69 protein-coding genes (1 of these 69 running past the window's edge) are annotated in these 86,164 nt (G+C 55.8%); 36 read left to right on the plus strand and 33 right to left on the minus strand.

Annotated features, from left to right (window positions below):
* Together hypB and hypA are read right to left on the minus strand one after the other, a co-directional pair.
* Positions 1–211, minus strand: partial view of a hydrogenase nickel incorporation protein HypB gene (hypB, locus tag FEF65_RS04600; RefSeq protein WP_138238613.1) — the beginning only. Its footprint begins 707 nt before the window's first position; only the first 211 of its 918 coding nucleotides appear in the window; the start codon lies at positions 209–211; the stop codon falls past the left edge of the window.
* Positions 212–553, minus strand: a complete 342-nt coding sequence (gene hypA / locus FEF65_RS04605) for a hydrogenase maturation nickel metallochaperone HypA (protein WP_138238614.1) — start codon at positions 551–553, stop codon at positions 212–214.
* A 281-nt stretch (positions 554–834) separates the two neighbouring features.
* Here hypA and FEF65_RS04610 point away from each other — a divergent pair, with 281 nt between their 5' ends.
* Both FEF65_RS04610 and FEF65_RS04615 read left to right on the plus strand, forming a co-directional pair.
* Positions 835–1,722, plus strand: coding sequence for an SDR family oxidoreductase (locus FEF65_RS04610; RefSeq protein ID WP_170304418.1), 888 nt, complete (start codon positions 835–837; stop codon positions 1,720–1,722).
* A gap of 5 nt (positions 1,723–1,727) precedes the next feature.
* On the plus strand, positions 1,728–2,144 hold the full coding sequence (locus FEF65_RS04615) for a metallopeptidase family protein (RefSeq protein WP_238701181.1): 417 nt from the start codon (positions 1,728–1,730) through the stop codon (positions 2,142–2,144).
* Between the two features lie 116 nt (positions 2,145–2,260).
* Here the strand turns inward: FEF65_RS04615 and FEF65_RS04620 are convergent, their stop codons facing one another.
* The gene (locus FEF65_RS04620; RefSeq protein WP_138238615.1) at positions 2,261–9,544 is read right to left on the minus strand and encodes a PAS domain S-box protein; all 7,284 of its coding nucleotides are present in this window, start codon (positions 9,542–9,544) and stop codon (positions 2,261–2,263) included.
* Between the two features lie 417 nt (positions 9,545–9,961).
* On the opposite strand from FEF65_RS04620, the gene FEF65_RS04625 reads away from it, so the two are divergent.
* Both FEF65_RS04625 and aroC read left to right on the plus strand, forming a co-directional pair.
* A complete protein-coding gene (locus FEF65_RS04625) occupies positions 9,962–10,747 on the plus strand; it encodes an enoyl-ACP reductase FabI (protein ID WP_138238616.1) in 786 nt (261 codons plus the stop codon).
* A 3-nt stretch (positions 10,748–10,750) separates the two neighbouring features.
* Positions 10,751–11,812 (plus strand): chorismate synthase, encoded by a 1,062-nt coding sequence (aroC, locus tag FEF65_RS04630; RefSeq protein WP_138238617.1) that lies wholly within the window; start codon positions 10,751–10,753, stop codon positions 11,810–11,812.
* 39 nt (positions 11,813–11,851) lie between these two features.
* On the opposite strand, the gene FEF65_RS04635 is transcribed toward aroC, so the two are convergent.
* Genes FEF65_RS04635 through FEF65_RS04655 form a run of 5 tightly spaced genes read right to left on the minus strand, consistent with a single transcriptional unit; the run spans position 11,852 to position 15,353 of the window.
* On the minus strand, positions 11,852–13,000 hold the full coding sequence (locus FEF65_RS04635; protein ID WP_138238618.1) for an MlaA family lipoprotein: 1,149 nt from the start codon (positions 12,998–13,000) through the stop codon (positions 11,852–11,854).
* A gap of 59 nt (positions 13,001–13,059) precedes the next feature.
* Positions 13,060–14,100 (minus strand): NADP(H)-dependent aldo-keto reductase, encoded by a 1,041-nt coding sequence (locus FEF65_RS04640; protein WP_138238619.1) that lies wholly within the window; start codon positions 14,098–14,100, stop codon positions 13,060–13,062.
* Positions 14,097–14,687, minus strand: a complete 591-nt coding sequence (locus tag FEF65_RS04645; RefSeq protein ID WP_138238620.1) for a nucleoside deaminase — start codon at positions 14,685–14,687, stop codon at positions 14,097–14,099. Before FEF65_RS04645 ends, FEF65_RS04640 begins: the two co-directional genes overlap by 4 nt.
* A gap of 2 nt (positions 14,688–14,689) precedes the next feature.
* On the minus strand, positions 14,690–15,124 hold the full coding sequence (locus FEF65_RS04650; RefSeq protein ID WP_138238621.1) for a group I truncated hemoglobin: 435 nt from the start codon (positions 15,122–15,124) through the stop codon (positions 14,690–14,692).
* Between the two features lie 4 nt (positions 15,125–15,128).
* Entirely contained in the window at positions 15,129–15,353 is a 225-nt protein-coding gene (locus FEF65_RS04655) for an FmdB family zinc ribbon protein (protein WP_138238622.1), read from the minus strand.
* Positions 15,354–15,722: 369 nt separating this feature from the next.
* On the opposite strand from FEF65_RS04655, the gene FEF65_RS04660 reads away from it, so the two are divergent.
* Positions 15,723–17,828 (plus strand): hybrid sensor histidine kinase/response regulator, encoded by a 2,106-nt coding sequence (locus tag FEF65_RS04660; RefSeq protein ID WP_138238623.1) that lies wholly within the window; start codon positions 15,723–15,725, stop codon positions 17,826–17,828.
* A 94-nt stretch (positions 17,829–17,922) separates the two neighbouring features.
* On the opposite strand, the gene FEF65_RS04665 is transcribed toward FEF65_RS04660, so the two are convergent.
* On the minus strand, positions 17,923–18,561 hold the full coding sequence (locus tag FEF65_RS04665; RefSeq protein WP_138238624.1) for a CDGSH iron-sulfur domain-containing protein: 639 nt from the start codon (positions 18,559–18,561) through the stop codon (positions 17,923–17,925).
* A 196-nt stretch (positions 18,562–18,757) separates the two neighbouring features.
* Between FEF65_RS04665 and FEF65_RS04670 the strand changes: the two genes are divergently transcribed.
* Positions 18,758–18,955 carry a hypothetical protein gene (locus FEF65_RS04670; RefSeq protein WP_138238690.1) on the plus strand — a complete coding sequence of 66 codons (198 nt, stop codon included), beginning with the start codon at positions 18,758–18,760 and terminating at the stop codon, positions 18,953–18,955.
* Positions 18,956–19,007: 52 nt separating this feature from the next.
* Here FEF65_RS04670 and FEF65_RS04675 read toward each other — a convergent pair whose 3' ends face one another.
* Positions 19,008–25,007, minus strand: coding sequence for a POTRA domain-containing protein (locus FEF65_RS04675; protein ID WP_138238625.1), 6,000 nt, complete (start codon positions 25,005–25,007; stop codon positions 19,008–19,010).
* Between the two features lie 406 nt (positions 25,008–25,413).
* Between FEF65_RS04675 and FEF65_RS04680 the strand changes: the two genes are divergently transcribed.
* Complete coding sequence (locus FEF65_RS04680; RefSeq protein ID WP_138238626.1) at positions 25,414–25,611, plus strand: hypothetical protein; 198 nt, start codon at positions 25,414–25,416, stop codon at positions 25,609–25,611.
* Between the two features lie 54 nt (positions 25,612–25,665).
* On the opposite strand, the gene FEF65_RS04685 is transcribed toward FEF65_RS04680, so the two are convergent.
* The 12 genes from FEF65_RS04685 to FEF65_RS04740 form a co-directional block, all read right to left on the minus strand.
* The gene (locus FEF65_RS04685; RefSeq protein ID WP_138238627.1) at positions 25,666–26,340 is read right to left on the minus strand and encodes a CDGSH iron-sulfur domain-containing protein; all 675 of its coding nucleotides are present in this window, start codon (positions 26,338–26,340) and stop codon (positions 25,666–25,668) included.
* 5 nt (positions 26,341–26,345) lie between these two features.
* Entirely contained in the window at positions 26,346–27,065 is a 720-nt protein-coding gene (locus tag FEF65_RS04690; protein WP_138238628.1) for a pirin family protein, read from the minus strand.
* 45 nt (positions 27,066–27,110) lie between these two features.
* Positions 27,111–27,434, minus strand: a complete 324-nt coding sequence (locus tag FEF65_RS04695) for a hypothetical protein (protein WP_161595177.1) — start codon at positions 27,432–27,434, stop codon at positions 27,111–27,113.
* A 170-nt stretch (positions 27,435–27,604) separates the two neighbouring features.
* On the minus strand, positions 27,605–28,465 hold the full coding sequence (locus FEF65_RS04700) for a hypothetical protein (RefSeq protein WP_138238630.1): 861 nt from the start codon (positions 28,463–28,465) through the stop codon (positions 27,605–27,607).
* Positions 28,466–28,631: 166 nt separating this feature from the next.
* Positions 28,632–31,718, minus strand: coding sequence for an efflux RND transporter permease subunit (locus FEF65_RS04705; RefSeq protein ID WP_138238631.1), 3,087 nt, complete (start codon positions 31,716–31,718; stop codon positions 28,632–28,634).
* Between the two features lie 2 nt (positions 31,719–31,720).
* Positions 31,721–32,851, minus strand: coding sequence for an efflux RND transporter periplasmic adaptor subunit (locus FEF65_RS04710; RefSeq protein ID WP_138238632.1), 1,131 nt, complete (start codon positions 32,849–32,851; stop codon positions 31,721–31,723).
* A 66-nt stretch (positions 32,852–32,917) separates the two neighbouring features.
* Positions 32,918–34,450, minus strand: coding sequence for an efflux transporter outer membrane subunit (locus tag FEF65_RS04715; protein ID WP_138238691.1), 1,533 nt, complete (start codon positions 34,448–34,450; stop codon positions 32,918–32,920).
* On the minus strand, positions 34,450–35,223 hold the full coding sequence (locus FEF65_RS04720) for a DODA-type extradiol aromatic ring-opening family dioxygenase (RefSeq protein ID WP_138238633.1): 774 nt from the start codon (positions 35,221–35,223) through the stop codon (positions 34,450–34,452). Before FEF65_RS04720 ends, FEF65_RS04715 begins: the two co-directional genes overlap by 1 nt.
* On the minus strand, positions 35,220–36,296 hold the full coding sequence (locus FEF65_RS04725; RefSeq protein ID WP_138238634.1) for an alkene reductase: 1,077 nt from the start codon (positions 36,294–36,296) through the stop codon (positions 35,220–35,222). The genes FEF65_RS04720 and FEF65_RS04725 overlap by 4 nt, the downstream gene beginning before the upstream one ends.
* Before the next feature lie 39 nt (positions 36,297–36,335).
* Positions 36,336–37,544 carry a nitroreductase family protein gene (locus FEF65_RS04730; RefSeq protein ID WP_138238635.1) on the minus strand — a complete coding sequence of 403 codons (1,209 nt, stop codon included), beginning with the start codon at positions 37,542–37,544 and terminating at the stop codon, positions 36,336–36,338.
* 164 nt (positions 37,545–37,708) lie between these two features.
* Positions 37,709–38,293: a YceI family protein gene (locus tag FEF65_RS04735; RefSeq protein ID WP_138238636.1), complete on the minus strand. Its 585-nt coding sequence runs from the start codon at positions 38,291–38,293 to the stop codon at positions 37,709–37,711.
* A gap of 124 nt (positions 38,294–38,417) precedes the next feature.
* Positions 38,418–38,954, minus strand: coding sequence for a cytochrome b (locus FEF65_RS04740; RefSeq protein ID WP_138238637.1), 537 nt, complete (start codon positions 38,952–38,954; stop codon positions 38,418–38,420).
* A 224-nt stretch (positions 38,955–39,178) separates the two neighbouring features.
* Here FEF65_RS04740 and FEF65_RS04745 point away from each other — a divergent pair, with 224 nt between their 5' ends.
* A complete protein-coding gene (locus FEF65_RS04745) occupies positions 39,179–40,057 on the plus strand; it encodes a LysR family transcriptional regulator (RefSeq protein WP_138238638.1) in 879 nt (292 codons plus the stop codon).
* 358 nt (positions 40,058–40,415) lie between these two features.
* Entirely contained in the window at positions 40,416–41,786 is a 1,371-nt protein-coding gene (gene ffh / locus FEF65_RS04750) for a signal recognition particle protein (RefSeq protein WP_138238639.1), read from the plus strand.
* A gap of 12 nt (positions 41,787–41,798) precedes the next feature.
* Here the strand turns inward: ffh and FEF65_RS04755 are convergent, their stop codons facing one another.
* On the minus strand, positions 41,799–42,233 hold the full coding sequence (locus tag FEF65_RS04755) for an EamA family transporter (protein ID WP_138238640.1): 435 nt from the start codon (positions 42,231–42,233) through the stop codon (positions 41,799–41,801).
* Positions 42,234–42,327: 94 nt separating this feature from the next.
* Positions 42,328–43,347: a zinc-binding dehydrogenase gene (locus tag FEF65_RS04760; protein WP_138238641.1), complete on the minus strand. Its 1,020-nt coding sequence runs from the start codon at positions 43,345–43,347 to the stop codon at positions 42,328–42,330.
* A gap of 136 nt (positions 43,348–43,483) precedes the next feature.
* On the opposite strand from FEF65_RS04760, the gene cimA reads away from it, so the two are divergent.
* Positions 43,484–45,121: a citramalate synthase gene (gene cimA, locus FEF65_RS04765; RefSeq protein ID WP_138238642.1), complete on the plus strand. Its 1,638-nt coding sequence runs from the start codon at positions 43,484–43,486 to the stop codon at positions 45,119–45,121.
* A gap of 183 nt (positions 45,122–45,304) precedes the next feature.
* Entirely contained in the window at positions 45,305–45,679 is a 375-nt protein-coding gene (locus FEF65_RS04770; protein WP_238701182.1) for a 4a-hydroxytetrahydrobiopterin dehydratase, read from the plus strand.
* 90 nt (positions 45,680–45,769) lie between these two features.
* Here FEF65_RS04770 and FEF65_RS04775 read toward each other — a convergent pair whose 3' ends face one another.
* A complete protein-coding gene (locus FEF65_RS04775) occupies positions 45,770–48,109 on the minus strand; it encodes a penicillin-binding protein 1A (protein WP_238701183.1) in 2,340 nt (779 codons plus the stop codon).
* Here FEF65_RS04775 and FEF65_RS04780 point away from each other — a divergent pair.
* The 7 genes from FEF65_RS04780 (at position 48,108) to FEF65_RS04810 (ending at position 55,141) form a co-directional block, all read left to right on the plus strand.
* Positions 48,108–48,656, plus strand: a complete 549-nt coding sequence (locus FEF65_RS04780) for a GspH/FimT family pseudopilin (RefSeq protein ID WP_138238644.1) — start codon at positions 48,108–48,110, stop codon at positions 48,654–48,656. The genes FEF65_RS04775 and FEF65_RS04780 overlap by 2 nt on opposite strands.
* A gap of 1 nt (position 48,657) precedes the next feature.
* A complete protein-coding gene (locus tag FEF65_RS04785) occupies positions 48,658–49,137 on the plus strand; it encodes a type IV pilus modification PilV family protein (protein ID WP_238701184.1) in 480 nt (159 codons plus the stop codon).
* A complete protein-coding gene (locus FEF65_RS04790; RefSeq protein WP_238701185.1) occupies positions 49,137–49,781 on the plus strand; it encodes a PilW family protein in 645 nt (214 codons plus the stop codon). Before FEF65_RS04785 ends, FEF65_RS04790 begins: the two co-directional genes overlap by 1 nt.
* Positions 49,766–50,704, plus strand: coding sequence for a hypothetical protein (locus tag FEF65_RS04795; RefSeq protein WP_138238646.1), 939 nt, complete (start codon positions 49,766–49,768; stop codon positions 50,702–50,704). Before FEF65_RS04790 ends, FEF65_RS04795 begins: the two co-directional genes overlap by 16 nt.
* A 249-nt stretch (positions 50,705–50,953) precedes the next feature.
* Positions 50,954–51,658 (plus strand): hypothetical protein, encoded by a 705-nt coding sequence (locus tag FEF65_RS04800; RefSeq protein ID WP_138238647.1) that lies wholly within the window; start codon positions 50,954–50,956, stop codon positions 51,656–51,658.
* A gap of 152 nt (positions 51,659–51,810) precedes the next feature.
* Positions 51,811–54,660 (plus strand): spermine/spermidine synthase domain-containing protein, encoded by a 2,850-nt coding sequence (locus FEF65_RS04805; protein ID WP_161595178.1) that lies wholly within the window; start codon positions 51,811–51,813, stop codon positions 54,658–54,660.
* Between the two features lie 109 nt (positions 54,661–54,769).
* Complete coding sequence (locus FEF65_RS04810) at positions 54,770–55,141, plus strand: hypothetical protein (protein WP_138238649.1); 372 nt, start codon at positions 54,770–54,772, stop codon at positions 55,139–55,141.
* A gap of 226 nt (positions 55,142–55,367) precedes the next feature.
* Here the strand turns inward: FEF65_RS04810 and FEF65_RS04815 are convergent, their stop codons facing one another.
* Positions 55,368–56,120: a competence/damage-inducible protein A gene (locus FEF65_RS04815; RefSeq protein WP_138238650.1), complete on the minus strand. Its 753-nt coding sequence runs from the start codon at positions 56,118–56,120 to the stop codon at positions 55,368–55,370.
* Between the two features lie 67 nt (positions 56,121–56,187).
* Positions 56,188–57,114, minus strand: a complete 927-nt coding sequence (htpX, locus tag FEF65_RS04820; RefSeq protein WP_138238651.1) for a protease HtpX — start codon at positions 57,112–57,114, stop codon at positions 56,188–56,190.
* 95 nt (positions 57,115–57,209) lie between these two features.
* On the opposite strand from htpX, the gene lon reads away from it, so the two are divergent.
* A complete protein-coding gene (gene lon / locus FEF65_RS04825; RefSeq protein ID WP_138238652.1) occupies positions 57,210–59,660 on the plus strand; it encodes an endopeptidase La in 2,451 nt (816 codons plus the stop codon).
* Positions 59,661–59,768: 108 nt separating this feature from the next.
* On the plus strand, positions 59,769–60,167 hold the full coding sequence (locus FEF65_RS04830; RefSeq protein ID WP_138238653.1) for a hypothetical protein: 399 nt from the start codon (positions 59,769–59,771) through the stop codon (positions 60,165–60,167).
* Here FEF65_RS04830 and lspA read toward each other — a convergent pair.
* Positions 60,151–60,630, minus strand: coding sequence for a signal peptidase II (gene lspA, locus FEF65_RS04835; RefSeq protein ID WP_138238654.1), 480 nt, complete (start codon positions 60,628–60,630; stop codon positions 60,151–60,153). The two genes, FEF65_RS04830 and lspA, sit on opposite strands and share 17 nt — an antisense overlap.
* A gap of 524 nt (positions 60,631–61,154) precedes the next feature.
* Here lspA and FEF65_RS04840 point away from each other — a divergent pair.
* The 4 genes from FEF65_RS04840 to glnD all read left to right on the plus strand — a co-directional run bounded on the left by FEF65_RS04840 (position 61,155) and on the right by glnD (position 68,347).
* Positions 61,155–62,621, plus strand: coding sequence for a TrkH family potassium uptake protein (locus FEF65_RS04840; protein WP_138238655.1), 1,467 nt, complete (start codon positions 61,155–61,157; stop codon positions 62,619–62,621).
* Positions 62,622–62,863: 242 nt separating this feature from the next.
* On the plus strand, positions 62,864–65,455 hold the full coding sequence (gene mutS / locus FEF65_RS04845) for a DNA mismatch repair protein MutS (protein WP_238701186.1): 2,592 nt from the start codon (positions 62,864–62,866) through the stop codon (positions 65,453–65,455).
* Positions 65,452–65,769 (plus strand): DUF4156 domain-containing protein, encoded by a 318-nt coding sequence (locus FEF65_RS04850; RefSeq protein ID WP_238701187.1) that lies wholly within the window; start codon positions 65,452–65,454, stop codon positions 65,767–65,769. Before mutS ends, FEF65_RS04850 begins: the two co-directional genes overlap by 4 nt.
* Entirely contained in the window at positions 65,747–68,347 is a 2,601-nt protein-coding gene (gene glnD, locus FEF65_RS04855) for a [protein-PII] uridylyltransferase (RefSeq protein WP_138238656.1), read from the plus strand. The genes FEF65_RS04850 and glnD overlap by 23 nt, the downstream gene beginning before the upstream one ends.
* A gap of 205 nt (positions 68,348–68,552) precedes the next feature.
* Here the strand turns inward: glnD and FEF65_RS04860 are convergent, their stop codons facing one another.
* Complete coding sequence (locus tag FEF65_RS04860) at positions 68,553–68,918, minus strand: hypothetical protein (RefSeq protein ID WP_138238657.1); 366 nt, start codon at positions 68,916–68,918, stop codon at positions 68,553–68,555.
* 1,368 nt (positions 68,919–70,286) lie between these two features.
* On the opposite strand from FEF65_RS04860, the gene FEF65_RS04865 reads away from it, so the two are divergent.
* The 7 genes from FEF65_RS04865 (at position 70,287) to FEF65_RS04895 (ending at position 79,727) form a co-directional block, all read left to right on the plus strand.
* Entirely contained in the window at positions 70,287–70,901 is a 615-nt protein-coding gene (locus tag FEF65_RS04865; protein ID WP_138238658.1) for a nuclease-related domain-containing protein, read from the plus strand.
* Positions 70,902–71,116: 215 nt separating this feature from the next.
* Positions 71,117–71,968, plus strand: coding sequence for a nuclease-related domain-containing protein (locus FEF65_RS04870; protein WP_420813953.1), 852 nt, complete (start codon positions 71,117–71,119; stop codon positions 71,966–71,968).
* Positions 71,969–72,118: 150 nt separating this feature from the next.
* Complete coding sequence (locus FEF65_RS04875; RefSeq protein WP_138238659.1) at positions 72,119–72,325, plus strand: Abi family protein; 207 nt, start codon at positions 72,119–72,121, stop codon at positions 72,323–72,325.
* 166 nt (positions 72,326–72,491) lie between these two features.
* Positions 72,492–73,940 (plus strand): ATP-binding protein, encoded by a 1,449-nt coding sequence (locus FEF65_RS04880; protein WP_138238660.1) that lies wholly within the window; start codon positions 72,492–72,494, stop codon positions 73,938–73,940.
* On the plus strand, positions 73,937–76,675 hold the full coding sequence (locus tag FEF65_RS04885) for a Z1 domain-containing protein (protein WP_138238661.1): 2,739 nt from the start codon (positions 73,937–73,939) through the stop codon (positions 76,673–76,675). Before FEF65_RS04880 ends, FEF65_RS04885 begins: the two co-directional genes overlap by 4 nt.
* Complete coding sequence (locus FEF65_RS04890; protein ID WP_138238662.1) at positions 76,656–77,627, plus strand: PD-(D/E)XK motif protein; 972 nt, start codon at positions 76,656–76,658, stop codon at positions 77,625–77,627. The genes FEF65_RS04885 and FEF65_RS04890 overlap by 20 nt, the downstream gene beginning before the upstream one ends.
* A gap of 3 nt (positions 77,628–77,630) precedes the next feature.
* Positions 77,631–79,727 (plus strand): AIPR family protein, encoded by a 2,097-nt coding sequence (locus FEF65_RS04895; protein ID WP_138238663.1) that lies wholly within the window; start codon positions 77,631–77,633, stop codon positions 79,725–79,727.
* Here FEF65_RS04895 and FEF65_RS04900 read toward each other — a convergent pair.
* From FEF65_RS04900 to FEF65_RS04910, 3 genes are read right to left on the minus strand one after another with little or no spacing between them, the layout of a single operon-like run.
* The gene (locus FEF65_RS04900) at positions 79,724–81,295 is read right to left on the minus strand and encodes a DNA cytosine methyltransferase (protein WP_138238664.1); all 1,572 of its coding nucleotides are present in this window, start codon (positions 81,293–81,295) and stop codon (positions 79,724–79,726) included. The two genes, FEF65_RS04895 and FEF65_RS04900, sit on opposite strands and share 4 nt — an antisense overlap.
* A 49-nt stretch (positions 81,296–81,344) precedes the next feature.
* Positions 81,345–81,809: a very short patch repair endonuclease gene (locus FEF65_RS04905; RefSeq protein WP_138238665.1), complete on the minus strand. Its 465-nt coding sequence runs from the start codon at positions 81,807–81,809 to the stop codon at positions 81,345–81,347.
* Positions 81,809–82,084 (minus strand): hypothetical protein, encoded by a 276-nt coding sequence (locus FEF65_RS04910; RefSeq protein ID WP_138238666.1) that lies wholly within the window; start codon positions 82,082–82,084, stop codon positions 81,809–81,811. The genes FEF65_RS04905 and FEF65_RS04910 overlap by 1 nt, the downstream gene beginning before the upstream one ends.
* Before the next feature lie 497 nt (positions 82,085–82,581).
* Between FEF65_RS04910 and FEF65_RS13720 the strand changes: the two genes are divergently transcribed.
* From FEF65_RS13720 to FEF65_RS04925, 4 genes are all read left to right on the plus strand, one after another.
* The gene (locus tag FEF65_RS13720; protein WP_274595448.1) at positions 82,582–82,707 is read left to right on the plus strand and encodes a hypothetical protein; all 126 of its coding nucleotides are present in this window, start codon (positions 82,582–82,584) and stop codon (positions 82,705–82,707) included.
* 354 nt (positions 82,708–83,061) lie between these two features.
* Positions 83,062–83,583 carry a LexA family transcriptional regulator gene (locus FEF65_RS04915; RefSeq protein ID WP_138238667.1) on the plus strand — a complete coding sequence of 174 codons (522 nt, stop codon included), beginning with the start codon at positions 83,062–83,064 and terminating at the stop codon, positions 83,581–83,583.
* Between the two features lie 460 nt (positions 83,584–84,043).
* A complete protein-coding gene (locus tag FEF65_RS04920) occupies positions 84,044–84,334 on the plus strand; it encodes a nucleotidyltransferase family protein (protein WP_138238668.1) in 291 nt (96 codons plus the stop codon).
* The gene (locus tag FEF65_RS04925) at positions 84,327–84,686 is read left to right on the plus strand and encodes a HepT-like ribonuclease domain-containing protein (RefSeq protein WP_138238669.1); all 360 of its coding nucleotides are present in this window, start codon (positions 84,327–84,329) and stop codon (positions 84,684–84,686) included. The genes FEF65_RS04920 and FEF65_RS04925 overlap by 8 nt, the downstream gene beginning before the upstream one ends.
* A 225-nt stretch (positions 84,687–84,911) precedes the next feature.
* Here FEF65_RS04925 and FEF65_RS04930 read toward each other — a convergent pair whose 3' ends face one another.
* Positions 84,912–85,589 carry an SGNH/GDSL hydrolase family protein gene (locus FEF65_RS04930; RefSeq protein WP_138238670.1) on the minus strand — a complete coding sequence of 226 codons (678 nt, stop codon included), beginning with the start codon at positions 85,587–85,589 and terminating at the stop codon, positions 84,912–84,914.
* A 108-nt stretch (positions 85,590–85,697) separates the two neighbouring features.
* On the opposite strand from FEF65_RS04930, the gene FEF65_RS04935 reads away from it, so the two are divergent.
* A complete protein-coding gene (locus FEF65_RS04935) occupies positions 85,698–86,009 on the plus strand; it encodes a flagellar basal body rod protein (protein ID WP_138238671.1) in 312 nt (103 codons plus the stop codon).
* The last annotated feature ends 155 nt before the right edge of the window (positions 86,010–86,164 follow it).

The following is an 86,164-nucleotide window of genomic DNA, read 5'->3' on the forward strand; positions in this document are numbered from 1 at the left end:
GCGATTGTGAGAAGCCGGCGACATGAACGCCGGCTGCGCCCTGGCTGTAGTCATGGCGGTGGTCGCTGGCATGCTCCTCGTGTGTGTGTGCATGCTCGTGGCTGTGAGCGCCATGATGGTGGCTGTGAGCGCCATGATGGTGGCTGTGCCCCTGATGGTCATGATCGTGGTGATGACTGGCATCTTCACCACATCCGCATACTGTACACATTTATACCACCTCCACATGTTTGATTCGCATTTCATCCCCTTGCCGTATCTCAATCGGGGCCGTGCCGCACAAGGGGCAGGGGTCGTAGCGCTGGCCGATAGCGACCTCAGCGGCGCACCGGTGGCACCAGCCGATGCCCGGGAGCGGCTCAATATTCAGGGTGGCACCGGCGGCAACGCTGTTTTTCGATACCGCCCCGAAGGCAAATCGCATGGCTTCCGGCTCCACACATGAGAGTTGGCCAATTTGCAGCTGTACGGTTTTTACCTGGCTGAAATGATCGATTGCCGCCCGTTCCTGCAGCAGCTCGACGATACCTTCGCACAGCGACAGCTCATGCATTCAGCTCGTCCTTTGTCGGGATACACATTTCGCCATGCTAGGAGCCTGTCGGACTTAACTCAACTCTACTGCGCGGCAGGGATTGCGGCCCAAAATGCCCCGGTCTTTCGTCACATAGTTACCACTATGCTCCTCAATCCCGGAACATTTTTGACTCGCCCTCCCACCTGCTCGCTACGAATCGCTTAAGTCAGACAGGCTCCTAGTTGAAGCGGAATAGTCTGCAATGGGGGCACGGCCTGGCAGATTGCTGTTTATGGACTGCCGGCTAGTCTGGCCGGATGCAAAATGACAGACAGAGTATGCTGATCCTCGGGTGCGGATATGTTGGTGAACGGGTGGCTGTGGCCTGCCTGCAGCAGGGGATGCGGGTGGTTGCGACCACGCGCAGTGCAGAGCGGGTTGCGGCACTTGAGCCGCTGGGTATTGAGGCTGTGGTGGTCGAATCGCCCCTGCAGTTGCCGCGATCGCTGCTGGCGATGGTGGACTGTCTGCTCGATTCGATTCCGCTTGTGCGTGATGGCTCGGAGATGTATGCCCCGCAGACGCAGTGGCTGCCGCAGATTGCCTCGCATCTGACCTCTGTTCGCTGGGCCGGCTATCTGTCGACCACAGGTGTTTATGGTGACGCTTGCGGTGGCTGGGTGGATGAGTCAACGGTTTGCCGGCCGGCCAGTGCGCGTGGTCGCGAGCGCTTAACGGCCGAAAAGGCGTGGTTTGATTCAGGCTTGCCGGCTGAAGTATTCAGAATTGCCGGGATCTACGGGCCGGGGCGCAACCTGCTGGGTCGATTGCGGGCGGGGGGATACAAGGCGGTGCAGTGGCAGCCACCGCATTTCTCAAGTCGCATTCATGTGGATGACATCGTGGCCGCATTGCTGGCGGCTATGCACAGCCCGCGCAGCGGGCGCATCGTCAACCTGGCCGACGATATGCCGCTGCCACACGCCGACTACGTGTGTGAGCTGGCGGCCATGGTCGGAGCTCCGGCGCCGGAGATATTAACCGCAGCCGAGGGAGAGGCGCAGCTTTCTCCCGCTCTGCTTGATTTTTTTCGCGATAATAAACGGGTATCGAACAGGCTGTTGCACCGGGAGCTGCTGGCCACCCTGAATTATCCCGACTTTCGTGCCGCAGTGCCCGCATTGCTGGCAGGGGAGAGGAGTTAAACGAAATGGCATCGGCCGAAACGCCCCTGCACTATATGATGGATACAGAAACCTTCCGCATGCTGGCCGAGCAGGCATTTAATGAGCTGCCGGAGCCATTCAGGCTGGTGATGGAGAATGTCGTGATTGTCGTCGATGATTATGCCGATGCAGAGGTGCTGGCATCGATGGGGCTGACATCACCGCTCGATCTGCTCGGTCTTTATGAGGGGCATCCGCTGGAGGAGCGTACAGACGGCGGTGCAGGCATGTTACCTGATATGATTCACCTTTATCGGGTACCGATTCTTGCATCGTGCCATGAAACAGGGGAGGAGCCGGCTGATTGTATTGCCGCTGTTGTCATGCATGAGGTGGGCCATTATTTCGGCTTCTCGGACGAGGAGATGGAAGAGATTGATATAGCCGGAGAGGACGATTAGCCCAGCGATCGTGTCGTCCGGTTTCCTGGGCAGTCACGCCATCCCTTGCCTGCGCTCATGGCCGGCAAGGGATGACGCTGAATGGAGACTCGCCCCTTTCTTTGACCCCTCCTGATTCAGCTGTGTTCATCAATCAGTTCACGAATGATCAGGGCCAGATGATCAAAGTTGAACGGTTTGGTGATCTGCTGGCAGTGCTGCAGGTCGACATGTGTCTCCAGTACATGGGTTTTGTCGTAGCCCGTTGAAAGCAGTACTGGCAGCAGTGCATCCTGCTGGCGAATGGCCTGCAGCAGTGCGATGCCCCCCATGCGTGGCATGACGATATCCGTGATCACCAGCCGGATAAGGTTGCGATTGGCCTGCAGGTAATCCATGGCGTACTCACCATCGACAGCCTGAATCACCTGATAGCCCATGCTTTCAAGCACTTCGGCCGTGGTTTTGCGCACGCTTTCATCGTCGTCGACAAGCAGAATGCACTCGCCTCTGCCACCGGATATCATCTCCGGAGGTGCATCCGGTTCCTCTTCGCTGGTGGTGACCAGTGGCAGGTAGATATCAAAGCGGGTGCCCAGGCCGGGCTGACTGTCCACTGTGATGGCGCCACCATGGGTTCTTATGGCACCGTAGACCATGGCCAGACCAAGGCCGGTGCCTTTGCCTATCTCTTTGGTGCTGAAGAATGGCTCGAAGATATTGCTGAGCAGGTGCTCGGGAATACCGGAACCGTTATCCCGTACCGTGATACGGGCAAACTGTTGCTGCTGCAGTTCCGGATGCATGTTTCTGAATGATTCATCGGCTTCAAACGGGGCCAGTACACACTCGATGCAGGGCAGCTGAGCCTTTGCGACAGCATCGACGGCGTTATTGAGCAGGTTCATGATCACCTGCTGCAACTGGGTCGGATCACCGTGGATGTACAGCTGTTCGCTGCAGATCTCTGTCTCCTGTGAGATATTCTCGGGAATGGCTGTGCGGGCCAGCTTGAATGCCTCTCTGAAAAACGGGTTCAGCTGCAGTGTTCGCATCTGTACGCTGTCCTTGCGTGCGAAGGTCAGCAGCTGCTGAACCATGTCAGCGGCCCTGTTACCCAGCTGCTCAATGTTGGCAAGCTTGTCATCGGCAACCGGGTGACTGCGCATCTGGTTGCGGGCCAGATAGAGGTTACCCTGAATGGCAGCCAGCATATTGTTGAAGTCGTGGGCAATGCCTCCGACCAGCGTGCCGATGGCTTCCATTTTTTGTGACTGCCGTAGTTGTTCCTCCAGCTGTTTTTGCACCGAGACATCACGATCAAAGGCCGCATTGAAGGCCTCGTCGCCGAACTGCATATAGTTGGCAATGATTTCAACCGGGAACGTTTCTCCGTTTTTGCGCTGATGCTCGCGCTCGAGAAAGATTCTCTTTTTCTGCGTCAGCTCCTGCCAGTGCGCGCGCCAGATCTCATCGGTTGCACCCGGATCGATATCGGAGAGTTTGAGTCCGCCCCGGACCTGCTCTTCCGTGAGTCCGAATGTTTCACGGGCGGTTTTGTTCAGGTAATGGATGTTTGCCTGCTCATCGAGGAAGGTGATGTTGAACGGTGCATTCTCCATGACAAATTTGGCCTGGCGCAGCTCCTTTTCTGCCCGTTTGCTTTCGGTGATATCCTGAATCACGGCCAGCACCAGAGGGGCATCATCGCTTGTTTGTACCCGTGATGATGAGATATGAATGGTGCGTGCTTCGCCGGCCCGGGTAGTAATTTCGAAGTCGGTGCCGCGATTGATATTACCTGCCAGCACATTCGACATGGTGCCCCGGGCTTTCTCGCGCTCGCGATCATCGCGATAGATGGTGTTCAGCCAGCCCGCTTGATTGATCTCCTCAATCGTATAGCCGGTGATCTCCTGCATGCGCCTGTTCCAGGCTATAAATTCGGCAAATTTGCCATTGTGCTCCGGTTGCCAGAGGACAATGCCTTCGGAAGCATGCTCAAACAGATGACTGCGGAAATCGAGCTCCTGACGCAGCGCCAGTTCCGCTTTTTTACGCAGGGTGATGTCCTGGAAGGTACCGATCATGCGAACGGGGGTGCCATCGTCGCTGAATATGACCTGCCCCTGGGCGTTGGCATAGCCGCGTGTTTCATCCTTGCGCACGAATGTACAATCGATATCGTATTTGGTGCCGGCCTGAAGAGCCGATGCGACGGCTTCACTCAGCCGGTTGCGGTCTTCGCTGATGATATGTTCGAGGAACAGCTCGTAGCTCGGCACGACCTCATCCATGGCATAGCCGAATATATTGAATGTTTCTTCGGTCCAGATCAGGGCGCCGGTCTGCGGAGCCCAGTCCCAGATGCCAACGAGGCCGATGGTCTGGGCCATTTTCAGTCGCTCCTCGCTTTGCATCAGTATGGTTTCGGCCTGTTTGCGCTTTGAAATATCGGTCTGTACGCCGATCAGGCGGATGGCGTTGCCCCGTTCATCCCGCTCGATGACGCGGATGACAGTGTTGACCCATTTCCACTCACCTGATTTTGTTTTGCGGCGGTACTCGTGCTGTTCGTGTCCGGTTGAACGAATGCACCGGTCGAGAATGGCCAGTGTTTCCAGTTTGTCATCCGGATGCAGGGAGGTGGCCAGGACTTCCAGACCCGCTACGTATTCCGCAGGGTCATAGCCGAGCATCTTCGGGATTTCCGGGCTGACCGTGGTTTTGCCCGTCGGGATATGCAGGTCAATCCAGCCCTGCTCGGCGGTTTCCATGGCGATACGCAGGCGGGCCTCACTGGCGCGTAACCGCTCTTCGGCCTGGTGGCGGTCACTGACATCGCGGAAGCTCCAGACGCGTCCGACGATCTCTCCCTCCAGTCGCTGCTCCATCGAATAGCGTTCAAAGACACGACCATCTTTAAATTCAAGCATATCAAAGCTGATCGCTTCAGGGTGGGCGTAAAGCTGCATGACCTTGTCGATAAAGGCTTGCGGATGGGCCAGCTGATTGAGCACGTAGTTGAGTGCCTGTTGATCATCTCCCGATGCAATCATTGCTTCGGGGATATGCCACATGTGTACAAATTTCTGATTGAATGCGCTCCACTTGCCGTCGCGATCCACCACCAGAATGCCATCCGCAGTGGCCTCAAGCGTGGCCTCATGCAGCGACAGCATTTGATGCAGTTGCAACTCATTTTGTTTGCGTTCGGTGATATCGACTGCTGTTCCCTGCAGCTTCAGTGGATGGCCATGCTCATCCTGCACCAGCTCACCACGGGCTTGCATCCACCGGGTGCCGCCTGCTTTCGGGGTCATCTCCAGTTCAAGGGTATAGTTCCCCCCCTGCTCGATGGTTCGGGCAATGGTTGCGCTCAATAGCTCCCGGCTTTCGGGGGTAAACAGAGCCATGGACTCGTCAAGGTGCGGTGGTGGTTGTGATGCATCAAAGCCGTACATCCGATAGAGCTCTTCCGACCAGTAAACTTCATGACTTGTCAGGTCGATATGCCAGCTGCCCAGGTGGCTGATGCGCTGGGCTTCTTTGAGGGCTGCCTCGCTTTCTGCCAGAGTCGCTTCGGTCCGCTTGTGATCGCTGATGTCGACATGCGTACCGACCAGGCGCACGGGCTTGCCGTCTGCGTTACATACCTTTCTGGCTCGGGCAAGGATGTAAACGATATGACCATCTCGGTGGTGCATGCGTACTTCGACTTCGAAACTGTCGGCTCTGCCCTCCAGGTAGTCTGCCGCACAGGTGAGCACGCGCTCCCTGTCTTCATCATGGACGAGCTGTGCCCAGGTGTCGAGTCGCGGCGGGAACACATCGGGGGCATAGCCGAGCATCGAGAACCAGCGCGGTGAGTAGTAAACCTCATCGGTTTCCAGATTCCAGTCCCACAGACCGTCATTGGCACCCTCCATGGCGAGCTGAAAACGCTCCTCGCTGAGACGCAGCTTCTCCTCCGCCTCATGGCGCAAGCGTTCAAGGTCAATGCGGTTTAATGTGCTGCCAAGCTGGTTGGCGACTGAGCTCAGGTATTTGAGTTGTGGCGGGGATGGGTGAAGTTCACCTTCGTCGCCAAACGTTGCCACGCCCAGAAGGGCTTTGCAGCGCTCCGCCTGGCGAATCGGCACGTGCACAATGGAGCGTGCATTCATTTTTGCGACCAGTTCCTTGTCGGTTCTGGGGTCGGTTTGGCAGTTGCTGACGATGACCGGTCCATCCGCAGCGATGGACTCGGCAAAAAGCCGGTTGTCGCCAATGCGAATCTGCCGGATTGGCTCCATGCTTTTGACGGCTTTGGATGGGTGGGCCGACAGCATGGTGGCATTTTTTCCATCGTCATCAATGATGAACAGGGTTGTCGTTTTATAGCCGATGATGGCTTCGACCTCAGTGGCGACTGCATCGATGGCCTGCTGATCATCGCGGGCAAACTCCAGCGATCTGGATAACCTGAGTAACGATTCGGTATGGCTGTTGGATTCGAGCAGAGCCATTTCCGTTTGTTTGCGTTCGCTGATATCGCGCCAGATGCAGTAGAGCTGCTGTTTGCCGTCGATCTCGATACGGGCCAGCGTCACTTCAACCGGAAAGAGCTCGCCATGCTTGCGCTTGTGTATCCATTCGAACCGGTGTACGCCGGTGGTGTGGGCGGCAGCCATCATGGCATTGGCTTTTTCGAACGATTCGCGTCCGTCAGGTTGCATGCGGGGCGACAACCTGGACGGATGGGTCGAGGTCAGCTCCTCAATGGAGTCATAGCCAAGAATATCGGCAGCCGCCTGATTACAGATGATGAAGAGGTTGTCTTCATTGATGATCCAGCACGGGTCCGGTGATTTTTCGAACAGATCCCTGAATCGCTGCTCGCTCTCCTGCAGGGCCGTCTCGCTCTTTATGCGCTCCGAGATGTCGGTCGATATACCGCACAGGGCCGAGATGGTGCCATCGTCGCGGTAGAGCGGCAGTTTGGTGGACAGATAGGTTTTGGTCTCTCCCGTCGAAGGCACCGTGTTGGCCTCCTCCGAGCGCACCGTTTCACCATTGATGAGTACCCTGCGGTCGTTGCGGCGAATATTCTCCGTCGTTTTTTCATCGAAAAACTTCTCATCGCCGAAGCCGACAATATCCGTGATGTCGGCGCCCCACAGCTCACGCACAAGGCGGTTGGCAAACAGGTAGCGCCCCTCTGTATCCTTGAGGTAAATATAGGCATCGACGTTGTCGAGGATGGCATTGAGCTTCTGTTCGCTATTGCGCAAGGCCTCTTCGTCGCGCTTGCGCTCGGTAATGTCCCGCTTGATGCCGACATAGCACTCGACATCTCCCTTGCTGTTGCGGATCGGGAAGGCGGACAGATCGATGATGCGCCGGGTGCCATCACAGGCCCTGGAGGCGACCTCTCCATTATATCGTCCCGTTGCAAGCAGTATGTTGGCGACTGTTTCGAATACCTCCTCGCCGAGATGAATCGCGGGGGTCTTCCCCTCCAGCTCATCATCGCTGAAGCCGAGCATTTCGCGGTGGGCATGATTCTGTTCGAGATAGGTGCCATCCGGTCGGATAATGGCGATGGCATCGTTGGAGAGTGCAAATATCTCCTGATAGAGGCGGATGCGCTCCTCATCCTGTTTGCGTTTGGAGGTATCCTCCTGCACCAGTATCAGCTCATGTACCTTGCCCTGATCATCCCGGAGCGGATAGATGAAGGTGCGTACCCACAGTTTGCCTGATGCCCCGCTCACTTCCGGCGTCGCACTGCGGTCGTACTCCATTTCCGGTACAGAGATGGCGTGTCCTGCCAGTGCTGATTCGAGCAACGGCATGAGACCGCTGGCAGACAGCTGTTGATCCTTGAGCAGATTGTACCCGGCAAGGGCGGCGAAGGGGACGCCCCATAAGTTCTCCCAGGCTTTATTGACCATGGTGATGCTGCCATCGAGTGCAACCATCTGTGTGGCCAGCGGGGACTGCTCGATCATGCTTCTGAAGCGGTTTTCGGAGTCACTGAGCTGATGCTCAAACTGTTTTCTGGCGCTGATATCGCGGCAGAAGGCGAAGAAGGTGCCGCCCATGATGGGGGAGTAGTTGACGTTGATCTCGACATCGAACGCGCTGCCATCCTTATGGCGATGGCGGGTTTCGAAGATGGCGCTGCCACGTGCGATGACATCAGCGATTTTCTCGAACGCTGTCGCCTCATCCATCATCGCCTCGATATCCGGAATGCGCATCGTGAGCAGCTCTTCGCGGCTGTATCCGCTCATCTGGCAGTAGATGTCGTTGACCTCCATCAGGCGCGCATCGGTGGTGCTTACGCGCCAGAAACCGTCGGTCGTCGTTTCGACAATCGTTCGGTATTGCGTCTCCCTGTTTTTGTGCTCGGTGATGTCCTCGTAGATGCCGAGTATGCCGATGACGTGGTTCTCCCCATCGCGTAGCGGCACCTTGGAGGTGCGCAGCCAGATGGTTTGCCCATCCGGTGTGGTTTGCGGCTCCTCATAAGCCAGCTTGGCTGCACCGGTCTCCATCACCAGACGGTCATCGGCCCGATAGAGTTCGGCCTGATCCTTCCAGCCCATGTCAAAATCGGTCTTGCCGATCAGCTCATCAGGCGAGGAGAGGCCGGCATCCCGGGCAAACAGGTGATTGCAGCCGAGGTAGCGCAGCTCATAGTCTTTCCAGAAGACGCGAACAGGTGCGCTTTCAATGATGTTGGTCAGCAGTTCATGATGCTGTAGCAGCGCCTGTTCGGATTTGCGGCGCTGAGCGATTTCATTTTGCAGCGTTTGCAGGGCTACAGACATGTCGGCACGGGTTGCCACGTCGGAGGCCAGCAACAGATCAAGCTCCTGCTCGAGTGAGCGGGTGGAAGGGGCAACGGTGAACTCATCGTATGCGTCGCCACGGGCGATGAAGCTGGTTTGCTCGGCCCAGCAGTTTTCGCCATACAACTTCGAACAGTAACCTGCCATCTTGCCGGCCAGCATGGCGCTGCCCCAGCAGACCCCGAGCGCTTTCTGGGAGAGCCCTTCCCAGCTGTTGCGCACGCGAATGCAGCACTGCTTTGCCGTGGCATCGCGCTTGATGATCGACCACTCGCCCCAGCCAGCCACGGCTGCGACTACGGCAACGGCCTGAAACCCCTCCTCAAATGTCGGGAACCGGGCAATCACCTGCCAGTCGTCTTCAATGCTCTTGCGCCCTTCGCTTTGCAGGGCCAGTGCAAAGCGTTCTGTGCCGACCATGGTCTGTACACCGGACATCAGGCCGGCGAGCGTGGAGTCAATCCACATCATGGCAACCGGCAGTTTGGCAAAGGTGCAGATGCCGTGAGTCATGTCCCATTCGATGTCGATGTCTGCAACCCTGATGCCATAATATGATGTGCCGGAGTCGTGTGAGTTCATCTCAGTGGTCTCTCTTTTTGCTGGTTGGCTGCCTGATGCATGTTGCTGTCTGTGCAGTAGCGGGGAGTGGTAGCACCATTGTACGCTGCTGCCATTTTTCCGACCAGCCCTCTTCCCCGGCGTGTTGTTGTGAAACGGATGTCACCATGGCGAACATGAACCAAGTTTTATGCCAAAACCGTGGTGTGCCGGGCGGCGGCGGAAGTTCCTGCGGGTATCAGTCGTGCCTGATGTCGCAGCTTTGCCGGTCCGGATGATCGTTGTCGCTACCGCTGGCTGCTGTACCGGTTCAGATCATGTGTTATTGTCGGGACCTCAATCATCCGCTCATGAGGCGGGAATGATACCTCTACAGGTGCGCTATTTTGGTGTCGCTGGTAATATTTGCGGCCAGTCACACAACACAGGGAGTACGCGGTGGGAATGCTTGAAGGGAAAAAAGGCCTGATTCTTGGCGTGGCCAATAACAAATCGATTGCCTGGGGGGTCGCGCAGGCCGCCCGTCGCGAAGGTGCCCGGCTGGCGTTTAATTACCTTGGTGAACAGATGGAAAAGCGCGTTCGTCCTCTGGCCGAGAGTCTTGATGCGGAAATCATTGCGCCGATGAATGTGTCGGATGAGGCGAGTATTGATGCTTTTTTTGAACAGGTGAAAGAGCAGTGGGGCGAGTTTGACTTTCTGGTCCACTCGATTGCCTATGCCAACAAGGATGCATTGCAGAATCGTTTCTCAACGACGACGCGTGAGGATTTTCACCTGGCCCTCGATGTTTCAGCCTACTCCTTTATTGCCTGTGCCCGGCGTGCGGCGCCGCTGATGAAAGCGGGCGGCAGTATGGTGACGATGAGCTACCTCGGGGCGGAGCGTGCTGTGCCCGGCTACAATGTGATGGGGGTTGCCAAGGCTGCCCTTGAGGCTTCCACCCGTTATCTGGCCCAGGATCTCGGCCCGGATGGTATTCGTGTGAACTCCCTCTCTGCAGGCCCGATTCGGACACTGGCAGCTTCGGCGGTTGGCGATTTCCGCAAGCTGATGGAAAAGAGTGCCCGTGGCGCCATGCTCAAGCGCAATGTGACGCAGGATGAAGTGGGCAATACCTGTGTTTATCTGCTTTCCGATCTCTCATCCGGTGTAACCGGTGAGTTGCATTATGTGGATGCGGGCTTTCATATCGGTGCCGGCGACACCGGTTTGCCGGAGTAAGCGATGGCAGGCTCTTCAAGCGGACAGATATTTCGTGTTACAACAGCCGGTGAGTCGCACGGTGCGGCACTGGTTGCGATTGTGGATGGTTGCCCGGCCGGGCTGAAGCTGAGCGAGGCGGATATTCAGCCTGATCTGGATCGTCGTAAACCCGGCCAGTCGAAATATACGACGCAGCGGCGCGAAGACGATCAGGTGGAGATTCTCTCCGGTGTCTTCGAAGGGGTAACGACAGGTTGCCCGATTGGTCTGCTCATTCGTAATACCGATCAGCGCAGCAAGGACTACTCCGATATCAAGGACAAGTTCCGTCCCGGTCATGCCGATTTTACCTATTTCGAAAAATATGGGTTGCGCGATTACCGTGGTGGCGGCCGTGCCTCCGCACGTGAAACCGCCATGCGTGTGGCCGCTGGCGCCATCGCACGCAAGCTGCTGGCTGAATCCGGTATATCCATCCTTGGCTGGGTGGATCAGATCGGGCCTGTGAAGGCTGATCCGGCCTGCTTTTCTGCGGCTGAAATCACTAATAACCCGTTCTTTTGCCCGGATGCGGATGCCGCTGCGCGGATGGCCCTGTTTATGGATGCCCTGCGTAAGGATGGTGACTCCATTGGCGCTGCCGTGACGGTGGAAGCCCATGGCATGATTCCGGGGCTGGGTGAGCCAGTATTCGATCGTCTGGATGCGGATATTGCCAAGGCGCTGATGAATATCCCGGCGGTCAAGGCTGTTGAAATTGGAGATGGTTTTGCCTGTGTGGAGGCGCGTGGTTCACAGTTCGGTGATGCGATGCGCAGCAGCGGTTTTACCAGCAATCATGCCGGCGGCATCCTCGGCGGTATCTCCAACGGTGATACCGTGCGGGCGCGCATGGCGCTTAAACCCACCTCATCGATTCTGACGTCACGTCCGACCGTCGATATCCATGGCAATGAAACGGAGATCATCACCAAGGGACGTCACGATCCTTGCGTGGGTATTCGTGCGGTGCCGATTGCAGAGGCCCAGCTGGCGCTGGTGCTGGCCGATCATCTGTTGCGGCATCGGGCAAGCCGTCTCTGATACATCCGTGTGAGGCCTCTGGGCAAAGAGGCCTCATCGTTATTTGCGCTTGTCGTCGAGCTCCAGCCAGGCATCCTGAATGCCGGATAACTCTTTCAGCCGCTGCAGTTCCTGCGCCGCTTCGCCGGCACTAACCCTGTTTTTGTTGCGCAACCGGTACCATGTGATATCCCCGATTTTGACCGTGAATATCTCACTCTCTATGCCCAGTCGGGCGAGTTGCCCCTGTCTGGCTGCGGCCTCCGCCTCGTTTTGATAGGAGGAGAGATTGATGATGTAGCTGTGGCCATTTTCGGGGTTTGCCGCGCCATCCGCGTTGGTCAGTGAGGCGACGGGGACTTCTGCTACATGTGGTTCTGCGGCCGGTGTCGTTGCAGTGCTCGCCTCGGCTGTTTTTGCCATGCTGATTCTGGTTTTCGGCTGACTCGTTTCGGGCGCGGGTGAATCCTCGCTGTCGAAGTCGACCTCACTCCAGCCGTCATCGCTCTTGCTTGCCGGGGGGACGGGCGGGTGGCCGTCATAAATCAGGTATTCACGGTGCTGGCGCCATGCTTCACGGGTAAAGACATAGGGGTCGAGTGCCAGCTCATCGCGCATGTTCGACGCCTCCAGCAGGCGGGAACGTTTATCGATATATTTTGCCACGGTCACCGGAATGGTGACGTACGGTGCCAGGAAAAAACCGGCCCAGAACAGCGGGTCAGTGGCGGTCTCGGTAATCATGTCAGGCGTGTCGCGCAGGGAGTTGGGGCCGAGCAGCGGATAAACGATATAGGCGCCCTGACCAACGCCCCATGTTGCCAGTGTTTGGCCGAAATCCTCTTCATGGCGTTCAAAGCCCATCGGCGTGGCAACATCGACAAAGCCGGCAACGCCCAGGGTTGAGTTAATGAGCAGGCGGAAGAGATCGGAAAAACCCTGGCCACCTTTCCCCTGCAGGAAATCATTCAGGACGGTGTTGGGGTAGGTCGTATTATCAAAAAAGTTGGAGACCGCCGTACGCATCGGTTTGGGGACAATGGCATTATAGCCCCGGGCTGCCGGCTTCAGCGATATGCGGTCGATACCATCGTTGATTTTGTCGGTGACGCGATTGGTGGATTCAATCGGGTCATAGTGATTCTGCGGAGTTGCACAGCCTGCCGTGAGCAGGGCTAACAGGATAACAAAAGGCAGGGAACGCTTCATGGCGGCGAATTATGCCCTTCGCATGATGAATTGCACGAGCAGAAAAACAGGGGGTATTTTCATGGGGCGGGGTTCGGGTAGCGTTTCTGGACCAGCTCAATGTCGGCGATACAGGCATCGCTGAGCCGGACATCGTGACTGGAGATATTCTCTTTTAGCTGTGCCATGGTGGTGGCGCCGATGATGACGCTGCTGACAAACGGTTGCCGGAGTATAAATGCCAGCGCCATGACGCTCGGGCTGAGTCCATGTTTTGCAGCAATATCGACATAACAGGCGGTGGCCAGCTCAGCCTCATGGCCTGAATAGCGTCCATAACGTTCAAACAGAGTCAGTCGGGCTCCTTCCGGTCGTTGTCCATGCAGATATTTGCCTGAGAGCACGCCGAATGCGAGCGGTGAATAGGCCAGTAATCCTGTCTGCTCCCGGCATGCAATTTCTGCCAGACCAATCTCAAATGAGCGGTTGAGCAGGCTGTAGGGATTCTGGATGGAGGTGATGCGAGGCAGCTTGCGCGTTTCGGCCAGATGCAGGTGTTGCATCACTCCCCATGGCGTTTCATTGGAGATGCCGATATGGCGTACCTTGCCCTGTTCAACCAGCCGTTGCATGGCCTCCAGCGTTTCCTCGATCGGGGTGAATGATTCATTCCCCATATGGGTGTAGCCAGGCTTGCCGAAGAAATTGGTGTTACGGTCCGGCCAGTGGGTTTGGTAGAGATCGATATGGTCGCTATTCAGCCGCTTCAGGGAGGCTTCACATGCCGTGATGATATGCTCTTTGTTCAGGCGGGCCTTGCCATCACGGATGTGCGGACACCAGCCGGTCGGCCCGCATACCTTCGAGGCCAGGATCACATCATTGCGGCGACCTGTTTTTTTAAACCAGGCACCGATGATCTCCTCGGTGTGACCATAGGTTTCAGCTCTGGGCGGGATGGCATAAAGCTCGGCGGTATCAAAGAAGTTGATGCCTTGATCCAGGGCATAATCCATCTGGGCAAAGGCCTCTTGCTGGCTGTTCTGCTCGCCCCAGGTCATGGTGCCAAGGGCGATTGCCGGCACATCAAGATCGCTGCTGCCAAGTTTGCGGTAAATCATGTGCCGCTTTCTCCTGCATTGTAGATGGGGCCATGGCTGTTTGCATATTGTTGCAGGACGGCCGCCGCCTGTGGCCGGCAGATATCCGTTTCAACGCTGATGCCCCGTTTCTCCAGCTCCGTGATCCACTGCGGATGACGGGGCCCCTCATCAAAGCCGATGGCCAGCGCATCGGTATCACGGGCGCCACAAGCCAGGTGGCGGATACCCGACCAGGGAATGGCACCGAAGCACATGGCACATGGCTGACAACTGGTGACCAGTTCACAGCGGGGCACACCGGGAGCCGCAAGTGAGAAGCTGCCGAGTTGTTGCTGGGCAGCCGTGATGGCCATAATTTCAGCATGGGCGATCGATGCCTGGCAGGGAACGACGCGATTGATGCCGGCAGCAATGATGGTGTGGCGGTCGATATCGAAAATCAGGGCGCCGAACGGACCACCGGTGGACGATTCAATGTTCAGCCGGGCAAGCTCGATGGCCAGTTGCATGCGCTGGTCACGATCGGCGTAGCAGCCGTTATGTGCGGAGAGCCAGCCGGGCAGCCATTCGGGCCAGTAGAGGCGGATGTCGGTGCTGGTGCTCATGGTCATGCTGCCGGGTCGGGAATCACGAGCGGCTGCTCATATTTCAGGTCGATGGCCCGGAATGAGGCCAGTGAATCATTTTGTATCTGACGCCAGAAGGCGGCATCAATCTTGAGCCAGCGATCGATCAGGGCTGGCTCGATCTCTTCCTCTGCCAGTGCGCTGCGCAGCAGCTCCTGTCGCAGCTTCAGTAGTTCAGGGGTGATGTACATGCGCCGGTGAGCCAGTTCGAGCTCCATACCGGGGTAGATGATGTCACCGCCCATTTTCCAGCCCATGAACTGCGTCTGACGCAGCTCAATGGCCTGCTGGCTATGGCCCTGAAAGAACTGGCCGAGCCATGGATGGGCATACACCTTATCATAGAAACGGGTGTGAACCCGCTCCAGTGTCGGGCGTCCTCCGACCAGCTCAAACAGCGACTGCTTGCTGCTCATCAGCCTAGAAGCAGGCCGGGCAGGCGCCGCCTCCGCAGGTAGGTGCCGGCGAACAGGGGGCAGAACCACAGGCTGTATCCGGAGCGCCGGTACCGATGGCATGGGCCGAAATCAGTTTTTGCAGGTCTTCACTGCCACAGTCGCGGCAGGTGACAGGCTGGCTGCTGTTCCTGACCAGCTTTTCAAATACAACCTCGCAGCTGCGGCAGCGGAATTCATAAATGGGCATGAGATCTCCTCCAAGGGTGTATTGCATGACTTTATAGGGGGCGATATGAGAAAGCAAACGCTCACGCTATGTGTCATGAGGGAATCGCTGGATTAATCAGCGATATCCCGGGTAGGGGAAATATTTTGCAAGTCATCCAAATGGATGACATAAGTGGTTATTTATGTGATTGGATATCACTCTTTGTCACGCATGCGGATGCAAAAGTCTGCCCAACGTACGGTGGCGAGCACTATGGGGCAATCCACATGGTACAATCGGTCATTCACCGTGCCATGATGCCAGACAGGCATCGCGAGCAGCGATCTCCGGTAGCCGTCAATGCGGGTTTAGGTTGCCTGTACGTCAGTTACTCTCTATACCTTCTGCATGCCTCATTCTGCTGAATCGTTCGACTCTGTTTTTGGTGACCGGCGCCGGTTAATGGCGCTGGTCCACCTGGCCAGTGCCGCTGCCCTGATATTATTTGTATTTGTACACCTGATGCGCGGGTGTTGTATGGCTTTAACGGTTGTGGAGGCCTCTCTTGCACTGCTGACGCTGGTGACATGGCGTTACATCCGTGCCGATGGCTCGCTGGTCCGGGTAGAGCAAGTGCTGATGGTGGCTGCCTTTGTGCTGTTTTCCTCACTGGTATTGTTGAAAAGTATTGATGATACCGGCATTTACTGGGTCGGTGGATATCCGTTTGTCGCCTACTTTGTGCAACCCGCCCGGACGGCCCGATACTGGGTGTTGATGCTGGTCGTCGAGCTGCTGGTGGTGGTAGGCATTGAGGGGTCGGGGTGGCAACTGACAGCCTACTCCGAGTCGCAACTCTTGTGCCTGGTCGCGCTGGTTGGCTTTTACTGGATGCTTGCTCATATCTATAAATCACAGCTGGAGCTGCATCAGCGCCAGCTGGGTGATTCATATCAGGCGTTGTCGAACGAGCAGGAGCGTTTGAAGATTATTCTGGATCATTCGCCCATTGGCATATGGATGGTGGATGGTGATCGCCATATCCGGATTCTCAACCAGACGTGGGTGAAGTGGTGCGGTCTGAGCGAGTCAGAGGTGTGTCAGGCTGCCGATTATACCGATCTGTTGCCGGAGTCTGTGGCGGTCAGGGCACGTGAGCTCGATGATGCCTGCCTGGCTCAGCATGCGGTGCATTATTCACGTGAGCCGTTTCGCTGTGCCGACGGTGTGATGCGGACGCTCGATATGATTCGCGTCGGGCTGCACGATGGTGCAGGCCGTGTGGTTGGTTTGATCGGCTTTGCTATCGATATCACCGATCAGTTGCATGCGCAGGAGGAGCAACAGCTGCTTGAACGCCAGCTCCAGCATGCACAGCGGCTTGAAGCGCTCGGTGTGATGGCCGGAGGCATCGCCCATGATTTCAACAATCTTTTAACGGCGATTCAGGGCGGGATTGAGCTTGCCCGGCTCGAGCAGGGGATCCCCCCGGCACTGCTGGAGTCGATTGAAACGATGGATACAGCAGCGCAGGCGGCGGCCGGTCTTTGTCGGCAGATGCTGACCTATTCCGGCAAAGGGCATATCGCGCCGGAGTGTCTGTATCTGCGCCAGGTGATCGAGGAGCTGCGTACGCTTTTTGAGGTCTCTGTTGGCAAGGATGTCAGACTGAGCTTCTACTTTGAGCCGGAAACAAGCCCTGTGTATGTGGATAAAAGTCAAATCAGTCAGATGCTGCTGAATTTGCTGATTAATGCCTCGGAATCGATGCCGGAAGGGAGGGGCGGCGAGGTGACCATATCGGTTGTACACCGGCAGCTGCTTGAGCCTCTCTCCTGCCATTTTACCGGAGCGATACCGCAACCGGGCCTCTATACCTGCCTGAGTGTTGAGGATAATGGCATCGGCATGGATGAGGAGACGATTCAGCGCATGTTCGATCCATTTTTCTCTACCAAGTTCACCGGCCGGGGGCTGGGGCTAAGTGCGATTGCAGGAATCCTGAAATCGCATGGGGCGGCACTTCAAGTGGAGAGTAAGCCCGGCAAAGGGACTCGCATGCAGGTCTGGCTTCCATCGTGTGAAGGGGTGACGGTCACCGCAAAGCGGCCGGAGGTTGAGGTGTCGCGGCAGTATAGTGGCAGGGTGCTGCTGGTGGATGATGATCCCGGCGTGATCCATGTTGCCGGACGTATGCTCGGAAAGCTCGGCCTGCAATGTGTGAGCGCCGGCAATGGGCGTGACGCGGTGGAAATATTCGAGCGAGACCCGTCGTTTGACTGGGTGTTACTCGATGTCACCATGCCTGAGATGGACGGGGCTGCCTGCCTGCAGGCGTTGCGCCATATTCGTCCGGATGTATATGTGGCCATGTCGTCCGGTTACGATGCCGATAGCGTGCTGTATGACAGCAGCGTGCAACCGGATGATTTTCTGACCAAGCCCTATACGATGCAGCGATTGCGCGAAGTGGTGAAACAGGCTGCGGATGCAGCACGCCCGGACGGAGCCTGATCACTGCAGGCAAAGGCGTAAAATCGCCCTTGTTGCCTGTTTGAATGAAGGCGCCTGCATGGTGCAGCTCAGCACTGCACCTGTGATCGTGAAGTTATTCCGACTTGAAGCCGATCGCCGCATGTGAGGCATCGCAAAAGGGTTTGTTTTTTGATGCGCCGCACCGGCAGAGTACGGTACGCTCTGTGCAGATCACGGCTTCTCCTGCGGCATTGCGTATTTCGCATGGCCCTTCGATCAAAAGAGGGCCGTTGCCAAATGGTTGTATGTTAAGCGGCAGACCTGTTGGCAATGTCGATGCAGCGAGGGCCGGGCGCTCACAGCAATGCCGGAAGCCTGCCTCTTCATGGGCACCATCGCACCATGGCTTGTTTTTGGATGCACCACATCGGCACAGGGTAGCACGATAGCCACCGGTTGATTCCCAGTTCACGGTAAAATCACCGTGGACAGTCAGTGGGCCATTATCTTCCAGAGTAATGGTGTTTATGGATGGTTTTGCCTCTTCTGGCCCGCCATCCTTGCGCTGGTAGGTCAGCGCGCCGGACGGACAGGATTCACAGGTGGCCGCAAGTTGATCTGCTGTGGCATTGGCCGGGAGAATCCATGGCTCGCTGCCGTCATCGCGAAAGACCTCCGGCAGTCCTTTGATGCAGTTGCCGGCATGAATACAGCGCTTTGTATCGAATAAGATGGTGATATCCGGACCTTCATAACGCTGCAACTCTGACATGAAACTCTCCTTTGATGGTGCAGGCGCCAGCTTAGCATAGATATAACAGCAACGGAAATTTTGTGATCCACATCACTTAATTGGCCAATATTAAAGGATTTTATGTGTTATATTAGGAAAATCTAACATAACGCTAATCACGCTCTAATGGCACCTGTGCAGATTGCCGCCATTCAGTTGAAACAAGGAGGCCATGATGGCAATCAAAGCATTGATCAATAAATACCTTGAAGCTACAGAGGCAAAGTTCGGCGCAGAAGCGCGTAGCAAGACTGTTGTGAAATATCGTGGTGGCATGAACTTTTTCATCAAGCGTCACATCGACAAGCATGCTCATGTTGTGGATATGGGTAACCTGCAGCTGATGACCAGGCATCTTCAGGCCAGCATCTGATTCATTGATGGCATACGGAGGCTGTGTTGCAACGGCCTCCGCAAAGCCGCAATCAGTGGATGAGGAGCGCTTCGTCGATGCGAATGGCCACGGTTGAATCGCTGACCTGTTGCGGCAGATCGACTCTTACCCTTGAGTAGCCTGACATCTGGTAGAGACTGATGATGTCATTTCTTATTTTCTCCATATCCGCACGGGTTCGTTCGCCGTCGTAATACTCCCTTAAGCCAATCAGGATGAAGTCGGTGGGCAGAAGTTTGTTGCCGCTGACCTCAATGCGGTTGATGGTAAACGGCTCGCTGGCCGCATCGGCCTGAGTTGCGACTGCGCTGCTGATTTTCTTTGGCAACGCTGCGAGCAGATGGCTCGGTGCGGGTCTTGATTTGAACTTTTTGCTTTCACAGGCCAGCAGGCGTCCTGAAATTCCGGCCGCTTTTTTCAGGTCGGCCAGTTTCTTCTGTCGTTCATTATTATCGCCGGGGATCTGGCGTGCAGACAGAACATAATAGATATTCCGGCCGTTCATATTCGATAGCACAATGAATGCCTTCTGATCACGGCCAATATGGTTCAGCTGTTCAATCGCATTTTCAAACAACGAGAAGGCGCCAAGCGTGGCGAGCAGTCGCTCATTCGGCATGTTGTTGAGCCCCTGTTGCCATGCGAGCAGTGCGCCTTCGTAATCCTGCTGCTCACTGAACTGCCAGCCATCACTGATCCAGTCAGCGACAGAGCGGGGAGGGATTTCAGCTTTTATGACGGGATCAGGCGCCTGTTGCCTTGTGCTGGCCAGGGTAGCGGGGCGCTGTTGCATATTCGCAGCTTCCGCTTTTGCGCGCTCAATAATGGTTGCAGCGGCAGCCTCGGCATTTTTTCTGCTGCTTTCAGCAAGCTGCTCTGCCTTTTGTGTGGCAGTTAATTTGATCGCGTTCGCCTCTTTTTCAGCCTGTGCTTTTAGTGTGGCTGTTGAAGACTTTGCTTCATCCTGCATTTTCAGTTCAATGGACAATGCGTTTTCTGCAGCAATGATCTTTTCCCGTATGGTTGCCGCCTCCTCTTTTGCCCTTGCCAGCATCACCGAGGCATCGGCCGTTGCCTGTTGCCTGATGTGATCGGCTTCGCTCTGTGCCTGTGCTCTGAGTGCAGTGGCCGCTATTTGAGCCTCATCACTGGCCTTCTTGCTGGTTGCCAGTTGTAGTGCAGCCTCAGCTTCGGCCTTTTGTCTGATCGCATCCGCTTCCTGCTGCGCTTGCGCCTTCAGGACCGTTGCTTCGGACTTCGCCTGTGCAGAGGCTTTTGCTGTGGCATCATTGGCTTTGTTGAGCTCCGACAGTTTGAGTGCGGCATCCGCTTCGGCCTTTTGCCTGATCGCATCGGCCTGATTTTGAGCCAGCGCTTTGACGGCTGCTACTTCTGCGGTTGCCTTGTTTTTCAGCGCAGCTGTTTCCAAGGCCAACTGCTTTTCGGTTTTGGCGCGCAGTGCATCAGCAAATGTCTGCGCCGCCTGTTTGATCGCCTCGGCCTCTTTCTGCGCCTGCGCCTTAAGTGCGGCAGCCTCGGCCTTTGCCTGATCGGCTGTTTTTATGGCGGCATCATTGGCTTTGCTGATTCCGGCCAGCTTTAGTGTGGCTTCAGCTTCGGCCTTTTGCGTGATGGCATCGGCCTCTTTTTGCGCCTGCGCTTTAAGAGCATCTGCTTCGGCCTTTGCCTGCTCGATACCCCTGGTCGCTGTATCATTGGCTTTGTTGATCCCGGCCAGTTTTAGTGCCGCTTCAGTTTCAGCTTTTTGCCGGATGGCATCGGCCTCTTTCTGCGCCTGCACCTTAAGGGCAGCGGCTGCCTGTCGGGCCTCATCATTGGCGTTTTTGCTGGCCGCCAGTGTCATGGCTGCATCCGTCGCGGCCTTTTGTGTGATGGCCTCGGCCTCTTTCTGCGCCTGCGCTTTAAGAGCATCTGCTTCGGCCTTTGCCTGCTCGATACCCCTGGCCGCTGTATCATTGGCTTTGTTGATTCCGGCCAGTTTTAGTGCCGCTTCAGTTTCAGCTTTTTGCCGGATGGCATCGGCCTCTTTCTGCGCCTGTGCCTTAATCGTGGCGGCGTCCCTCTGAGCTTCATCACTGGCCTTTTTGCTGGCCGCCAGTGTCATGGCTGCATCCGTCGCGGCCTTTTGTGTGATGGCCTCGGCCTCTTTCTGTGCCTGCGCTTTAAGTGCATCGGCTGCCTGTCGGGCCTCATCACTGGCTTTCCTGCTTGCCGCCAGTGTCAGGGCGGCATCCGTCTCGGCTTTTTGCTTGATCGCATCGGCCTCTTTTTGGGCTGTGGCTTTGATGCTTTCTGCTTCTGAAATAGCCTTGTTCTTCAGCTCAGTTGCTGTGGCGGCACGCTGCTGTTCTGATGCGTGACGCAGTGTATCCGCCTCGGCCCGGGCCGATTGTTTGATGGCCTCGGCTTCTTTCTGTGCCTGAGCCTTGAGTGTGGTGGCTGCCAGTTGGGCCTCATCGTTCGCTTTCCTGCTTGCGGCCAGTGTCAGGGCGGCATCCGTCGCGGCTTTTTGTGTGATGGCCTCGGCCTCTTTCTGCGCCTGCGCCTTAAGAGCATCGGCTGTCTGTCGGGCCTCATCACTGGCTTTTTTGCTGGCCGCCAGTGTTATGGCTGCATCCGCCGCGGCCTTCTGTGTGATGGCATCGGCCTCTTGTTGCGCCTGCGCTTTAAGAGCATCTGCTTCGGCCTTTGCCTGCTCGATACCCCTGGCCGCTGTATCATTGGCTTTGTTGATTCCGGCCAGTTTTAGTGCCGCTTCAGTTTCAGCTTTTTGCCGTATGGCATCGGCCTCTTTCTGTGCCTGTGCCTTAAGCGTGGCGGCGTCCCTCTGAGCTTCATCACTGGCCTTTTTGCTGGCTGCCAGTGCGAGGGCTGCGGCCGCCTCAGCCTTTCGTGTGATGGTATCGGCCTCTTTCCTCGCCTGAATCTTCAGGGTTTCTATTTCGGCTGTGACCTTATGTTTCAGGGCGACGGCTTCGGAGGTAAACTGTTGCTCTGTTTTGTTACGCAGTGCATCTGCTTCTGCCTGTGCAGCCTGTTTGATGGTATCCGCCTCTTTCACGGCCTGTGCTTTAAGTTCAGCCGCGTTGTTTTGTGCCATGGTGTTGATGGCTGCGGCTTCATTTCTGGCTGCATCGGTGATGTGACTGCTCTCTGTCCGTTTCATGGACGCCTCAGCATCGGCCTTTTGAATGATTGCATCGGCCTTTTTTTGCGCCTGATCCTTGAGGCTGGCTGCGGCCTGTTGAGCCTCATCGCTGGCTTTTTGGCTGGCTGCCAGTGTCAGGGCGGCATCCGTCTCGGCTTTTTGCCTGATTGCGTCAGCCTCTTTCAGCGCCTGCGCCTTAAGTGCATCCGTTTCGGCCTTCGCCTGCTCGATACTCTTTGCCGCTGTATCACGGGCCTTGTTGATTTCGGCCAGTTTTAATGTCGCCTCGGCTTCAGTCTTTTGCCGGATGACTTCGGCTTCCCTTTGTGCCTGAGCCCTGAGAGCAGCTGCTTCCTTCTCAGCCTCATCGCCGGCCTGTTTGCTGGCCGCCAGTGTGAGTGCGGCATCCGCTGCAGCCTTTTGTCTGATTGCGTCAGCCTCTGCTTTTGCCTGCTCAGCTGATTTTATAGCGGCATCATTGCTTTTGTTTATCCCTGCCAGTTTGAGTGTTGCCTCAGCTTCAGCCTTTTGCCGGATGACTTCGGCTTCCCTTTGTGCCTGAGCCCTGAGAGCAGCTGTCGTCTTCTCAGCCTCATCGCCGGCCTGTTTGCTGGCCGCCAGTGTCAGTGCGGCGTCAGCTGCAGCTTTTTGTCTGATGGCATCAGCCTCTTTTTGGGCTGTGGCTTTGATCATTGCGGCTTCTGAAACGGCTTTGTTTTTCAGGGCAACGGTATCGGCATTCAACTGCTTTCCGGTTGTGTTGCGCAACGTATCCGCCTCTGCCCGGGCCGATTGTATGATGGCATCGGCTTCTTTCTGCGCCTGTGCCTTGAGTGTGGCTGCTGCCTGTTGGTCTTCATTGTTGGCTTTTTGGCTTGCTGCCAGCGTCCGGGCGGCATCCGCCGCAGCCTTTTGTGTGATGGCATCAGCCTCTTTTTGGGCTGTGGCTTTGATCATTGCGGCTTCTGAAACGGCTTTGTTTTTCAGGGCAACGGTATCGGCATTCAACTGCTTTCCGGTTGTGTTGCGCAACGCATCCGCCTCTGCCCGGGCCGATTGTATGATGGCATCGGCTTCTTTCTGCGCCTGTGCCTTGAGTGTGGCTGCTGCCTGTTGGCCCTCATTGTTGGCTTTTTTGCTTGCCGCCAGCGTCAGGGCGGCATCGGCTGCGGCCTTTTGTCGGATGGCGTCTGCCTCTTTCTGCGCCTGCGCCTTAAGTGTGGCCGCCTCGGCATTTGCCTGCTCGATACGCTTCTCTGCTGCGATATCACTGGCCTTGTTGAGTTCAGCGCGTTTGAGTGCGGCCTCCGCTTCAGCCTTTTGCCGGATGGCATCGGCCTCTTTTTGGGCTGTGGCTTTGATCATTGCGGCTTCTGAAACGGCTTTGTTTTTCAGGGCAACGGTATCGGCACTCAACTGCTTTCCGGTTGTGTTGCGCAACGCATCTGCCTCTGCCCTGGCCGATTGTTTGATGGTATCGGCTTCTTTCTGAGCTTGCGCCTTGAGCGTGGCTGCGGCCTGTATGGCCTCATCGCTGACCTTTTTACTGGCAGCGAGACTGAGGGCCGCCTCCGCTTCGGCCTTTTTTCTGATGGCATCAGCCTCTTTCCGGGCCTGCGCTTTAAGCGCCGCGATCTCACCGGTTGCCAGAGTGGCTGCTTTTGCGGCGGACTCATTGGCCTTGTTAACCTCGGTCAGTTTTAGTGCCGCCTCAGCTTCAGCCTTTTGTTTGATTGCATCAGCTTCTTGCTGCGCCCGGGCCTTTATCGCTGCGGCTTCGGCCTTTGTCTGCCCGGCACTTTTTGTGGCCGCCTCACTGCTCTTGTTGGCGTCATTCCGTTTTTGAAGGGCTTCTGCTTCAGCTTTTTGTTTGATCGCATCGGCCTCTTTCTGTGCCTGAGCGGTGATGGCCTCTGCTTCTGAAATGGCCTTGTTCTTCATGGCCATGGCTTCAGCATTTAATTGTTGTCCGGTTTTACTGCGCAGCGCATCAGCCTCTACCCTGGCGGATTGTTTGATCGCCTCGGCCTCTTTCTGTGCCTGAGCCTTGAGTGTTGTGGCTTCATGGCTGGCTCTGCGGCTTTCCTCAAGCCTGAGAGCGGCCTCAGCCTCGGCCTTCTTTCGGATTAACTCCGCCTCTTTTTGAGCCACGGCCTTCAGGGCGGCTGCTTCTGCGTCAGCCTTTTTTCTCAGGCTGTCCACTTCGGTATTAAATTGTTGCTCCGATTGTTTTCGCAGGGTCTGAGCCTCTGCCAGAGCGGAGCGTTTCATGGCCTCTGCCTCTTTCTGAGCTGCTGCCCTGATGGCTGCGGCTTCCGAGGTGGCCTGCATGTTTAGTGTGGAGAAATCGTCGGGCTGGGGTTGAATGGCTGGTTGTTTTACGGAGGTGGAATCAGCTTCTGTTTCGATCGGGATATGCCGGTGCCCGATGGGTGTTTTAAATTTACTGGCACTATTTGCCAGCAATCTGCCGCGTATGGCTGTCTTTTGTTTCAGCGCTGCCATCTGGGTTTGGCGGAGGTCGATATCTTCATTGACATACTGAGCGGTCAACACGACAAAGGCGTGATCATTCTGTGGATCATGCAGGATAAACAGTTGCTCTTCCTTGCCACCGAGCTGCAACATTTCAAGTGCATTGGAAAACTCGGAGAATAGTCCGAGTGAGCCGAGCAGGCGGTGATCGGGCAGTTTATTGACGCCACGTTGCCATGCCTGGATCGCTTCTTCATAGCGGTGCTGCTCTATCAGCGCCCAGCCGTTATTCAGCCAGGCGGGGGAGTCGGCATCGCCTGCCCTGGAAGATACCGGTAGCAGTAACATCATGCCGATCAGGGTGAATGAAAGTCTGTTTAGTCGCATGTCTCTGTCATGTCGGTAACGTCCGGGAAATAATTTGCTGATTATTATCGCATAAAGAGTGCCAAGGCAATGAAGCGGCCATGCGTCGCCAGGGCAAGCGAATGAAAAGAGTCCGTGATTTAATCGTTTTGACCGCAAAGCACAGAGTTCCGCAGTGTAAAAGCCATGTCTGCAGCATGGCGTGATTGCCTTCGCCCGGCGTCTGGCCTCTGTGCCAACGGATGCTTTTTCACCATGCAGATCGCAGGCTGATGTTTTGATTGCATCGGATGTGACGATGGTCACTTCGGCCCTGTGACGGTGGCGCCATTATTCGCGCATCAGGGCAGGGCAACCCTTGTCATGCTGCTGTCACGCTGCTTTTGCAGCCTGCGCGGCAAAATTCAGGCTACATGGAGACCTATATATGGCGATTCATCAGACAATCAGTAACTATCTGGATGCAGTTGAAAAGAGCGCCGGCATTGAAGCCCGCAGCGCAACCGAGCTTGAGTATCGTGGCGGCAGAAGCTTTTTTCTCAAGCGTTCGGATGATCGTCACGGCCAGATTGTGGATATGGGCAATCTGACTCTGATGACCCGGCAGCTGCAGGCTGCGGCCTGACCGGTCGTAGCTGACTTACTGGCATCCTGCCAGTGAGTCAGTGCTTCCAAAGCGTCAGTCGTCCTTCGTTCCGGTTGCCGGCGAGGATGGCTCGAACTCAGTGCTCAGGTGCGAGCCATCGCAATAAGGCTTGGCCCCTGATGCACCGCAGCGGCAAAAGGCCGCGTTGTTTAATTTGCAGCCGCTGCTCTGATCTGCACCGATCAGGGTGAATGGCCCGTCGATCAGCAGAGGTCCGTTGGGGATACTGTGAATTTGCAGCGGCCCGCGCGCTTCAGCCTGAGTCGTCTCAGTGGAGGGCTGGCTGACAACGCCGGCATCGGTAAAGTGACTCTGACGGTGGCTGTTGTCGCACCATGGCATCAGGCGGGATTGGCCACAGCGGCAGAAGGCCGCCCGCCGCGCCTGCTCATGCTGGCCATTCACCACCATGTCGGCATGAACATAGAGCGGGCCATTGGCAATCACCTGAACCGTATGGCCCGTTTGCTCCGGTTGCATGATTTCACCCGTCTGTTTGTGGATACAGCGCAGGGCTCCGGTAGGGCAGGCGGCACAGGTAAGTGCAACCATGCTCGCTGCTGCGCCGTCCGGGTGAACCCAGCGTCCGCTACGGCGGGTATCGAATACCTCCGGCAGCCCATGCGTACAGTCACCGGTATGGATACAGCGGCCGGGTTCAAATTCGACAATAACCTCGTTTCCTTCGTAACGGTGAATGCGTCCCATGATGGTCAGTCCACAAACGGGCCATGTTGCATAATCGGTTGATGGTGCGGGCTGCCGAAACACCACATCAGGCGGCAGTCCGTTGTGGCAGCCATGGTTGCAAGCCGCATATCCTCGATGAATGCGGCATCACCACTATGCAGGGCAACGTCATCGTTGAGCAAAGCCTCGCCCTCAACCATATAGATAAAACCACGGAAGGATTCCGCAATCGTACGCTCAAACCGCTGCCCTGCACCGATGCGAATTTCAAGGTAGTCGACGCCGGTATGCAGGGAGATCGCTCCTCCTTCACCTGCAATGGTGCGAATGGTGACGCCTGCATCATGCGTTTCGGGAATCTCCTCCGCTTCAACCTGCTGATAGGCTGGCGGAATCCCTTTTAACTGGCGGGGGAGGTTGATCCAGAGCTGAATACCGTGCGCCCGCCCTTCAGGGAATTCGGAGTGCACAATGCCGGAGCCTGCCGTGAAGCACTGGGCTCCGCCGGCATGGATGGTGCCGCTGTTGCCCAGATTGTCGGCATGGCGCATGCCGCCCGCAAACAGGTAGGTGATCGCTTCAAAACCGCGATGCGGGTGGGCGGGAAAGCCACCGCCGGTAATATCAAAATCATCCCACAGGACGAACGGATCAAAGTTTCTCATCCCGGCCAGTGGCATCACTCTTTTCACGGTGACGCCATCACCTTCGGGAACACGTACTGCCTGTTTTACAGTGATCATATCAGCTCCTCAGGTTAACTCTTGCTCTCATGGATCGGCATGTGGCTACATAATCATGTGGGTAATGACCCAGGCGATTGCACCGAAGACCAGTGATGCGGCGGTTAGCCAGGCAAACCACTCCACGCCCCAGGCGAAAATGGCCCAGGCTGTCAGCATACTGAGAACGAATACCGTTTTATTGATCATGGAACCACTGTACCAGCGGATGTCGAGAACCATGGAGAAGTATTGCGGTGCCATGGCGCCGGCAACGGTGACGAAAACAATCACCGAGAAGATGAATGCCTCCATGCGCTCCATCCAGTTTTTATTGTTTTTGCGATCGGCATAGCGATTGACCACGATGGCAAAGATGACAAATAACACCAGCCATATGATTGAAACCAACTCTGAACCTTTCAAATCATTCCCCCTCAACCATGGATTCTCATCCGCCTGACAGCAGCATACTCTGCAAACAGGCCAGAGCACACAAATACTGCCGCCCTGCATCGGCGGATGCCAACCTCGAAAGCGAAAACAGGCGTATGTGTCCCTTATTTGATCGCTGCAATCAGCTTCTCATCGCCCAGTATGCCTAAACCGATGCCCAGCGCGACAGCCTGATGCCAGCTGGCAACCGGAAGGCTCTCCTGGGCCATCGATATCAGAACTGCAAAACCGATCACCAGCAGCGTTAACAGCATCGGTAGTCGCTCAATCAGTAACAGGCCGGCAAAGCGGCGGAGTCGGGGGAAGAACCCGCGAACCTCTGTCATGGCAGCGCCAATCTCCTGCCTGTCACGGGTCGTCACTTTGACGGTATAGCCGAGAAAAACACCGAACAGGCCGGCGAGAAGGTAATAGCCGATGGTGGTGGTATAGCGCAGCCGGATCTCCTGACTGGCGTGTCCGTCTGTGCTGCTGCCATCGTCATGTTCGATGCGATAGGCATAGTTGAAGGCAAATGTTTTCTTATCCCGTGTTGAATAATATGAACGTTTATCACCGGTTTCCGGCATGCCGTTGCTGTCGGGCGGATAGACGGTAAACGGGATGATCATGCTGTTTTTATCCAGTACGGCAACATGTGCGATATCCCGGATGCCGGTGCACTCTGCGACCGGATGTGTTGCCGTTGTATCGGCGCTCAGGCGCTCCGGTTTTGCATGTTCGGTTGCGGTGACTCCGGGAATAAGTACGACCTCCATGCAAAATCCTTGCGGATAGATCGGGGCAATGCTCATTGCACTCAGCTTTGCATCGGTGGTTACTTTGACAAGCAGTTGAAAGGTGTGCGATTTCTCAATCTCTTTATCCGGCGCGATAATTTCGAACGAGGGGGCGGCAATCACCGAAGCCGTAGCGGAGAGCAGCATCAGGGCCAGTATGATCACTGTACGTAACGGGGTCGACATGGGGCCTCCCTGAAAGGCGGCTCAGGCCTTTTGGCCTGCGGTTATTTGCCGCAAGCGGGCAGAAACAACAGCGGGCGAGCGTTCTGATTATAGGCGCGATGACACCTCAAATCAAAAACGCCCGCCCACGGTTGTCAGCAAGGGGCTGAACAGGCGATTTCCCTGCTTATGAGACCACTGTTTCAGGCAAATCCTCGTCCGGATTTTTCTTGCGATCCTCGGCATGGTCAGCCGCAATCAGCATATAGACGGCCGGTACGACAAACAGGGTGAAGAGGGTGCCGATGGCAATACCGCTTGAGATGACCAGACCGAGATTGAAGCGTGCCGCAGCGCCGGCACCGGAGGCGATGAGCAGAGGCAGCACACCGAGCACCATGGCTGCTGTGGTCATCAGGATCGGGCGCAGTCGGATACCGGCCGCAATCTCAATGGCTTCCCGCTTGGATTTACCCATGCGCTGCTGATTGTTGGCAAACTCGACGATAAGAATGCCGTGTTTACTGATCAGTCCCATCAGCGTCACCAGTCCCACCTGGGTGTAGATATTCATGGTTGCGCCACCGATCCCGAGGCTGATGAAAATCAGGGCGCCGGCAATCGACATCGGTACCGATACCAGAATGATCAGCGGGTCACGGAAGCTTTCAAACTGGGCCGCAAGAGCGAGGAAGATGATAACCAGCGCAAAGGCGAAGGTGAGCATGAAGCCGTTGGACTCCTTCATGAACTGACGAGACTGGCCGGCATAATCGATCGAGTAGCCCTGGGGCAGGGTGCTGTCCGCCAGCCCTTTAAGAAAGGCAAGGGCGTCGCCCATGGTGACGCCGGGCAGCATGACCCCCTGCACCGTGGTGGCGTTCAGCTGTTGAAAATGGTTCAGCGTTTCCGGCACGGTCGCCGTCGATATGTGGGCGATGGTGGATAGCGGTACTGCGGTGCCATTGGCTGTACGCAGATAATAGTTAAGCAGCTGATCGGTATTCAGTCGCTCGCCCTGTTCAACCTGCGGAATGACCTTGTAGGAGCGGCCGGCAAGGCTGAAATAGTTCACGTAGCCACCGCCGAGCATGGAGGAGAGAGCATCACCGACATCCTTCATCGAGATGCCCAGCTGGGCGGCCTTGTCACGGTCGATTTCAACGGTGGCCTGGGTCTGGTCGATTTTCAGGTTGTCATCCAGAAATGCGAACATGCCACTCTTGAGGGCATCCTGCATGAATCCTTGCGATACCTCATGCAGGCGATCGAAAGAGTCGGTGGTGCCGATGACAAACTGGATGGGCAGTCCGAAGCTGCCGGGCAGCGATGGGCGCTGGAAGGCGACCGTACGCAGGCCTGCAATCTGGCCAAGCTCCTGTTGTACCACCGGCTGCAGGTCGGAAGGCGTTTTTTCACGCTCATCCCATGGCTTGAATACCATGCCCGAGATAATGCGGCCGGGCATATCAAGCTGAAAGACATGATCTGTTTCCGGATGGGCGGCGAAAATCTTGTAAATCTCGTTTGAATAGAGATTGCGCTGCTGGAGGGTGGAGTTGGGAGCCGCGTTGGAGGAGGAGATGATGACGCCCTGATCCTCTTGCGGAGCGAGCTCCTGCTTGGATGTGTTGTAAAGAAAATAGATGCTGATCAGCACCAGCGCCGCGAACACGGTGGTCACCGGCAGGTAGCTCAGGGTGCCGTGCAGCAGGCGGGTATAGATCCGGCGCAGAATCTCCAGGCGGTTGTCGATATTGTCGACAAGGCGTGCCTCAAGACCACTGCGGTCGCCTGTATGTGCCTTGAACAGCTTGGCGCACATGACCGGGGAGAGGGTCAGGGCGATAATGGCCGACATGGTGACGGCACCGACCAGAGTGAAGGCAAATTCGGCAAACAGCGCACCGGTCAGGCCCCCCTGGAAGCCGATGGGTACATAGACCGAAATCAGAACGATGGTCATGGCGATAATCGGCCCGGCCAGCTCGCGGGCGGCAAGAATGGCTGCGGCTGTCGGTTTCAGTCCCTCTTCAAGATGGCGGTTCACATTTTCCACGACGATGATGGCGTCATCGACTACCAGTCCAATGGCCAGAACCAGCGCCAGCAATGTCAGCAGGTTGACCGAAAATCCGAACATCAGCATCATCAGAAAAGTGCCGATCAGCGACAGCGGAATGGCGATCACCGGTATCAGCACCGAGCGGGGAGAGCCGAGGAAGATGAAAACCACGAACGTAATGACCAGCAGTGCTTCAAAGAGTGTATGTGTCACTTCGCTGATAGCACTGTTGACGAACTTGGTGGAGTCGTAAACGATTTTACCCTGAATCCCGTCAGGCAGCTGGGCCTGAATGCCGGGGAATACATCGCGCACACCCTGAATGACGTTGAGCAGGTTGGCCGTAGGTGCCACCTGAATGCCGATATAAACCGCCTTGTTGCCATCAAAGGCAACCTGCGAATCGTAGTTTTCCGAGCCCAGGGTGACATTGGCGACATCTTCAAGGCGGACAATGGCACCGTTGCTCTGTTTGACGATCAGTTTGCGGAACTCTTCGACCGAGTGCAGGCTGGTTGAAGCGGTCAGGTTGATCTGAACCATCTGGCCTTTGGTGTTACCAAGGCCGGAGAGATAATCATTATTGCTCAGGGCTGTGCGGATATCAGCGGCGGTCAGGCCGTAGGAGGCCAGTTTTTCCGGGTCCAGCCAGGCGCGCAGGGCGAACTGCTTGGCCCCCAGCAATTCGGCAGTCTGTACACCGTCGACCGATTGCAAGCGTGGCTGAACGACGCGAACCAGATAGTCGGTAATGCTGTTCGGGGAGACGACAGAGCTGGAAAAGCCGATATACATCGCATCAATGGTCTGGCCGATTTTCACCGTGATGACCGGGCGTTGCGACTCCGGTGGCAGCTGATTCAGCACAGAACTGATCTTGGCGCTGATTTCTGTCATGGCCTTGTTGGAGTCGTAGTTCAGCTTCAGGTTGGCATCAATGGAGCTGTTGCTGGTCGTGCTCGTCGATGTCATATAATCAATGCCGGTTGCCTGGGCGATGGCATTTTCAAGCGGTGTGGTAATAAAGCCTGCGACCAGGGCCGGATCGGCACCGTAATAGGTGGTGCTGACGGTGATCGTGGCATTTTCAGTGCGTGGAAACTCCAGTACAGGCAATGTGGTCAGTGAACGCAGGCCCAGCAGCAACAGCATCATGCTGATGACGGTGGCCATCACCGGCCGGCGTATGAAAAAATCGGTAAATTTCATGGCTATTTTTCACTGACCTTCGGATCCGGTGAGTTGGCCGGTTGAATGCTGTTGTTGATGGCAACAGGCGAACCGTTGCGCAGCTTGATCTGTCCGGCGGTGACCACCTGATCACCCTCTTTCACCCCGTTGAGGATGGCGACCTGATCGCCGCGCGTATTGCCGGTGGTGACGAATATCTGCTTGGCAATCAGCATCGGTTTACCCTGTTTGTCGCTGGCCCCCTGCTCGACCACAAAGACAAGATTGCCATACGGGTTATAGGCGATACTGCTTTGCGGCAGGGTGATCAGCTGCTGAGGTGCTGCTGTATTGATATTCACACTGGCGTACATACCGGGCAGCAGTCGTTTTTCCCGGTTATCAAGGCGGGCGCGGACGGTGACGTTACGGGTAAGAGGGTCGATCTGGGGCTCAATGACCTCGATCGTGCCGGGAAAGGTCTGTTCCGGCCATGCATCGGTGGTCGCCAGTACCTTCTGGCCCACCTCAATGGAGGCGAGCGCCTGCTGTGGCAGGCGGAAATCGAGATAGATCGGGTCCAGAGACTGCAGGGTGACGATGACGGTACCTGCGCTCAGATATTGGCCGAGATCAACCTTGCGGATACCAAGCTTGCCGTCAAAGGGGGCCCGGATCATTTTACGGTCGACCTGAGCCTGCTGTTCGGCCACATTGGCAAGTGCCTGTTTCAGGTTTGCCTCATCCGTATCCAGCTGCTGCTGGCTGATGGCGTGGACCTTCAGCTGTGCCTGATCGCGCTGGAAGGTGGTTTTGGCCAGTGCCGCTGCCGCCGCCAGTGAGTGCAGGCGGGCAAGATCACTGCCGGCATCGAGTTCAAGCAACAGATCGCCGGCTTTCACCTCTTCGCCCTGATTGAAATGGATGGCCGAGACGATACCGGCAATCTCCGGGCTGAGGTCGGCGCCGCGCATGGCGGTGACAGTCCCAACAGCCTTGAGCGATGGTTGCCATGGCTGATAGCCGGCGGTGATGGTCGATACCGTCTGCAGCGGGATGCCGCGAGATGCCATCATCTTGCCCATCATCATGCCGCTGTAAGCCTTGTATCCGAATATGCCACCGAAAATAATGCCTGTCGCAACAAGCATAATGATCATTCGTTTTATCATTGCGTATATCTCCGTTTACCTTTGCGGACTGATTGTTGCCGGAATGGCAAACCATCAGCATCTGCCTTATGAGCCGCTCTGCTCCGTACTGACCGTTTCATCCGGACGATTCCACCAGCCGCCGCCAAGTGCCTGAAACAGTGCCGCAGTGTCGGCGTAGCGGCTTGCACTGGCCTGAACGAGTGCAATGCGTGCCTGTTCATAGGCCCGCTGCGCATCCAGTAGTACCAGATTGTCGATAGCGCCGGCATTGAGCTGTTCCCGGGCGAGACTCAGCTGGCGGGCGGCGGCCTCTGCAGCATTGTTCTGGGCCTGCAGTGCATCGGCATCGGCCTGCAGTGAGCGCAGTACATCGGCCACATTGCGAAAGGCGGTTAATACCGTGCTTTGATACTGGGCGGTGGCCTTTTGATAGCCGGCGACGGCAGCCCGGCGGTTATGAATGGCACTGCCGCCATGAATAACCGGCTGCAACAGATTACCACCCAGACTCCACACGCCCGAGGCCGGGGTGAACAGGCTGCCGGCAGTGGTGGCGACGGTACCATAACTGCTGCTGATGCTCAGTTTGGGAAAGAAATTGGCGGTGGCAACGCCGACTGCGGCACTCGCCTTGTGCAGCTGGGCCTCGGCAGCACGGATGTCGGGCCTTTGTCTGACCAGCGTGGATGGGAGGCTGACCGGCAGCTGTTCAGGTAATTTCAGCTCTGCAAGATCGAATGTTTCGCCGCTGTCCTGATCAGGGAAGCGACCGGCCAGGGCCGAGAGCTGATTGCGTATCAGGGCCAGCTGTTTGTTCAGTGGCGGCAGAGTGGCACGTGTCTGGGCCAGGTGCGTTTTATGGGCGAGCAGATCGGTCATCGATGAGGCGCCGAGATCAAAGCGGTGCTGCAGCAGCGCCAGCTGTTGTTCCTCTGCCTCGATGATCTCCTGCGTGGCGGCAATGCGACCGCGCAGTGATGCCTCTTCAATGGCGGCAGTCACCACATTGGCAGCGACCGTCAAACGGGCTGCTTCCAGCTGGAAACGGGCTGTTTCCGCCTCGGCATCCATGGCCTCGACGCTTCTGCGATCGCCACCGAACAGATCGAATACATAGGCAACGTCGACTGAAGCGTTAAACAGACTGAAGCTGCTTGAGCCTGCGGCCGGATTGCCGAACTGGGCACCGTTGATCTTTTTGCGGCTGATTGCGCCATTGGTATCGACAGACGGGAAATAGACACCCTGTGCTGTCAGGCTGTTTTCGCGGGCCTGCAGCAATGCTGCCCGGGCCGCTTCAAGGTCCGGGTTTTTTTTCAGCGCTTCATCGACCAGCTGATCGAGAGCGGGTGCGTGAAACAGCGTCCACCACATGGCCGGAGTATCAGAGCCTGTTTCAAACGATTGCGCAGCCCCTGCGGCCATGGCGGTTGATGCCGTTTGTTTGGCAAGCGGCTCGGCTGTATAGCCTGATACGGCCGGTGGTTCGGGGCGCTGGAAATCGGGTCCGACGCTGCAGCCGGCAAGCATCAGCCCGAGCAGCAGCGTCAGTCTGTTACCATATTTGTTATCATATTTTCCGGATGTCAGACGGTGGTGTGGAGCGGGTTGGATCATCATGAGGTGTAACTGTGCATGCAAAGGGTTCCCAATGTCCACTCTCGCAGCATTGCCACAACAGGATCAGGGTTACTGGCGATGACCGGCAGCAGTGGCCAGTAGTGCTCAAGCGTCGGGTGGGCATGCCTTCCACCGGGCAGTAGCCAGGGATTGGCCAGCGTTTCCGGATCGCGTGTGGCGATGGCTTTATCCAGTGCCTGCATAAAGGTGGCGGCCCATTCTGCTGCATCACCCTGAGCAGCATGAAAATCAATGTCGTGCAAATTATGGGTCAGGTTTCCCGAGCCGATGATCAGCACCCCGTCATCCCGCAATTGCGATAATGACGCACCCAGCCGGAGGTAGTCCTCTCCCTGCCAGCCCCGGACAAGCGAGAGCTGAAACAGCGGAATGGTCATCTCCGGCCAGATACGACGCAAGGGGGCCCAGACACCGTGATCAAACGGATGCTCGTTCTTTTCGGTCACCGTGATCCCTGCCTTTGCCAGCCGGTCGCGAAGCCAGGGCGCCTGCTGCGTGCCTCCGGCAACGGACCAGCGAATGGCATAAAGCACATCGGGGAATCCGTAAAAGTCGTGCTCGATCATCGGTGTTTCCGTATCGCCAGCCAGTGTCAGTTGTGACTCTGTCCAGTGCGCCGAGATGCACAGGATGGCTTTGGGCGGGGAATGCAGCCGTTCCGGCAGAGCTTGCCAGAAACGGCTGAAGGTGTTGTCACCCAGCGTGTGAAACGGAGCTCCGTGGGCGAGAAACCATGCCGGCTGCCTCATGCCGGCTGGCTTTCCAGGGCCGGATAATCGGTGTAACCATGCGCATCACCGCCGTAGAGTGTGGTTTGGTCGACGGGGTTGAGCGGCGCATCCTGACGGAATCGTTCAGGCAGATCCGGGTTGGCCAGAAACGGGATGCCATAGGCGATCAGGTCGGCCTGGCCTGTGGCAATGGCATGGTCACCACGTTGTTTGTCGTAACCGCCGTTGGCGATATAGCAGCCGGCAAAGTGACGGCGGATCTCCTGCATATCGACACGCTGATCACTGTCGCCGGTCATGGTGACTTCGACCATGTGCAGATAGGCTGGTTGCAGGGCCGAGAGGGCGCTGGCGACATGATTGAACAGGGCTTGCGGATCGGAGTCCTGCATATCATTGAAGCCATTGACCGGCGAGATGCGAATGCCGACCTTGCCGGCACCGATTTCATCGCATACCGCTTTTGTCACCTCCAGCAGCAGACGGGCCCGGTTTTCGATAGAGCCGCCGTAGATATCCTGCCGTTTGTTGCTGCCATCGCGCAGAAACTGATCGAGCAGATAGCCATTGGCGGCATGGATCTCCACGCCATCAAAGCCGGCATCCACAGCCATGGCTGCAGCATGACGGTACTGCTCGATAATGCCGGGAATCTCCTGTTCTGTGAGTGCCCGTGGTGTGACAAAGTCTTTCAGCCCCTCTGCAGTGAATGCCTGACCGGCAGGCTTGATTGCACTGGGGGCAACGGGAAGCTCACCGCCATGAAAGACGGGGTGGGAGATGCGCCCGCAGTGCCATAGCTGCACAAAAATATGACTGCCTTTGGCATGCACCGCATCGGTGATGGTGCGCCAGCCGGCGACCTGTGAATCAAGGTAAATGCCCGGGGTGGCAGGGTAGCCAACGGCCTGTTCGGAGATCTGGGCACCTTCGGTGATGATCAGGCCGGCACCGGCACGCTGTGTGTAGTACTCGCTCATCAGCGCGGTAGGGATGGTGGCCGGTGCGCGATTGCGCGTCATCGGCGCCATCACCATGCGATTACCCAGAGTATGTTCTCCCAGTGGGAAGTTGGAAAACAGATTTGTCATATTTTTTACATCCTTGTGGTTGATGGTAAGTGGCTTTGTTTATGAGCGTCTTTTCAGCATGCAGAACAGCGCTTTGGGAGCCTCGCTGCAGAGCGTCGGGCCAAAGTGACTGTTGCTGATGTCGATGATGTCAAAACCGGCAGCAAAGAAGCCCCGGATGTCGGCCTCGTCATAACGGCCGGGAGGGCCGATTTCGCTGAGTTCTGATTTATGAAAACATTTGAGCAGCAGGATGGCGCCCGGTTTCATCAGGCGCCGGATGGTCTCAAGGTAGGTCTGCCTGTTTTCCTGGTCGGCAAAACAGTGGAATACGCCGCGATCGACCACCAGGTCAAATGGCCCGCTCAGTGTGCTCTCAAGCAGGTTATCAACGTGAAACTCGATGCATACCCCTTCTGCTTCGGCCAGGCTTCTGGCGGCCTCGATGGCACTCCATGATACATCGCTGGCGGTGACCTGAAAGCCACGCTGTGCCAGTGCGACCGCTTGCGTGCCCGGGCCGCAGCCAAGATCAAGAGCGGCACCATCCGTCAGCGCGAGTGCGTCGATGCCCCGGGCGATATCGTCATCAAGGCCGGTATGAAACCAGGGCAGCTGTTCGACAGCTGTTTCCTGATAGCGGGCCTCCCAGCCTGCAGCCTGAGGCGGAGCATAGGGGGTGCCCCATACGCCGTGATGGACGAGCTCGGAGAGTGGCTTGCGAGCTCTGGCGGCATGTTCGATCGACTGCAGCTCCGCTTCCAGCGTTGTACTGTCGCCGGCATGGCCAAGAGCGGTGACGCTCATGATATGCAGGGGTTCGGGAATCTGCAGCGCTGTTCTAAGGCTGGCCGCATCAAAGCCTCCCATCTGATGGCAGCAGAGACCGAGCGACTCCGCCTGCAGGCAGAGACTGATGGCGGCCTGTCCCGCATCATATTCGGCCCAGCGATTTTCAAGTCCGTTGTGGGCGAAGAGAGGGTCACACACGGTGACGATCAGAACCGGCGCGTGCTGTGCCCAATGGCGGTTTTTAGGCGCAAGCGTTGCCAGCAACTGCTGCCACGATGGCTCATCGCGAAAGCGGTCGGCCACAATAAAGCGCCATGGCTGAGCTCCGAAGCATGATGGGGCCCAGCGCGCGGCCTCAAGGCAGGCAGCGACCTGTTCGGGGGTTACAGCTTTTTCAGCGGCAAAGGAGCGGCTGCTCCAGCGCCTGGCCAGCAGTCGTTCGATCGGTGCCTGTACGTTCATCCGTTGTTGGGCCATCTGAACTCCTTTGTAGATGATGCATCAAATTGGGTGGTTGTGAGCCGGTGCTGCTAAGGAGATGCGGATTTATTGCCCTCCATGGCTCGCTCGGAAGCGCCGACACATCAGCGCTTCCCTGACGTCGCCCCCGGATGCGAGGGCGACGTTAGCATGGTATCTGTTTACTGGCGGACGCCTTCGATGGAGAGGAAGAGTTCCACATTTTCAGCAACCGGACCGAGCATGGCTGCCTTCTTCATGTTGTAATCGGAGAGGTGCAGTGTGGTATGTCCCTCGAAACCGCGACGGTAGCCACCCCATGGATCATTGCCGGTGCCGATCTGCTCCACATTGATATCGATCTTCTTGCTGATGCCGTGAAGATTCAGGGTGCCGTGAATGATGCCGCTCTCCTTGCCGGTTGGCTCATAGGAGCTGCTTTCGAATGTGGCTACAGGAAAATGCTCGACGTCGAAAAAGTCGGCGCTTCTCAGGTGTTTATTGCGCTCGGCATGGTTGGTGTCGAGGCTGGCTGTTTCAATGCTGACATCGACGCGGTTGTTTTCAGGGTGCTGTTCGTCATAGGTGAATTTGCCATCGAAGGTGCGGAATGAGCCCAGCAGCCAGCTGTAGCCCAGATGTTTGATTTTAAACTCGATGAAAGCGTGTTGTCCCTTGATATCAAAGTTATAATGTTCTGCGGCCTGGGCCGGCAGCGCGGCGGCTACGGTGATCAGTGCGGTTGCAAGCAGGTGTTTCAATTTCATGGTTTTTCTCCTTTTGTGTTGTGATACATGGCGGGATCGATGGTGTAAACCATTGATTTTGTGGGTGAAGGCAATGTCGGTGCTTGCCTTTGTATGGTGTTCGCTGGCAGGGGGCATTGAGTCATCAGCGTCCGAACATACGCAGTAGCGTGTTGTCCCTGTCGATAAAGTGGTGCTTGAGTGCAGCGCCGGCATGCAGCACGGTCAGGCCGATGATGGCCCATGCACCAAGGCGGTGGATGGTGCCGATCAGATCCGCCTGCTGCCTGTCGAATGTCAGTGTGGCAGGAATTGTGAACCAGCCGAACAGATCAATGCCGGTACCCTCCGCTGTCGGGATCAGGTAACCCGAGCACATGACGATGAACATCAGCACATAGTGCAGCCGGTGTACGGCCAGTGCGACCAGCTGCTCCCACCACTGTCCGGCCAGTGCGGGGCGTGTATTGATCAGCCGCCAGCCGAAGCGGACGATGAGCATCAGCATCAGCAGCATGCCGATGCTTTTGTGCAGCTCCGGTGCATCATGATACCAGCGGTCATAGTAGGTCAGGCTGGTCATCCATACCCCCAGTGCGAACATGGCAATGATCGCAATCGCCATCAGCCAGTGCAGTGCGATACTCGGCCAGCCGTATGATGTTGCTGTATTGCGGAACATGTGAATGCGCACTCCTTGGGGTGATGCCGATTGATTACCCTGCGGGCAAACATCAGCTCGCTCGGGTAAAAGCGATTTTTTCTTCACTTGCAAATCAGCAGGCTGTGCGCCCGGTTTGACGCGCTGCCCGACCCATGGGGCAATGATGGTGACATAGACGATTGATAAAAAGCATAAAAAATCGATAGACTTGATTGATTAAATGAATCATTCATCATGCGTCGATGACGCTTGATCAGTTAAGGGCCTTATGTGCCGTGGTAGAGCAGGGGGGCTTTCATGCCGCCTCCCAAGCGCTGTTTCGCAGCCAGTCGGCGATCAGTATTGCGATCAGGAATCTTGAGCAGGAGCTCGGCCTTTCATTATTTGATCGCAACGGTTACCGGCCGGTGCTGACCCCTGAGGGGCAGGTCCTTTATGGCAAGGCGAGGAGTATTCTCGCCCGCAGTGAAGAGATGGCCAGCATTGCCAGTCACTTTGCCCGCGGTGAAGAGACGGAGATTTCACTGGCCATGAGTGCGATTGCGCCGGTTGAGCAGGTGCTCGAAGTGATCCGGGCTGTTTCGCTCCGGGCTCCGGCGACAAGGATGAGTCTGCAGGTGGAAAATATGGGGGGGACCCTTGAGCGCCTGCAGGAGAAGGCGGTCAACTTTGCGATTGCCGAGCAGTTTGTGCCCGTCGATGGCGTTGAGCAGGTGCGCCTGACGTCGACCGAAATGGTGGCTGTGATTTCACCATCATTTTCGCTGGCTCACCGCTATCCGCGCATGACGCTGGCGGATCTTGAGTCCTGCGTGCAGGTGGTGGTGCGTGATACCAGTCGCCGTTTGCCAAAACAGACGGCCGGTGTGCTTGCCGGTGCGCCACAGTGGCTGGTCAACGATTTTGATATGAAAAAACGGATGATTATGTCGGGTGCCGGATGGGGGCGAATGCCGCGTCACCGTGTCAACGAGGAGCTTGCCGATGGCCGGTTGCTGGCTCTCGCCGGTAAGGGGCTGGATGCCATGAAAATCGATATGTATCTGTTTCGCCGCCTCGATGAGCCGATGGGGCCGGTGGGGGAGTCGTTGTGGCAGCTGCTGCAACAGTGCAAATATTGACGGGGTAGAAAAACAAAAGAGCCCCGGGGAGGGACCGGAGCTCTTTGCTTCTGCTTCAAAACTGGGTCCGGAGGGGATCAGGGAGGGAGGAGGTCCGCCCCGGACATGGCGAACGTTACGGGGCTGGCTGTGAGGCTTCCGTGAATCACTCATGAAAATGTATTCATGCGCAGAAGAAGCGCTTCCTCGGATAACTGCGGGGAACGGTTTGGTGTCGATTGCAAACAGATGATTGACCCACCGGCAGGAGATTACAGAATAGCTGATTCATCCGGGATCAGGGGAGGGCAGCTTTGATGGCTGTTCAGGCCGCAGTCGCCATGTTTCTTCTGAGTGAATGGGATGCCAGGGAGTCTTGATGTTTAATCGTTTGAGCGAGAAGCTGGGAGATATTGCGCACAAGCTGCGTGGTTCCGCCCGCATTTCCGAATCTGATCTTGATGCCACCTTGCGTGAGATGCGTATGGCGTTGCTGGAGGCCGATGTGGCCCTGCCGGTGGTGCGTCACCTGATGGAAGAGGTGCGTGAGCAGGCGCTGGGAGCCGAGGTGGCCCGCAGTCTGCAGCCGGGTCAGGTCATTATTAAAATTCTGCATGATGTGCTTGCCGATCTTCTCGGTGGTCAGCGGCGTGACCTTGATCTGAGCAAGATCCCGTCAGTGATTCTTCTTTGCGGTTTGCAGGGTGCCGGTAAAACGACAACGGCAGGTAAACTTGCCAGGCTGCTTGTGGCACAGGGGAAAAAGGTAGCCCTGACCAGTGTGGACGCAACCCGTCCTGCGGCACGTGAACAGCTGCAGGTGCTGGCCGGTCAGGTGGATGTGCCATACATCGCCGGTGTCGGTCAGACGGCTGCGGCCATGGCCCGTTCGGCGATCAATGAAGCCGGTCGCAGCGGTTGTCATGTATTGATTCTGGATACAGCCGGCCGTCAGGTGGTGGACGATGCCCTGATGGCGGAGATCCGCGAAGTGGCCGAGGCGGTCAAGGCCAGCGAGCGCCTGCTGGTGCTCGATTCGATGACCGGTCAGACGGCGCTGCCGATTGCCGAACAGTTCCATGCGGCTGTGACCATGACCGGCTGCATTCTTACCAAGACCGATGCGGATGTGCGCGGTGGTGCGGCGCTCTCTGTGGCGCGCAGTACCGGTGTACCGGTGCGCTATGTCGGTACCGGCGAAAAAATTGAAGCCTTTGAGGTGTTTGATCCAAGGCGTATGGCCGGCCGTATTCTCGGTCAGGGCGACGTGGTGGGGCTGGTTGAGAAGATCCAGTCAACGGTGGATCATGCCCAGGCCCAGAAGGCTGCGGACAAACTCAAAAAGGGACAGTTTGATCTGGGCGATTTCGCCGAGCAGCTTGGCCAGATGCAGAATATGGGCGGCATGGCCGGTATGCTGAAGATGTTGCCGGGTGTGAAGCTGCCGCAGGAAGCGCTGGCTCAGATGGATGACAAACCGATCAAGCGTATGCAGGCGATGGTCTATTCGATGACATTGAAAGAGCGTCGCTATCCGAAAATCATCAATGGCAGTCGCAAGAAGCGTATTGCGGCCGGTTCCGGTACCACGGTGCAGGAGCTGAACCAGATGCTCAAGCAGTTTGCCCAGATGCAGAAGATGATGAAGAAGATGAAAGGCTCCAAGGGGCGCCGGATGATGGCGCAGCTGGCCGGCCGCTTCGGTGGTATGGGCGGCGGTATGCCACCGGGCATGCCACCGAAGAAGTAGGTCCGCCGGGGGCTACAGGGCGACGAGCAGGGCGCCGGCAGCGATCAGTGCAATACCGATCCAGTTGCCGGTGCTCAGCTGCTCACTGAGAAAGAGGACGCCGAAGATGGCGACCAGCACCACGCTCAGTTTGTCGATCGGTGCGACCTGCGAGGCATTGCCCAGTTTCAGGGCGCGGAAATAGCACAGCCATGAGGCACCGGTGGCAAGACCTGACAGGGTAAGAAAGAGCAGGGTTTTAGCTGAGAGCTCCTGCAGCGGCTGGAACTGATGCGTCGTCCAGACAATCAGTGCAAGTACCAGCAGCACAATTACCGTGCGCAGCAGTGTGGCAAAGTCGGCATTGATATCGCTGACACCCACCTTGGCAAAGATCGCTGTCAGTGCGGCAAACAGGGCCGACAGAAGCGCCCAGAATTGCCATGAATCAAGAAAGTTCGGATACATTGTTTACTCCCGCACGCTGATAAGCTGAGAGCGGATGTCGCTGCGATCTGGTGGTGTCAGGCAAGGAGCATCCGCGCTGGCTGTCTGCCGCCGCTTATGCGTCGCTGTCGCCGATTTCCAGTACCAGTTTCCCCGTCATGGAGCCGGCCTCGATCAGCTGGTGGGCTTTGGCCGCCTGCTCCAGCGGCAGCGTCTCTGAAACAAAAACGGAAAGTTTACGCTCATCAAAGAGCTGGGCGCACTGTTCAAGAATATCGCCCTGATAAGCCAGTGCCTCATCCATCTGCATGACGGCTGGGGTTAGCATCAGCTCCTGCGATACGCGGATATTGCGCATGCGAATGGTTTTCCAGTCGGTATCTTCCGGCACCTGCAGGATCGTCACGATATCGCCATATACGCGTGTGGCGGTGACCAGCTGGTTGAAACTCTGGCCGCCGACGGTGTCAAATGCGACATCCACACCGGTGCCATCCGTCCAGGCGAGCAAGGCTTCTGTCACCTGCTGCTCACGATAGTTGATGATCAGGTCGGCACCGAGCTGGCGTACGAATTCTGCCTTTTCATCCGAGCTGACGCTGGTGGCCACACTGCAGCCGGCCAGCTTTGCCAGCTGGATCGCCACATGGCCGACGCCACCGGCACCGGCGCCAATGTAGATCTTCTGGCCAGCTTGCAGGCGGGCGCGATCAAACAGCGATTCCCATGCGGTAATCAGTACCAGCGGTGCGCCTGCGGCGTCGGTGAAGTCGAGGCAGTCCGGCTTTTGGGCGGCACAGATTTCCGGTATGGCGATGTATTCAGCGTAGTTGCCGGCAGACTGGCCGCCGCGCTGCTGACCCAGCCCGCCATAGCAGTAGTAAACGGCATCGCCCGGTTCAAAGCGGCTGACATTTTCACCGGTTGCCTCAACGATGCCGGCACCGTCACAGCCGAGAATGGCCGGGGCGCTGCCAAAATAGAGGCCGCGGCTGCGCAGCTTGGTGTCCACCGGATTGACGCCGGCAGCCATGATGCGGATGAGCAGGTCATCCGGCCCACAGGTGGGGAGGGTGGTTTCACCGGGGGTCAGCACATCTGCTTCGCCGGTGGTATTCATCATCACTGCACGCATCGTTCACTCCTGATTGAAAGGTGCCATTTCAGCACAGTTCCCCCCATCTGAAAAGTCGTTACAGTTTTACCACCCCGGCGTATCATGCCGGTGGCCGCAGCCATGCGGATGAACCATCCGGAAGGGAAGCAACGACATGAGTACCGATGTGCGAAAAATCCAGATCTATGATACCACCCTGCGCGACGGGGCGCAGTCGGCCGGTATTCATTTCTCGGCCGAGGACAAAAAGCGTATTGCGCGCCGGCTGGCTTCATTCGGTATGGACTGGATTGAAGGCGGGTGGCCGGGGGCCAGTCCTACGGATGATCATTTCTTCGAATTGATGCGTGGCCGGGAGTGGACGCGCAGTAAACTGGTGGCATTCGGTTCCACCGCCCGTCCGGGCCATGCCGCCAGTGAGGATGCCGGGCTTGCCCGCCTGATTGCCAGTGGTGCGGATGCCGCCTGTATCTTTGGCAAAAGCTGGGATCTGCATGTCACCAGAGGGCTGGGCATTGAACTTGAGGACAACCTGGAGCTGGTCAGGGAATCAGTGCGCTGGCTGAAGCAGCATATGGCTGTGGTGATGTTTGATGCCGAACACTTTTTTGACGGCTTCCGGGCCAATGAGGTGTATGCCATGCAGGTGCTTGATGCTGCGGCAGAAGCCGGAGCCGATGCATTAATCCTCTGTGATACCAATGGTGGTTCGCTGCCCGAGCAGGTGGCGAGCTGTGTGCGGCAGGTGGTGGTCCGCTATCCGCAGCTCTCGATTGGTATCCATGCCCATAATGACTCGGAGATGGCTGTGGCCAACACCATTGCGGCTGTCAGCGCCGGTGCCAGCCATGTGCAGGGGACGGTGAACGGTATCGGTGAGCGTTGCGGTAATGCCAACCTGATTTCGGTGATTCCGGCTCTGATCCTGAAGATGGGACTTGCCTGCGGTATTGATGCGGATGGTTTAAAGCGGCTCCGCCGCCTCTCTGTTTTTGTTAATGAGATGGCCAACCAGCTGCCATGGCAGCATCAGCCCTATGTCGGCCAGAATGCCTTTGCCCACAAGGGCGGGATTCATGTCTCGGCAATCCGCAAGGAGAGTCGTCTGTATGAACATATTGACCCTGCCAGTGTCGGTAATGTGCAGCGGGTGCTTGTCTCCAATCAGGCTGGTCGCAGTAATATTCTGGCCAAGCTGAAGCAGCTGGAGCTGGATGCGGATATCGTGGTCGATAATGAGGCCATGGCGCGTGTGGTGCAGTCGATCAAGGAGATGGAGGCGATCGGTTATGCCTTTGAGGGGGCGGATGCCTCTTTTCAGCTGCTGCTGCGGCGGGCAACCGGCCACTTCAAACGCCATTTTGAACTGGTGCGTTTCAGGGTCTATGATGAGAAACGCGGCCACAACGATGCGCCTGAATCGGAGGCGACGGTTCAGGTTCGGGTGGATGGAAGGCTTCAGCATACGGCGGCACTGGGAATCGGACCGGTCAATGCGATGGATCGGGCACTGCGAGCGGCACTGGTGGGAGCCTATCCGGGACTTGAGCAGATGCGCCTGACCGACTTCAAGGTGCGGGTGCTTTCAACCCGCGATGCCACCGAGGCGGCTGTGCGGGTGTTGATCGAATCATCCGACGGCGTGCGCAAGTGGAATACGGTTGGCGTTTCGACCGATGTGCTGGAGGCGACCTATCGCGCATTGAATGATGCCATCGAGTACAAGCTGGTACTGGAGGATCAGGTGGCCAGGGAGCATGAGGCACAGCGGCTGCCCGAGGTGCATGTCTGAGCGATCGGACGGGGGCTGATTTTTGCCGGGATGGCAATAAATCAGCATCTTCTTAAGGAGGCGATGATGTGTCGGTGCTTCCGAGCGAGCCATGGACGGCTCGCCAAATCAGACGCGTAAGTGTTTGATTTGTAAGTAAAGACAAAACCACGTTTTTGTCTTTGCGAACTGATTTTTGCCGGGATGGCAATAAATCAGCATCTTCTTAAGGAGGTACAGATGGAGCCATCACTGGTGAATAGTCACTGTGTGCCATGCCATAGTGATATGCCGGCCATGACGATGGCGGAGGCTACGGCTCTGCTGGCGGATGTGCCCGGCTGGGAGTTGCTTGATTTCGGTCGCAAGCTCAGGCGAACCTTTACCTTCCACAATTTTATGCTGGCCCAGTCGTTCGCTGTAGAGACCGGTAATCTGTGTGAGAGCGAAAATCATCATCCCGATATCAGTTATGGCTGGGGCTATTGCACCGTGGTGTTTTATACCCACAAGATCGGCGGACTGCATCGCAACGACTTTGTTATGGCTGCCAGGGTCAATGCATTGAGGATGCCCTGACCGGAAAGCTGGCATGGCAGGCAAGGATACTCTGATGTATTCAGGGTATCCTTTGAACCGTTGATGGTTGCGCTCGATGTGCCGGGGAGGTTACAGGCCCAGCCCGAAGAAGCCGCCCTCTTTGGCCGGTTCTGTTGTGGTCGGGTTTGTGGACTGCGTCTCTTCTGTTGGCGCCGTACCGGTACGGAATGCCTCCAGCGAGATATCCTTGCTGTCAGGGCCCGGCAGTAAACCGCTGTCGGTATCGATGGTGACCCACTCAATACCCTGTGGTGGCGTAAAGCTCTTTTTCTCCCTCTCCTGATGGAATGCCTGCATGGCGGCAAGCCAGGTGGGGAGGGCGGCATGGGCACCGGTTTCCGAACGGCCCATCGGTGTGGGGCTGTCGCGGCCTGTCCAGACACCGGTCAGAACCTGCGGTGTATAGCCCATAAACCAGGCATCGACCTGCTTGTTGGTGGTGCCGGTTTTGCCGGCGGCCGGTCGCTTCAGGGCCAGCGCACGACGGCCCGTACCGTGCTCAATGACCCCCTCCATCATATGGGTGATTAAGAAGGCGTTGACCGGATCGACTGTCTGTTCGGCCGGTCGCATGGATTCATTGACCGCCATGACAGGGTCGGCATGGCATATCTGGCAGCGATGGCCGGCCACTGCCCTGAACAGGGTTTTGCCGGTGCGATCCTGTACCTGCTGCACGGCAACCGGCTTCCAGCGCTGGCCGCCACTGGCCAGTACCGCATAAGACTCGGTCAGCTCTTCAGGCGTAACCTCGGTGGCTCCCAGGGCCAGGGCCAGCTGTGCGGGGAAGTTGCGCTGAAACGGGTAGGCCTGCAGATCGTTGAGGAAACGTTGTACGCCGATGTTCTGCAGTACCTTGATGGAGGCGAGGTTCCGTGAGTGCTCCAGTGCATTGCGCAGGGTGACGGGGCCGGCGAACTTGTCCTTGTAGTTTTCAGGACGCCAGTAGTCATCGTTGCTCTGCCCCTCGAATACCAGCGGGGTATCCATGACGATGGAGGCAGGGGTATAGCCGCTGGCCAGCGCCGAGGTGTAGAGGAACGGTTTAAAGGCACTGCCCGGCTGGCGCTGTGCCTGCCGGACGCGATCAAAACCGCCAATCTGGTAGTCAAAGCCGCCGACACGGGCCAGTACGGTGCCGCGCTCCAGGTCAATGGCGTAGAGGGCCGATTCGATGGATGGATCCTGAGTCAGGCGGACGCCACTCTTGCCATCGCCCTGCAGTCGAATTTCGTCGCCGGCAATCCACTGGCGGGGACGTTGCTGCAGTGTCGCCAGTGTGGCCTCACTGGCCCCTTCCTCTTTATAGTCTGCGATGGTTTTCCAGTTCCATTTCGGTTTGCTCAGTCGCCATTTTCTGAAACCGTCGTTGACGTGCAGATCACCGTTCTTATCCACACTTTCAACGAGTGCGGGAAACAGATTGTCTTCGCCCAGTGACGGGGCGGTGTTGCCGGCAGCACTGCGCCACTCTTTCAGCAGGGCGTCCCATTCGGATTTGGCATGGGAGACGGGATAGCGGTAAAACTGGCGGCGCTCGACATCCAGAACCCCGCTGCGCAGGGCGCTGACGGCGGCACGCTCCGCCTCGATATCATAGGGGACGATGATGGTCAGTCCCTGCCGGCGCAGGGTCTCTTCTCCGAAACGCTGGACCAGCTCGTGATAGACCTGATCGGCATAGGCATTGGCAAGCTTCGTCTCTTCCAGCGGGGAGATACGCATCGGCTCGGCGATGGCCTGAGCGACGGCCTGCTTATCCACCATGCCGAGATCGCGCATCATCTGCAGAATGGTATTGCGGCGCTGCAGGGCCTTTTCAGGGTTGATATGCGGCGCATATTTGCCGGGCGCCTTCGGCAGGCCGGCAAGTACCGCACACTCGGCCAGCGTCAGCTCCCTGAGCGGTTTGTGAAAGTAGCGCCAGGCGGCAGAGGCCACGCCATATGAGCCGCGGCCAAGGTAAATCTGGTTCAGGTAAAGGTAGAGGATGTCCTCTTTTGAAAAGGCCTGCTCAATGCGATAGGAGAGGATCGCTTCACGAATTTTACGTGTGTAGGAGCGCTCACTGCTTAGCAGAAAGTTTTTTGCCACCTGCTGGGTGATGGTCGAGCCACCCTGGATGGTGTGACCGGCACTGAGGTTGGCCATGGCGGCCGACAGGATACGGGCCGGATTGATGCCCGGATGCTCATAGAACTGCTGATCCTCTGCCGCCAGGAAGGCGCTGATCAGCTGTTTGGGTATTTCATCAAACGGGGTGATAATACGGTGTTCGTCGGCATATTCGGCCAGCAGCTCACCTTTGGTGTTATAGACACGGGTGACAAGGGGAGGCTGATATTCGGAGAGGGCCGAAAGTGCCGGCAGGTTGCTGGAGAAAACCATATAGCCTATCGTCAGCCCCATGGCTGCCAGCAGGCTCAAGGAGATGGCGATTTTCGCGATAAGGAAAAAGATGCGCATGTATCCGAATCCAACCGTAAATGACGTGGACAGGCAAGCTGCAGCATCCGCCTTTGCGGTTGCGCCGGCGTCTGCGCGCGGTTTTACGCTGCTGGAGGTCATGATTGTCATCATGATTATCGGTGTGATGGCGGCGGTTGCGGTGCCTGCTTACTCCACCTGGCGGGCGAATCAGGCGGTCAGCAGTGCGCAGCAGACGCTGCTTGCCCAGCTCAAGCAGGCACGGGTGCTGGCGGTTTCCGAAAACAGAAGCGTCAGCGTGACGTTTACCTCTACATCCTATACCTTTGATGCGAATATGAGCGGAACATGTGATGTGTGCAGGAATGAGCAGGTGAATCTGGGCCGTTTCGCCGGCAACCTGACGCTTTCGCCGACGACGACCCGCACATTCTCCAGTCGTGGCACCGCCAATTCAGGCACCATTACGTTGACTGCCGGCAGCAGCAGTCGTGATATCACCATCAATGTCATTGGCCGGGCCTATTAGTATGCGCGCGAAGCAGCAGGGCTTTACCCTGATTGAGATACTGATCGCACTGGTGGTGGTATCGGTCGGCGTGCTGGCGCTGAGCAAGTTTACCGTCTCCATTATGGGCAGTGGTCAGGTTTCCGGTGAGCGATTGACGGCCGTCCATCTTGCCGAACAGGTGCTGGAGCAGTGGCAGCATGATGCCAATGATTTTGCACCGCTGATCTCATCTGCTTGCGGTCTTACTGCTGCCGCATCCCAGCCTGCCTATCCGCGTACTTCCGTTTGTACCCCGACAACCGGTGTGGCGGTCAGTTATACCGTGGTGGTGAATCAGTCGGTCGCCACCGGTCCGTTGCCGGCCAGTCTGTCAACGATGGGGACATTTACCTCGCACGGTTTTCTCAGTACGCCGAGAACCCGACTGGTGACGGTCAGCTGGAGCCATAAAGGGATTACCCGCATGATCTATCTGACCCACCTGTCGCAGGCGCAATGATGATGGCGCTGAATCACGGTCGCCTGCGGGGGGGCGAAGAAGGCTTTACGCTGATTGAGCTGATGATCAGCATGGCGATGGGGCTGGTGATTATTGCCGGCCTTGCATCGGTCTTTATCACCAATAGCAAGGTGACCTCGTCGGTAAGCTCGCGTACCGAGCGTATGGGAGATCTCTATCTCGCCTCCCAGCTGATGCAGTCGGGTTTGCGCGAGTCATTGAATGTGCCCAGTGCGACGAATCCCATACTGACGGATCTGGCCAGTCGCGGGGTGACGCCTCCGACGGGCTATCCGGCCAGCAATGCCACCTTCACTTCGCTGCCCTACTGGGATGCAACCAGTAAAACCCTGACCTATCAGAATATGGAGGGGCATGTCGGTATTTTTCAGTATCAGCGTCCGAGTACCAACTGTCCGGCGAACGGGGCCGGATGTATCTTCTGGCTGCGACCGCTGGCTGCCGCCGACTCCGGTTCGGCAACATTTCAGGAGATGATGCGTGATCTGTCGACGACAAACGGGCTGATCGTTTCCGCATCGGCGACGGCCGGTGTGAGTGTGACGCTGCAGGCCAGTTACATGAACGAACAGCATCAGAGCAGTGTGCTGTCACTGGGGTTCAAGATATGGCCGAGAAACTAGGACGCAGATACCGGCCCGGAGTCGGCGGGGCTGAGCGTGGCTTTGTGCTGGTGACGGCACTGGTGATGCTGGGATTGCTGACGCTGATGTCGCTGGCGATGTTTTACTCATCGCGCATTGCTTCCCAGACCAGCAGCACGGCCCAGAGCTCCACCGAAGCCTATTACTATGCCGAAACGGCTGTTCATTATATCGCCTGGGCGCTGGCCAATGATGCCGAATTTGATAACCACAGCTATACGGGCAGCTACGTGGCCGCCCCCTTCGGTGAGCCGCTGACGCCGGCCAATGCCGCTATGGTCGGTGATTTTATGGAGTGGAGCGCCTATTTGTGGAATCCCGGACCGACCGCGATCAGCGATACCTCGACTGCAGGTACTGCAGGGCAGGTGATGTACTTTGATAATTCACCGATGGGCAGTCGCACGATCTGCATGCAAAGTGCGGCAAGCTTTGCCAACTGCATTGATGTGACAGTGGATCCTGCCAATCGCGCCGCACCGACGATGAACCGGATCAGTGCATCACTGCCGCGCTATATCCGCTTGGATATCGCAGCCGATGGCTCGATTACGCCCTCGATTCCGGCGCTTCCGCATCATGCCATCCCGGTGGTCGGGCAGGATATTCCGCTCAATGGTGCCATTCTCTGGCTCACGGCCGGAGATCCGAACAATCCCAATCACGATATTGAAATTTTCCCGCTTGATCCGCTCAACGCCTATGGCGGTCTGGCTGCCACGGCCTGTGTCGGCGGTGCATTACCGGGTTGCCCGTGTGATTCAGGCCTGGCCTCTTTTGCCACCGCTCAGGCCTGCGATGCCAATACCGGAGCATGGCTGCCAACCTACCGGATTGTTGCCTATGCCATCGGTTATGTGAATGGCAAACCCAGCCACCTGTTGCGCTCGGTTGTTCAGTAACGCCGGTTGTGCGTCTGACGCACAGCCCGGGTGTGACAGCTGCTGATCCGTTTGTTTCTGTGCTATGTTCGCCTGCAGGTTGTGATTGCTATTAAAGCTTGCGTGAGCACTGCCGATAGATGTTGCTGACAGGTGTATCTCCATGCGTTCACCGTTCCCGGTCGGGAGAAACATGTGACGCACGATACATACCTGCAGCGGTTACACGGATAAACTGGCTCCGGCCGGAATCAATTGAAGGAGATGCATATGAAAACAAATACACTGTTTACAGGTGTGCTGGCGGTGATGTTCGCTGTTTCATTTGCTGCATCCTCTGCCCTGGCAGAAGGTGATAGCAACTATAGCAGTTACAATACCAGCAGCAAAGACAGCAGCAGTTCCACGACCAGCAGTTCGGAGACAAAAGACAGCAGCAGCTCCGGCAATGATAAGGCAACCATCTGCCATAACGGCCACAGCATCACCATCTCCACCTCTGCCGTCAGTGCCCATATGGCTCACGGCGACCAGATGGGGACATGTGTACCGATGAGCTGTCAGTGTGCGGCAGCGGCAACAGCGGCTGACAATGCCGGCAAGGCGGACAGTGCCTATAGTGCCGCCCAGCACTCCAAGAGCACGGCGGATGATAACTACGCCAAAGCAGACAAGGCCTACAACGATGCGCTGCAAACCAAGGACAGCAAGGATGACCAGGAAGCCAAAAATGCCCGCGATGCGGCTTATGCCGAGGCCAGCAAGGCTGATTCCGAGTTCAACAGTGCCCGCGATAACAAGACCACAGCCGACAAGTATCAGGCGGATGTGACAACCGCAGTCAGCGGTGCCCCCTGCACCTGTTCGGATGGCAGCAGCGGCTTCTGGGGTGATGCCTCAACTGGCACACCGGTGACACCTGGCGGCATGGGTGCCACTGCACCGGAAGCGCTTCGTGAAATCTATGGTAACTGAAACAGCAGCATAAACATGCGGTTGGCTGCAAAGCAGAAAATAGCGCCCTTTTACGGGGCGCTATTTTTTTGTCGCACGTACAGTCAGCCGCTATGGTCCGCCAACACGGGCGCGCAGGTGCCCGGTATTTGTGACAGCGGCAGGAGGTCATGATGCAGGAGGATAGTGTGACCCGGCGCCTGTTTGTCGGGTTGATGATGTTGTCCGGACTTGCCGGAATCTCCTATGAGATTCTCTATGGCCGGATTCTCGGCAATATCATCGGAGATCAGTTCATTGTCTCGGCCGCTGTACTGATGACATTTCTGCTCGGTATCGGTCTGGGGGCGATGTATGCGCACAGACTGTGGCGCTGGTTGTGGGCGATCGAGGCGGGGATCGGTATCTATGGCCTGCTGATGGTGGCGGTGCAGCCATGGCTGGAACCGCTGGTATATTCGGCCTCCGCGCTGTTTGGCGGCAGTCTGGCCGGCAGTGTGCTGGTTTGTGTGCTGTTACTGATTGCACCGGCGCTTCTGATCGGCTGCAGCGTGCCGCTCTTTGCCGGTTATTTTGCCCGCATGCAGCATGGGGGGAGCGGTGCCTTTGCCCATGTCTATATGGTTTACAACCTCGGTGCGGCACTCACGGCACTGCTGATTGAGTTTTATCTGATCCGCTCGCTCGGGGTGCGGGGGACGGTGACGCTGTTTGCGCTGGTCAATCTGCTGATTGCTGCCGGTCTCAGATGTTCAGCGGTCGGGCCGCGGCAGCCACATGGTCGCCGCTGGCAGACGCTGGTTTTCCGCCTTCCTGACCGCATGGTGGCTGCACTGGTGCTGGCCAGCGTTGCCTCGGCGATTTTTCAGTTATTCATGGTGAAATATGCCGAGCTGGTTTTCGGACCATTCCGCGAATCCTTCGCCCTGGTTCTGTCACTGGTGCTGCTCGGAATTACGCTCGGGTCACGCCTGGTCCGCCGTTTTTCTCCCGGATTTACCACGGTCATGTGGTGGAATCTTGCCGGCCTGTTGTGGCTGATGCTGGCCGCAGGTGGCGCCATTTATGTGTATGCCGCGCTCTATCCGCTGGCCGGGGACTCATTCTGGCAGGTGGTGCTGCTGAAGTGGCTGGTGCTGGCGCTGTTGATGCTGGTTCCCGCAACCTCATTCGGTGCCACGATTCCGGCACTGCTCACCAGTCGGGGGGAGATCAGCCAGGAATCAGGTACGCTGCTGTTTATCTCCTCGATCGCCAATGTCTGCGGCTTTCTGCTGATGGTCTTTCTGCTGCATCGCTATCTCGATTATGGCGTTCAACTGTTGGTGGTAGCGACCATCTCGCTGCTGGCCCTGCTTGTCTTTGAAGTCGCCCGTTTGCGTCGGCTGCTGGCGGCCGGGCTGCTGCTGGCGGCCATGGGCGGGGCATTTGCCGGAGAGTGGGATGAGGATCTTCTCTATCTCAGTTATACCAAATTTAAAAGTGTGACCGGCCTGATGGAGGAGCGCAAACGGACGCAAAGTTTTGAGCGCTATAAGGGTTATCAGGATGTGTTTTCGATCAACCGGGTGGAGGGCGAGCCCTATTTCTTTATCAACGGCTATATCAGTATCCCTTTGAATAACCCGTCGGAAAAGATCGTCGGGGCCCTCTCCACACTGTATGCGCCGCGCCTGGATGATGCACTGGTACTCGGCCTTGGCAGCGGGGCGACGGCATCATCGGCCGGCCTCTTTTTTGATCACACCGATGTGGTGGAGATCAATCCGGTGGTGCGTGAAAACCTGTTTCGTATGGCCGAATGGAACTTCGATATTGAGCATAATCCGCGTATCACGATCCATGTCGATGATGCCATCCATTTTGTTAAAGCCGGTGGCAAGAACTATTCGCTGATTCTCAACACGGTGACAACGCCACTCTATTTCAGCTCATCCAAGCTCTATACAAAGGACTTTTTCGATGATGTGAAGCGCCGGCTGACACCCGATGGTGTTTATGTCACCTGGATGGATTCGCGCATTGGTGATGTCGGGGCGGGAATGATTCTGCGTACCTTGCAGGCAAGCTTTCGCCACTGCGCAGCGCTCTATGTGAAGGGAGCCTATTTTCTGCTTGTTGCCTCGGATCAGCCGCTGGTGATGACACAACAGCAGGCGGTGACAACGCAGTCTGAATTGCGCGATAACCTGATGCAGCGATACGGCATCATGAGTGAGTGGTTGCCCTATCACCTGATGACGACCGATCTGTTTGCCCTGCCGATCGATCCTGAGCTGCCGCTGAATACCGCCGATGACCCGGTGCTGGAGTTTGAGATTGCCAGCCTGCAGAAGGGGGGGATTCCTGAATTCAGAAAGAAGCTGGAGGCGCATTTTGATATTGCTGAAATCAGGCAGGCGATGACCTCGGTGCCGGCAGCGTTTCCGGCTGATTTTCTCGCCCATGCCCGTGCGCGGCTGGGGCGCTCATCGATTGAGGAGCGCTGGCAGACGCTGCTGGCGGCTGAGGATTCGCAGGCCAGGAGGGATCTGGCCGAGCTTGAGCTGCGCCGGGTGCGGATGGAGGTGGTGAAAGGGGCGCGCGAGATACATGCCTATGCCTATCAGCTGATGAAGCTCAAACGGTATCGTGAGGCGATCACGTATCTGCAGCGGGTCCAGGCCATGGCGCCTGCATATGACAATGCCTCCTATAATCTCGGAGTCTGTTTCGAGCTGCTGGGGGATGAGGAACAGGCACTGGAAAACTTCCGCCACGAGCTGGTGGTGGATCCGGCCGATCAGGATGCAAGCTATCGCATCGCCAGATTGTTGCTGCGGATGCAGCGCTATGAGCAGGCGCTGGCAGCACTGGATGACTATCTGCAGCGGCCGGGACCGTTGCAGGCCAGGGCCTATTTTTACCGGGCCGCAGCCCATAAGGCGCTCGGCCATGCCGATCAGGCCCGGGTCGACTTGCTGCAGGCCATGCAACTGGGGCCGATTGATCGCGCCCTGGCGGAGCAGCTGCATCTGCTCTGAACGGCGCCGCTGCATATGGCCCGCCATGTGACCTCATGCAGCGGCGGCAGATGGCGATAGATGCATCATGAGTTTTGATATGCCGGCGAGCCGGATCAGGGAGTGTGCAATGACATACGGACGACGAGTGATGCTGATGTGGGGGCTGGCATGTGCCCTGTCTGTGGCGGCGCCTGCGGTGGCGGCAGAGGGTGGTGCCGGTGAGTACAGGGGAGAACATGGCGGCAACGATGATCACCATGGTCAGGTGACGCTGTGTCATATTCCCCCGGGGCAGGATTCACCCGGGCTGACGCTGACGGTCGGGGCAGAGGCGGTTGCCGCCCATTTGGCGCATGGCGACAGCATGGGGGCATGTCCCTCCTGCATCTGTCCGGCCGGTATTGCGGCCTGTACCTGTGCCGATGGTACCCCGGGTGGGCCGGGGCCGGATGCGGGAGCAACCCGGCCGCATAACCTGCGCGAGATCTACGGGCAGTGACCGGCTGAGATCACGCCGCGTCGTTGCCCGGGTGGCCATGGTGCTGTTTTAATGCGCGGCTGATGCATCCGGCGATTCCGGGCAGGCCATGGACGGGCGCCACAATCGGCTTCCTGCCTCTTTGGCTCGCGTTTGTCTTTGCAAACTGATTTTTGCCAGGGTGGCAATTAATCAGCATCTTCTTAACAGGCGGCAGCGGATGCCGGCGCCGAGATGGATGATGCGATCAGTCCCTGAGTGTGTCGATCATGCTGCTGACCTGCTCGAAGGCTTGTTGCAGGCGATCAGGGTTTTGACTGGAGAGGCAGATCTTGCCACAGGGATCGGGACCGCAACGGCCCGGATAGGAGCCGATCTCGACATCGTCAAACTGTTGCTGGATCGATTCAAGTGGCGCGGCAAAGAGGCTTTCCGGCAGCTTTACCTCGATTTCACGACGGTGGAATGGCCGGTCACCAAAGTCGTGAATGATGGCATCCAGCTGTGATGCGAAAATATCCGGAACACCGGCCAGCACATAAACATTGCCGATATGGGCACCGGGGGCGATCGTTTTTTCGCAGCGAATCAGGCGGGAGCCTTGCGGCACACGTGTCATGCGCCGGCGGCCGTCATTCATGCCATCGGCGCCATAGCGGGCGGTCATCGCTTCAACGATAAAACGGTGCTCGATCAGCGGCACGGCGAAGGCATCGGCCACGGCCTCCATGGTGATATCATCATGGGTGGGGCCGATACCGCCGGAGGTGATGACGGCATCAAAGCTGTTTCTCAGTCTGTTGAGTGTGGAGACAATGGCATCATGCTGGTCGGGGACAACGGCGATTTCGCAGAGCCGGCAGCCACAGGCGAACATGTTCTGTGCGGCAAGCCAGGCGTTTGCTTCACGGGTGCGCCCGGATAACACCTCATTACCGATCACCAGAATGGCGGCGGTTTGATGGTGGCGGGCCGGATGATGTGGGGCCGGATGGGTCATGGCTGCAGGGTGGTCGAAATGCGTCAGCAGTCAAGCATCGGTTGCCTGCTGCTGACGCATCCGGATGTTACAGGCGGCGCAGCGCCTCGATGCGCGCTTCAGTCGAAGGGTGAGAGGCAAACAGATGCATCAGGCCACTGGCTTTGCCGTGGATTTTCATGGTCGCCAGCGCGTCCTTCGGAGCAAGCATGGATGCCTCCTCTTCCTCAACCGGCTGTGCCTGATGCGCCAGTACCTCGATCTTCTGCAGGGCACGGATCATGTTGTTGGCACCATAGGCACGGGCTGCATAGGCATCCGCCTTGAATTCACGATGGCGTGAGTGCCACATGACCACGATCGATGCCAGGATTGAAAAGAGAATCTGCAGCACCATATCGACAACAAAGTAGAGCATGGTATTCATCTCGCCATCGCGGGAGCCGGCACTGGCAACCAGACGGGCGATCATGCCGGCCAGGAAGTAGACAAACGTGTTCATCAGTCCCTGCAGCAGCGTGGTGGCGACCATATCACCATTGTCGACATGCCCCATTTCATGCGCCAGTACCGATTTCAGTTCATCATCCGTCATGGCCATGGCAAGGCCGGATGAGACTGCGACCATCGCATTGTTGCGTGTCGGGCCGGTGGCAAATGCATTGGGTGCATCATCCCAGTAAACCCACACTTCCGGCATCTTGATGCCGGCTTTCTCGGACAGCTCTTTGACGGTGTTGTATACCAGCTTCTCTTTCGGAGTGGATGGCTCGGTGACCTGCTGCATGCGGTACATGCGCTTGGCCATCGGTTTTGACATCCACAGGGAGATAAATGCGCCGCCGAAGCCGAAGACCATGGCCCAGGCGAATTGCGAGGTGGCAACACTGCCGCGAAGATCGATGCCGAATGCGGGCAATACGAACGAAATCAAAATATTACCGGTAATCGCCAGTGTCGCGAATACCAGCAGGTTGGTAATAATCAGCATGAGAATGCCTTTAAAGCTTCGCATGAATCCTCCGAATGGTTATGATTGTGCTAATGTGGAGGCCATATGCTGACGATTCAAGCCTTGAAATCAAATGATGATAGCCTTAAGTACCGTTCATGAATTCAGATACCGTACATGACCCCGATATTGTAGAAGAGGGCGGTCCGTCCGCTCCGCCGAAAGAGGCCACACTGGTGCGCTCGGATGAGCGCCTGCCGGAGCGCCTGACACTGCTGCCTCTCTCCAACCGGCCGCTATTCCCGGGCCTTGTGGTGCCGCTGATTTATGAAGGCGGCGAGATGGGCAAGGTGGTGCGCGAACTGGCCGCCAGCCATGAGCAGTATGTCGGTCTGGTGCTGGTGCGCGATGAAGATGAGCCCTATGCGCCGAAGAATCTGCACGAGGTCGGTGTCGTTGCCCGCATTGCCAAGGCGGTGGAAATCGACGGGCACGGCCTGCACCTGGTGGTCGAGTGTGTGCGCCGCTTTAAAATCGAAAGCTTTGTTACTCAGGAGAATCCGATCCGGGTACTGGCCAGCTACAGGGCCGAGACTGCATATGAGGACAGCGTTGAGCTGCGCGCCTATACCGTGGCGATCGTCAATACGATCAAGGAGCTGCTCAAGCACAATCCGATGTATGAGGAGGAGCTCAGGCTGTTCGCCTCCCGTTTCGATGTGAATGAGCCGAACCGGCTGGCTGATTTTGCCGCCAGCCTGACGACGGCCAGTCGTGAGGATCTGCAGGATATTCTCGAGACCTTCCCGATTTTTGACCGCCTGAAAAAGGTGGTGTCACTGCTTAATCGTGAGCTCAATGTCAGCAAGGTGCAGACAAAGATCCGCGAGAATATCGATGAGCGTATCTCCGAGCAGCAGCGCCGCTTTTTTCTGCAGGAGCAGTTACAGGAGATTCAGCGCGAGCTCGGTATCCACGAAGATCCGGCCGAGAAAGAGGTGGAGGATTTCCGTAAACGTGCGAAAAAGCTGAAGTTCAGTGAAGAGGCGGCCAAAACATTTGACGAGGAGATCAACAAGCTGGCAATGCTTGAGCCATCCTCACCCGAGTACAATGTCACCCGCAGTTATATCGACTGGATGACTTCACTGCCGTGGGGCAAGTTCTGTCGCGATCGCTATAATCTGAAAACGGCGGCGCGCGCACTGAACAGGCATCATGCCGGTCTTGAGGATGTAAAGGACCGCATCCTTGAATTTATTGCCGTAGGCGCCCGCAAGAAGGCGGTGGGGGGCTCGATTATCCTCTTCGTCGGTCCGCCCGGTGTGGGTAAGACCTCGCTCGGCAAGGCGATTGCCGAAGCGGTCGGGCGTCCGTTTTTCCGTTTCTCGGTGGGTGGCATGCGCGATGAGGCCGAGATCAAGGGGCACCGGCGTACCTATATCGGTGCCATGCCGGGCAAAATTGTGCAGGCACTCAAACGGGTGGCGGTGGCCAATCCGGTGATCATGATTGATGAGGTGGACAAGATCGGTTCCGATTTCCGTGGTGACCCTGCCTCCGCCCTGCTGGAGGTGCTGGATCCCGAACAGAACGCCGATTTTATGGATCACTATCTCGATGTTCGTTTCGATCTCTCACAGGTGCTGTTTCTGTTGACGGCCAATCAGCTGGATACCGTGCCGAGGCCATTGCTGGATCGTGCGGAAATCATCCGTTTGCCGGGTTATATTGCCAGTGAGAAGGTGGATATCGCCCGTAAACACCTGTGGCCGATTCAGCTGAAGGAGCATGGCCTGGCAGCCGATGATGTGGTGGTGACCAGTGCCCTGTTCCGCCATCTGGTCGAGGATTATGCCCGAGAACCCGGTGTGCGCAGGCTTGAGGGGCTGATGAAGAAGATCCTGCGCAAGGTGGCGAGAAATGTGGCGGAAGAGAAGGTGAGCTTGCCGGTTCGCCTCTCGGTTGCCGATATCAAGGATTACATTGGTAAGCCGCGTTTTCGCGAGCAGCCGGTCAAGGAGGGGGTGGGTCTTGCCACCGGCCTTGCCTGGACGGCGATGGGGGGCACGACCCTGACGCTGGAAGGGGCGATTGTGCATCAGGATCGCCGTGGTATGAAAATTACCGGCCAGCTCGGCAAGGTGATGCAGGAGTCCTCGGAGATCGCCTACTCCTATGTGACCGCCAATCTGGACCGTTTCGGTGTGAAGGCTGACTTTTTCGACAAGGCCTTTGTGCACCTGCATGTGCCGGAAGGGGCTGTGCCCAAGGACGGGCCGAGTGCCGGTATTGCCATGGCAACAGTACTGTTGTCACTGGCGCTGGATAAGGCGCCGGCCCGTATGGCCATGACCGGGGAGCTGACGCTGACCGGTGAAGTGCTGCCAATCGGTGGCGAGCGCGAGAAGCTGCTGGCTGCCAAACGGCTTGGTATCAACGAGGTGATTCTGCCGGCCGGCAATCAGGTGGATGTGGATGAGTTGCCGCAGTCGGTCAGGGAGGGGATTACCATCCATTATGTGCAGCATTTCCGGGAGGTGGCCCGCCTGATGTTCGAGGTGCGGATGAAATCGCCAAAACGGCGCAAGGGAGAGGCTGAGGCATAACTCTTGCTTTGCAGGTAAAGGCAAAACACGTTGTCGCTATTGCGGACTGACGTTTGCCAGGACGGCAATGCACGTGCTGAATCCATCAGTACGTCCCCGGAGGCTGGTGTGATCAAATATCTTTTCCCGTTTGTATTGATGGCTCAGCTGCTGGCCGGCTGTGCCAGCGATCCGGGTAACCGTTTTCTGCATGATGAGGATCGGGCGAGTATTGATCAGAAGGTGATTGATCACACCACTACCCGCGCTGATGTGGCGGCGATGTTCGGTGAGCCGTTGAAGGCCGTGTCAGCTGAGGACGGGCGCCTGGTCTGGACCTATCAGCTGACCCATACATCCGCCGACGGGACCAGCCATCTGCCGGTGGTGGGGCTGTTTGCCGGCAGCTCCAGCGGCAGCACCAAAACACTGGTCATCACCTTTGACCGTCACAATGTGGTCGATGCCCATCGCCTGGATGAGGTGCCGGTCAGGGTACGCAATGGTGTGCTTAATCAGCTTTTTTAAAGCCGGTGACCAGCAGCAGTACGACCGCCACCGAGATGCATGAGTCGGCAATGTTGAAGGCGGGCCAGTGGTATTCATTGCCACCAATGCGGATGTACCAGTCGATAAAATCAACCACGTAGCCGAGTTGGATGCGATCCCAGATGTTGCCGATGGCACCGGCAAGAATCATCACCAGCAGCCATGAGGTGATGCCATCCTGGAGGCGCTCTTTCCACCACCATGCCACCACAGCAATGGCGATGGTGATGGTGACAGCCAGCAGCAGCCAGATGCGCACTGCATCGGGAAGATCGGCGAACATCGAAAAGGCAACGCCCGGATTATAGGCCCGGATAATATTGAAAAAGCCGTCGATGACGATGAATGGATGAAAATCCGTCTGTTGAATCCACCATTTTGACAGCTGGTCTGCTGCGACCAGCAGCACCAGTGTTGCGGCCTGCAGTGTACTCCGGTTCATCGCATTCACCTCGTATGCATCGTTATCGCGTCGCGAAGCATGCGCATAACAGGGGGGGGATACCAGCCTCGACCGAGTTGCGGCAGGACCATCGCATGAAACATGCCTTTGTTTCATGGATCTTTGTAAAGCCGCAATGATGACTTCGCAAGAAGTTATCAGCGCGCCCATGCGCACGGATGCGCCGAATGAATGAGCGCTTGCTTTGCCTAACGCTGTGCTTTGCGGTGAAGGTTTTCTTTTAATGCGATTGCTCCGGGTGTTGTGGTCGATATTACGGGCGGATGCTGTGGAAGCTTGTGATATCGATCACATGATTTCCCTGCGGAGAGAGGTTATCATTCGCCCCGTCCTAAAGTCTGGCAATGATTTGCCGATAGAGAGGAAGAATTCCGGTGCCCGTATGCCGAAATTCCACAGTGCTGCCCCCGGTGAGTCATGTTTCCCTCCCCCCCCTTCCCTGAAACATGACTTCCGGGGGCAGTTTCTTGCAAAAGCAGTTGCCATGGGCGCATGATGCGTCAATGAAGCAGGACAAGATGGCTCTGTTCCGCCCGGTCTTAACCGTGGTCGCCTTTGTATGGATACTGGGGGCGATGCTTGCTCTGCCGCCATTGCTGCTCGCCGTTAACGAGGGGGCACACACCACCCGCAGTTTTGTGTATGCCGCCGCCGCTTTTTTTATCATCGGTATATGGCTCCGTTCCCGCGCACGCCAACAGCGTTTTGAGGTTTCCAGCCAGCAACTTTATCTGATTACCGTCGCCAGCTGGAGTGTGCTGGCTGTGATTGGTGCCATCCCGCTCTATGCGGCCATGCCGCAACTCTCGTTTTGTGATGCTTTTTTTGAGTCGATGTCCGGTATTACCACCACCGGCTCGACCGTCCTGACCGGCCTTGATGCCATGCCGCACAGCCTGTTGCTCTGGCGCGGCTTGCTGCAGTGGGTGGGCGGCATCGGTATCATCGTGATCAGTATTGCCATTCTTCCCTATCTGCGTGTGGGCGGTATGCGCATGTTCTCCACCGAGTCGTCCGACTGGTCGGATAAAACGCTGCACCACGCTCAGGAGTTCATTCAGAATATCGGACTGCTGTATCTGGGGCTGACGATGCTGGCCATGGGCTGCTACTGGCTTGCCGGTATGGGCTGGTTTGATGCGATCGTGCATGCCATGACCACCCTCTCCACCGGCGGTTACTCCACCCATGACGCATCGATGGGCTATTTCAACGACCGGCCACTGATTCTCTGGTTTGCCAGTCTGTTCATGCTGTTGGGCTCGCTGCCGTTTTCACTGTTTGTTGCCTTTATGCATGGCAAAAAGAATGCCCTGCTGGGCGACAGTCAGGTACGCGGATTTCTCGCCTTCGTGATGATTCTGATTCTGCTCTTCAGTATCGAGCGCACCATCAACAGCGATCTCGATTTCTTTCGGGTGCTGACCCATGTCGCATTCAATGTGATTTCGGTGATTTCAACGACCGGCTATGCCTCCGATGACTATACGCAGTGGGGCCCGTATGCGGTGATCATCTTTTTCTACATCATGTTTGTCGGCGGCTGTTCGGGATCGACGGCTGGCTCGATGAAATTCTTCAGGTTTCAGGTGGCCTTCATTCTGCTGCGCAATCAGCTGCATTTGATGCGCCATCCGTATGCCGTGATTCCGTCCAAATATAACGGTCATGTGCTCTCCGATGATATTGTCCGCTCCATCGTGGCCTTTTCATTTTACTTTGCCTTCATCATTGCCGCGATTGCCCTGTTTCTGTCGCTGACCGGCCTTGATTTTATTACCAGCCTCAGTGCTGCCGCGACCGCAGTCACCAACGTCGGTCCGGGGCTGGGTGATGTGATTGGACCGGCGGGAAACTTCTCAACCCTGCCGGATGCCGCCAAGTGGATATTGTGTGGCGGCATGCTGATCGGCCGGCTGGAAATCATGACGGTGATTGTCATCTTCACCCGTACCTTTTGGCGTACCTGAGCGGAAGCCGCGCAGCAGCAGCCAGTCCGGTCAAGTAAAGGCAACGTGACTCCGTTATCATGCCCTGGTCATGTGGAAGCCACAGGCCGGGCGCAGGAACCCCTCAATGCAGTACTATGGTTTTACTCTGCGTAACTCTGCGTCCTTTGCGGTGAAAGGATTTTAAATAACGGTCTCTTTGAATGAGATCTCCCGGGCAGGTCTCTCTTATGTATTGACCGTTGCCATGCTACATTGCGGCCATGACGAACAAGGCAGGGCACGAGGCCCATACCCCGATGATGCAGCAGTATCTGTCGATCAAATCCGAATATGCGGATTGTCTGCTGTTTTACCGTATGGGCGATTTCTACGAAATGTTTTTTGATGATGCGGTGCAGGCATCAAAGATTCTTGATATTACACTGACCAAACGGGGCAAGGCCAACGGTGACGATATTCCGATGGCGGGCGTGCCCTGGCATCAGGCGGAGGGCTATCTGGCCCGGCTGGTTGCCGCCGGCAAGCGGGTGGCGGTCTGTGAGCAGATGGAGCCGCCGGATGGCAGCAAGGGGCCGGTTCGCCGTGAAGTGGTGCGAGTGGTTACCTCCGGTACGCTCACCGAGGCGGAGCTGCTTGATCATGCCCGTTCAGCACCGCTGACGGCGTGCGTGCAGCGCGGCGAGCAGTGGGGTATTGCGGCACTGGATCTATCCTGTGGTCACTGGCGACTGCTGGAGGGCGTCGGGGCGGCGGCCTTTGAGGAGCAGATGGCGATTCTGGCACCGGCCGAGTTGCTGTTGCCGGCTGCCGATGAGGCGGTGGTGGATGTGCCGGTGGCACGTCCCGGTGACTGGAGCTTTTCGGCTGCCGTGGCCCGTGAGCAGCTGGAGCAGCATTTTGGTATTAGTGACTGGCAGTCGCTGAATCTCGAGACGCACCCGCTGGCGGCTGCGGCGACCGGTGCGGTACTGGTTTATCTGGTTCAGACACAGAAGTGCACCCTCTCGCATCTGCAGCTGCCGGTATTTATCGAGCGGGGGGAGGGGATGCGTATCGATATGCGCTCCCGTCGCAATCTTGAGCTCTATTGTGCCCTCAATGGTGACCCGAAAGCGGGCATGATCGCCGTGCTGGATGAGAGCTGTACGCCGATGGGGGCACGCCTTTTGCGGCAATGGATTGATGCGCCGCTGACCGATCTGGAGCAGTTGCGCCACCGTCAGGATGCGGTCCAGAGTCTGGTCGATGATCGCGATATGCTCGCCGCACTGCGCAGCCGGCTGAGTGATGTGCGTGATATCGAGCGAATGCTGACCCGCATTGTGCTCGGCCGCGCCTATCCGCGTGACTTTCGCGGTCTGGCCGACTCGCTGCAGGCACTGCCCGAGCTCTATACCCTGCTGGGGGACCGCTCCGGTCTTTATGCCGGTATCATCAAGTCACTGCAGGGGCTTGAGTCACTGGCTGCCGGGCTGGATCAGGCGCTGGTGGCAACGGTGCCGGCGCAGTTTCGCGATGGCGGAGTCATTCGTGAGGGCTTTGATGCCGAGCTGGACCGCCTGCGCGGACTGGCCCGCGATGCCGGTGACTGGCTGTGCCGTTACGAGGCACGCGAGCGCGAGCGCACGGGGCTGGCCAATCTGCGCGTCAAATACAACAAGGTATTCGGCTATTTTATCGAGATTTCGCGCGCCCAGGCCAGAGAGGCACCGGCCGATTACGTGCGCAAGCAGACGCTGGTCAATGCCGAGCGCTTTATCACCGATGAATTGCATGCATTCGAGTCGGAAATTCTCGGGGCGCAGGATGCGGCCATGCAGCGCGAGGAGGCGCTGATCGAGTCACTGCGTCAGCAGCTATGTCAGCAGGCGGCGGCCATTCAGCAGGCGGCGCGGGCGGTGGCTTCACTCGATGTGCTGGCCTGCTTTGCCTTTCTGGCCATTCGCTACCGCTATGTGCGACCGCAGGTGCACAGTGGTCGCGCCCTGCAGATTGTCGGCGGGCGTCACCCGGTGGTGGAGCGGCATTTGAAGAGCAAGGAGCCGTTTGTCGCCAATGATACCCATATGGATATGAAGTCGCGCCGTTTTATGCTGCTGACCGGTCCGAATATGGGCGGTAAATCGACCTATATGCGTCAGGTGGCGTGGATTGTCTGGCTGGCCCATACCGGCTGCTTTGTGGCGGCCGATGAGGCCAGGATCCCGCTGACCAAACGGTTGTTCACCCGTGTCGGGGCGGGCGATGAGCTGGCCAGCGGCCGCTCCACGTTTATGGTGGAAATGATGGAGACGGCCACCATCCTCAATCAGATGGAGCCGCGTTCGCTGGTGATTGTCGATGAGATCGGGCGGGGAACGAGTACCTGGGATGGTCTGGCCATTGCCTGGTCGGTGGCCGAGCGGCTGATCACGGCGCCGGATGTGCTGACCCTGTTTGCCACCCATTACCATGAACTGACCGAGCTTCCCGATACCTGGGCTGCGGCATTTAATGCTTCTGTCACCGTTCGCGAGTGGAATGGTTCGGTGATTTTTATGCATCAGGTGGTGGAAGATGCCGCCGATCAGTCTTACGGTATCGCCGTGGCCCAGCTGGCCGGTCTGCCGCGTGAGGTGGTCAAGCGGGCGCGTGAGCATCTGTTCCGGCTTGAGCATGGTTCCGAGCTGGCGGCGGAGTCGGGCAAGAATCAGCTTGGCCTGTTTGCCGTGGCGGAAAAACGGCAGCAGGAGGCGGAGCTTGACGGCTTGCGGCAGTTGCGGGAAAAAATCCGGCAGATCGATGTGAACGATATGCGTCCGCTGGATGCGCTGATGTATCTGGATAATCTGGTCAGAGAGGTGAAACAGTGAAAAAGTACAGTATCGGATTGATGTTTCTGGGCCTGCTGCTGCACGGCTGTACATGGGTGGAGCCGACGACCGAAGGGGTGAATGTGCGGGTGGTCTACCTGGCTCAGGTGGAGGGCTGCAAAAAGCTGGGTTCGGTGAAGGTCGGGGTGCTCGACAAGGTGCTGTTTGTCTCCCGTTCGGAAGAGCAGGTGGCAGCCGAGCTTGAGGTTTCCGGTCAGAATGCAGCGGCCGAGATCGGTGGCGACACCATTGTGGCGACCAGTCGGGTGATCGACGGCGAACAGGCATTCGATGTCTACCGCTGCCGTCAGTAACGACGTGATCAGTCCGCGCCGGCAGCTGGCGGCACTGTATCAGCAGGTGGAAGCTGCGTTCGATGCTGGCGCCAGTGGTGGTGAACTGAGCCGGTTGATGTGTCAGGGGGTGGATGCACTGTTGATCCGTCTCTGGCAGCAGCAGGCACCGGCAGCGGCGGCCTGTATGGATCTGGTTGCGGTCGGTGGTTACGGGCGGGGGGAGTTGTCTCCTCACTCCGATTGGGATCTGTGGTTTATTGTGCCGGAGGAGCTGCCGGCACAGGCCGAGGAGGAGCTGCAGTCTTTTCTGCTGTCGCTCTGGGATATGGGCGCGAAAATCGGTCATGCGGTGCGTACGGTGCGCCATACGCTGGAGCATGTGCAGGAGGACTGGGCGAGTGCGACGGCGGCGCTTGAATCGCGTCTGCTGGCCGGTTCCGGCGAGCTGAACCGGCAGTTGCAGGCGAAGCTCGATATCTTTTTCAAAAAACAGCGTAAACCGTTTGTCGAGGCGAAGCTGGCCGAGCTGGAAGAGCGTCATATGCGTACCGGTGGTACCGCCTTCTGGATGGAGCCGGATATCAAGGAGGGCAAGGGGGGGCTGCGCGACGTGCAGGCGGCCTTCTGGATCAGCAAGGTCTGGTATGGTTGCGACGATATTGCCGATCTGGTTGCAGCGGGCGCTGTGGCCGAGCGGGAGATTGAGCAGCTGCTGGCGGCCCAGGATTTTCTCTGGCGCTGCCGTACGGCACTGCATCTGGATACCCGCCGGGCCAATGAACGTATCGGTTTTGAACAGCAGGTGATGCTGGCCGAACAGATGGGCTATCAGCCGGTCAATGAGCGACCGGCCGTTGATGCCTTTATGAAGGATTATTTCCGTCATGTCGGGCGCGTGGCGCGGGTAACCGGCCTGCTGATGATGCATTTCCAGGAGCAGCTGCATCCGCGCCGCTTCTCCTTCACGCGCAATATCGGTGATGGTTTCACCCAGGAGGGGACACTGGTTGGCATTCGTGATGCCGGCGTCTTTCGTGAGGACCCGCTGCGGCTGCTGCGGGTGTTCCATGTCGCCCAGCAGGGGCAGCGCCGCCTCTCCAGCCAGACGTTGCGGCAGATCCGGGCCGATGTGCTGCTGATCGATGATGCTTTCCGCGATGATCCGGAGGCACAGCGCACCTTTCTTAAAATCCTGCGTGGCCGGCGCAATGTGCACTGGGCATTGAAGGAGATGAATGATACCGGTGTACTCGGCCGCTTTATTCCCTGCTTCCGCGATGTGGTCGGGTTGGGGCAGTTCAATCGCTATCACGCCTATACGGTGGATGAGCATACGATCCGGGCAGTGGGTGAGGCGCGTAACTTCTGGCACCGGGATCGTCAGATCCGTCTGCCGCTGGCGCATGATGTCTGTCATGCCATCCATCGGCCGGAGCTGCTCTATATTGCCCTGATTTTCCATGATATTGCCAAGGGATTGCCCGGTGATCATTCGGAGGTGGGAGCGCTGATGGCGCGCAGCTTCTGTGAGCGGATGCATATGGACAGCGATGCGACCGAGCTGGTCGAATGGCTGGTCCGCGAGCACCTGCTGATGGCGGTCAAGAGCCAGCGTTTTGATCTCTCTGATCCGGAGGTGATTCGCGCCTTTGCCGAGCGGGTCGGTAATATCAACCGGCTGCGTTATCTGTTTCTGCTGACCATTGCCGATATTGCCGCAGTGGGGCCGAATGTCTGGAATGACTGGAAGGGCTCATTGCTGCAGGAGCTCTACTGGCTGACCAGCGAATATTATCGCAGCGATGAATCGATCAGTGAGTCTTCCGAGCGTCTGTATCAGACCCGTGTCAATGCGGTACTCGATCGTTGCAGTGTCGCCCGTGAGCTGCAGGAGGAGGCGCTGGCGAGGCTGCCGCGCGCCTGCATCATGCATTTCCCGCCCCGGTTGCTGCAAAACATCGTCGAGCTGCTGGTGGCCACCGGGGGTGACGGGGTGAAATACTGGATCGACAGTGATCGTGGCCAGAGCCTGTTCTTTGTCGTTGCGCGTGAGCGGAACGGCCTGTTTGCAGCCTTAAGCGCCACCCTGACATCCGGGCATGGCAGCATTATGGCCGCCTATGCCGACAAGCTCAGTGACGGCCGCGTGCTCGATGTATTTCATATGCAGAGTGTCGATGGCTCGCCGTTTGATATTCCCAGTGATCTGGAGCGGCTGAAGAACCGCATTGATAAAATGCTGGCTGCCGATGCGCTGCCACGGGTGGCGATTGATACCTCGTTCAAGATCAATGTGCTGATGCGGCGGGTGGAGGTGCGGGTGCGTGAGCTGCCCGATGCATCCTACCGGGTGACGGCGATCGAGGTGTCGGCTGCCGATCAGCCGAGGCTGCTGGCCCGTCTGGCCGATGCCATCTCATCGCAGGGTTATCAGTTGCACAGCGCCTCGATCTCAACCTTCGGTGAGCGGGCTGTCGACGTCTTCTTTATTACCGACAAGGCGATGCAGCAGCTGACAGAGGCACAGGTGGCGGAGTTGAGTCGTCAGTTGAGCGATATCGCCACATTACCGGAGGAGCCGGCTCTGCCCGGCTAAAGAGGCGCTGATCCAGCCCGTGCTTCCGGGCGGGTGATGGCTTGCGGGTCATGGATTTGCCATGCGGCTGGATAGTCCGGCCGGTCGTCCATCCGCAGTTTTTGTGGAAAGGATTGGTGACCGGCAGCACGGAGGGCGGGGTATGGCCGTGCTGCCGGCTACCATTACAGCTGTATGATACAGGTAATCCCGGTGGGGCCCTTTGTTACCTGATGCTACCTGCAGCTGTAGCTTGTTCCGCGTTGCGAATGCGCACGCAGAGATAGTAGTCCGACAGCGGTGCTTCACTGCTCTGTTGCAGGCCTGCCGGACAGATATCACAGCGCCAGCCGTCCTTTTCCATGGCACGGAGCAGTGATGTTGTCTGAATGAGTGACTCGCTTCTGTAGACTGCGATCAGTTTGTCCCACTCTCCGCGGCAGCATGTGCCGTTGATGGCTTCCATGCAGCGTTGCGGGTCGGTTGAGATACAGGCTGCAGAATCTGCAGCTGTTTTCAGGTGGTCCTCAACGATCCAGTTGATTTCATTGGTATCGATTTTGCCTATTTGATGCGCGTACTCAAGTTTCATTCCAGTCTCCCGGGTCGCCTGCATTCCTTGCATGCTGCTGCGATACTGGCACCACCATCCTCCCTATGATCGGCCAAAATTGATCGCCGGCATTGCGGCCCTATGACAATATTTGTGTATGAATGCATTATAAGTTTGGGGGTTTGTCTGCGATATCAGAATAAGTCTGATTTTTTTCGGAAAACGGAGCGTTGGCCGGATTTGGCGGCGCTGATGGTAATATATATGTCGAAGGGCATGTGGGACGAAAAAAAATGCATGTCAACGTCTGCCGGAGTCGGCAAGAGGGGGCGGAGGAGAGGTAAGGCCACCTCATTCAGCACTCCATACAGGTCACGGACCGGACGGTTTTGCCGTCGGCAGGTGAGCTCGGTCAATGACGCGTGTAAGGACTTGATGGGTCGGTAAAGGCAAAGTGCCTCGGGCATCATGCCCTCGCCCTGCGGGGGCGGTGGAAGCCACACGCCGGCCGCAGGCAACCACGCCATGCTTGTAAACCGGGCTTTTACTTTGCGTCACTCTGTGCCCTTTGCGGTGAAAGGATTTTCTTTGCATCTGGCCGCAGGGTGATTTCTGCCGGAGTGGCAACTCCATCATCTCTTTATGTGGGGGCGGTGGAAGCCACACGCCGGCCGAAGGCAACCACGCCCTGCTTGTAAACCGGGCTTTTACTTTGCGTCACTCTGTGCCCTTTGCGGCGAAAAGATTTTCTTTGCATCTGGCCGTAGGCTGATTTCTGCCGGAGTGGTGGGGGGCGGTGGAAGCCACACGCCGGCCGAAGGCAACCACGCCATGCTTGTAAACCGGTTTTTTACTTTGCGTAACTCTGTGTCCTTTGCGGTGAAAGGATTTTCTTTGCATCTGGCCGCAGGGTGATTTCTGCCGGAGTGGTGGGGGCGGTGGAAGCCACACGCCGGCTGAAGGCAACCACGCCATGCTTGTAAACCGGTTTTTTACTTTGCGTCACTCTGTGTCCTTTGCGGTGAAAGAACTTTCTTTGCATGCGATTGCTCCGGGCGGAGAGGTAAGTGGTGCGCATGGGGGCCGGAAGACCGGGAGGGCTGAAAAGCGGTTTTGTCATCCATTTGGATGACATGACGTGGCGAAGATTCGGGCTAGTATACGCGGTTCCGTATCGCGATGACGGGCACCATGAATCGATTACGGAATGGGGAAGGGTCATACGACCCTGAATGGGAAGGGGATAGCATCGGTTGTGTCAGATGACCCTCGGGCATCACCGATGATCTACATCGAACAGGGCTGCAATATGCCCTGTTCGATGTATCTCCGTGCCTCTCCCCTGAAATCGATTGTTGGCGCATGCATTGACGATGCGCACACGGTTTTCACAGGAGGTGAGGACAAATGCACATTGATGTGAACCTGACATTATCCATACTCTGCTGGGCTGGCATGCTGCTGTTGTTACTGGCGCTGATCCGGCTGGCCTGGGTCAAAGGGGCGATCGGCCGCTTGCTGGTCAGTCTCACCGCCCGCCTTTTTCTGAACGATTACGCCTATCAGCTGATCAGCAACGTCACCGTGCCGGATGCCGATGGCACCATCCGGATCGACTATATTGTGGTCTCCCGTTTTGGTATTTTCGTCATTGAGGTGATGCCGGCGGCCGGTGTGATAGCGGGTGACGAGCAGCAGACGCTGTGGAAGCAGCAGCTTGGTGAGCATGAACGCTGGTTTGCCAACCCGCTGCACGAAAGTGACAGCCGTATCGCCACCCTGGCGGCATCACTGCAGCTGCCGCAGGCGCTCTTTTTTCCGGTGGTTGTCTTTGTCGGTGATTGCAGCTTCAGCGGTAGCATGCCGGAGCAGGTCAGCCGGGATGGCAACTATGTCTACTACATCCGCTCAAAATCCGAGCTGCTGCTGAGCCCGGCCGATGTGCAGGATGTGACCCGTCAGCTCTCATCCCGACCGGCGCCGGCACACGCCTTCAGTCAGCTGCATGAGATGCATTCATAAGATGCGCTACCGCCTGTGTTTGTTGGCGGGCGACAGGACGGGTGACTGCCCGCGCGGGTGTCGCATGCGGCATGGCACGGTGGTTGCAGCACTGTGAATCGGTGGGCATGTCATCCATTTGGACGACATGCAATCATGGCGATTCGGTGTAGCCTGCCCCGTTGCCATGGAGCAAACGGGCGCAGGAGCGAATTACCCGAGCCGGGGATCGAATGATCGATTTCGGTACACTCTTCTCTCAACTCTTCTCCTCCTTCTGGTGGGCGATACCGCTGTTTTTACTGGCGGCGTTGTTCAAATCGCCGTGGTTCAAGGGGGTGATGGGGGAGGCGATGGTCAATCTCGCCGCCCGACTGTGGCTGGATAAAAACAGCTATCACCTGATCAAAAATGTCACCATCCCGACCGAGGATGGCACCACCCAGATCGATCACATCATCGTTTCCCGCTTCGGCGTCTTTGTCGTTGAAACCAAAAACATGAAGGGCTGGATTTTCGGCGGCGAACATCAGAAGCAGTGGACGCAGCAGATATTCAAGAGCAAACACAAGTTCCAGAACCCGCTGCACCAGAACTACAAGCACACCAAAACGCTGGAGACAGCCCTCGGCCTTGCGCATGAGAAGATGTTTTCCGTCGTTGTCTTTGTCGGCGACAGCACGTTCAAAACCGGGATGCCGGAGAGTGTCACCTGTGGCGGCGGCTATATCCGCTATATCAAATCGAAGACGGAGATCCTGCTCAGCGAAGCGGAGGTGCAGCAGGTGATTGCGCAGATTGCCGATGGGCGGCTGAAGCCCTCGCTGAAAACCAGCTTTGAGCATGCCAGGCACGTCCGTGACATTGTGGCGGCCAAAACGGAAGAGAAGACGGCGGCACCCGCTGCAGCCGAGCCGCTGCCGGCAGCGGCTGACGCGCCTTCGGCGACAAAGAGCTGCCCGAAATGCGGCAGCCCCATGGTGCTGCGCACCAGTCAGAAAGGCCCGGAGTCCGGCAGCCAGTTCTGGGGCTGCTCAACCTTTCCCAAATGCAGGGCTGTTGCCGCAGTGAAGCTAAAGGGGGAGTGATGCCTTTGACGCAATCTGCCAGACATCGAAACAGGGAAGCGCTTCTTTTAAGGCCTGCTTTGATTGCAATGCCGAGAATCCGAATCTATCGTGCGGGTCATCAACACCCGCCTCGCCTCTCACTGAAGCGCATTTTTGGCGGTTTTTTTTATGCCTGAAAAACAGCCATACAACAACCGGCCCTTGGCAGTGGTTGAGTTTCTGATGCTGAAGATTAATCCGCACTCAAACTGGAATGCACGACTGCTTGCGCTGCTGGCAAAGCATGCCGATGTACCACAAGCCCGGGTGGGCTTTCCGCCCGCTTGGCAGGATGATCCTTTCTGGAAGGCTCCGGTTGCAGGAGGTCAAACGTGATCATTGATCAAATCGCATTCTCGGCAATTGAATTGAGCAACAACTTATGCCTGCCCTGGATAAACTCGGAAAAGGGAAGCGTCCCCTTTTCCATTCCCCGATATAAGAGGATGGTAGACATAATACTCAAGTGGCTTTGTGGTTCGCAGCCCTGATGGAGGAATAGATGATAGAGGAACTGGAGGTGATTCCCGATCCAACTTCACTAATAGAGTCAATGAGGGCTATTGGCTATTCTGTTGAAACGGCGCTTGCTGATTTGGTTGATAATAGTATTTCAGCTGGATCATCAGAAATTCGAATTGAATATGATGCTTCCAGCGAAGCTTTTGTTGCTGTATTGGATAACGGAAGGGGAATGGCTGCAGCCGAGCTAACTGATGCTATGAGGCATGGAAGTCGTAATCCTAATTTCCCGCGAGAACATCATGATTTGGGGCGATTTGGTTTGGGACTTAAAACAGCGTCATTGTCTCAGTGTCGCAGGTTAACTGTGGTCAGCAAACAACGCAGTGAAGTGCATGCGCGTAGCTGGGATCTTGATTATGTGCAACAAGAAAACCGATGGGTCGTTATTGTACCAAAAGACGAAGCCTGCCATAGGCTACCTTTGTACAATGACTTGTTGTCATTGAGTTCAGGTACTCTCGTTGTATGGCAAGCCCTCGATAAAATGATGTCAGGGTCGAGCAAACCCCAAGAGGAAATGAGGGTTCGGATGTCAGGCTTATATCACCATCTGGGGTTTGTTTTTCACCGCTTTTCCAGAAAGGAAGAGTCCTTTCAGCCGATTAACATTGTAGTTAATGGGTTGAAGGTTGTGGCTATGGATCCCTTCCTATCCAGGAACCATTTTCGCCAACCATTGGAAGGCCAGGAAATCCGAGTCAGAGACGCAGTTATTAATGTAAAACCCTATGTCTTACCTCCAATAAGCCACCTCACACCGGATGAGGTCGAAATCGCTGGCGGAAAGGACGGTCTTCGTGGAAGCCAAGGGTTCTATATCTACAGGAATCGTCGATTGGTAATGTGGGGAACATGGTTTCGACTTGTTCCTAAGAGTGAGTTCTTCAAACTGACACGAGTTCAAGTCGACATCCCTAATTCACTGGACGATTTGTGGTCGCTCGATATCAAGAAGTCAGCGGCCTTTCCCCCTGATATTATTAGGAATCGACTCAAGGATTTGATACCGCATTTTGTTGACTCCAGTCGAAAGACAATCACCTATCCAGGACGCAAACAAAGAAATACATCATTTCTTCCTTTGTGGAACCGAATTGAACCTACGCATGAAACGTTTCGGTACGATATTAACGTTGAACACCCTGCAATTTCATCGGTTTCAGAAAAGTTGGATAAAGACGGACAAAAAAAACTCCAAGCTCTTCTTGATTTGATCGGCACATCGATTCCATTTGAATCGATCTATGCAGATATGAGTACAGATCACAGAGGAAGTGGTGAAGAAAAAGAGATCAAAGAGCTGGTCGACATAGCAACCTGCATTCTCGAATTGACCGGATTAGAACTTGAGGCCGTTTTAAAGATTGACCCATTAGCAAGATTTCCACAATACCATGACAAGTTAGTTGAGGAGCTATCTATATGAGCAAGATCCACGTCAACCCAATTGGAATTGCCATGAATATCATCAACGGTCGCCCTCTTACGGATGAACTTCTGGAAGAGACTCTGGGGATTCTGCTCCAAATGGAGGGGGTTTTTGATAAAGAAATGATCGATGAAGTCCGCATATATCTTGAAACACACATTGGTGTGACACATTCGATTGGCGAGTCTTTGACTAAGGGTGAAGACCATGTTCCGTGGGTTTCGGATATCAAGGGCACAACCTCGTGGCACTACTGGGATAGTTATAAACAATTGCTTGAATCCTTTGGCCGGAATGGTGATTTCATACGTGTGCTGGATGACGATACGGACAAGATTCTGACCGAGTGCGGGAATCCTATGGCTGAGGGGGCATGGCGACTGCGCGGTCTAGTTATGGGGGATGTCCAATCAGGAAAGACTGCGAATTACACAGGGTTGATTGCCAAGGCGGCGGATGCCGGATACAAGGTCATAATTCTGCTGACAGGAATGATAGAGGATCTTCGCAAGCAAACCCAGGCGCGCCTAGATGAGGGTTTTGTTGGAAGGAACAGTAATGACGTTCTTTCTAGGAATATGAGTACAACTGCAATCGGAGCGGGAAAGTTCAGGAAGAAGACGGCGAGTGTTCTTACCTCTGTTGATGCGGATTTTCTGACTTCAAACCTGAGAGCTCTCGGTGGAGTACCGCTTGAGAATGTTATCGCTGCCGAGCCAATCCTCTTTGTGCTGAAGAAAAACAAATCAACTTTGGAAAACCTCTCCCAGTGGCTAGGCCGGGAAGAACTCAAGCATGGTCAAAACAATCTGCCTTGGCCAATGCTATTGCTGGACGATGAAGCAGATAATGCATCGGTAAACACTAAGAAAGAGGGGCAGGACCCGGCCACGATCAATAAGCTGATTAAAGACATACTGTCCAAATTCTCAAGGGCGAGTTACGTTGCATACACAGCAACGCCATTTGCCAACGTCTTCATTAATCCAGAAGACTCCAGCGACCTCTTTCCTTCGGATTTTATTTACAGCTTGAACACACCCTCCAATTACATCGGGGCCGGCAGCATCTTTCTTGATGATGGTGAGCACAGTGACCAACTGAAAGTGATTGATGATGCTGAGGAATATTTTCCTTATGGGCATAAAATGCATCTTCCCGTTGAGGCGATTCCAGAGAGCCTGAAAGATGCCATTCGCGTGTTTTTCCTGTCTTGCGCAATGCGGGATTTGCTAAAAGAAAAACTCAAACATAGATCCATGCTCGTTAATGTGAGTCTTTTCAATGACGTGCAGAGCAAATTGGCGTCTAAGGTTCAAGGTTTCTGCTGGGAACTGAAGGAGGAAATAAAGCAATACTTGCTCAGTGCATCATGGGAGTCTCATCAAGAGCTTAGGAAGCTGAGAGATCTCTGGTTTGAGGAATATGATGGGCTCCGGTTCGGATGGGATGACATAAGGCGGGTGTTGCACGAAGCTGTTGCCTCGATTGATGTTATAGTTGTCAACCAGAAGGCGACTGATGACCAGAAACTGAATTACGCCCATTATGACAACACCCAGAAGGGACGGCGAGTGATTGCCATTGGTGGGTTGACTCTTTCAAGAGGGCTGACGCTGGAAGGTCTTTGTGTCAGCTATTTTTACCGCAATTCCAAGGCCTATGATACGTTGCTGCAGATGGGGCGCTGGTTTGGGTACCGACCCGGATATGCGGACTTGTTCAGGATCTGGATGGATTCCGAAGCTCAGGGTTGGTATGCCCACATAGCGGGAGCTGTGAACAAGCTCAGAAGTGATTTCAGAAGGATGAGCGCAAATCGTCTCCCTCCAGCCTCTTTCGGGATGAGGGTTCAGTCTCATACAGATGCCCTGATCGTGACTGCCTTGAATAAGATGCGTAATTCAACACAGGTGGAATATTCTGTCTCCTTCAGCTCCTTGGGGACGGAAACAGCGTACATTCCCAACTCCAAGGTTCTCCACGATCAGAATATGGAATGCATATCTAAATTGCTGGCCCTGGAGTCACCTCCAGAAAAAAGTGACAAAAAGACCTCATATCTTTGGAGAGGCATTAGCAACAAACGAGTCGCCGAGTTCATTTCTGATCTGAATATTAGCAACATGAACATTGAGTTTCTCGAGGATTCGGATGGAGCTGGTCGGCCGCTGATCGATTTCATTAGAGACAACGATTACGCCCAGCTCAAAAAGTGGGATGTCTGCATCCCACAGGGAACTGGAACCAATGTGGTTCAGTTGGCTATTGAGGAGGTCGATGGCGTCAGGTGTAGGAAGCGCCAGTTTGAACAGGGGAGAAAAGGCTCAGGCTTTCTGGCTTTCAACAAGCATCGTGTTGGAGATGCAAGTGATGAGATGGTTGGTATGAATCAGACCGAGGTTGGTCTCGCCAAGGCAAATTGGGAAGAGGAGAGGAATAAAGACCCCAAAAAAGGAAAATCCATACCCGGTTACATATACAGGGCCTTCAGGTCGACCCCTCTGATGACTATTCATCTTGTTGAATGCTCTTCTGCCAGTGAGACTGAAAAGGAGCCTAAACGGAAGATGATGGCCCCAGAGAGGGTAGAGGCTCCTGTCATGGTTGCTATCAGTCTCAGCTTCCCGGACTTTGATCCTGAGTTTAAGGGGAAGAGGGTTGCGTATCGCCTCAACAAGGTGGCAGTAGAGCAAATTTTCGGAAGGCTCGATGATGAAGACCAAGATTGAGCTTCTATGGGATGAACTGCGCAATAAACGTGATACATCTCTCATAACGAACAGTGAGTTTCTACTGCTTCGAGTTAACACCAAAGGTTCACATATTATCAACGCTGGAATAGCTGACTCTGGCAAATTGATGTTGGCACTTGAGGTGGATATACGGCCTCCAGACATTGGGCTTGAAACAAGGTCGCTAGTGTACTTTCGACATCAGCGGGCAAATGGTAAATGGCTCATGGTTCTCCGGTTGGATGGAGATGAACTTGAACAGGTATTCGGTAGACTTTGTCAAGATCTGATTGATGAAGCTGAGCAGGTAATAACTCAAACAAAGCTAATTTCTCTTTTTCAAAATCGCCTGTCGCTTTGGAAAAAATTGTTTCAGATGGGTAACAACGGATGCTTGGAAAAATACCAGGTTAAAGGACTTATTGCAGAGCTTCTTGCACTGCAATCCTTACTCGGAGATACCAATGATCAAATGGAAGAGGCTGTCTATGCATGGGTTGGACCTCTCAAACGAGATCAGGACTTTGTTTTTGTAGATCGAGCAATTGAGGTTAAGGCAATTGCACCAAGCGTGGAGCATGTTGGAATTTCCTCTATAGATCAGCTTGATTCAAAAGATCCGCTAGAGCTCTGGATATTTACCCTTCAGGATGCTTCCCCAAGTGATCTTACCTCGATTTGCATTATCGATTTGGTGACTGATTTGGAAGGCCAATTGGCCAAGGCAGGCCATAGGCTGCTGTCTCAATTCAGAAGGTTGCTTTTGGAGTCTGGGTACATAGAGCAAGAGTGCTATGAGGCCTATCGATTTAATCTGAAGGAATGCTCGAAATATCATGTCGTCGAAGGGTTCCCCCGGCTAACGCATCTTTCTCTGCCAACCGGGATTGCGAGAGCATCCTATTCAATAGCGTTATCTGCCATGGATCCATTCCGTCAGGGAGAATAGTTGATGAGAGTTGAAGAATTTCTGGAAGAGCTTTCTCAAATGGTTGTTCGAAGAGGGCAGGCTAACAACCTTGTTGATACTCTAGCCTTTGTTCACGAGGTGGCAGATCGTTTGGTTGATGACCCCGCTTTTGGTGAATTTGAGTTTGCCGAGTGGCAAGGACCGGGGCCAAACAATCGAACCCTCAAACTTCATGGATATACTCATTATGATGATTCGGATGGAAGTATCGGTTTGGTTATTGGAAAGTGGCAAGACCTTTCGGCACCCGAAACGCTTACAAGTACCACTGTAAAACAGCTAATCGGGTACTTGCAGGGTTTTGTGACTGAGGCCCTCCAGAGGGATTTATCTGAGCGTATTCCAGAGGTTAATCCTGCCTATGAGTTGGCTTGCCTTTTGTCAGAAGAAAAAGCCAACATCAGTCGTATCAGGTTGCACATTTTTACCAATTTAACACTTAGTAAAAAATTCAAAGAAGAGCTTGAAGGTGAAGTGGCGGGAATCCCTATAGAAAGGCATGTCTGGGATTTACAACGGCTTTCAGCAATCTATCAATCAAGCAGAGAGCGTGAGGCGGTAGAAATTAAACTTACTGACTTTAGTGAATCTGGTATCCCATGTATTAATGCATCAGGTGGCGATGCTTATAATTCTTACCTGTGTGTTATCAAGGCGAACCTGCTAGCTGATTTGTTTGAACGGTATGGAAGTCGATTATTAGAAGGCAATGTCCGCTCATTTTTGGGTATGCGGGGAAATGTTAATAAGGGAATCAAAAGAACTATTCGTGATCAGCCTCATCTGTTTTTTCCCTATAACAACGGAATAGCCGCGACAGCGTCAGAAGTGGATATTCAACGTGTTGATGGACATGACACTATTACCAGAATTGTTGATCTACAGATCGTTAATGGTGGGCAGACTACAGCCAGTATTTTGGATGCCAGGAAGAAGGATAAATTGATTCTGGATAATGTGACAGTTCAGATGAAGCTTACTAATGTCACGCAAAGTGAGGCGCATGAGCTAATTCCAAAGATTGCTGAATACGCGAATACTCAGAATAAAGTCAATATTGCGGATTTCTTTGCCAATCATCCTTTCCATAGAAAGATCGAAGAGATTTCAAGGCGCATATTAATTCCTGCAAAAGCAGGGCAGCGTATTCAGAGCAAATGGTTTTATGAAAGAGCACGTGGGCAATTCCAAAATGCCCGGCTTTATTTAACCAAAGCCCAAATGAATGCTTTCGATAGCGAATACCCATTCTCTCAAGTGATTACAAAGACAGACTTGGCAAAGTATGGAAATACTCTGGAGGAAAAACCCTATTGGGTGAGTTTGGGTGCACAGAAGAATTTCTTGAAGTTTGCAGACAAGTTTAAAAGTAAAAAAGATGACCAGACTCAAGATGACTATTGGGAACGAATTAGTCCAAATTTTGGTGATGGATATTTCAGGAACATGGTCTCTGTTGGGATTGTATGGAAAGAGCTGGAAAGGATTGTTTCAGGGGCAAAAGGAAGTTGGTATGAAGGAGGCTATCGTCCCCAAATTGTAACTTATACTTTTGCTAAACTGGTCAATTTCGCGCGTAGTCAAGGTTTGGAAGTGGATCTTGATAGCATATGGAATAACCAAGCTTTAACTCCCGAGCTGCATCATTATTTGGAGTGGTTAGCCCCTCAGGTACAAGGTGTCCTGATTAATCCTCCTGCCGGCGAAGGCAATGTTGGCGAATGGTGTAAGAAAGAAAGGTGCTGGCAGGCTGTTGTTGAATTAGAACCACCAATAATTCCAGCTGTTGGTGTTGTAATCGAAAAAGAAACTCATAAGCGCCAAGCCGCTGCCGCAAAGAAAGAAGCGGTAATAGATGATGGGATAGCGGCCCAAATCAAGGTGGTGCAATTAGGGGGGGATCATTGGCGGCAGTTAAAATCGTGGAACCTGGTTCATCATGTGTTATCTCCTACGGAAGAAGATATTTTAAGGCTTGCTGCAAAAGCACCTGAAAGGTTGTCAGCAGCCCAAGCGATATTGTTACTTAAAGCTTTTGCCAAAGCGGATTTAGAAGGATTCAAGCCTACTGATGGTTAATGGCTGAAAATATTACTCACGATCGCTGCAATTTTCGTGGCCAAGAAAGGTGGCACAGCATTACCAACCTGGGTGTACTGTTGGGTTCGGTTGCCAACAAAGAAGTAATTGTCGGGGAATGTCTGGATCCTGGCAGCTTCGCGTACTGTAAGGCTCCGGCATTGGGCCGGGTCGTAATGAATAAAGTAATGACCATCCTTGGAAATATGGCTGGTGATTGTTGTTGCGTAGCGCTCGGCAACCTGCACTCTGAATCGATCGGCGAATTTGCCCGAGCTCCAGTTCTTGTGATCGGGGGCAAGTGCACTTGGGAAGTTTGCAGCCTTTGGTGTCCAGTTGTTTTCATGGCCGGTTGTACCGAATGCTGAGCAGAAAAGGTAACGAGTCAGGTCGCCTGGAATGTGTCCACGGGTTTCATGATTACAGATTCCTTTCCAGCCACGAGGGTCCCGGTACCAGTCCGCCAGGTCGCGGCACCTGTCAGATACGACTCCGGAAGTTTCCGTTGTTGCCCAGTTTGACCCTCTTCCCAAAGACTGTGAATCGATTGTGGACACTGCCTGTTTCATGGTGCGGGCAATATCATCCATGCCGCTTTTGCTGACAGCTTCAATAGCTGTTGCGGAGTGATGCTTAATTGCCTCGGCCCAGCTTTTCATTGAGTCAGGACCTTTGGATAATCCACTCCTCAGTCTGGGGAGGTCACTGATGATTTCTTTAACTGTTGGTGCAGGGGTTGCTGCCAGCGTGTCTGGGGTTACCCTGTTTGCTATATCAGTGCGAACGCCAAGAAGGATGACTCGATGGCGTGCCTGCGGAATGCCATATTGTTCGGCGCGAATAATAAAATCAGAAGAGTCTGGTTCAGAGCAGTCAGTTCCGGAGGCAACCACAAGTGAGAAGATCTGATATGTGTTTTTTTCATCACCTGTCTGTAGCGCCAGTGCAGGGCAGTGCAGGTCCTCCCTTATTTTGTCGAAAATTTGAAGGCCGCCGACTTTTGCCGACAGTATGCCTTTCACGTTTTCCATCACGAACACCGCAGGGGCAAAACGGGCGATGATGTTCAGGTATTCCTTGTAGAGAAAGTTTCTGTGGTCATTTTCAGCCTTGTAGTTTGCAATGCCGGCATTTCTGGCTCTGCCAACCAGCGAATATGCCTGACATGGCGGACCACCAATCAACACCCAGTTGCCTGGATTCTTACCCAGTGCCTTTCCTATTAAATGTTCGATTTCCTCATTGTTTTCACCAAGGGTAAGTTGCCTTGCTTCTTCATCTGCGGCCTGGGCCTGTCTTTGAAGATGTGGAAAACGATATAGTTGTTCTTCCGGGTCTTTGCCAAGGTATCCGGCAAGAAACCGATAGTATTCATCGGGAGCTTGCCCGGATGGAAACTGTCGGTAAAACGCTCGCAGTTTAAGTGTCTTGCGAGCACTGGCCTCTTTTTCAATCGACAGGGCAATTTTAAACGGGTTGTGACCGGAGAAGTTTGTATAGCCGGAGAAGCCTTCACCAAGGCCACCGGGCCCGGCAAACAGATCAATGATTTTAATTTGGGAGTCCACGGCAGAAGGCTACCAGGGTGGATACGTAATTCCCAGGGAGCAAATGTAATTACGGCTCGGGGACCTTTCCGATAATTTCATGTTCACTGTTGTCCGAGTTGAGCCACATGCTGAGTTGCTCGAGTAGTTCAGCCTCATCAAGTCTGTACTTCCCTTTCAAGGCACATTCCCAGATGGTTAGAATGCGCCAGCCAGACTTTTTAAGTAGTTGGCTGTTGACGGTATCGCGAGTTTTATTTCCTTCAATTTTTGTTCGCCAGAAATCAATTCGGCTGGCAGGCCATTTGAACAGGTGGCAGTGATGGGCATGCCAGAAGCACCCATGTACAAATATAGCGGCCTGATGGCGCTTCAACACAATATCCGGTTTTCCGGGAAGCGAATCAACGTGAATTCTGAAGCGAAAGCCTCGTCGATGCAGCAGGCTGCGAATGCGTATTTCGGGCTTTGTGTTTTTTCCCCGAATGCCTGCCATCATCCGGCTTCGGGTTGTGCCATCAACAACATCTGTCATCAGGCGTCGAGTCGGAGACCCATGCGTTTCATGAAAACGGGGTAAGCAGCCTCGTAAACCTGATCACCATACAGTTCAAACATGGTGCGAATCGTTTTGTTGACCTCGGTTGCTTCATCGGGTGAGAAAGTTCTGGTTCCCGTGGCGATATCATAAATTTCTTCGGCAGGGTCATCAGGGTGCAATAACAGTCCGCGTTCAGACATGGTTGCAAACCAGAGCAACATGCCATCAAAGGATGGGGTGGAATATTCGGGGATGCGTGAAGTGTTCATCGCGGTCTCCTTGATGTGTGGAGTGGGCTGTCAGTATACCCTGTGAGCGCGGTCTTGCCAGGTCTTGATTTTATTTGGCTCTAAACAGCTGAAATGTACTGTTTGTGAAACATCGCCTTCACCCTTTTGGCCGGTCAGGTGAGCGTTTCACGCCCGGCACTGGCCGGAGATATTCGGCGATGATCCGGAGCGGGTGAAGTTACTTCCTGGGCAGGATTCTGTGAGAGCTGTGGCTGTTGATCTGCAATGCACGCTCCGGCGAACCTGACGATCTCCGCCAGCTGCAGGTGAAAGATAGCTATATCTGTGCGGCAGGCGTACCTTGTCAGCGGTCAGTGAGTTGGAAGATACGGCTGACACTCCCGAACACCTCTTCTTCAGCAGCCTGGCTGACAGGCATGATCCATTTACATCATCAGGAACGCATCGATCAGACGCTGTCAGGCGGGCTGTGATTGTGTTTCTGCAGACGATCGTTTGATCGTCAGGAGCGATATATGAGCAAGGAACAAAGAAGTCGTAAGGAAGGCAAGAAAAAGGCGTTGATGACGCCGAAAGAGAAAAAGGCGGCGAGAAAATCGAGGAAGATTTCCAAAGCCCTGCTGAGCAATACCATCACATAAAACTTTCATGAAGGAGGTGCTGATTGGGCCATGCAGGCTATGGATGGTCTGCATGGCGGTGTTGAATTAATCAGCGCGTCCTTAATAGGCGGTGCCTGGTCTTGTTTTGCGCATTCGAGGCTGAGCCGCTGAAAACAGATGGTTTCTGCCGGTGCCACATCGTCGGTCTGCTCTGTTTATTCGGACTATCGCGCTATGACTGGAGTGCAGTCGGGTTGCGCATACCGGCGCGGGGTGATCGCTGATCCCGCCCGGGGGTAAGCGGCAGGCCAACAGGCTGGAACCCCGTATGTATTCACATAATTGACATTCCTTATTCCGGATTCCAGAATCTGGAATGAGTGAGGCATTGTCATGGAACTGAAACAGCAGGATATCTATGTTGCACTGAAACTGGTGGCGTTGAACAACGCGCCCTGTTCCATGCAGAGCCTGGGTGAGGCACTTGGCATGAGCGCATCACGGGTGCATGACTCTATCCATCGGCTGATCAGGGCAAACCTGGTTAGAAAGGATCAGGGGTACAGGCCGGTGCGCGCAAACTTGAAGGAGTTCATCCTGCATGGCGTTCGCTTTGCCTTTGTTCCGGATATCGGCCAGCCGACTCGTGGGATGCCCACCGCTTCGTTTGCGCCACCGTTAAACAGTGAGTTTTCTGCCTCCGGAGAGTTGCCCCTGATTTGGCCCGACCCGATGGGAGAGGTGCGCGGTATATCGTTTTCGCCACTGCATAAATCCGCGCCTGAAGCGGCCCGCAAGGACCCCGCATTTTATGAGCTTCTGGCTATGGTGGATGCGATCCGGGGAGGCCGTGCACGTGAAAGAAACCTGGCGATTGAAAAGCTCGGTCAAAGGCTCTCATCCGATGAGGCGTGATGATCCGAATCTCGCAATGTTGCAACTGGCTGCAGACGGGTTACGGCCGTTTCAGACGTAACGGTGCCAGGCTTCGGTATTGTTGTAATTAATGCTCAGGTATAAGCTGTTTTCTTGCATGGCAGTGCCTGGTCTTGTTTTGCGCATTCGAGGCTGAGCCGCTGAAAACAGATGGTTTCTGGCGGCATCCACATCGTCGGTCTGCTCTGTTTATTCGGGCTATCGCGCCATGACTGGTGCGAAATCGGGTTGCGCATACCGGCGCGGGGTGATCGCTGATCCCGCCCGGGGGTAAGCGGCAGGCCAACAGGCTCGGCAGATTCATAACTTCGATGTAATGCAGTTGTAATCTTTCTCCTGAGACAGGGTTTATATTTGGCGTTTCAACCGCGATGCGCTACTTTATCGCTTACAAATATCAGGCGGGCTTTGACGTTGACGAGTCAGTAAAGGAGGCCATATGAAATATGCACAAGCTCATGCTTTGCTAACTGAGCATAAAGCCTTTCTGGCAACGCAGTTCGGGGTCAAAAGTCTGGCATTGTTCGGCTCTACCGTCCGGAACACAGCAACTGATCAGAGTGATGTGGATATCCTGATTGACTTTGATGGGCCAGCAACGTCGAAGCGCTATTTTGGTGTACAGTTTTATCTTGAAGATCTGTTTCATTGCCCTGTTGATCTGGTCACGGAAAAAGCGCTCCGGAAAGAGCTGCGTTCCTTCGTAGAAAAAGAGGCTATTCATGTCTGATGGTCTGATGCGTGAATGGCAATTCTACCTGGATGATATGATCGAATTTGGAGAAAAAGTCGGCGTCTATACTGAAGGTTTTAATCAGGAGTCTTTTGTATCCAGTGGCCTTAACTACGATGCAACACTTCGAAATGTTGAGTTGATCGGCGAATCAGCCACACATATTCCAGATGAGATTCGCAAGGTGGAACCTCAAATTCCCTGGCGAATGGTGATTGCGACCCGCAATCAACTGATTCATGGATATCTGGGAATCGATAATGACACTTTGTGGAGTATCATCACCGATGATGTGCCTGAGCTTTTGACGCAGTTATATGCGCTCAAGGATAAATATTCCCGTTCATAAATCGTTGTAGCATGGCAGTGCCTGGTCTTGCTTTGCGCATTCGAGGCTGAGCCGCTGAAAACAGATGGTTTCTGCCGGCATCCACATCGTCGGTCTGCTCTGTTTATTCGGACTATCGCGCCATGACTGGAGTGCAGTCGGGTTGCGCATACCTGTGCGGGGAGGTCGCTGATCCCGCCTGGGGGTAAGCGGCAGGCCAACAGGCTGGCAGGTGGATCGCCGTGATTACGCAGCCTGAGTGACGATCCCGCCGGCGCCGATGTTCAGTGCCTGAGCCATCAGGGTGGCAACCAAACGGTTGCCCTCCCGGTTCAGGTGGACGCCGTCGCGGGTGAGTATACCGCTTGCGGCATGCGTCGGGTTATGCGCTTTCAGGTGATGGATAAATGCCTGGCGCAGATCCAGCAGCGGTACGGCGGATTCGCGGGCAATGGACCGGCTGATGTCGGCATATTCATCCAGCATGGCATCATACGGGTTGCCGCCATCGGCCCGCTCGCCGATCACCGACGGGGTGCAGAGCAGAACCCTGGCTCCCCTGGCCCGGATGCGGCTGACGATATCCTCTAATCCTGTTGCAAATGCATCGGCAGGGGTGCCGCGCTGATGCTGCCAGTGCCAGACATCATTGATGCCGATATAGATGACGACGATCGATGGTTGCCGCTGCAATACATCGCGTTCAAGCCGTTTCTGGCAGTTGGGCACCCGATGGCCATTGATGCCTGAGCCGGTCAGTGTGATCTCTTTACCCGGGTGATGGCGGGCGATCATCTCTGCGATCAGGGTGATATAACCGTCGGGCAGAATTCCCTCCCTGGTAATCGAGTCACCGAAAAAAAGGATGCTCTCCCTCTCTGTGAGCGGGGGGATGAGCCCGGACTGTTGCGCTGATGGGGGCATGCGTATCTCCGGCCCGTTGGCGGGCAGTATGTTCCGGATGGCAGTGCTCAACTGTTGAATATCGCTGCCGATAAAGGAGTGATATCGCGGCTGTACCCCGGAGGTGTGATGAAGGTTGATGCAAATATGCAGGCGATGCAAAACATCGGCACCATGCAGCAGGTGTCGGCGAATAATCTGGCCAATGTCAGCAGTGACGGCTTCAGGGCCTCAACTGCAGTGCAGCAGGGGGATCGCATCTCGATCAGTGCCGATGCCCGTGCCGCCGGCGTCAATACAGCCGGCAATCCGCTGTCGAACAGCAATGTCGGCAGGGAGATGGTCAATATGAGTGTCTACAGTGCATCCATGGGAGCCAATGTCGGTGTGATCCGGAGTCAGGATGATATGGAGCAGGCGCTGATGGCCCTGAAGAAGTAGCCGGGATCGATATCAGTCCGACAGGCTCCTAGGAGTCTGCGCGGCAGAGGACAAATGCCGGCCTATATTTATCGGCGAGTCGAATTTTCAAATTGGTCGCAGCCATCTTTAATTGCCAGGGTGCATCAGAGGACCGCATAGTCATGCGATAAGCG

The organism is Mariprofundus erugo (assembly GCF_005818865.1).
Lineage (GTDB): Bacteria > Pseudomonadota > Zetaproteobacteria > Mariprofundales > Mariprofundaceae > Mariprofundus > Mariprofundus erugo.

Excerpts from the sequence above, each read along its gene's own strand:
- hypA (WP_138238614.1), bottom strand. The coding sequence starts at position 553 with ATGCATGAGCTGTCGCTGTGCGAAGGTATCGTCGAGCTGCTGCAGGAA.
- FEF65_RS04610 (WP_170304418.1), top strand. The coding sequence starts at position 835 with ATGCAAAATGACAGACAGAGTATGCTGATCCTCGGGTGCGGATATGTT.
- FEF65_RS04615 (WP_238701181.1), top strand. The coding sequence starts at position 1,728 with ATGGCATCGGCCGAAACGCCCCTGCACTATATGATGGATACAGAAACC.
- FEF65_RS04620 (WP_138238615.1), bottom strand. The coding sequence starts at position 9,544 with ATGAACTCACACGACTCCGGCACATCATATTATGGCATCAGGGTTGCA.
- aroC (WP_138238617.1), top strand. The coding sequence starts at position 10,751 with ATGGCAGGCTCTTCAAGCGGACAGATATTTCGTGTTACAACAGCCGGT.
- FEF65_RS04635 (WP_138238618.1), bottom strand. The coding sequence starts at position 13,000 with ATGAAGCGTTCCCTGCCTTTTGTTATCCTGTTAGCCCTGCTCACGGCA.
- FEF65_RS04640 (WP_138238619.1), bottom strand. The coding sequence starts at position 14,100 with ATGATTTACCGCAAACTTGGCAGCAGCGATCTTGATGTGCCGGCAATC.
- FEF65_RS04645 (WP_138238620.1), bottom strand. The coding sequence starts at position 14,687 with ATGAGCACCAGCACCGACATCCGCCTCTACTGGCCCGAATGGCTGCCC.
- FEF65_RS04650 (WP_138238621.1), bottom strand. The coding sequence starts at position 15,124 with ATGAGCAGCAAGCAGTCGCTGTTTGAGCTGGTCGGAGGACGCCCGACA.
- FEF65_RS04655 (WP_138238622.1), bottom strand. The coding sequence starts at position 15,353 with ATGCCCATTTATGAATTCCGCTGCCGCAGCTGCGAGGTTGTATTTGAA.
- FEF65_RS04660 (WP_138238623.1), top strand. The coding sequence starts at position 15,723 with ATGCCTCATTCTGCTGAATCGTTCGACTCTGTTTTTGGTGACCGGCGC.
- FEF65_RS04665 (WP_138238624.1), bottom strand. The coding sequence starts at position 18,561 with ATGTCAGAGTTGCAGCGTTATGAAGGTCCGGATATCACCATCTTATTC.
- FEF65_RS04670 (WP_138238690.1), top strand. The coding sequence starts at position 18,758 with ATGGCAATCAAAGCATTGATCAATAAATACCTTGAAGCTACAGAGGCA.
- FEF65_RS04675 (WP_138238625.1), bottom strand. The coding sequence starts at position 25,007 with ATGCGACTAAACAGACTTTCATTCACCCTGATCGGCATGATGTTACTG.
- FEF65_RS04680 (WP_138238626.1), top strand. The coding sequence starts at position 25,414 with ATGGCGATTCATCAGACAATCAGTAACTATCTGGATGCAGTTGAAAAG.
- FEF65_RS04685 (WP_138238627.1), bottom strand. The coding sequence starts at position 26,340 with ATGGGACGCATTCACCGTTACGAAGGAAACGAGGTTATTGTCGAATTT.
- FEF65_RS04690 (WP_138238628.1), bottom strand. The coding sequence starts at position 27,065 with ATGATCACTGTAAAACAGGCAGTACGTGTTCCCGAAGGTGATGGCGTC.
- FEF65_RS04700 (WP_138238630.1), bottom strand. The coding sequence starts at position 28,465 with ATGTCGACCCCGTTACGTACAGTGATCATACTGGCCCTGATGCTGCTC.
- FEF65_RS04705 (WP_138238631.1), bottom strand. The coding sequence starts at position 31,718 with ATGAAATTTACCGATTTTTTCATACGCCGGCCGGTGATGGCCACCGTC.
- FEF65_RS04710 (WP_138238632.1), bottom strand. The coding sequence starts at position 32,851 with ATGATAAAACGAATGATCATTATGCTTGTTGCGACAGGCATTATTTTC.
- FEF65_RS04715 (WP_138238691.1), bottom strand. The coding sequence starts at position 34,450 with ATGATCCAACCCGCTCCACACCACCGTCTGACATCCGGAAAATATGAT.
- FEF65_RS04720 (WP_138238633.1), bottom strand. The coding sequence starts at position 35,223 with ATGAGGCAGCCGGCATGGTTTCTCGCCCACGGAGCTCCGTTTCACACG.
- FEF65_RS04725 (WP_138238634.1), bottom strand. The coding sequence starts at position 36,296 with ATGACAAATCTGTTTTCCAACTTCCCACTGGGAGAACATACTCTGGGT.
- FEF65_RS04730 (WP_138238635.1), bottom strand. The coding sequence starts at position 37,544 with ATGGCCCAACAACGGATGAACGTACAGGCACCGATCGAACGACTGCTG.
- FEF65_RS04735 (WP_138238636.1), bottom strand. The coding sequence starts at position 38,293 with ATGAAATTGAAACACCTGCTTGCAACCGCACTGATCACCGTAGCCGCC.
- FEF65_RS04740 (WP_138238637.1), bottom strand. The coding sequence starts at position 38,954 with ATGTTCCGCAATACAGCAACATCATACGGCTGGCCGAGTATCGCACTG.
- FEF65_RS04745 (WP_138238638.1), top strand. The coding sequence starts at position 39,179 with ATGACGCTTGATCAGTTAAGGGCCTTATGTGCCGTGGTAGAGCAGGGG.
- ffh (WP_138238639.1), top strand. The coding sequence starts at position 40,416 with ATGTTTAATCGTTTGAGCGAGAAGCTGGGAGATATTGCGCACAAGCTG.
- FEF65_RS04755 (WP_138238640.1), bottom strand. The coding sequence starts at position 42,233 with ATGTATCCGAACTTTCTTGATTCATGGCAATTCTGGGCGCTTCTGTCG.
- FEF65_RS04760 (WP_138238641.1), bottom strand. The coding sequence starts at position 43,347 with ATGCGTGCAGTGATGATGAATACCACCGGCGAAGCAGATGTGCTGACC.
- cimA (WP_138238642.1), top strand. The coding sequence starts at position 43,484 with ATGAGTACCGATGTGCGAAAAATCCAGATCTATGATACCACCCTGCGC.
- FEF65_RS04770 (WP_238701182.1), top strand. The coding sequence starts at position 45,305 with ATGGCAATAAATCAGCATCTTCTTAAGGAGGTACAGATGGAGCCATCA.
- FEF65_RS04780 (WP_138238644.1), top strand. The coding sequence starts at position 48,108 with ATGGCTGCCAGCAGGCTCAAGGAGATGGCGATTTTCGCGATAAGGAAA.
- FEF65_RS04775 (WP_238701183.1), bottom strand. The coding sequence starts at position 48,109 with ATGGGGCTGACGATAGGCTATATGGTTTTCTCCAGCAACCTGCCGGCA.
- FEF65_RS04785 (WP_238701184.1), top strand. The coding sequence starts at position 48,658 with ATGCGCGCGAAGCAGCAGGGCTTTACCCTGATTGAGATACTGATCGCA.
- FEF65_RS04790 (WP_238701185.1), top strand. The coding sequence starts at position 49,137 with ATGATGGCGCTGAATCACGGTCGCCTGCGGGGGGGCGAAGAAGGCTTT.
- FEF65_RS04795 (WP_138238646.1), top strand. The coding sequence starts at position 49,766 with ATGGCCGAGAAACTAGGACGCAGATACCGGCCCGGAGTCGGCGGGGCT.
- FEF65_RS04800 (WP_138238647.1), top strand. The coding sequence starts at position 50,954 with ATGAAAACAAATACACTGTTTACAGGTGTGCTGGCGGTGATGTTCGCT.
- FEF65_RS04805 (WP_161595178.1), top strand. The coding sequence starts at position 51,811 with ATGCAGGAGGATAGTGTGACCCGGCGCCTGTTTGTCGGGTTGATGATG.
- FEF65_RS04810 (WP_138238649.1), top strand. The coding sequence starts at position 54,770 with ATGACATACGGACGACGAGTGATGCTGATGTGGGGGCTGGCATGTGCC.
- FEF65_RS04815 (WP_138238650.1), bottom strand. The coding sequence starts at position 56,120 with ATGACCCATCCGGCCCCACATCATCCGGCCCGCCACCATCAAACCGCC.
- htpX (WP_138238651.1), bottom strand. The coding sequence starts at position 57,114 with ATGCGAAGCTTTAAAGGCATTCTCATGCTGATTATTACCAACCTGCTG.
- lon (WP_138238652.1), top strand. The coding sequence starts at position 57,210 with ATGAATTCAGATACCGTACATGACCCCGATATTGTAGAAGAGGGCGGT.
- lspA (WP_138238654.1), bottom strand. The coding sequence starts at position 60,630 with ATGAACCGGAGTACACTGCAGGCCGCAACACTGGTGCTGCTGGTCGCA.
- FEF65_RS04840 (WP_138238655.1), top strand. The coding sequence starts at position 61,155 with ATGAAGCAGGACAAGATGGCTCTGTTCCGCCCGGTCTTAACCGTGGTC.
- mutS (WP_238701186.1), top strand. The coding sequence starts at position 62,864 with ATGACGAACAAGGCAGGGCACGAGGCCCATACCCCGATGATGCAGCAG.
- glnD (WP_138238656.1), top strand. The coding sequence starts at position 65,747 with ATGTCTACCGCTGCCGTCAGTAACGACGTGATCAGTCCGCGCCGGCAG.
- FEF65_RS04860 (WP_138238657.1), bottom strand. The coding sequence starts at position 68,918 with ATGAAACTTGAGTACGCGCATCAAATAGGCAAAATCGATACCAATGAA.
- FEF65_RS04865 (WP_138238658.1), top strand. The coding sequence starts at position 70,287 with ATGCACATTGATGTGAACCTGACATTATCCATACTCTGCTGGGCTGGC.
- FEF65_RS04875 (WP_138238659.1), top strand. The coding sequence starts at position 72,119 with ATGCCTGAAAAACAGCCATACAACAACCGGCCCTTGGCAGTGGTTGAG.
- FEF65_RS04880 (WP_138238660.1), top strand. The coding sequence starts at position 72,492 with ATGATAGAGGAACTGGAGGTGATTCCCGATCCAACTTCACTAATAGAG.
- FEF65_RS04885 (WP_138238661.1), top strand. The coding sequence starts at position 73,937 with ATGAGCAAGATCCACGTCAACCCAATTGGAATTGCCATGAATATCATC.
- FEF65_RS04890 (WP_138238662.1), top strand. The coding sequence starts at position 76,656 with ATGATGAAGACCAAGATTGAGCTTCTATGGGATGAACTGCGCAATAAA.
- FEF65_RS04895 (WP_138238663.1), top strand. The coding sequence starts at position 77,631 with ATGAGAGTTGAAGAATTTCTGGAAGAGCTTTCTCAAATGGTTGTTCGA.
- FEF65_RS04905 (WP_138238665.1), bottom strand. The coding sequence starts at position 81,809 with ATGACAGATGTTGTTGATGGCACAACCCGAAGCCGGATGATGGCAGGC.
- FEF65_RS04910 (WP_138238666.1), bottom strand. The coding sequence starts at position 82,084 with ATGAACACTTCACGCATCCCCGAATATTCCACCCCATCCTTTGATGGC.
- FEF65_RS13720 (WP_274595448.1), top strand. The coding sequence starts at position 82,582 with ATGAGCAAGGAACAAAGAAGTCGTAAGGAAGGCAAGAAAAAGGCGTTG.
- FEF65_RS04915 (WP_138238667.1), top strand. The coding sequence starts at position 83,062 with ATGGAACTGAAACAGCAGGATATCTATGTTGCACTGAAACTGGTGGCG.
- FEF65_RS04920 (WP_138238668.1), top strand. The coding sequence starts at position 84,044 with ATGAAATATGCACAAGCTCATGCTTTGCTAACTGAGCATAAAGCCTTT.
- FEF65_RS04925 (WP_138238669.1), top strand. The coding sequence starts at position 84,327 with ATGTCTGATGGTCTGATGCGTGAATGGCAATTCTACCTGGATGATATG.
- FEF65_RS04930 (WP_138238670.1), bottom strand. The coding sequence starts at position 85,589 with ATGCCCCCATCAGCGCAACAGTCCGGGCTCATCCCCCCGCTCACAGAG.
- FEF65_RS04935 (WP_138238671.1), top strand. The coding sequence starts at position 85,698 with ATGAAGGTTGATGCAAATATGCAGGCGATGCAAAACATCGGCACCATG.